This is a genomic window from Phreatobacter sp. AB_2022a (assembly GCF_026847585.1).
Classification (GTDB): domain Bacteria; phylum Pseudomonadota; class Alphaproteobacteria; order Rhizobiales; family Phreatobacteraceae; genus Phreatobacter.
The window spans coordinates 1-83,568 of sequence record NZ_JAPSET010000031.1; the positions used below are offsets into that span (position 1 = coordinate 1).

At 67.0% G+C, this 83,568-nt stretch carries 86 protein-coding genes, 2 tRNA genes and 1 pseudogene; 17 read left to right on the plus strand and 72 right to left on the minus strand.

The features are described 5' to 3' along the window. On the plus strand, positions 1-261 hold a 261-nt coding region (locus OZ671_RS20765), incomplete at its 5' end, for a hypothetical protein (RefSeq protein ID WP_268862524.1). A 55-nt stretch (positions 262-316) separates the two neighbouring features. Here the strand turns inward: OZ671_RS20765 and OZ671_RS20770 are convergent. Beyond that, positions 317-1,627 (minus strand): replication-associated recombination protein A, encoded by a 1,311-nt coding sequence (locus tag OZ671_RS20770; protein ID WP_268862525.1) that lies wholly within the window; start codon positions 1,625-1,627, stop codon positions 317-319. A gap of 1 nt (position 1,628) precedes the next feature. Then, positions 1,629-3,056 (minus strand): DegQ family serine endoprotease, encoded by a 1,428-nt coding sequence (locus OZ671_RS20775; protein ID WP_268862526.1) that lies wholly within the window; start codon positions 3,054-3,056, stop codon positions 1,629-1,631. Between the two features lie 163 nt (positions 3,057-3,219). Between OZ671_RS20775 and cnbZ the strand changes: the two genes are divergently transcribed. Together cnbZ and OZ671_RS20785 are read left to right on the plus strand one after the other, a co-directional pair. Further along, a complete protein-coding gene (gene cnbZ / locus OZ671_RS20780) occupies positions 3,220-3,966 on the plus strand; it encodes a 2-amino-5-chloromuconate deaminase CnbZ (RefSeq protein ID WP_268862527.1) in 747 nt (248 codons plus the stop codon). Beyond that, entirely contained in the window at positions 3,963-5,183 is a 1,221-nt protein-coding gene (locus OZ671_RS20785; protein WP_268862528.1) for a YbfB/YjiJ family MFS transporter, read from the plus strand. The genes cnbZ and OZ671_RS20785 overlap by 4 nt, the downstream gene beginning before the upstream one ends. Before the next feature lie 103 nt (positions 5,184-5,286). Here the strand turns inward: OZ671_RS20785 and rplQ are convergent, their stop codons facing one another. The 31 genes and pseudogenes from rplQ to rpsL all read right to left on the minus strand — a co-directional run bounded on the left by rplQ (position 5,287) and on the right by rpsL (position 24,137). Then, on the minus strand, positions 5,287-5,715 hold the full coding sequence (rplQ, locus tag OZ671_RS20790; protein WP_038312268.1) for a 50S ribosomal protein L17: 429 nt from the start codon (positions 5,713-5,715) through the stop codon (positions 5,287-5,289). Between the two features lie 48 nt (positions 5,716-5,763). Then, the gene (locus OZ671_RS20795; protein ID WP_268862563.1) at positions 5,764-6,798 is read right to left on the minus strand and encodes a DNA-directed RNA polymerase subunit alpha; all 1,035 of its coding nucleotides are present in this window, start codon (positions 6,796-6,798) and stop codon (positions 5,764-5,766) included. A 114-nt stretch (positions 6,799-6,912) separates the two neighbouring features. Beyond that, complete coding sequence (gene rpsK / locus OZ671_RS20800) at positions 6,913-7,302, minus strand: 30S ribosomal protein S11 (RefSeq protein ID WP_038312265.1); 390 nt, start codon at positions 7,300-7,302, stop codon at positions 6,913-6,915. Between the two features lie 91 nt (positions 7,303-7,393). After that, the gene (gene rpsM / locus OZ671_RS20805) at positions 7,394-7,762 is read right to left on the minus strand and encodes a 30S ribosomal protein S13 (protein WP_268862529.1); all 369 of its coding nucleotides are present in this window, start codon (positions 7,760-7,762) and stop codon (positions 7,394-7,396) included. Positions 7,763-7,968: 206 nt separating this feature from the next. Next, positions 7,969-8,547, minus strand: a pseudogene (locus OZ671_RS20810) (adenylate kinase); the annotation flags it as partial. Further along, positions 8,544-9,875, minus strand: coding sequence for a preprotein translocase subunit SecY (secY, locus tag OZ671_RS20815; RefSeq protein WP_038312257.1), 1,332 nt, complete (start codon positions 9,873-9,875; stop codon positions 8,544-8,546). The gene secY and the pseudogene OZ671_RS20810, both read right to left, overlap by 4 nt. 363 nt (positions 9,876-10,238) lie before the next feature. Beyond that, on the minus strand, positions 10,239-10,715 hold the full coding sequence (gene rplO / locus OZ671_RS20820) for a 50S ribosomal protein L15 (RefSeq protein WP_038312254.1): 477 nt from the start codon (positions 10,713-10,715) through the stop codon (positions 10,239-10,241). A 4-nt stretch (positions 10,716-10,719) separates the two neighbouring features. Next, positions 10,720-10,905: a 50S ribosomal protein L30 gene (gene rpmD / locus OZ671_RS20825; RefSeq protein WP_038312251.1), complete on the minus strand. Its 186-nt coding sequence runs from the start codon at positions 10,903-10,905 to the stop codon at positions 10,720-10,722. A gap of 10 nt (positions 10,906-10,915) precedes the next feature. Beyond that, the gene (gene rpsE / locus OZ671_RS20830; RefSeq protein WP_038312249.1) at positions 10,916-11,464 is read right to left on the minus strand and encodes a 30S ribosomal protein S5; all 549 of its coding nucleotides are present in this window, start codon (positions 11,462-11,464) and stop codon (positions 10,916-10,918) included. Positions 11,465-11,501: 37 nt separating this feature from the next. After that, positions 11,502-11,864, minus strand: a complete 363-nt coding sequence (gene rplR / locus OZ671_RS20835) for a 50S ribosomal protein L18 (RefSeq protein ID WP_038312246.1) — start codon at positions 11,862-11,864, stop codon at positions 11,502-11,504. 48 nt (positions 11,865-11,912) lie between these two features. Beyond that, a complete protein-coding gene (gene rplF, locus OZ671_RS20840; protein WP_038312243.1) occupies positions 11,913-12,446 on the minus strand; it encodes a 50S ribosomal protein L6 in 534 nt (177 codons plus the stop codon). Positions 12,447-12,481: 35 nt separating this feature from the next. Beyond that, entirely contained in the window at positions 12,482-12,880 is a 399-nt protein-coding gene (rpsH, locus tag OZ671_RS20845; RefSeq protein ID WP_038312240.1) for a 30S ribosomal protein S8, read from the minus strand. Between the two features lie 13 nt (positions 12,881-12,893). Next, positions 12,894-13,199: a 30S ribosomal protein S14 gene (gene rpsN, locus OZ671_RS20850; protein WP_038312238.1), complete on the minus strand. Its 306-nt coding sequence runs from the start codon at positions 13,197-13,199 to the stop codon at positions 12,894-12,896. 61 nt (positions 13,200-13,260) lie between these two features. Beyond that, positions 13,261-13,818, minus strand: a complete 558-nt coding sequence (gene rplE / locus OZ671_RS20855) for a 50S ribosomal protein L5 (protein ID WP_038312236.1) — start codon at positions 13,816-13,818, stop codon at positions 13,261-13,263. After that, positions 13,811-14,128, minus strand: coding sequence for a 50S ribosomal protein L24 (gene rplX, locus OZ671_RS20860; RefSeq protein WP_038312234.1), 318 nt, complete (start codon positions 14,126-14,128; stop codon positions 13,811-13,813). The genes rplE and rplX overlap by 8 nt, the downstream gene beginning before the upstream one ends. Further along, positions 14,128-14,496 (minus strand): 50S ribosomal protein L14, encoded by a 369-nt coding sequence (gene rplN, locus OZ671_RS20865; protein WP_038312231.1) that lies wholly within the window; start codon positions 14,494-14,496, stop codon positions 14,128-14,130. The genes rplX and rplN overlap by 1 nt, the downstream gene beginning before the upstream one ends. A 75-nt stretch (positions 14,497-14,571) precedes the next feature. Then, entirely contained in the window at positions 14,572-14,805 is a 234-nt protein-coding gene (gene rpsQ, locus OZ671_RS20870) for a 30S ribosomal protein S17 (RefSeq protein ID WP_038312229.1), read from the minus strand. A gap of 10 nt (positions 14,806-14,815) precedes the next feature. Beyond that, positions 14,816-15,013, minus strand: a complete 198-nt coding sequence (rpmC, locus tag OZ671_RS20875; protein WP_038312227.1) for a 50S ribosomal protein L29 — start codon at positions 15,011-15,013, stop codon at positions 14,816-14,818. A 13-nt stretch (positions 15,014-15,026) separates the two neighbouring features. Continuing rightward, entirely contained in the window at positions 15,027-15,440 is a 414-nt protein-coding gene (gene rplP, locus OZ671_RS20880) for a 50S ribosomal protein L16 (protein WP_038312226.1), read from the minus strand. Positions 15,441-15,456: 16 nt separating this feature from the next. Then, a complete protein-coding gene (rpsC, locus tag OZ671_RS20885) occupies positions 15,457-16,179 on the minus strand; it encodes a 30S ribosomal protein S3 (protein ID WP_038312224.1) in 723 nt (240 codons plus the stop codon). A gap of 10 nt (positions 16,180-16,189) precedes the next feature. Next, positions 16,190-16,573, minus strand: coding sequence for a 50S ribosomal protein L22 (gene rplV, locus OZ671_RS20890; RefSeq protein ID WP_038312222.1), 384 nt, complete (start codon positions 16,571-16,573; stop codon positions 16,190-16,192). An 8-nt stretch (positions 16,574-16,581) separates the two neighbouring features. Beyond that, positions 16,582-16,860, minus strand: a complete 279-nt coding sequence (gene rpsS, locus OZ671_RS20895; protein WP_038312220.1) for a 30S ribosomal protein S19 — start codon at positions 16,858-16,860, stop codon at positions 16,582-16,584. A gap of 12 nt (positions 16,861-16,872) precedes the next feature. Further along, positions 16,873-17,706, minus strand: coding sequence for a 50S ribosomal protein L2 (rplB, locus tag OZ671_RS20900; RefSeq protein WP_038312218.1), 834 nt, complete (start codon positions 17,704-17,706; stop codon positions 16,873-16,875). 18 nt (positions 17,707-17,724) lie between these two features. Next, on the minus strand, positions 17,725-18,024 hold the full coding sequence (locus OZ671_RS20905) for a 50S ribosomal protein L23 (protein ID WP_038312216.1): 300 nt from the start codon (positions 18,022-18,024) through the stop codon (positions 17,725-17,727). Continuing rightward, the gene (rplD, locus tag OZ671_RS20910; protein WP_038312213.1) at positions 18,021-18,641 is read right to left on the minus strand and encodes a 50S ribosomal protein L4; all 621 of its coding nucleotides are present in this window, start codon (positions 18,639-18,641) and stop codon (positions 18,021-18,023) included. The genes OZ671_RS20905 and rplD overlap by 4 nt, the downstream gene beginning before the upstream one ends. 1 nt (position 18,642) lies before the next feature. Then, entirely contained in the window at positions 18,643-19,356 is a 714-nt protein-coding gene (gene rplC / locus OZ671_RS20915) for a 50S ribosomal protein L3 (protein WP_038312294.1), read from the minus strand. Positions 19,357-19,462: 106 nt separating this feature from the next. Further along, positions 19,463-19,771, minus strand: a complete 309-nt coding sequence (gene rpsJ / locus OZ671_RS20920) for a 30S ribosomal protein S10 (protein WP_035038345.1) — start codon at positions 19,769-19,771, stop codon at positions 19,463-19,465. A gap of 66 nt (positions 19,772-19,837) precedes the next feature. Then, complete coding sequence (gene tuf / locus OZ671_RS20925; protein ID WP_038312176.1) at positions 19,838-21,028, minus strand: elongation factor Tu; 1,191 nt, start codon at positions 21,026-21,028, stop codon at positions 19,838-19,840. A 68-nt stretch (positions 21,029-21,096) separates the two neighbouring features. Then, a complete protein-coding gene (gene fusA, locus OZ671_RS20930) occupies positions 21,097-23,172 on the minus strand; it encodes an elongation factor G (protein WP_038312209.1) in 2,076 nt (691 codons plus the stop codon). 39 nt (positions 23,173-23,211) lie between these two features. Beyond that, positions 23,212-23,682, minus strand: a complete 471-nt coding sequence (rpsG, locus tag OZ671_RS20935) for a 30S ribosomal protein S7 (protein WP_038312206.1) — start codon at positions 23,680-23,682, stop codon at positions 23,212-23,214. Positions 23,683-23,765: 83 nt separating this feature from the next. Beyond that, a complete protein-coding gene (rpsL, locus tag OZ671_RS20940; RefSeq protein ID WP_038312203.1) occupies positions 23,766-24,137 on the minus strand; it encodes a 30S ribosomal protein S12 in 372 nt (123 codons plus the stop codon). 717 nt (positions 24,138-24,854) lie between these two features. Here rpsL and OZ671_RS20945 point away from each other — a divergent pair. Both OZ671_RS20945 and OZ671_RS20950 read left to right on the plus strand, forming a co-directional pair. Next, entirely contained in the window at positions 24,855-25,202 is a 348-nt protein-coding gene (locus tag OZ671_RS20945) for a hypothetical protein (RefSeq protein ID WP_146053059.1), read from the plus strand. Between the two features lie 131 nt (positions 25,203-25,333). Further along, on the plus strand, positions 25,334-25,726 hold the full coding sequence (locus OZ671_RS20950; RefSeq protein ID WP_268862530.1) for a hypothetical protein: 393 nt from the start codon (positions 25,334-25,336) through the stop codon (positions 25,724-25,726). Between the two features lie 96 nt (positions 25,727-25,822). Here the strand turns inward: OZ671_RS20950 and rpoC are convergent, their stop codons facing one another. The 12 genes from rpoC to OZ671_RS21010 all read right to left on the minus strand — a co-directional run bounded on the left by rpoC (position 25,823) and on the right by OZ671_RS21010 (position 43,206). After that, complete coding sequence (gene rpoC / locus OZ671_RS20955; RefSeq protein WP_268862531.1) at positions 25,823-30,028, minus strand: DNA-directed RNA polymerase subunit beta'; 4,206 nt, start codon at positions 30,026-30,028, stop codon at positions 25,823-25,825. A 121-nt stretch (positions 30,029-30,149) separates the two neighbouring features. After that, positions 30,150-34,286, minus strand: coding sequence for a DNA-directed RNA polymerase subunit beta (gene rpoB / locus OZ671_RS20960; RefSeq protein ID WP_038312196.1), 4,137 nt, complete (start codon positions 34,284-34,286; stop codon positions 30,150-30,152). A gap of 284 nt (positions 34,287-34,570) precedes the next feature. Continuing rightward, a complete protein-coding gene (gene rplL / locus OZ671_RS20965; protein WP_038312193.1) occupies positions 34,571-34,951 on the minus strand; it encodes a 50S ribosomal protein L7/L12 in 381 nt (126 codons plus the stop codon). A 51-nt stretch (positions 34,952-35,002) separates the two neighbouring features. Next, positions 35,003-35,521, minus strand: coding sequence for a 50S ribosomal protein L10 (gene rplJ, locus OZ671_RS20970; protein WP_038312290.1), 519 nt, complete (start codon positions 35,519-35,521; stop codon positions 35,003-35,005). A 628-nt stretch (positions 35,522-36,149) separates the two neighbouring features. After that, entirely contained in the window at positions 36,150-36,842 is a 693-nt protein-coding gene (gene rplA / locus OZ671_RS20975; RefSeq protein WP_038312190.1) for a 50S ribosomal protein L1, read from the minus strand. Positions 36,843-36,846: 4 nt separating this feature from the next. Next, entirely contained in the window at positions 36,847-37,275 is a 429-nt protein-coding gene (gene rplK / locus OZ671_RS20980; protein ID WP_038312187.1) for a 50S ribosomal protein L11, read from the minus strand. A 164-nt stretch (positions 37,276-37,439) separates the two neighbouring features. Continuing rightward, entirely contained in the window at positions 37,440-37,970 is a 531-nt protein-coding gene (gene nusG / locus OZ671_RS20985) for a transcription termination/antitermination protein NusG (RefSeq protein ID WP_038312185.1), read from the minus strand. Between the two features lie 12 nt (positions 37,971-37,982). Beyond that, positions 37,983-38,180 carry a preprotein translocase subunit SecE gene (secE, locus tag OZ671_RS20990; RefSeq protein ID WP_268862532.1) on the minus strand — a complete coding sequence of 66 codons (198 nt, stop codon included), beginning with the start codon at positions 38,178-38,180 and terminating at the stop codon, positions 37,983-37,985. A gap of 357 nt (positions 38,181-38,537) precedes the next feature. Then, a tRNA-Trp gene (locus tag OZ671_RS20995) sits at positions 38,538-38,613 on the minus strand. A 72-nt stretch (positions 38,614-38,685) separates the two neighbouring features. Further along, positions 38,686-39,876, minus strand: a complete 1,191-nt coding sequence (gene tuf / locus OZ671_RS21000; RefSeq protein ID WP_038312176.1) for an elongation factor Tu — start codon at positions 39,874-39,876, stop codon at positions 38,686-38,688. Between the two features lie 787 nt (positions 39,877-40,663). Further along, positions 40,664-41,833: a 4-hydroxybenzoate 3-monooxygenase gene (pobA, locus tag OZ671_RS21005; RefSeq protein ID WP_268862533.1), complete on the minus strand. Its 1,170-nt coding sequence runs from the start codon at positions 41,831-41,833 to the stop codon at positions 40,664-40,666. A gap of 95 nt (positions 41,834-41,928) precedes the next feature. Further along, a complete protein-coding gene (locus tag OZ671_RS21010; protein WP_268862534.1) occupies positions 41,929-43,206 on the minus strand; it encodes an MFS transporter in 1,278 nt (425 codons plus the stop codon). A gap of 180 nt (positions 43,207-43,386) precedes the next feature. Here OZ671_RS21010 and OZ671_RS21015 point away from each other — a divergent pair, with 180 nt between their 5' ends. Next, positions 43,387-44,373, plus strand: a complete 987-nt coding sequence (locus OZ671_RS21015) for a LysR family transcriptional regulator (RefSeq protein WP_268862535.1) — start codon at positions 43,387-43,389, stop codon at positions 44,371-44,373. A gap of 167 nt (positions 44,374-44,540) precedes the next feature. On the opposite strand, the gene OZ671_RS21020 is transcribed toward OZ671_RS21015, so the two are convergent. The 5 genes from OZ671_RS21020 to OZ671_RS21040 form a co-directional block, all read right to left on the minus strand. Then, positions 44,541-44,614: transfer RNA gene (locus OZ671_RS21020), tRNA-Gly, on the minus strand. Positions 44,615-44,650: 36 nt separating this feature from the next. Then, positions 44,651-46,282 (minus strand): ABC transporter ATP-binding protein, encoded by a 1,632-nt coding sequence (locus tag OZ671_RS21025; protein ID WP_268862536.1) that lies wholly within the window; start codon positions 46,280-46,282, stop codon positions 44,651-44,653. Then, a complete protein-coding gene (locus OZ671_RS21030; RefSeq protein WP_268862537.1) occupies positions 46,279-47,118 on the minus strand; it encodes an ABC transporter permease in 840 nt (279 codons plus the stop codon). Before OZ671_RS21030 ends, OZ671_RS21025 begins: the two co-directional genes overlap by 4 nt. Next, positions 47,115-48,101 carry an ABC transporter permease gene (locus tag OZ671_RS21035; protein ID WP_268862538.1) on the minus strand — a complete coding sequence of 329 codons (987 nt, stop codon included), beginning with the start codon at positions 48,099-48,101 and terminating at the stop codon, positions 47,115-47,117. Before OZ671_RS21035 ends, OZ671_RS21030 begins: the two co-directional genes overlap by 4 nt. A 36-nt stretch (positions 48,102-48,137) precedes the next feature. Next, positions 48,138-49,748: an ABC transporter substrate-binding protein gene (locus tag OZ671_RS21040; RefSeq protein WP_268862539.1), complete on the minus strand. Its 1,611-nt coding sequence runs from the start codon at positions 49,746-49,748 to the stop codon at positions 48,138-48,140. A 335-nt stretch (positions 49,749-50,083) separates the two neighbouring features. Between OZ671_RS21040 and OZ671_RS21045 the strand changes: the two genes are divergently transcribed. Then, entirely contained in the window at positions 50,084-51,316 is a 1,233-nt protein-coding gene (locus tag OZ671_RS21045; RefSeq protein WP_268862540.1) for an MFS transporter, read from the plus strand. Positions 51,317-51,326: 10 nt separating this feature from the next. Here OZ671_RS21045 and OZ671_RS21050 read toward each other — a convergent pair whose 3' ends face one another. Next, positions 51,327-52,007, minus strand: a complete 681-nt coding sequence (locus tag OZ671_RS21050; RefSeq protein WP_038312156.1) for a DUF2848 domain-containing protein — start codon at positions 52,005-52,007, stop codon at positions 51,327-51,329. 168 nt (positions 52,008-52,175) lie between these two features. On the opposite strand from OZ671_RS21050, the gene OZ671_RS21055 reads away from it, so the two are divergent. After that, positions 52,176-52,628, plus strand: a complete 453-nt coding sequence (locus OZ671_RS21055) for a cupin domain-containing protein (protein WP_038312152.1) — start codon at positions 52,176-52,178, stop codon at positions 52,626-52,628. A gap of 78 nt (positions 52,629-52,706) precedes the next feature. Here OZ671_RS21055 and OZ671_RS21060 read toward each other — a convergent pair whose 3' ends face one another. Further along, on the minus strand, positions 52,707-52,988 hold the full coding sequence (locus OZ671_RS21060; protein ID WP_103168548.1) for a DUF2798 domain-containing protein: 282 nt from the start codon (positions 52,986-52,988) through the stop codon (positions 52,707-52,709). A 232-nt stretch (positions 52,989-53,220) separates the two neighbouring features. Further along, positions 53,221-54,471 (minus strand): flavin-dependent oxidoreductase, encoded by a 1,251-nt coding sequence (locus OZ671_RS21065; protein WP_268862541.1) that lies wholly within the window; start codon positions 54,469-54,471, stop codon positions 53,221-53,223. 242 nt (positions 54,472-54,713) lie between these two features. On the opposite strand from OZ671_RS21065, the gene OZ671_RS21070 reads away from it, so the two are divergent. Next, positions 54,714-55,070, plus strand: coding sequence for a hypothetical protein (locus OZ671_RS21070; RefSeq protein ID WP_268862542.1), 357 nt, complete (start codon positions 54,714-54,716; stop codon positions 55,068-55,070). A 165-nt stretch (positions 55,071-55,235) separates the two neighbouring features. Continuing rightward, positions 55,236-56,060 (plus strand): polyphosphate kinase 2 family protein, encoded by an 825-nt coding sequence (locus tag OZ671_RS21075; protein ID WP_268862543.1) that lies wholly within the window; start codon positions 55,236-55,238, stop codon positions 56,058-56,060. Positions 56,061-56,075: 15 nt separating this feature from the next. Here OZ671_RS21075 and tgt read toward each other — a convergent pair whose 3' ends face one another. From tgt to coaD, 5 genes are all read right to left on the minus strand, one after another. After that, positions 56,076-57,236, minus strand: coding sequence for a tRNA guanosine(34) transglycosylase Tgt (gene tgt / locus OZ671_RS21080; RefSeq protein WP_268862564.1), 1,161 nt, complete (start codon positions 57,234-57,236; stop codon positions 56,076-56,078). A 7-nt stretch (positions 57,237-57,243) separates the two neighbouring features. Next, complete coding sequence (gene queA / locus OZ671_RS21085) at positions 57,244-58,359, minus strand: tRNA preQ1(34) S-adenosylmethionine ribosyltransferase-isomerase QueA (protein WP_268862544.1); 1,116 nt, start codon at positions 58,357-58,359, stop codon at positions 57,244-57,246. Between the two features lie 158 nt (positions 58,360-58,517). After that, a complete protein-coding gene (locus OZ671_RS21090) occupies positions 58,518-59,018 on the minus strand; it encodes a peptidylprolyl isomerase (RefSeq protein ID WP_268862545.1) in 501 nt (166 codons plus the stop codon). Between the two features lie 32 nt (positions 59,019-59,050). Further along, positions 59,051-59,620 carry a peptidylprolyl isomerase gene (locus OZ671_RS21095; RefSeq protein ID WP_442957111.1) on the minus strand — a complete coding sequence of 190 codons (570 nt, stop codon included), beginning with the start codon at positions 59,618-59,620 and terminating at the stop codon, positions 59,051-59,053. 22 nt (positions 59,621-59,642) lie between these two features. Beyond that, positions 59,643-60,161: a pantetheine-phosphate adenylyltransferase gene (gene coaD, locus OZ671_RS21100; protein WP_038312134.1), complete on the minus strand. Its 519-nt coding sequence runs from the start codon at positions 60,159-60,161 to the stop codon at positions 59,643-59,645. A 111-nt stretch (positions 60,162-60,272) separates the two neighbouring features. Between coaD and OZ671_RS21105 the strand changes: the two genes are divergently transcribed. Further along, positions 60,273-61,436 carry a M20 family metallopeptidase gene (locus OZ671_RS21105; RefSeq protein ID WP_268862546.1) on the plus strand — a complete coding sequence of 388 codons (1,164 nt, stop codon included), beginning with the start codon at positions 60,273-60,275 and terminating at the stop codon, positions 61,434-61,436. A gap of 6 nt (positions 61,437-61,442) precedes the next feature. Here the strand turns inward: OZ671_RS21105 and OZ671_RS21110 are convergent, their stop codons facing one another. Next, positions 61,443-62,819 (minus strand): MFS transporter, encoded by a 1,377-nt coding sequence (locus tag OZ671_RS21110; protein WP_268862547.1) that lies wholly within the window; start codon positions 62,817-62,819, stop codon positions 61,443-61,445. 101 nt (positions 62,820-62,920) lie between these two features. Here OZ671_RS21110 and OZ671_RS21115 point away from each other — a divergent pair, with 101 nt between their 5' ends. Beyond that, entirely contained in the window at positions 62,921-63,853 is a 933-nt protein-coding gene (locus OZ671_RS21115) for a LysR substrate-binding domain-containing protein (RefSeq protein ID WP_268862548.1), read from the plus strand. Positions 63,854-63,924: 71 nt separating this feature from the next. Here OZ671_RS21115 and gyrA read toward each other — a convergent pair whose 3' ends face one another. Further along, on the minus strand, positions 63,925-66,675 hold the full coding sequence (gene gyrA / locus OZ671_RS21120; RefSeq protein ID WP_268862549.1) for a DNA gyrase subunit A: 2,751 nt from the start codon (positions 66,673-66,675) through the stop codon (positions 63,925-63,927). 215 nt (positions 66,676-66,890) lie between these two features. Here gyrA and OZ671_RS21125 point away from each other — a divergent pair, with 215 nt between their 5' ends. Next, complete coding sequence (locus OZ671_RS21125; RefSeq protein WP_038312124.1) at positions 66,891-67,514, plus strand: MarC family protein; 624 nt, start codon at positions 66,891-66,893, stop codon at positions 67,512-67,514. Positions 67,515-67,523: 9 nt separating this feature from the next. On the opposite strand, the gene OZ671_RS21130 is transcribed toward OZ671_RS21125, so the two are convergent. The 6 genes from OZ671_RS21130 to ssb all read right to left on the minus strand — a co-directional run bounded on the left by OZ671_RS21130 (position 67,524) and on the right by ssb (position 72,053). Beyond that, positions 67,524-68,009 (minus strand): GNAT family N-acetyltransferase, encoded by a 486-nt coding sequence (locus tag OZ671_RS21130; protein ID WP_268862550.1) that lies wholly within the window; start codon positions 68,007-68,009, stop codon positions 67,524-67,526. 101 nt (positions 68,010-68,110) lie between these two features. Further along, a complete protein-coding gene (locus OZ671_RS21135) occupies positions 68,111-68,959 on the minus strand; it encodes a transporter substrate-binding domain-containing protein (protein WP_268862551.1) in 849 nt (282 codons plus the stop codon). 131 nt (positions 68,960-69,090) lie between these two features. Continuing rightward, a complete protein-coding gene (locus tag OZ671_RS21140) occupies positions 69,091-70,290 on the minus strand; it encodes a multidrug effflux MFS transporter (protein WP_268862552.1) in 1,200 nt (399 codons plus the stop codon). A gap of 133 nt (positions 70,291-70,423) precedes the next feature. Next, complete coding sequence (locus OZ671_RS21145; protein WP_268862553.1) at positions 70,424-70,819, minus strand: DUF2306 domain-containing protein; 396 nt, start codon at positions 70,817-70,819, stop codon at positions 70,424-70,426. 179 nt (positions 70,820-70,998) lie between these two features. Beyond that, the gene (locus tag OZ671_RS21150; RefSeq protein ID WP_268862554.1) at positions 70,999-71,496 is read right to left on the minus strand and encodes a GNAT family N-acetyltransferase; all 498 of its coding nucleotides are present in this window, start codon (positions 71,494-71,496) and stop codon (positions 70,999-71,001) included. A gap of 41 nt (positions 71,497-71,537) precedes the next feature. Next, a complete protein-coding gene (ssb, locus tag OZ671_RS21155; RefSeq protein ID WP_268862555.1) occupies positions 71,538-72,053 on the minus strand; it encodes a single-stranded DNA-binding protein in 516 nt (171 codons plus the stop codon). Between the two features lie 511 nt (positions 72,054-72,564). Here ssb and uvrA point away from each other — a divergent pair. The 3 genes from uvrA to OZ671_RS21170 all read left to right on the plus strand — a co-directional run bounded on the left by uvrA (position 72,565) and on the right by OZ671_RS21170 (position 77,200). After that, on the plus strand, positions 72,565-75,486 hold the full coding sequence (gene uvrA / locus OZ671_RS21160) for an excinuclease ABC subunit UvrA (protein ID WP_268862556.1): 2,922 nt from the start codon (positions 72,565-72,567) through the stop codon (positions 75,484-75,486). Between the two features lie 143 nt (positions 75,487-75,629). Continuing rightward, a complete protein-coding gene (locus OZ671_RS21165; RefSeq protein ID WP_268862557.1) occupies positions 75,630-76,907 on the plus strand; it encodes an MgtC/SapB family protein in 1,278 nt (425 codons plus the stop codon). A gap of 128 nt (positions 76,908-77,035) precedes the next feature. Then, positions 77,036-77,200 (plus strand): DUF1127 domain-containing protein, encoded by a 165-nt coding sequence (locus OZ671_RS21170; protein WP_103168553.1) that lies wholly within the window; start codon positions 77,036-77,038, stop codon positions 77,198-77,200. A gap of 61 nt (positions 77,201-77,261) precedes the next feature. Here OZ671_RS21170 and OZ671_RS21175 read toward each other — a convergent pair whose 3' ends face one another. From OZ671_RS21175 to yajC, 5 genes are all read right to left on the minus strand, one after another. After that, positions 77,262-78,122, minus strand: coding sequence for a phytoene/squalene synthase family protein (locus OZ671_RS21175; protein ID WP_268862558.1), 861 nt, complete (start codon positions 78,120-78,122; stop codon positions 77,262-77,264). A 276-nt stretch (positions 78,123-78,398) separates the two neighbouring features. Then, positions 78,399-78,797 (minus strand): Mth938-like domain-containing protein, encoded by a 399-nt coding sequence (locus OZ671_RS21180; RefSeq protein ID WP_268862559.1) that lies wholly within the window; start codon positions 78,795-78,797, stop codon positions 78,399-78,401. Between the two features lies 1 nt (position 78,798). Continuing rightward, positions 78,799-79,749, minus strand: a complete 951-nt coding sequence (gene secF / locus OZ671_RS21185; RefSeq protein ID WP_268862560.1) for a protein translocase subunit SecF — start codon at positions 79,747-79,749, stop codon at positions 78,799-78,801. A 25-nt stretch (positions 79,750-79,774) separates the two neighbouring features. Beyond that, a complete protein-coding gene (gene secD / locus OZ671_RS21190; RefSeq protein ID WP_038312100.1) occupies positions 79,775-81,391 on the minus strand; it encodes a protein translocase subunit SecD in 1,617 nt (538 codons plus the stop codon). Between the two features lie 61 nt (positions 81,392-81,452). After that, positions 81,453-81,782 carry a preprotein translocase subunit YajC gene (gene yajC, locus OZ671_RS21195; protein ID WP_038312098.1) on the minus strand — a complete coding sequence of 110 codons (330 nt, stop codon included), beginning with the start codon at positions 81,780-81,782 and terminating at the stop codon, positions 81,453-81,455. 207 nt (positions 81,783-81,989) lie between these two features. Between yajC and OZ671_RS21200 the strand changes: the two genes are divergently transcribed. After that, entirely contained in the window at positions 81,990-82,883 is an 894-nt protein-coding gene (locus OZ671_RS21200) for an ATP-binding protein (RefSeq protein ID WP_268862561.1), read from the plus strand. A 286-nt stretch (positions 82,884-83,169) separates the two neighbouring features. Here the strand turns inward: OZ671_RS21200 and OZ671_RS21205 are convergent. Continuing rightward, on the minus strand, positions 83,170-83,568 hold a 399-nt coding region (locus OZ671_RS21205), incomplete at its 5' end, for a murein hydrolase activator EnvC family protein (protein WP_268862562.1).

Below are 83,568 nucleotides of genomic sequence, written 5' to 3' on the forward strand. Positions count from 1 at the left end.
GCGCGCGGCATCCTCGCGTTCGAAATCCCGCCGCTCGACATCCCGGCGCGGTGCGCCGGAACGCTGCGAGCGCGGGCGCGACGCACCCGGACGCTGCAGACCCTGCCGGTGCGGTCCCTTGTGCGAGGCGCCGCCACGCGACGACCCGTCCCTGGGCGGCCTGCCGCCGGGACCGGAGGAGCGCCCTCCTCTGCCCTTCATACCGAACTCCTCACCGCGATGGTCGTGAACGCGCCAGCCGCGAACGACGCGATCGCCTGATGCAATCCCATAGAGCCGCAAGGCGCGATAGTCACGCGCCGCGGCCCGCGCGCCGTCAGCCGGGCTCGCCGCGCTCGCGCCTGAGCTTGTCCCACCAGTCCATGCGCTTGCGGATCTCGCGCTCGAAACCACGCTCCACCGGCTGGTACAGGGACTGGCGGCCGATCGCCTCCGGCCAATAGTTCTGGCCCGAGAAGGCGTCGGGCTCGTCATGGTCGTAGCGATAGCCCTCGCCATAGCCCTCGGCCTTCATCAGCTTGGTCGGGGCGTTGAGGATGGTTTTCGGCGGCATCACGCTGCCGCGCTCCTTGGCCAGAGCCGAAGCGGCCTTCCAGGCAGTATAGGCGGCGTTCGATTTCGGCGCCGTGGCGACGTAGAGCACGGCATTCGCCAGCGCCAACTCGCCCTCGGGGCTGCCAAGGAAGTCATAGGCATCCTTGGCAGCATTGGCCACGACCAGGGCCTGCGGGTCGGCGAGGCCGATATCCTCCACCGCCATGCGCACCACGCGGCGGGCTATGAACAGCGGGTTCTCGCCGGCATCCAGCATGCGGGCGAGGTAGTAGAGCGCCGCGTCCGGGTCGGAGCCGCGCACGGTCTTGTGCAGCGCGGAAATGAGGTTGTAGTGGCCCTCCTGCGCCTTGTCGTAGATCGGCGCCCGCCGCTGCACGATCTCGACGAGCCCGGCCGTATCGAACACCTCGCCCGGCCCCGCCGCGCGCCAGACCTCCTCGGCAAGCGTCAGCACGGCGCGGCCGTCGCCGTCGGCCATGCGCACCAGCGCCTCGCGGGCATCGGAGTCGAGCGGCAGCGGCCGGCCCTCCTCCGCCTCGGCCCGGTCGAGCAGCTTGCCGAGGGCCGGCTCGTCCAGCGCCTTGAAGGTCAGGACCCGCGCCCGTGAGAGAAGCGCGGCATTCAGCTCGAAGGACGGGTTCTCCGTGGTCGCACCGACCAGCGTCACCGTGCCGTCCTCGACCACCGGCAGGAAGGCATCCTGCTGCGAGCGGTTGAAGCGGTGGATCTCGTCGACGAACAGCAGCGTGCCGCGCCCCTGGATGCGCCGCGACCTCGCCTGCTCGAACACTTTCTTGAGGTCCGCGACGCCGGTGAAGATCGCCGAGATCTGCTCGAAGGCCAGATCCGTCTCGCCGGCGAGCAGCCGCGCGACCGTCGTCTTGCCGGTGCCGGGCGGGCCCCAGAAGATCAGCGAGCCGAGCGAGCGCGTGCGCAGCAGCCGGGTCAGCGCGCCATCGGGCCCGGTCAGATGGTCCTGACCGGCCACTTCGGCGAGCGTGCGGGGCCGCAGGCGGTCGGCGAGCGGGCGCGGCGTCTTGGGATCCGGGCCGGCCGCCTCGAAAAGATCCACTTCAGCCGCCCGTCATCGAATTGATCACCTGGCCCTGCCGGTCGATCTGGAAGCGCCAGAGCCGCGAACGCTGGGCGGTCGCCCGCTGCAGCTCGCCGGGCGACTTGATCTCGGCGCCGTTCACGCCCAGCACGAGGTCGCCGGGCTGCAGGCCGATCTGCTGGGCCGGCGAGCCCGGTTCGACCTTGGTCACCACCACGCCTTCGTTGCGATGCGAGACGCGTACCTCTTCGGCAATGGCCGGCGACAGTGTCGTCACGGTCGCGCCCTGGAACGGCGACGGACCGGTCATCACCTCGGCGTCGCGCGGGCCTTCCGGAGCCCGCTCGAGCGCCACCGTGACGGTCATCGGCCGCCGCTCGCGCGTGACCTGCAGGGTGGTCGAGCCGCCGACCGGGCGGATGCCGAAGCGGTAGCCGAAACCGTCGGGATCGTTGACCGGGTGGCCATCGACGCCGGTGATCAGGTCGCCCGGCTTCAGCCCGGCCCGGGCCGCCGGGGAATTGGCCACCGTATTGACCACCAGCGCACCGGCCGGCCGCGTCAGGCCGAGGCTTTCCATGAGCTCGGCGGTGACCGGCTGCAAGGTCGCGCCGAACCAGGGCCGCCGCACCACCTGGCTGCCGCTGCGCGCCGATTCCAGCACCAGCCGAACCATGGCGGTGGGAATGGCGAAGCCGATGCCGTGGCTGCCGCCCGAGCGCGAGAAGATCGCCGTGTTGATACCGACGAGACGGCCATTCATGTCGACCAGCGCGCCGCCGGAATTGCCTGGATTGATGGCCGCATCGGTCTGCACGAAGGACTGATAGTCCGACACGCCGACCTGCGAGCGCGCCAGCGCCGAGACGATGCCCTGGGTGACCGTCTGGCCGACGCCGAAGGGATTGCCGATGGCGAGAACGAGGTCGCCGACCTCCAGCGCTTCCGAATCGCCGATATCGAGCACGGCAAGATCCGGCGGCGCCCCCTTGATCTTCAGCACGGCAAGATCGGTGCGCGGATCGCGCAGGATGATGTCGACCTCGAATTCACGCCGGTCGGCAAGCGCGATCTTCACCTCGGTCATGCCGTCGACGACATGGTTGTTGGTGATGACGAGCCCCGACCGGTCGGCAACCACGCCGGAACCAAGCGAACGGGCCACCTCCTCGCGCCGCGGCCCGGATCCGCCGCCGCGGTCGCCGAAGAAGCGGCGGAAGATCGGGTCCTCGAAGAACGGGTTGCGCACCTGTTCGACGCGCGCGCCATAGACGTTGACGACCGCCGGGGCCGCCTTGCGGACCACCGGACTGAACGAGAGCTGGATTTCGGCGCGGTTGGCCGGCGCCTGGCGGGGGGGGGCCTGGCCAAAGGCGGGCGCCGCCAGTCCGAGCGCGGAAACGAGGAGGGAAACGGCAGTGATGGGGGCAAATCGTGTCATGGTCATATCATAGCCTCCGCGCCGGCCGCCCGGAAGAGAAACGCTACGTCAGAGCGCTGCATAGCCGCGCCCGGAGCAGTGGTCGAATGCGCAGCCGTGAGTTGACCGGCCCCGGCCGAGCCGCGAGGCTCGCTGTTCAGGGGAACGCGTGGAAACAAGGGGCAGCCCCATGACGACGAGCGCATTCGCAGCCGGCAATTACCGTTTCATTCCAAGCGTCTTCCAATATTCGTCCGGCATTGCGGCGGATCCTGGTCATCACGTCGAGCGCATCACCTTCCGCAAGCCGCTGCCACTCAGGGAAGGCTTCGAAGCCATCGCCGCCCTGATCCGGGCAAGCGGCCGGCCGCTGACCGCCTTTTGCGCCTGCGAGCTGCGCTCGCCCGCGCCGTTTTCCGACAGCGGCTTCCGTTCCTTCAACGAGGCCTATGTCGAGACGCTGCGCGCCTGGGGCCTGTTCGACGGCACCACCAATCCAGTTGCCCGTTCCAATGTCTGTCCGGAAATCGCGCCGCCGGCTGAACCGTCCTTCCACGCCTTTTCCTTCGTCGCGACCGGGGATGCCGGCGCGCCGTCCTTCGTCATATCGGGGGGCGCCGAGGCGCGCGGCGGCAACGCCCCCTATGCCGAACGAATCGTGCGCTACCGGGACAGTTCCGCCGAAGCCCTGCGTGACAAGGCGGTGTTCGTGCTCGACGCCATGGAACAGCGGATGGCGGCCTTCGGCCATGGCTGGGCCGACACGACGGCGACGCAGCTCTACTGCGTGCACGACATCCACCCCTTCCTCGCCGACGAGATCGTCCGGCGCGGCGCCGCGCGGGCCGGGCTGACCTGGCACTACAACCGCCCGCCGGTGATCGGTCTCGACTATGAGATGGACTGCCGCAGCGTCACCGTCGAGCGGACCGCGTGACCACGGCCGAACCGTCCGGCATCGCCGCGCCGACGGCCCCCGCTGCCCCGGCACGCTTCCTCGGCCCCGCCCTCGCCGGCTTCTGCGGCATGCTGATCGGCATCGGTCTCGGCCGCTTCGGCTATCCGCCGCTGATCCCGATCATGGTCGAGGCCGGCTGGACCAGCCCGACCATCCTGCACCTTGCCGGGGCCTTCAACCTCGCCGGCTACATCCTGGGCGCGGTCACCGCCATCGGCGTCGCGGCCTGGCTCGGCCTCAGGCGCGCGGCCTTCGCCGCCGCGCTGCTCGCCGTGCTCGCGTTCGGGCTCTCGGCCATGCCCCTGCCGGACTGGGCCTTCATCACGCTGAGGGCAGTGTCCGGCCTCACCGGCGGCATCTTCATGATCGTCGTGCCGCCGGTCATTGCCGGCGTGGTGGCGCCGAGCCATCGCGGCCGGGCCGGCGGCATCACCTTTGCCGGGGTCGGCATCGGTTTTGCCCTGTCCGGCGTCGCCGTGCCGCTGCTCGCCGGCGCCGGACCGGCTGGCGCCTGGCTGGGACTGACCGCCGTCCTGATCGTCGCCAGCCTCATCATGATGGCGCTGCTGCCTGCCGCACCGGCCCCGGAACCAGCGCCCGGCTCCGCCCCGGAGGCGGCCGCGCCCTCATGGCGGCGTTCGGCGCCGTTCCTCGGGCTCGCCGCCGCCTATGCCGGCGCCTCGATCGGCTATGTGCCGCATACGCTGTTCTTCGTCGATCACGTCGCCCGCGACCTCGGCCACGGCCTTGCCGCCGGCGGCTGGATCTGGACCGCTTCCGGCGCCACGGCCGTTGCCGCGCCCCTGATCGCCGGCATGGCGGCCGACCGTTTCGGCTATGCGGCGGCGCTGCGCATCGTCGTCGCGCTGATGGCGCTCGGCGCGCTCCTGCCCGCCCTGACCGCGAGCCTGCCGTTGCTGGTTCTCTCGGGCATGCTGTGCGGTGGCCTGATGATCGGTCTCGGTTCGCTCGCCTCGGGCCGGACCCGCGAAATCGTCGGACCGCTCGCGCACACCAAGGCCTGGGCGCTGCAGACCATCCTGTTCGCCGTCTTCCAGGCGGCCGGCGCCTATGGCTTCACGGCGCTGCTGGCGGCGACCGGCAGCCACCAGTTCGTCTTCGTCAGCGCTGCCGCGATCCTCGCGGCCGGCCTCGCCGTCGAGCTTGCCGCCAGCCGCGGGCGCCGACCGGCATAAGAAAAAGGGCGACCCGAAGGCCGCCCTGCACCAGCCCGCTCACGCCTCCCTTATTCAGGGAACCGGCGCGGACCTCACTTTTCCGCAAGCGTCGATCAGCCGATCAGGCGGCGACCTGCTCGCCCTCGTCCGCCTTCGCCTGCACCGGGCCCGAATCCTGGCCCTTGGCATTGACGTCGCGGTCGACGAACTCGATCACGGCCACCGGCGCATTGTCGCCGTGACGGAAGCCCGCCTTCAGGACGCGGGTATAGCCACCCTGGCGCGCCTGATAACGGGGGCCGAGCACGTCGAACAGCTTCTTGACCATGGTCTCGTCGCGCAGCTGCGAGATCGCCTGGCGGCGGGCATGCAGGTCGCCCCGCTTGCCGAGGGTCACCAGCTTCTCGACGATCGGACGCAGGTCCTTCGCCTTCGGCAGGGTGGTGACGATCTGCTCGTGCTTGATCAGCGCGGCGCACATATTGGCGAACATCGCCTTGCGATGCTCCGCCGTGCGGTTGAATTTGCGGTGGGCCTTGCCGTGGCGCATCCCATGTCCTCCGATGACCCGCGGACCTCACGGTCGGCGGGAGTGTGATCAGTAGTGGTCCTCGAAGCGCTTGGCCAGCTCTTCGATATTTTCCGGCGGCCAGCCCGAAACCTCCATCCCGAGGTGGAGGCCCATCTGGGCAAGCACTTCCTTGATTTCGTTCAGCGACTTGCGGCCGAAATTCGGAGTGCGGAGCATTTCCGCCTCCGTCTTCTGGATCAGGTCGCCGATATAGACGATGTTGTCGTTCTTCAGGCAGTTCGCCGAGCGGACCGACAGTTCGAGCTCGTCGACCTTCTTCAGGAGTGCCGGGTTGAAGGCGAGATCCGGGATCTGCTCCTGGACCACTTCCTTGCGCGGCTCCTCGAAGTTCACGAAGATTTCGAGCTGGTCCTGCAGGATGCGCGCCGCATAGGCGATGGCATCGTCCGGGCTCACCGAGCCATTGGTTTCCACCGACAGGGTGAGCTTGTCGTAGTCGAGCACCTGGCCTTCGCGGGTCGGCGAGACCTGGTACGAGACCTTCTTGACCGGCGAGTAGAGGCTGTCGACCGGGATGAGCCCGATCGGCGCGTCCTCGGCCCGGTTCTTCTCCGCCGGCACATAGCCCTTGCCGGTGTTGACGGTGAACTCCATGCGGATCGCGGCGCCCTCGTCGAGGGTGCAGATCACGAGGTCGGGGTTCAGCACCACGACGTCGCCAACCGTCTGGATGTCGCCGGCGGTGACGACGCCCGGGCCGTCCTTGCGCAGGACCATGCGCTTCGGTCCATCGCCCTGCATCTTGATGGCGATGTCCTTGATGTTGAGGATGATGTCGGTGACATCCTCACGCACGCCGGCAATCGACGAGAACTCGTGCAGCACGCCGTCGATCTGGACGGCCGAAACGGCCGCGCCCTGGAGCGATGACATCAGGATGCGCCGCAGCGCGTTGCCGAGCGTCACGCCGAAACCGCGCTCGAGCGGCTCGGCGGTCGCGGTCGCAAAACGCTTCGGGTCGTCGCCGGCGACGATGTTGAGCTTCTCCGGCTTGATCAGTTCCTGCCAGTTCTTCTGGATCACGGTATCACCTTCGCTGATAGCGGGCCGCTGTCTCGTCCCCTGCAGGACCTTGACGCCCGTTTCCCCGATCATGGGGACATGGAACCGCCGGCCGCTGCAGGGCGGGCCGGCGATTGCGAAACGACAGACGAATCAGACGCGCCGACGCTTGCGCGGGCGGCAGCCGTTGTGCGGGATCGGCGTCACGTCACGGATCGAGGTGACGGTGAAGCCGGCGGCCTGCAGCGCACGCAGCGCCGATTCACGGCCCGAGCCCGGACCGGAGACCTCGACCTCGACGGTCCGCATGCCGTGCTCGGTGGCCTTGCGGGCGGCGTCCTCGGCGGCGACCTGGGCGGCATACGGGGTCGACTTGCGCGAGCCCTTGAAGCCCATCGTGCCGGCCGACGACCAGGCAATGGTATTGCCCTGGGCATCGGTGATCGTGATCATCGTGTTGTTGAACGACGCATTCACGTGGCAGACGCCCGATGCGATGTTCTTGCGCTCGCGGCGGCGAACGCGTGTGGCTTCCTTGGCCATGACTTCTGTCCTTGTCCTTCAGACGCGCCCGTGATGCCAGGCGCTCGGGAAAACATGCGCCGGAGCGGCAGGACCGCTCCGGCCGGAATGCTTACTTCTTCTTGCCGGCGATCGCCTTGGCGGGCCCCTTGCGGGTGCGGGCATTGGTATGGGTGCGCTGGCCGCGGACCGGCAGGCCCTTGCGGTGGCGCAGGCCGCGATAGCAGCCGAGGTCCATCAGACGCTTGATGTTCATCGACACTTCACGACGCAGGTCACCCTCGACCATGTAGTCGCGGTCGATGACTTCGCGGATCTGCAGCACTTCCTGGTCGGTCAGCTGGTTGACCCGACGCTCGGCCGGGATCTTGACCTTTTCGCAGATCTCGGCGGCGAACTTCGCGCCGATGCCGTGAATGTACTGCAGCGCAATGACGGTGCGCTTGTTGGTCGGGATATTGACACCCGCGATACGAGCCATTTCTCGTCTCCATGTCGGCCACGCGGCGACGCGCGGCGGTGAAAAGAACCATGCGCCGGTGGAGGCCGGCCCCTGCATGGGTGTTCGCCAAACGAAAAAGGCGCCGTCTGCTCACGCAAACGGAGCCCGTTTCCGTCATTTGAACGAGGCGTGCCACATAACCGTTGCAGGCCCGTTCGTCAAGGCGCAATCGCGCCCCCGTCTCACGCCTCGAGGATCGCCGCGATCGCCTGCGTCACCTCGTCGATCGGCGCCATGCCGTCGACCGTGTGCAGCGTGCCCTTGGTCGCATAGTAGTGCGACACCGGCGCCGTCTGAGCCCGATAGGCCTCGAGGCGCTTGTGCAGCGCGGCGGCATTGTCGTCCGGCCGCACCGGCTCACCGCGCGCCGTCATCTCGGCGACGCGGGTCTCGATGCGCTGCAACAGGATCGCCTCGTCGACGACGAGCTCGATCACCGCATCCAGCTTCAGCCCATGACGGCCGAGCATGGCATCGAGCGCCTCGGCCTGACCGACCGTGCGTGGAAAGCCATCCAGGATGAAGCCCTTCGCGCAGTCCGGCTCGGCGATCCGGTCCTCGATGATCCCGACCACGATCTCGTCGGAGACAAGCTCGCCGCGCGCCATCACGTCCTTGGCCTTCAGCCCGACGGGCGTGCCGGCCTTCACCGCCGCCCGCAGCATGTCGCCCGTCGACAGCTGCACGATGCCGTGCCGATCGACCAGGCGCTGTGCTTGGGTCCCCTTCCCCGCTCCGGGAGGCCCGAGCAGAATCAGTTTCATCGACGCTTCCCCCGCAGTTGGGATTTCTTGACCAGTCCTTCGTACTGGTGAGCCAGAAGGTACCCCTGGACCTGAGCGACCGTATCCATCGTCACGGTCACGACGATCAGGAGCGACGTGCCGCCGAGCAGATAGAAGCTCTGGCCGAGTTGGGCGATCATCAGCTCCGGGATGAGGCAGACCAGCGCGATATACGCGGCGCCGATCACCGTGATGCGGGTCAGCACATAGTCGATATAGGCCGCCGTCTTCTCGCCGGGCCGGATGCCCGGGATGAAGCCGCCATATTTGCGCAGATTGTCGGCCGTCTCCTGCGGATTGAACACGATCGCGGTGTAGAAGAAGCAGAAGAACACGATCAGCAGGAGATAGAGCGCCAGGAACAGCGGCTGGCCATGGCCGAGCAGCTGCGACATCAGCCGCAGCCATTCCGGCGGATTGGCCTGGAACGACAGCGCGGTGGTGGGCAGCAGCAGCAGCGAGGAGGCGAAGATCGGCGGGATGACGCCGGCCGTGTTGAGCTTCAGCGGCAGGTGCGAGGAATTGCCCTCGAACACCTTGTTGCCGACCTGGCGCTTCGGATACTGGATCAGCAGCCGGCGCTGGGCGCGCTCGCAGAAAACGATCACCGCGACGGTGACGACGATCAGGATCAGCAGGCCGAGCAGCAGCGGCGTCGACAGGACACCCTGGCGGCCGAGCTCGAAGGCCTGGGCCAGCACGCTCGGCAGTTCCGCCACGATGCCGGCGAAGATGATCAGCGAGATGCCGTTGCCGATGCCGCGCTGGGTGATCTGCTCGCCGAGCCACATCATGAACATGGTGCCGCCGGTCAGCGTGATGACCGTGGTGATCATGAAGAACAGGCCGGGATTGGCGACGATCTGCCCGGAGGACTGCAGGCCCGCCGAAATGCCCCAGGACTGGAACACCGCCAGCACCACCGTCAGATAGCGGGTGTACTGGTTGAGCTGCTTGCGGCCCATCTCGCCTTCCTTCTTGAGCTTTTCGAGCTCGGGAACGACGGCGGTCAGAAGCTGGATGATGATGGAGGCCGAGATATACGGCATGATGTTCAGCGCGAAGATCGCCATGCGCCCGACGGCGCCGCCGGCGAACACGTTGAACATCGCGAGCACCCCGCCCTGCGACGAGGTGAAGATCTGGCGGAGCGCTTCCGGGTCGATTCCCGGCAGCGGGATATAGGTGCCGATCCGGTAGACGAGCAGCGCGCCGAGGGTGAACCAGATGCGCTTCTTCAGGTCCTCGGCCTTGGCCAGGGCGCCGAAATTCAGGTTGGCGGCCAATTGTTCCGCTGCCGATGCCATGGTGGCTCCGATGCAAGTGGTCGCGGACGCGGCGAAGCTTGTCCGTCGAAAGGTTGCATTCACTTAGCGGCCCGAAGCCCGAAGCGCCAGTCCCCGAAAGGACGGTTGCGCAAGCTTTCCCGCCGGGGGCGGACCGCGTCAGACGAAAGGGGCCGCCTGTTGCGTGAAAGCCCGGAACACCGGTTCCCGAAAGCGCGGTTGCGCAAGCTTTCCCGCCGGGGGCGGACCGCATCAGACGAAAGGGGCCGGTCCTTGCGAACCGACCCCTGACGCAATCGTTCAGGCTTCCTGTATCCTGGTGCCGAAGCTCCCGCGCCTTCGCGGCGCGGCCTGCTTGCCGGCTCCGGGATCGCCGGCTGCCGCTCAGGCAGCCGCTTCGGCCTTCGGCTTCAGCACGGTGATCGATCCGCCGGCCTTCTCGACCGCCGCGACCGCGCCCGAGGAGGCGCCGTGGACGGTGAGCTGCACGGCAGCCTTGATCTCGCCGGTCGCGACCACCCGGATGCCGTCGCGCGAGCGGCGCACGACGCCGGCGGCCACCAGGCCCGCCTCATCGATGGCGCCCGGCTTCAGCTTGCCGGCGTCGAGCGCGCGCTGGATCCGGCCCAGCGTCACCTCGACATAGTCGGGGCGGAAGATGTTGTTGAAACCGCGCTTCGGCAGGCGCCGATGGAGCGGCATCTGGCCACCCTCGAAGCCCTTGATCGCAACGCCCGAGCGGGACTTCTGGCCCTTGACGCCACGGCCAGCGGTCTTGCCCTTGCCCGAGCCGATGCCGCGGCCGACGCGGATCCGGCGCTTTACGGCGCCTTCATTGTCCTTCAAGTCGACGAGTTTCATGATCTCAGCCCTCGACCACTTTCACGAGGTGAGCCACCTTCGCGATCATGCCGCGGACGGCCGGAGTATCCTCCAGCGTGGCACGGCGGTGCAGTTTGTTCAGCTTGAGGCCGATCAGCGTCGCCTGCTGCGAACCTTCGCGGCGAATGGGCGATGCGATCTGCTCCAGCGTGACGGTCTTCTTGGTCATCGTCTGATCCTCACGCGTCGCCTTCGCCCTCCTCGCGGCGACGGCCCTGGAGGGCAGACACCTTGAGGCCGCGGCGCGCCGCGACGGAGCGCGGGCTGTCCTGGTTCTTCAGCGCGTCGAAAGTCGCCCGCACCATGTTGTACGGGTTCGACGAGCCCATCGACTTGGCGACGACATCGGCCATGCCGAGCGTCTCGAAGACGGCGCGCATCGGGCCGCCCGCGATGATGCCGGTACCGGCGGGAGCGGCGCGCAGGATCACCTTGCCGGCGCCGTGGCGGCCGGCGACGTCATGATGCAGCGTCCGGCCCTCGCGCAGCGCGACGCGGATGAAGCCGCGCTTGGCAGCTTCGGTCGCCTTGCGGATGGCTTCCGGCACTTCGCGCGCCTTGCCGTGGCCATAGCCGACCCGGCCCTTCTGGTCGCCGACGACGACGAGCGCAGCGAAACCGAAGCGCTTGCCGCCCTTCACCGTCTTCGAAACGCGGTTGATGTGCACCAGCTTGTCGGTGAATTCCGAGTCCCGCTCCTCGCGGTCCCGCTCACGTTCACGAGCCATGAATTAAGTCCTTTCGGCGGAAACCGCCCGTGTTCGCTTAGAAGCTCAGGCCGCCCTCGCGGGCGCCTTCGGCGAGAGACTTGACCCGCCCGTGGTAGAGATAGGCGCCGCGGTCGAACACGACCTCGGTGACGCCCGCCTTCACCGCGCGCTCGGCGACGAGCTTGCCGACGGCATTGGCCGCGGCGACGTCCGCACCGGTCTTCAGCGAAGACTTCATCTCTTTCTCGAGCGAGGAGGCACTCGCGACGGTCACGCCCTTCTGGTCGTCGATGATCTGTGCATAGATATGCTTCGACGACCGGAACACGCTAAGCCGCGGACGCCCATTCGCCGCCGTGCGCAGAGCACGACGAACACGCGCCTTGCGACGCTCCGTTGCATCCTTTGAATTGGCCATGATCGGCTCCTCTTCGATGGATCGGCCCCGCCAGCGGGGCCGCCACCATCACTTCTTCTTGCCTTCCTTGCGGAAGATGAATTCGCCTTCGTACTTGACGCCCTTGCCCTTGTAGGGCTCCGGACCGCGGAACTCGCGGATCTCGGCGGCGACCTGTCCGACCTGCTGCTTGTCCGTTCCGGACACCACGATTTCGGTCGGCTTGGGCGTCGCGATCGTGATGCCGGCCGGCACCGGATAGTTGATGTCGTGGCTGTAGCCAAGAGCCAGGTTCAGCACCTTGCCCTGGGCGGCAGCGCGATAGCCGACGCCGGTGATCTCGAGCTTCTTCTCGAAGCCCTTGGTCACGCCGACGACCAGGTTGGACACGCGGGTGCGCGCCATGCCCCACATGGAGCGGGCACGCTTGCTCTGGTCGCGCGGGTCGATCTTGAGGGCATTGCCCTCGAGGCCGACGACGATGTCGTCAGGGCAGGTGAAGGCGAGTTCGCCCTTCGGGCCCTTGACCTTGACGGTCTGGCCGCTGACCTGGGCGGTGACGCCCGCGGGCACGGCGACCGGTTTCTTGCCGATACGAGACATGGGAAGAATTCCTCGTCCTGAAGCTGCTCCGCCGGTCAGAAGACCGTGCAGAGCACCTCCCCGCCCACGTTCTGGTCGCGAGCCTCATGGTCGGCCATCACGCCCTTCGGGGTCGAAATGATGGTGATGCCGAGGCCGTTCGACACGCGCGGCGTGTTGCCGACGCCGGCATAGACGCGCCGGCCGGGCTTCGACACGCGGGCGATCCGGCGGATCACCGGCTCGCCGTCGAAATATTTGAGTTCGATTTCGAACTCGGAACGGCCGTTCGGATGGGTCACCGTCATATAGTCACGGATATAGCCTTCCGACTTCAGCACTTCGAGCACGCGGGCGCGCAGCTTGGAGCCCGGCGTCGTCACGCGGTTCTTGCGGCGCATCTGCGCATTGCGGATGCGGGTCAGCATATCGCCGAGCGGATCGTTGAGAGCCATGGGTCCCCTCCTCTCACCAGCTCGACTTCACGAGGCCCGGAATGAGCCCCTTGTTGCCGAGTTCACGCAGAGCCACGCGGCTCATGCCGAGCTTGCGATAGAAGGCGCGGGAGCGGCCGGTCACTTCGCAGCGGTTCTTGATGCGGACCTTCGCGCCATTGCGCGGCAGGCTCGCGAGCTTCACGGTGGCCGCGAAACGCTCCTCGATCGGGAGCGACTGGTTCATCACGATGTCCTTGAGCGCGGCGCGCTTCTTGGCATCGCGCTGAACCAGAGCGCGGCGGCGGTTGTTCTTCTCGATGGAGCTGGTCTTCGCCATCTGAAGGTTTCTCCTGGTTTCCGCGTCTGAGACGGGCTTCTTTAACGACTAGAAACCCGGCTCACTGCCGGAACGGGAAGTTGAAGGCCTGGAGGAGAGCACGAGCCTCCTCGTCGGTCTTCGCGGTGGTGCAGACGATGATGTCCATGCCCCACATCTGATCGACCTTGTCGTAGGCGATCTCGGGGAACACGACATGCTCCTTCAGGCCCATGGCGAAGTTGCCGTGGCCATCGAAGCTCTTCGGGTTCAGGCCGCGGAAGTCACGAACGCGCGGCAGCGCGATGGTGACCAGGCGGTCCAGGAACTCGTACATGCGCTGCTTGCGCAGGGTGACCTTGCACCCGAGCGGCATGTTCTCGCGAACCTTGAAGTTCGAGATCGCCTTGCGGGCACGGGTGATGACCGGCTTCTGGCCGGTGATCAGCGCGAGATCCGCGGCGGCGACCGTCGCCTTCTTGGAATCGGCGGTCGACTCGCCGACGCCCATGTTCACGACGATCTTCTCGATCGCCGGGATTTCGAGGGCGTTCTTGTAGCCGAACTGCTCGACGAGCTTCTGCCGCACGACGGCGTCGTAATGCGCCTTCAGGCGCGGGGTTTCAGCGGCCTCAGCCATTGATGGTCTCCCCGGATTTCTTGGCGACACGCACCTTCTTGCCGTCGGAGAGGACCTTGAAGCCGACGCGGGTCGGCTTGTTGTCCTTGGGGTCGGCGATCGCCAGATTCGACAGGTGGATCGGGGCCTCCTTGGAGATGATCCCGCCTTCCTGGTTCTGGGTCTGGCGCTGGTGGCGCTTGACGATGTTGACGCCGCGCACGAGAGCCCGGCTCTCGGTCGGCATGACCTGGATCACCTCGCCGGTGCGACCCTTGTCGCGCCCGGTGATGACCACGACCTTGTCACCCTTGCGGATCTTGGCGGCCATCACAGCACCTCCGGGGCAAGCGAAATGATCTTCATGTGGTTCTTGGCGCGCAGCTCGCGCGGAACCGGTCCGAAGATACGGGTGCCGATCGGCTCTTTCTGGTTGTTGATCAGCACGGCCGCGTTGCGGTCGAAGCGGATCACCGAGCCATCCAGGCGGCGGATATCCTTGGCGGTGCGAACGACGACGGCCTTCATGACGTCGCCCTTCTTCACGCGGCCGCGCGGAATAGCCTCCTTCACCGACACCACGATGATGTCGCCGACATGGGCGTACCGGCGCTTCGCGCCCCCAAGCACTTTGATGCACATGACGCGGCGCGCGCCTGAATTATCCGCCACATCAAGATTGGTTTGCATCTGGATCATGACGCAACCTCTTCCTTTCGCGCCCGTCTCGGATCAACCCGACGGCGGCGCGCTGTTCTCAACGAAACCGACGGCTCACGCCTTCGGCAGCACGACCCAACGCTTGAGCTTCGAGATGGGCTTAGTCTCCTCGATGCTCACCACATCGCCCGTCTTGAAGGTCCCAGCCTCGTCATGGGCATGGTAGTTCTTCGTCCGGCGGACGGTCTTCTTCAGCAGCGGGTGGGTGAAGCGACGCTCCACCTTCACCACCACGGTCTTTTCCTGCTTGTCGCTGACGACAACGCCCTGGAGCACACGCTTCGGCATGCCGCTCTCCTTACTTCTTGGCGTCGCGCTTTTGCGCGGCGATGGTCTTGACGCGGGCGATGTCGCGGCGGACCTGACGGACGCGCGCGACGTTTTCCAACTGGCCGGTGGCCTTCTGGAAGCGCAGGTTGAACTGCTCCTTCTTCAGGTCACCCAGCGTGCCCTCGAGCTCGTCGAGGGTCTTGGTCCGGATTTCTTCGGCCTTCATGATCCTCGTGTCCTCACTCGGCGATGCGCTGGACGAAGCGCGTCTTGATCGGCAGCTTGGCCGCGGCGAGTTCGAGCGCCTTCTTGGCGACATCGACCGGCACGCCGTCGATCTCGAACATGATGCGCCCCGGGGCAACCTTGGCGGCCCAGAATTCCGGAGCGCCCTTACCCTTACCCATGCGGACTTCGGCGGGCTTCTTGGAGACCGGCACATCCGGGAAGATGCGGATCCAGACGCGGCCGGCGCGCTTCATCTCGCGGGTCATCGCGCGGCGGGCCGCCTCGATCTGACGCGCGGTGATGCGCTCGGGTGCCATCGCCTTGAGGCCGAACTGGCCGAAGTTGAGATCCGTGCCGCCCTTCGCGGTGCCGGAGATCCGACCCTTGAACTGCTTACGGAACTTGGTTTTCTTGGGCTGAAGCATGGCTTAAGACCTCTCCTCAAGCCGCGTCGCGATCGCGGTCACCACCGCGCGGGCCACGACGGGTCGAGCCCTCGCCCTCGGCCAGGCGCTTGTCCTGGGCCATGGGGTCATGCTCCATGATCTCGCCCTTGAAGATCCACACCTTCACGCCGCAGGTTCCGTAGGTCGTGAACGCGGTCGCAACGCCGTAGTCGACGTCGGCGCGCAGGGTGTGCAGCGGCACGCGGCCTTCGCGATACCACTCGAGGCGAGCGATTTCGGCGCCGCCGAGACGGCCCGAGCAGTTGATGCGGATGCCCTCGGCGCCGAGACGCATGGCCGACTGAACGGCCCGCTTCATGGCGCGGCGGAACGCCACGCGGCGCTCCAGCTGCTGGGCGATCGACTCGGCGACCAGCGTCGCGTCGGTTTCCGGCTTGCGGATCTCGACGATGTTGATGACGACCTCGGCCGAAGTCAGCTTCGACACCGCCTTCTTCAGCTTCTCGATGTCGGCGCCCTTCTTGCCGATGACGATGCCCGGACGCGCCGAGTGGACCGTCACGCGGCACTTGCGGTGCGGACGCTCGATGACGATCTTCGACACCGCCGCCTGCTTCAGCAGCTTCATCAGCTCACGGCGGATCTTCAGATCCTCGTGCAGAAGCTTGCCGTATTCGCCCTTGTTGGCGAACCAGCGCGAGTCCCAGGTGCGGTTGATGCCGAGGCGGAAGCCGATCGGATTGATCTTCTGTCCCATGGTCTTCTCCTCAGGCCGCAGCTTCTTCGACCTGACGAACGACGATCGTCAGGTGCGAGAACGGCTTTTCGATCCGCGCGCCGCGGCCACGGGCGCGGGCATGGAAGCGCTTCAGCACCATGGCCTTGCCGACATGGGCTTCGGCCACGATGAGATCGTCGACGTCGAGATCATGGTTGTTCTCGGCGTTGGCGATCGCGCTCTCCAGGCACTTCCGGACGGCGCCGGCAATGCGCTTGCGCGAAAATTCGAGATCGGCGAGCGCGGTGTCGACCGGCTTGCCGCGGATGAGCGCCGCAACGAGGTTCAGCTTGCGCGGGCTGACGCGCAGCATGCGCGCGATCGCCTTCGCCTCGTTGTCCTTCAGCGCGCGCGGGGTGGCGGACTTACCCATGGCTCACCTCACTTCCGCTTGGCTTTTTTGTCGGCCGCATGGCCGTAGAAGGTGCGGGTCGGCGAGAACTCGCCGAACTTGTGGCCGACCATTTCCTCGGTGACCTGCACCGGGACGTGCTTCTGACCGTTGTAGACGCCAAAGGTCAGCCCGACGAAATGGGGCAGGATCGTGGAGCGGCGGCTCCAGATCTTGATGACCTCATGCCGACCCGACGTACGGGAGGTATCGGCCTTCTTCAGGAGGTATCCGTCGATGAACGGACCTTTCCAGACGGAACGTGCCATAACGGGCCTCGATTACTTCTTCTTCGAATGACGGCTCGACACGATGAACTTGTCGGTCCGCTTGTTCGAACGAGTCTTCTTGCCCTTGGTCGGGAAGCCCCAGGGCGTGACGGGATGGCGGCCACCGGACGTGCGGCCTTCGCCGCCGCCGTGCGGGTGGTCAACCGGGTTCATGGCAACGCCGCGATTGTGCGGACGCAGGCCCTTCCAACGGTTGCGGCCGGCCTTGCCGATCGCGACGTTCATGTGGTCCGGGTTCGACACCGCGCCGATCGAGGCGAGGCAGCGGCCGTGGACCAGGCGCTGTTCGCCCGAATTCAGGCGAAGGATCACGTAGCCCTCGTCGCGACCGACGATCTGGGCATAGGTGCCGGCGGAACGCGCCACCGCGCCGCCCTTGCCGATCTTCATCTCGACGTTGTGGACGATCGTGCCGACCGGAATATTGGCAACCGGCATGCAGTTGCCCGGCTTCACGTCGACGCTTTCGCCGGAGATGACGGTGTCGCCAACGCCCAGGCGCTGCGGCGCCAGGATGTAGGACAGCTCGCCGTCGGCATATTTGATCAGCGCGATGAAGGCCGAGCGGTTCGGATCGTATTCGATCCGCTCGACGACCGCCGCGACGTCAGCCTTGCGCCGCTTGAAGTCGACCAGGCGGTACGACTTCTTGTGGCCGCCGCCGCGGAAGCGCGAGGTGACGCGACCGAGATTGTTGCGGCCGCCGGTCGACGACTTGCCTTCGGTCAGGGTCTTGACCGGCTTGCCCTTGTAGAGCGCGGACCGATCGACGAGGACCAGCTGGCGCAGGCCCGGCGTGATCGGTTTGAAGGTCTTGAGTGCCATGGTTTAAGTCCCCTCGCCTCACAGACCGGTCGTGATGTCGATCGAGTGGCCCTCGGCGAGGGTGACGACCGCTTTCTTCACGTCCGAGCGCTGGCCGAGAATGCCCTTGAAGCGCTTGGTCTTGCCCTTTTGGACGAGCGTGTTCACGCTCTTGACCTTCACGTCGAACAGCTTCTCCACGGCCGCCTTGATCTGCGGCTTGGTGGCGGTGCTGGCAACCTTGAAGATCACCTGGTTCTGTTCCGCGACCAACGAGCCCTTCTCGGTGATCAGCGGCGACTTGATGACGTCGTAGTGACGCGGATCGACCGTGCTCATTTGAAGCGCGCCTCCAGCGCATCCACCGCCGCCTTCGTCAGCACGAGCGTGTTGCGACGCATGATGTCGTAAACGTTGATGCCCTGGATCGGCAGGACGTCGACGAGCGGGATGTTGCGGGCGGCCAGGGCGAAGTTGCGATCCACCTCGGCACCGTCAACGATCAGCGCGCTCGCCAGGCCCAGCTTTTCGAACTGGGCCTTCAGCGCCTTGGTCTTCAGCTGGCTCGCCGCGGCATTGTCGATGACGACGATCGAGCCGGCCTTGACCTTGGCCGAGAGCGCATGACGCAGGCCGAGCGCGCGCACCTTCTTGGGCAGCGCATGCTCGTGCGAGCGCGGCGTCGGGCCGAAGGAGCGGCCGCCGCCACGGAACAGGTTGGCCCTGGCCGAGGCGTGACGGGCCGAACCGGTGCCCTTCTGCTTGTACATCTTCTTGCCCGTGCGGTGGATTTCCGCCCGGTTCTTGACGTCGTGCGTGCCGGCGCGGCGCTTGGCGAGCTGCCAGCGCACGACGCGGTGCAGGATATCGGCGCGCGGCTCGAGACCGAAGATCTCGTCCGACAGATCGACCGACCCGGCTTCAGCGCCTTCGAGGGTCTTGACCACGAATTTCATCTCAACCCTCCGTCGACTCGGCGGCGGGAGCGTCGGCACCCGGCAGCTTGAAGCTGCCCGGAACCGGCACGTCCTTCGGCAGCGGCTTCTTGACGGCATCGCGAACGAGGATCCAGCCGCCTTTGGAGCCGGGAACCGCGCCCTCCACCAGAATGAGGCCGCGCTCCACGTCGGTGCGGACAACCTTCAGGTTCTGCGTCGTCACGCGCACGTCGCCCATATGGCCGGCCATGCGCTTGTTCTTGAACACGCGGCCCGGATCCTGGCGCATGCCGGTCGAACCATGCGAGCGGTGCGAGATCGAGACGCCGTGGGTGGCGCGCAGACCGCCGAAATTGTGGCGCTTCATGGCGCCGGCGAACCCCTTGCCGACCGTGGTGCCCGTCACGTCGACGAACTGCCCGGGCAGGAAGTGGTCAGCCGAAAAGCGCGCGCCGACCGGCACGACCTCGGCCGTTCCGACGCGGAACTCGACGAGCTCATGCTTCGGCTCGACCTTCGCCACGGCGAAATGGCCGCGCTGGGCCTTGGTCGTGTTCTTCACCTTGGCGAGGCCGGCACCGAGCTGCAGCGCGGTATAGCCGTCCTTGTCAGCCGTACGGTGGGCGACGACCTGGCAGTCGTCGAGCAACAGCACCGTCACGGGGACGTGCTCACCGCCTTCGGTGAAGATGCGGGTCATCCCCATCTTCTTTGCAATCACACCGGAACGCATCGCGCGCATTCCTTTTTCTTTGGGTCATCCTGTCGCCCTTGGTTTGGCAAGGACCGGAGAGGACCCGGGTTCAACGAGACGCACCGTCATCGGTGCGTCATGCGACTCAGAGCTTGATCTCGACGTCGACGCCGGCAGCGAGATCGAGCTTCATCAGGGCGTCGACCGTCTGCGGGGTCGGGTCCACGATGTCGAGCAGCCGCTTGTGGGTGCGGATCTCGAACTGCTCGCGCGACTTCTTGTCGATGTGCGGCGAGCGGTTGACCGTGAACTTCTCGATCCGCGTCGGCAGCGGGATCGGGCCACGCACCTGGGCGCCGGTGCGCTTGGCGGTGTTGACGATCTCACGCGTCGACGTGTCCAGGACCCGGTGGTCGAACGCCTTGAGGCGGATCCGGATGTTCTGACCGTTCATAGGTTCAGCCCCTTCAGGCAAAGCGACCAGGGTGCGCGGCTTGCGCCGCGCAACCCCGAGAATGGATTACTCGATGATGGAAGCGACGACGCCGGCACCGACGGTGCGGCCGCCTTCACGGATGGCGAAGCGCAGCTTCTCTTCCATGGCGATCGGCACGATCAGGTTGACCGTCATGGCGATGTTGTCGCCCGGCATGACCATTTCGGTGCCCTCGGGCAGGTGCACGATGCCGGTCACGTCGGTGGTGCGGAAGTAGAACTGCGGACGATAGTTGGTGAAGAACGGCGTGTGACGGCCACCCTCCTCCTTCGTCAGGATGTAGGCCTCGGCCTTGAACTTGGTGTGCGGCTTCACCGAGCCCGGCTTGCACAGGATCTGCCCGCGCTCCACGTCCTCGCGCTTCGTGCCGCGCAGCAGCGCGCCGATATTGTCGCCCGCCTGGCCCTGGTCGAGCAGCTTGCGGAACATTTCGACGCCCGTCACCGTCGTCTTGGCGGTGTCCTTGATGCCGACGATCTCGACTTCCTCGCCCACCTTCACGATGCCGCGCTCGACGCGGCCGGTCACCACCGTGCCGCGGCCCGAGATCGAGAACACGTCTTCGATCGGCATCAGGAACGGCTGGTCCACCGGACGCTCCGGCTGCGGGATGTACTCGTCAACCGTCTGCATCAGCTTGAGCACCGCGTCGCGGCCGATCGCCGGCTCGCGGTCCTCCAGCGCGCACAGCGCCGAGCCCTTCGTGATCGGAATGTCGTCGCCCGGGAAGTCGTACTTCGACAAGAGCTCGCGCACCTCGAGCTCGACCAGTTCGAGCAGCTCGGCGTCGTCCACCATGTCGACCTTGTTCAGGAACACCACCAGCGCGGGAACGCCGACCTGGCGCGCCAGCAGGATGTGCTCGCGCGTCTGCGGCATCGGGCCGTCGGCCGCCGACACGACCAGGATCGCCCCGTCCATCTGCGCCGCGCCCGTGATCATGTTCTTCACGTAGTCCGCGTGACCGGGGCAGTCGACATGCGCGTAGTGACGGTTCGTCGTCTCGTATTCGACATGCGCCGTCGAGATCGTGATGCCGCGCGCCTTCTCTTCCGGCGCCTTGTCGATCTGGTCATAGGCCGTGAACGTCGCGCCACCGCTCTCCGCCAGGACCTTCGTGATCGCCGCCGTCAGCGACGTCTTGCCGTGGTCGACGTGACCGATCGTGCCGATGTTGCAGTGCGGCTTGTTGCGTGCGAACTTTTCCTTGGCCATGACGGCCTCCTTCAATCTTCGTCCGACGTCAGGCCCGGCAGGCCCCCGTCGAGAGGTATGACCAACGCTTAGGCGTATTTGGCCTGGACATCGGCGGCGACGTTGGACGGCGCCTGCTCATAGTGGCTGAACTGCATCGTGTAGCTGGCGCGACCCTGGCTGAACGAACGCAGCTGGTTGACGTAACCGAACATGTTCATCAGCGGCACCATGGCATGGACGACATTGGCGTTGCCGCGCATGTCCTGGCCCTGGATCTGGCCGCGCCGGGAGTTCAGATCGCCGATGACCGAACCGGTATATTCCTCCGGCGTCACGACCTCGACGTTCATGATCGGCTCGAGCAGAACCGAGCCGCACTTCTGCAGCGCTTCGCGCATGGCGGCGCGCGAGGCGATTTCGAAGGCGAGCGCCGACGAGTCGACCTCGTGGTAGGCGCCGTCAACCAGCGCCACCTTGATGTCGACCACCGGGAAGCCGGCGATGATGCCGGCGCCCATCACCGAGGCGAGGCCCTTCTCGACGCCCGGCAGATATTCCTTCGGAACCGCGCCGCCGATGATCCGCGACTCGAACTCGAACCCCTTGCCCGGCTCGTTCGGCTCGACCACGAACTTCACCCGCGCGAACTGGCCGGTACCACCGGTCTGCTTCTTGTGGGTGTAGTCGATCTCGCCCTTCTTGGTGATCTTCTCGCGGAAGGCCACCTGCGGGGCGCCGACCGTCACGTCGACCTTGTGGGTGCGGCGCAGGATGTCGACCTTGATGTCGAGATGCAGTTCGCCCATGCCCTTGATACGGGTCTGGCCGGACTCGGCATCGGTCGACACGCGGAACGACGGATCCTCGCTGGCCAGCTTGATCAGCGCCAGAGCCATCTTTTCCTGGTCGGCCTTGGTCTTCGGCTCGATCGCCATCTCGATGACCGGCTCGGGGAACTCCATGCGCTCCAGGATGACCGGCTTCTGCGGATCGCAGAGCGTGTCACCGGTGCGGGTGTCCTTCAGGCCGACCAGGGCGACGATGTCGCCGGCATAGGCTTCCGAGATTTCCTCGCGGTTGTTGGCGTGCATGAGCACCATGCGGCCGACGCGCTCGGTCTTCTCGCGGCTCGAATTCATGAGCGAGACGCCCTTTTCGAGCTTGCCCGAATAGATCCGGCAGAAGGTCAGGACGCCGTACTGGTCGTCCATGATCTTGAAAGCGAGGATCGACAGCGGCTCGGCGTCCGACGACTTGCGCTCGGTCTCGGCCTCGGTCTTCGGGTCGATGCCCTTGATCGCCGGGCGGTCGACCGGCGACGGCAGGTAGTCGACGACGGCGTCGAGCAGCGTCTGGACGCCCTTGTTCTTGAAGGCCGAGCCGCACAGCACCGGGAAGAAGGCCGAGGTCAGCACGGCCTTGCGGATCAGGCGCTTCAGGGTCGCCTCGTCGGGCTCGTTGCCCTCGAGATAGGCGGTCATGGCATCGTCGTCGAGTTCGACGGCGGCCTCGACCAGCTCGTTGCGATACTGGGCGGCCTTGTCCTTGAGGTCGTCCGGGATGTCCAGGTTCGGGTTGAACTCGGCGCCGAGCGCCTCGCCCGACCAGACGACGGCCTTCATGCGGACGAGGTCGATGACGCCCTTGAAGTTCGATTCCGAGCCGATCGGCAGCTGGATCGCGACCGGCTTGGCGCCGAGACGCTTCTTGATGTCATCCAGGCACATGTAGAAGTCTGCGCCCGTCTTATCCATCTTGTTGCAGAAGACGATGCGCGGCACGCGGTACTTGTCGCCCTGGCGCCAGACGGTCTCGGTCTGCGGCTCGACGCCCTGGTTGGAATCGAGAACGCAGACGGCGCCGTCGAGCACGCGCAGCGAACGCTCGACCTCGATGGTGAAGTCGACGTGGCCGGGGGTGTCGATGATGTTCAGGCGCTTGCCGGCCCACTGGGCGGTGGTGGCCGCCGACGTGATCGTGATGCCGCGCTCCTGCTCCTGCTCCATGAAGTCCATGGTCGCGGCGCCGTCGTGGACTTCGCCGATCTTATGGGACTTGCCGGTGTAGAAGAGGATCCGCTCGCTCGTCGTCGTCTTGCCCGCATCGATGTGGGCCATGATGCCGAAATTGCGGTAGTCTTCGATCGCGTGAGTGCGCGCCATGATCGTGATCCTTCAGGTCCTGCCGGGGCCTGGGTTTCGTTACCAGCGGTAGTGCGAGAACGCGCGGTTGGCTTCCGCCATCTTGTGCGTGTCTTCGCGCTTCTTCACCGCATTGCCGCGATTGTTGGAGGCGTCGAGCAGCTCCGCCGAGAGCTTGTCGACCATGGTCTTGTCGTTGCGGGCGCGCGCGGCCTGGATCAGCCAGCGGATGGCCAGGGCCTGGCGGCGGTCCGGACGAACCTCGACCGGCACCTGGTAGGTGGCGCCGCCGACGCGCCGCGACCGAACCTCGATCGCCGGCATGACGTTCTCGAGCGCGGCCTGGAACACGGTCAGCGGTTCCTGCTTCGACTTGGCCTCGATCACATCGAACGCCCCGTAGACGATCTGCTCGGCAACCGACTTCTTGCCTTCGTACATGACCGAGTTCATGAACTTGGTCAGCACGACGTTGCCGTATTTGGCGTCCGGGATGATCTCCCGCTTCTCTGCCCGGTGACGACGCGACATCGTTCTCTCCGTAAACCTCTAGAGCCACCAGCCGCCCCGACCCGGCGCAACACGCGCCTCGGCCAGGGCGGCCGGCGGAAACCTCACTTCGGACGCTTGGCGCCGTACTTCGACCGGCGCTGCTTGCGGTTCTTCACGCCCTGCGTATCGAGCACGCCGCGCAGGATGTGGTAGCGCACGCCCGGAAGGTCCTTGACGCGACCGCCGCGGATCATGACCACCGAGTGCTCCTGCAGGTTGTGACCCTCACCCGGAATGTAACCGATGACCTCGAAGCCATTGGTAAGACGAACCTTTGCCACCTTGCGGAGCGCCGAGTTCGGCTTCTTCGGGGTCGTCGTATAGACGCGCGTGCAAACACCACGCTTCTGCGGGCAGCCCTCCATGTGGCGGGACTTTTCGCGATAGGTGCGCGGCTGACGCGGCTTGCGGATCAGCTGGTTGACGGTCGGCATCGGCGGCCTTGTCCTTAAACCTAACGAGGTCCGGCAAGCCGGCCCCCACCAAAGCGTGCGAATGCTCGTCTCATTTGCGAAACGAACAACCGGGCGCTCGGCCTGCCTGTGAAGGCAAACGGCGCCCGGCGAAAACAGAGGATCACCGCGCGATGAAGCGAGGCGATCATGCAATCGAATCTGACTGACGTCAGGCGGCGCTGTCTCGGTTTGCTTCGGTCAGGACTGCGGTGAACCGCAACGGGACCGGGTGTGCAACCGACATACGCCGGAAGAGTGAGGGGGCATTACACGGTGACTCGCGATCCGTCAAGCACAAGGCCGCGCAAACCCGCTCAAAGACGCGATCTTTCGTTTCACTTCGCAGCTGCGAAAGGAATGGTTACCGCGCCGCGCCGCCCTGCATTTCATGTGCGGATCGTAACAGAGCGCCGCGCGCCGCGACACGTGCCGGATACCGCCGCATAGGTAAGTTCACGCAATCCGCGCTTGGCACCGGTAGCTTTATCACCTATCGGAAAGGTTCCGGCGGGGCGTTTTTCGCCTCCAGTCGGGGCGCCGAAGAGGGAATCGGCCGGCATAGCGGCCGAAACGGCGACGATGTTATCGATTCTCGGCTACCGGTGCCGGCGAGGCGGCGGGGCCACATTTGGAGAGGACAAACCGATTATGGCGTTCAAGAACGCAATCTTTGCCGCCTGCGCTGCGATGGCAGTGATGGCGGGCTCCATTGGGCTCTCGGCTCCGGCGGCCGCGCAGACCGATCGCGACGGCCAGCAGCGCTGGATCAACATCGTCAACCGTTCGAACGTGCAGATCTACCGGTTCTACATGACCGACGTCGACACGCGCGGCTGGGGCGACGACCGCCTGGGCGACGATGTCATCGAGCCGGGCGATTCCATGCGCGTCGTGCCGACCCGCCGCCAGCGCGACCGTGGCTACTGCCAGTTCGACATGCTGGTGGTGTTCGAGAACAATGCCCGCGTCGAGCGTCGCGGCGTCAATCTCTGCTCCACCACCAACCTGGTCTGCACCTCCACCCGCAGCTGCCGCACCCAGTAACCGCCGCTGCCATGCCATGAAGACGAGGGGCCGCTGCGGCGGCCCTTTGTTTTCCATGATCCCGCGGCGACCTGCGATGCCCGCTCCTCCGGCGGGTTCCGGCGGCGGCCGCATGATGGATGAGGATATCGATGACTTCGAAGGCAAGACTGGGCGCGTTCATCGCCCCCCTCGCCCTGCTGGCGACGATGACGACCGCTCATGCCCAGGGCACGCCCGCCGATGCCGATGGCCAGCAGCGCTGGCTGACGATCGTCAACCGTTCGAACGTGCCGATCTACCGGGTCCACATGACCGATGTCGACACCCGCACCTGGGGGCCCGACGTGCTTGGCCGCCGCATCGTCGATCCGGGCGAAGCCACCCGCGTCTATCCGCAGCGCGTGCAGAGCGACCGCGGCTACTGCCGCTTCGACGTGCTCGTCGTGTTCGAGAACAACGCCCGCTACGAGCAGCGCCAGGTCAATATCTGCCGCGCCACCACGGTGGTCTGCTCGTCCACCCGGTCCTGCCGCATCCAGTGATACTGTCGGCACTGCATGGAATGACAAAGGGCCGCCGCGAGGGACGGCCCTTTTTCATGTTCCGGGAAACGAGGGGGACTGGCCCCCTCGCCCGCTTCAGGACTGAGGCGCTTCGATCGCGGTGAGCTCGGCCGGCGCGGCGCCGGCCTGGACGCCAGCAGTCTTCTGCTTCTCGTCCAGGATGAGATCGTCGCGCTTGGTGGCGATCTCGCGGATCCGGTTCATCGTGGCGCCCGTCCCCGCCGGGATCAGGCGGCCGACGATGACGTTCTCCTTCAGGCCTTCCAGCGTATCCGACTTGCCGTTGACGGCGGCTTCGGTCAGCACGCGGGTGGTCTCCTGGAACGAGGCCGCCGAGATGAACGAGCGGGTCTGCAGCGAGGCCTTGGTGATGCCGAGCAGCACCGGAACGCCGCTCGCCGGACGCTTGTTCTTGTCGTCGCGGATCGCCTCGTTCGCCTCTTCGAGCTCGGTCTGGTCGACCTGGTCGCCCTGGATGAGATCGGTGTCGCCGGGATCGGTGACCTCGACCTTCTGCAGCATCTGCCGGACGATGACCTCGATGTGCTTGTCGTTGATGACGACGCCCTGGAGCCGGTAGACCTCCTGGATCTCGTTGACGAGGTAGGCCGCAAGCTCCTCCACGCCCTTGATCGCCAGGATGTCGTGCGGCGCCGGATTGCCGTCGACGATGAAGTCACCCTTCTGCACCTCGTCGCCATCCTGCAGGTGGATGTGCTTGCCCTTCGGGATGAGGTACTCGGCCGCGTCCTGATCGGCCTCGAAGGGCTCGATGGTCAGGCGACGCTTCTGCTTGTAGTCCTTGCCGAAGCGCACGACGCCGGAGACTTCCGCGATGATCGCGGCATCCTTCGGCCGGCGCGCCTCGAACAGCTCGGCAACACGCGGCAGACCGCCGGTGATGTCGCGCGTCTTGGCGCTTTCGAGCGGGATACGGGCAATGACGTCGCCGGCATAGACCTGCGAGCCGGCATCACCCGAAATGACCGCCTCCACCGCGAGGGAGTAGCGGGCATCCGTGCCGCGCGGCAGCTTCTGGATCTTGCCGTTCGAGTCGCGGATCACCAGCGCCGGCTTCAGGTCGGCCGAACGCGTCGAAGTCCGCCAGTCGATGACGATGCGTTTGGTGAAGCCCGTCGACTCGTCGGTCGTCTCGGTGATCGACTGGCCGTCGACCAGATCCTCGAAGCCGAGCGTGCCGTCGACCTCGGAGATGATCGGACGGGTGTAGGGATCCCATTCGGCGATGCGCTGGCCGCGCTTCACCTTGGCTCCGTCGTCGACCCTGAGCTTGGCGCCGTACTGGATACGGTGCGTCGCCCGCTCCGTGCCATCGGCGTCGACGATGATCACGGCCATGTTGCGGCCCATGACGATCAGTTCGCCGTCCGAGTTCTTGACCACGCTGCGGTTGCGGATGCGGATCGTGCCCTCGAAGGTCGCCTCGATGAACGACTGGTCGACCACCTGCGCCGCGCCACCGATGTGGAACGTGCGCATGGTGAGCTGGGTGCCCGGCTCGCCGATCGACTGGGCGGCGATGACGCCGACCGCCTCACCGATATTGACCGGCGTGCCGCGGGCCAGGTCGCGCCCGTAGCACTGGGCGCAGACGCCGACCTTGGTCTCGCAGGTCAGCACCGAGCGGATCTTGACCTCCTGGATGCCGGCGGCGGTGATCGCCTCGACGTCCTTCTCGAGGATCATCCGGCCGGCCTCGACCAGCACCGCACCCGAGGACGGATCGGTAATGGTGACCGCGGCCGAGCGGCCGAGGATGCGGTGGCCGAGGGTGGCGACCACCTGGCCGGCATCGACGATCGCCCGCATGCCGATGCCCTTTTCGGTGTGGCAGTCGACCTCGGTGATGATGCAGTCCTGGGCGACGTCGACCAGACGACGGGTCAGGTAACCCGAGTTCGCCGTCTTCAGGGCGGTGTCGGCCAGGCCCTTGCGGGCGCCGTGGGTGGAGTTGAAGTACTCCATCACCGACAGGCCTTCCTTGAAGTTCGAGATGATCGGGGTCTCGATGATCTCGCCCGAGGGCTTGGCCATGAGACCGCGCATCGCGGCGAGCTGGCGCATCTGGGTGGGCGAACCGCGCGCACCCGAATGGCTCATCATGTAGATCGAGTTGATCGGCTTGTCCTGGCCGTTCGCATCCTTCTGGACCGCGGAGATGCGGCCCATCATTTCCTGCGCCAGACGGTCCGAGCACTTGGCCCAGGCGTCGACCACCTTGTTGTACTTCTCACCGAAGGTGATCAGGCCGTCCAGGTACTGCTGCTCGTAGTCCTTGGTGAGCGAGCGGGTCTCCTCGACGATCGGCCACTTGTTGTCGGGCACGACCATGTCGTCCTTGCCGAACGAAATGCCCGCCTTGTAGGCGTGGTAGAAGCCGAGGGCCATGATCCGGTCGCAGAAGATGACCGATTCCTTCTGGCCGCAATGGCGGTAGACGGTGTCGATCATCGCCGAGATCTCCTTCTTCGTCATCAGCTTGTTGGCTGCGTCGAAGGGGACCTTGGGCGAGCGCGGCAGGAGCTGGCCGAGCAGAACGCGGCCGGGCGTCGTGTCATAGATGCGCCGGACCTCGTTGCCGTCGGCATCGAGGCCTTCCCAGCGATATTTGATCTTGGAGTGCAGCGTGACGACCTTCTGCGCCAGCGCGTGCTCGAGCTCGCCGATATTGGCGAAGGCCTTGCCCTGGCCGGGCATGCCGTCCGACATCAGCGAGACGTAGTAGAGGCCGAGCACGATGTCCTGCGAGGGCACGATGATCGGCGCGCCGTTCGCCGGATGCAGGATGTTGTTGGTCGACATCATCAGGACGCGCGCCTCGAGCTGCGCTTCCAGCGACAGCGGGACGTGCACGGCCATCTGGTCGCCGTCGAAGTCGGCGTTGAACGCCGAGCAGACGAGCGGATGCAGCTGGATCGCCTTGCCTTCGATCAGCACCGGCTCGAAGGCCTGGATGCCGAGACGGTGCAGGGTCGGAGCGCGGTTGAGCAGGACCGGATGCTCGCGGATGACCTCGTCCAGGATGTCCCAGACCTCGGGACGCTCCTTCTCGACCAGCTTCTTGGCCTGCTTGACGGTCGCCGACAGGCCCTTGGCGTCGAGCCGCGCATAGATGAACGGCTTGAACAGCTCGAGCGCCATCTTCTTCGGCAGGCCGCACTGGTGCAGCTTCATTTCCGGGCCGACGACGATGACCGAGCGGCCGGAATAGTCGACGCGCTTGCCGAGCAGGTTCTGGCGGAACCGCCCCTGCTTGCCCTTCAGCATGTCGGCGAGCGACTTCAGCGGCCGCTTGTTGGCGCCGGTGATGACACGGCCGCGCCGGCCGTTGTCGAACAGCGCATCGACCGCCTCCTGAAGCATGCGCTTCTCGTTGCGGATGATGATGTCGGGCGCGCGCAGCTCGATCAGCCGCTTCAGGCGGTTGTTGCGGTTGATGACGCGGCGGTAGAGATCGTTGAGATCCGAGGTCGCGAACCGGCCGCCGTCCAGCGGCACCAGCGGACGCAGGTCCGGCGGGATGACCGGCACGACAGTCAGGATCATCCATTCCGGCTTGTTGCCGGACTGGATGAAGGCCTCGATGATCTTCAGCCGCTTGGCGAGCTTCTTCGGCTTCAGCTCGGTGGTCGCCTCGGCGATCTCCTTGCGGGTATCGGCGGCGAGCTTTTCCAGGTCCAGGCCGCGCAGCAGCTCGCGGATGGCCTCGGCGCCGATCATGGCGGTGAAGCTGTCGTCGCCGTACTCGTCCTGGGCGCGGATATACTCCTCCTCGGACAGGAGCTGGCGCTCCTTCAGAGCGGTCAGGCCCGGCTCGAGGACGACGTAATATTCAAAATAGAGGATCCGCTCGAGATCCTTCAGCGGCATGTCGAGCAGCAGGCCGATGCGGCTCGGCAGCGACTTCAGGAACCAGATATGGGCAACCGGAGCGGCGAGCTCGATATGGCCCATGCGCTCGCGGCGGACGCGCGACAGCGTGACCTCGACGCCGCACTTCTCGCAGATGATGCCCTTGTACTTCATCCGCTTGTACTTGCCGCACAGGCACTCGTAGTCCTTGATCGGCCCGAAAATGCGCGCGCAGAACAGGCCGTCACGCTCCGGCTTGAACGTGCGGTAGTTGATCGTCTCCGGCTTCTTGATCTCGCCGAACGACCACGACAGGATCTTTTCCGGGCTCGCGATCGAGATCTTGATCTGATCGAACGTCGCCGGCTGCGTCGTCGGATTGAAGAGATTCGCGACCTCTTGGTTCATCGCCGTCTCCAATGTCCCGGTCTACCGGGAGAAAATCCGGGCCGGGGACGACCCCGGCCGATGTGAACAGGCCTCTCGGGACCGGGCGGACCCCGGTCCCGCGGCACGCGGGCTTTCACGCCTATTCGGCAGCCTCGCGGCGCGGCGGCTCGTCGGTGCCGGCGCCGCGCGTCGGCTTGCTGGAGGTGAGCTCGACATTGAGGCCGAGCGACCGCATTTCCTTCACCAGCACGTTGAAGCTTTCCGGGATGCCGGCCTCGAATGTGTCGTCGCCACGGACGATCGCCTCGTAGACCTTGGTGCGGCCGGCGACGTCGTCCGACTTCACCGTCAGCATCTCCTGCAGCGTATAGGCCGCGCCATAGGCCTCCAGCGCCCAGACCTCCATTTCGCCGAAGCGCTGGCCGCCGAACTGCGCCTTGCCGCCCAGCGGCTGCTGCGTGACGAGCGAGTAAGGACCGATGGAACGGGCGTGGATCTTGTCGTCCACCAGATGGTGCAGCTTCAGCATGTAGATGTAGCCGACCGTCACCTGCCGGTCGAAAGCCTCGCCGGTCTTGCCGTCGAACAGCTTGACCTGGCCGGAATGGTTCAGCCCGGCCGTGTCCAGCATGCTTTCGATGTCGGTCTCCTTGGCGCCGTCGAAGACCGGCGTGGCGAAGTGGACGCCGCGGCGCGTGTTGCGCGCGAGCTCCACGAGATTCGCCTCGTCGAGCGCCGAGACCTGCGGGTCGTCCCCGTAGATCTTGCCGAAGGTCTCCTTCAGCGGCTTGACGTCCTTGCTCTTCATATAGGCGTCGTAGGCCTGACCGACCATCTTGCCGAGGCCTGCGGCGGCCCAGCCGAGATGGGTCTCGAGGATCTGGCCGACATTCATGCGGCTCGGCACGCCGAGCGGGTTGAGCACGATGTCGACCGCCGTGCCGTCCTCGAGGAACGGCATGTCCTCGAGCGGCACGATCCGCGACACGACACCCTTGTTGCCGTGCCGGCCGGCCATCTTGTCGCCCGGCTGGATCTTGCGCTTCACGGCGACGAAGACCTTGACCATCTTCATCACGCCGGGCGGCAGCTCGTCGCCGCGCTGCAGCTTCTCGACCTTGTCGAGGAAGCGCTGCTCGAGGCGGCGCTTGGACTCGTCGTACTGCTTGCGCATGGCCTCGATCTCGGCCATCAGCGCGTCGTCGGCGACGCCGAACGCCCACCACTGGCCGCGCGGATACTCGGTGATCACCTCGCGGGTCAGCACCGTATCCTTCTTGAAGCCCTTCGGACCGGCAATCGCGGTCTTGTTCTCCAGGAGCTCGGTCAGGCGGCCATAGACGTTGCGGTCGAGGATCGCCTGCTCGTCGTCGCGGTCCTTGGCGAGCCGCTCGATCTCCTCGCGCTCGATCGCCTGGGCACGCTCGTCCTTGTCGACGCCATGCCGGTTGAACACGCGGACCTCGACGACCGTGCCGGTGACGCCCGGGGGCACACGCAGCGAGGTGTCGCGCACGTCCGAGGCCTTCTCGCCGAAGATGGCGCGCAGGAGCTTCTCCTCCGGCGTCATCGGGCTCTCGCCCTTCGGCGTGATCTTGCCGACCAGGATGTCGCCCGGCTGCATTTCCGCGCCGATATAGACGATGCCGGCTTCGTCGAGGTTCTTCAGCGCCTCTTCCGACACGTTCGGAATGTCGCGCGTGATTTCCTCAGGCCCCAGCTTGGTGTCGCGGGCCATCACCTCGAATTCCTCGATGTGGATCGAGGTGAAGACGTCTTCCTTGACGATCCGCTCGGACAGGAGGATCGAGTCCTCGAAGTTGTAGCCGTTCCACGGCATGAACGCGACGAGCACGTTGCGGCCGAGCGCCAGATCGCCGAGATCGGTCGACGGGCCGTCGGCCAGGATCTCGCCCTTCTTGACGATGTCGCCCACCCGCACCAGCGGACGCTGGTTGATGCAGGTGTTCTGGTTGGAACGCTGGAACTTCATCAGGCGATAGATGTCGACACCCGACTTGGTCGGATCGAGATCCTCGGTCGCGCGGATGACGATACGGGTGGCGTCCACCTGGTCGACCACGCCGGTCCGGCGGGCCGCGATGGCGGCGCCCGAGTCACGGGCCACCACCGACTCCATGCCGGTGCCGACGAAGGGCGCATCGGCCTTCACCAGCGGCACGGCCTGCCGCTGCATGTTGGAGCCCATCAGCGCGCGGTTGGCGTCGTCGTTCTCGAGGAACGGGATCAGCGCCGCGGCGACCGAGACGAGCTGCTTCGGCGACACGTCCATGAAGTCGACGCGGTCGACCGGCAGCAGCAGCACTTCGCCGGCCTGGCGGGAGATGACGAGGTCCTCGACGAACTTGCCGGTCTTGTCGATCGGCGCGTTCGCCTGGGCGACGGCGTATTTGCCCTCCTCCATGGCGGAGAGATAGACCACCTCGTCGGTGACCCGGCCGTCGCGCACCTTGCGGTACGGCGTCTCGATGAAGCCGTACTTGTTGACCCGGGCGAAGGTCGCGAGCGAGTTGATCAGGCCGATATTCGGGCCTTCCGGCGTCTCGATCGGGCAGATGCGGCCGTAATGGGTCGGGTGCACGTCGCGCACCTCGAAGCCGGCACGCTCGCGCGACAGACCGCCCGGGCCGAGCGCCGACAGGCGGCGCTTGTGGGTGATCTCCGACAGCGGATTGGTCTGGTCCATGAACTGCGAGAGCTGCGAGGAGCCGAAGAACTCGCGGACCGCGGCCGCCGCCGGCTTGGCGTTGATCAGGTCCTGCGGCATGACCGTGTCGATCTCGACCGAGGACATGCGCTCCTTGATCGCGCGCTCCATGCGCAGCAGGCCGACGCGGTACTGGTTCTCCATGAGCTCGCCGACCGAGCGCACGCGGCGGTTGCCGAGGTGGTCGATGTCGTCGATCTCGCCCTTGCCGTCGCGCAGCTCGACCAGGGTCTTGACCACGGCCAGGATGTCGTCCTTGCGCAGGATGCGCACGGTGTCCTCGGCGGTCAGGTCGAGACGCATGTTCATCTTCACGCGGCCGACCGCGGAGAGGTCGTAGCGCTCGGAATCGAAGAACAGCGAATGGAACATGGCTTCCGCCGTGTCCACGGTCGGCGGCTCGCCCGGGCGCATCACGCGGTAGATGTCGAACAGCGCGTCCTCGCGCGTCATGTTCTTGTCGCCGACCAGCGTGTTGCGGATATAGGCGCCGATGGTGACGTGATCGATGTCGAGCGTCGCGATGTCGTGGTAGCCCTCGGCCACCAGCATCTTCAGCATCTTCTCGGTGATCTCCTCGCCGGCCTCGGCGTAGATCTCACCGGTCTTCATGTTGACCATGTCCTCGGCGAGATAGCGGCCGGCCAGCTCTTCCGCGGTCATGCGGAGCGCCTTCAGGCCCTTCTCGGCGAGCTTCTTGGCCTCGCGCACCGCCAGCTTCTTGCCGGCCTCCAGCACGACCTCGCCGGAATCGGCGTCGATCAGGTCGGCGGTCGCCTTGAACCCGCGCATGCGCGTCGGGTCGTAGGGCATGCGCCAGCCGTCCTTCTTGTCCTTGGAGACGACGATGCGGTTGTAGAAGGTGGAGAGGATGTCCTCGCTGTCCATGCCGAGGGCATAGAGCAGCGACGTCACCGGGATCTTCCGGCGCCGGTCGATACGGGCGTAGACGATGTCCTTGGCGTCGAACTCGATGTCGAGCCAGGAACCGCGATAGGGGATGATGCGGGCGGCGAACAGGAGCTTGCCCGAGGAGTGGGTCTTGCCCTTGTCGTGATCGAAGAACACGCCCGGCGAGCGGTGCATCTGCGAGACGATGACGCGCTCGGTGCCGTTGACGATGAAGGTGCCGTTCGACGTCATGAGCGGGATGTCGCCCATGTAGACGTCCTGCTCCTTGATGTCCTTGACCGACTTGGCGCCGGTATCGGCATCGACATCGAACACGATCAGGCGCAGCGTCACCTTCAGCGGCGCGGCAAAGGTCATGCCCCGCTGGCGGCACTCGTCGACGTCGTATTTCGGCGGTTCGAACTCATATTTCACGAACTCCAGCATGGCGCTGCCGGAGAAATCGGTGATCGGAAACACCGATTTGAAGACCGCCTGCAAGCCTTCGTCGAGGCGGCCGCCCTGCGGCTCCTCCACCATCAGGAACTGGTCGTATGACGACTTCTGAACCTCGATGAGGTTCGGCATCGTCGCGACTTCCCTGATCTTACCGAAGAACTTGCGGAACCGCTTGCGGCCGGTGAAGGTCTGAGCCATGTCGCTCCCTCGCTTGGGCCGCTCGGCGTCGGCGGCGGCCCTGGTCCCAGCGGAGGCGGCGGTCGTCAGCGAACCGCCTCTCCGCAGACGCCTGACCGGACGGTCCACGACGGGTCGGATGACACGACCCTGGACCGTCCGGTCAAGCGTTCGACACTTGTTGCACCACGCGGACGGAACGCCCGCTCATCGAATGCGTGCCGCGGCGCGGCACATCCCCGCCGCAGTCGCCCGCGACGGAGAGGATCCGCGGGCGGCCGCAAGCGGCCGCCCGCAGGCGTCAATCACTTCAGCTCGACCTTGGCGCCGGCGGCCTCGAGCTGCTTCTTCAGCTTCTCGGCCTCGTCCTTGGCAACGCCTTCCTTGACCGGCTTCGGAGCGCCCTCGACCAGGTCCTTGGCTTCCTTCAGGCCAAGGCCGGTGATGGCGCGGACTTCCTTGATCACCTCGATCTTCTTGTCGCCGGCGGCGGCGAGCACGACGGTGAACTCGGTCTGCTCCTCGGCAGCGGCGGCAGCGCCACCGCCGGCGCCCGGAGCCGCGGCGACGGCAACGGCAGCGGCGGCCGAGACGCCCCACTTCTCTTCGAGCAGCTTGGCGAGCTCAGCGGCCTCGAGGACGGTGAGCGAGGAGAGTTCTTCGACGATTTTGGCGAGATCGGCCATTTCAAATCTTCCTTATAGATCGGTTCGAACGTTTCGAGTGTGAGAGGAGCCTCACGCAGCTTTGTCTCGGTCGGCATAGGCACCGAACACGCGCGCGAGCTTGGCAGCAGGCGCGGTCGAGAGCTGAGCGATCTTGGTAGCCGGAGCCTGGATGAGGCCCACGAGCTTGGCGCGCAGTTCGTCGAGCGACGGGAGCGTGGCGAGAGCCTTCACTCCGTCGGGGTTCAGTGCGGTCTTGCCCATCGCACCGCCGAGGACCACGAACTTGTCGTTGGCCTTGGCGAATTCGACGGCGACCTTCGGCGCCGCGACCGGGTCCTGGCTGACGGCCAGGATCGTGGGTCCCGTCAGAAGACCCCCGATGGACGCGACGTCCGTGCCTTCGAGAGCGATCTTCGCGAGGCGGTTTTTGGTGACCTTCACCGACGCGCCCTGGGCCTTCATCTTGCGACGGAGGTCCTGCATCTGCGCGACGGTCAGGCCGGAATAGTGAGCGACGACGACGACGCTCGAGGTCTGGAAGACCTCCTTGAGCGAGCCGACGAGCTCTTTCTTTTCCGCGCGATCCACTTTGTGCTCTCTCTGGATCGGGATGACCTCATCGGCCATCCCGGGTTGCACCTGCCGAGGGCGGCTTTCCGGGGATGCCGGATCACAGCCATCGACGTTCGGCCCTGTCCCCTCAGGACACCGCCGGATGTTTCCACCCGCCGGCCGAGGTGCAATGAGTTCGAACCGATCCTGCGGCATTCGCCGCTGAAACGGTCTTCACCCGTCTGTGCAGGCTTGGCGATTAAGAGGGCGAACCCCCGCCTGCAGTCTCGGACAGGACATTCCGGCCGTCTCCTCCCCGGCCCGAGGGCGCGGAGACAAATTCGGTCGGCCTTGCCGCCCGGGTTGTCCCGAACGGAAGCTGGTTAAATTCGTATCGGACTCTGATCGAGGTCCCGGAACACTCCGCCGTCAGATCCTCGCTGATGGCCACCGCGACGACAGCGCAGCGGCCCATGGCCCAAACGGAATCGGGGCGCGGTCTCCCACACCCCAGGTCGGCTCATCTAGCAAAGGCTGTTCCACTTGCCAAGTGGCGAGTACAATTTTTTCATTGACAATCGCGCGACTGCTCCTGGAGCGGCCGGATGACGCACCCCGTGAGATAGGGAGCGCGTCATCCTTTTTCAACAGCCTTCGGGCCCGATCACCCGTTCAGGACGCTGCCGGCATCGACCTTCACGCCCGGCCCCATGGTCGAGGAGATGGCGATGCGCTGGACATAGGTGCCCTTCGCGCCGGTCGGCTTGGCCTTCACGACGGCATCGGCGAAAGCCTTGATGTTCTCCACGAGCTTCGCCTGGTCGAACGAGACCTTGCCGACGGCCGAGTGGATGATGCCGGCCTTCTCGACGCGGAACTCGACGGCGCCGCCCTTGGAAGCCTTCACCGCACCGGTGACGTCCATGGTGACGGTGCCGACCTTCGGGTTCGGCATCATGCCGCGCGGGCCGAGCACCTTACCAAGACGGCCGACGAGGCCCATCATGTCCGGGGTCGCGATGCAGCGGTCGAAGTCGATCTTGCCCGACTGCACGGTCTCCACGAGATCCTCGGCGCCGACCACGTCGGCCCCCGCCTTCAGCGCCTCTTCGGCCTTGGGGCCGCGGGCGAAGACGGCAACCCGCAGCGTCCGGCCGGAGCCGTTCGGCAGGTTGCAGACGCCACGGACCATCTGGTCGGCGTGGCGCGGATCGACGCCGAGATTCATGGCGATCTCGACCGTCTCGTCGAACTTGGCCGTGGCGCGCTCCTTGATGAGCTTCACGGCGTCGTCGATGGCGTAGGTCTTGTTGGTGTCGATGCCCTCGAGGGCCTTCCGGTAACGCTTGCCGCTCATGATCTCACCCCACGACCTCGAGGCCCATCGAACGGGCCGAGCCTTCGATCATCGACGAGGCCGATTCGACCGTGTCGCAGTTCATGTCGACCATCTTCGCCTTGGCGATCTCGGCGATCTGGGCGCGGGTGATCTTGCCGGCGAAGCCGCGGCCGGTGGTCGCGTGGCCCTTGTCGATCTTGGCCGCCTTCTTGATGAAGTAGGTGACCGGGGGCTGCTTCATCTCGAAGGTGAAGGAGCGATCCTGATAGGCGGTGATGATCACCGGGATCGGCATGCCCTTTTCCATCTGCTGGGTCTTCGCGTTGAAGGCCTTGCAGAATTCCATGATGTTCAGGCCGCGCTGACCGAGCGCGGGGCCGATCGGCGGGGACGGATTGGCAGCGCCCGCCGGCACTTGCAGCTTAATGAAGCCGACGATTTTCTTCGCCATGATGACCTCCTGACGGACCCTCTAGGGGTCGTCGGTTGGGTTTCGTGGTCGGGTCCAGGGCGCTGGCGAACCGCCGCCCCTCGCCTCCCACGGGTGAACGGAGCGGCGAGCCGCCCCGGTTCCGGCCATCGGGGCGATCGCGCCCCGCCGGCCGGCTCTTGCGGTCAGAGCTTGTCGACCTGACCGAATTCGAGCTCGACCGGCGTCGGCCGGCCGAAAATGGACACCGCGACCTTGAGCCGCGCGCGGGCGTCGTCGACTTCCTCGACGAAGCCTTCGAACGAGGCGAACGGGCCGTCATTGACCTTGACCTTCTCGCCGACCTCGAAGGAGACGGTCGCCTTCGGACGGTCGACGCCCTCCTGGACCTGCTGGGCGATGCGCATCGCCTCGGCTTCCGGGATCGGCATGGGCTTCTTGTCGGCGCCGAGGAAGCCGGTGACCTTCGGCGTGTTCTTGATCAGGTGATAGGCCTGATCGGTCATGTCCATCTTGACCAGGACATAGCCGGGGAAAAACTTGCGCTCGGTGTCGACCTTGCGGCCGCGGCGCACCTCGACCACCCGTTCCTTGGGCACGAGGATGTCTTCGAACAGGTCGGACAGGCCGCGCTGCGCCGCGCCCTCGCGGATCGCCTCGGCCACCTTGTTCTCGAAGTTGGAATAGGCGTGAACGACGTACCACTGCTTCGCCATGGGGTCCCCCGGTCAGCTTCCGAGTGAAAGGAGCGTCTGGACGCCCCAGCGAATGATGGAATCAGCGGCAAAGAAGAAGACTGCCGACACGACCATGAAGATGAAGACCATCAGCGTGGTGATTCCGACTTCCTTGCGGGTCGGCCAGGTGACCTTGTTGGCCTCCTGGCGAACCTGCTGCATGAACTCGAAAGGGTTGGTCTTGGCCATGAACTGAATCCGAACAAGGCCGATCGCCGCCCCGTTCCGTTTCGGACCAGGACCGGCGCATCGGCCTCTCAAGAAGGAAGCGCGTCCCGCCGGATGTCCGTCACCGGGCCGGCAGGGAGTGCGCTCTGCTAGCGGAAACCGCCGAAGCCGTCAAGGAAAAGGGCCTTGCGGCCCGGTCCCGAGAGCGCGGTCCCGCAATGAGGCGTCGCCGGCGCGCCACTGACGGACGGCGCGATAAAGTCCGGTCCGTGGCCTGCCGTCCCGGCCCTGGGCGATTCGGCGGCTGGCCGCCCTCCCCCGGGCGGCACGGGGTCCAAGAAAAAGCCCCGGCGAACGGATCGCCAGGGCTTTCGAATTTGGCAGGGGCAGCAGGGTTCGAACCCGCGACCTGCGGTTTTGGAGACCGCCGCTCTACCAGCTGAGCTATACCCCTTCAGGGCGGCTTGGCCGCTTCGCCGCAGGGTATAGTCCCCCGCGGCGGCGCGATCAATGACCGACTTGTGGATTACTCGATGATGGAAGCGACGACGCCGGCACCGACGGTGCGGCCGCCTTCACGGATGGCGAAGCGCAGCTTCTCTTCCATGGCGATCGGCACGATCAGGTTGACCGTCATGGCGATGTTGTCGCCCGGCATGACCATTTCGGTGCCCTCGGGCAGGTGCACGATGCCGGTCACGTCGGTGGTGCGGAAGTAGAACTGCGGACGATAGTTGGTGAAGAACGGCGTGTGACGGCCACCCTCCTCCTTCGTCAGGATGTAGGCCTCGGCCTTGAACTTGGTGTGCGGCTTCACCGAGCCCGGCTTGCACAGGATCTGCCCGCGCTCCACGTCCTCGCGCTTCGTGCCGCGCAGCAGCGCGCCGATATTGTCGCCCGCCTGGCCCTGGTCGAGCAGCTTGCGGAACATTTCGACGCCCGTCACCGTCGTCTTGGCGGTGTCCTTGATGCCGACGATCTCGACTTCCTCGCCCACCTTCACGATGCCGCGCTCGACGCGGCCGGTCACCACCGTGCCGCGGCCCGAGATCGAGAACACGTCTTCGATCGGCATCAGGAACGGCTGGTCCACCGGACGCTCCGGCTGCGGGATGTACTCGTCAACCGTCTGCATCAGCTTGAGCACCGCGTCGCGGCCGATCGCCGGCTCGCGGTCCTCCAGCGCGCACAGCGCCGAGCCCTTCGTGATCGGAATGTCGTCGCCCGGGAAGTCGTACTTCGACAAGAGCTCGCGCACCTCGAGCTCGACCAGTTCGAGCAGCTCGGCGTCGTCCACCATGTCGACCTTGTTCAGGAACACCACCAGCGCGGGAACGCCGACCTGGCGCGCCAGCAGGATGTGCTCGCGCGTCTGCGGCATCGGGCCGTCGGCCGCCGACACGACCAGGATCGCCCCGTCCATCTGCGCCGCGCCCGTGATCATGTTCTTCACGTAGTCCGCGTGACCGGGGCAGTCGACATGCGCGTAGTGACGGTTCGTCGTCTCGTATTCGACATGCGCCGTCGAGATCGTGATGCCGCGCGCCTTCTCTTCCGGCGCCTTGTCGATCTGGTCATAGGCCGTGAACGTCGCGCCACCGCTCTCCGCCAGGACCTTCGTGATCGCCGCCGTCAGCGACGTCTTGCCGTGGTCGACGTGACCGATCGTGCCGATGTTGCAGTGCGGCTTGTTGCGTGCGAACTTTTCCTTGGCCATGGGACGCCTCTCGACGGATCGAATTGGAACCTGCGGCCGGAACGACCACATCTCGGGGCGTGGGGATAGTGGGATTTCAGGCGTTCCGCAAGAGCCTCAGCCGGCAACGGGCCACCTTCCCTGCGAAAAACCGGCGATTGGGCGCGAGGCCGTGCCGCTCGGCGGCCTCGCACGATCGGCCCTGATCGAATTAGCCCTGCATTTCCAAGGCCTGTAAGAGCTGCCGCGACAGCCCTCGATCAGGGCTCCGCCCTGTTCCAGACGGCCCGCCTGGGCCGGAGCCGGCCACAGCGCGACGCCGATGCCGACGACGCTGACCGCGAAGAGCGTGCGCCGTCACGCGGGGCTCTCGGCCGCGCGCATGGACCACGAGACGGACTGCCCCCCGCGATCCAGACGATCGCGCCGACGGCCGTCCAGCCGCCGTTGGGGCTGGCTGCCTCGACAACCAGAATCGTGGTGGCGGCAATGAGGAATGTCGCCAGAACGTTGGCCCCGGCCCGCCTCATCCGGCTGACAAATGGCGCCGGCAGCGGCCCGGCGCCTCACGCGACAACAATCCCCAAGCGGTGCCATATTGGCGCGCTGCCCGTTGCCCCGCGACAAAAGTCCGGCAGCCACGGAAGACAGCGCCGGGCCAGCACGGCAAAGCGCGATCGTCTTGGATCGCCTCCGAAGGACGGCCGCTCTTCGGTCGCCGTTCGCCGGAATGCCCCTCGAACAGATCGCCGGCGGCCGCCACAGGCCCCCCACATTCTCTGCGGCCGCAGCGACGCGCCACAGCGGGTCAATAGGGCAAGCCGACATAGTTCTCGGCGAGCGCGGTCGATGCGGCGCGCGAATGCACGACGTAATCGAGTTCGGCCTCCTGGATACGCTGGCCGAAGGCGCCCGTATCGGGGAAGCGATGCAGCATCGTGGTCATCCACCAGGAAAAGCGCACCGCCTTCCAGACCCGAGCCAGGGCTCTTGAAGAATAGGCCTGAAGGGCTGCCGGTGATCGGTCGCGATAATGCTCCCGCAAGCCTTCGAAGAGATAGCGCACGTCGCTGGCGGCGAGGTTGAGGCCCTTGGCGCCGGTGGGCGGCACGATGTGGGCCGCGTCGCCGACCAGCGAGAGGCGCCCGAACTGCATCGGCTCGGCGACGAAGGAGCGCAGCGGGGCGATCGTCTTTTCGAAGGACGGCCCGGCGATGACGCGATCGGCCGCCTCCGCGGGCAACCGTCGACGCAGTTCGTCCCAGAAGCGCTCGTCGCTCCAGGCCTCGACCTTGTCGTCGAGCGGGCACTGGACATAGTACCGGCTGCGACACTCCGATCGCATGGAGCAGAGCGCGAAGCCGCGCGGATGGTTGGCGTAGATCAGTTCGTGATCGGCCGGCGGCACCTCGGCGAGAATGCCCAGCCAACCGAACGGATAGGCTCGCTCGTAGGTGCGCAGCGCGTCCGGCGGCACCGATTTCCGGCTGATGCCGTGGAAGCCGTCGCAGCCGGCGATGAAATCGCAATCGATACGGTGCGTGGTCCCGTCCTTCTCATAGGTGACGTAGGGCGATGCCCCGTCGAAACCGTGTGGCTGGACCTGGCCAGCCGAATAGATGGTCGTCGCCCCGCTCGCCTCGCGCTCGCTCATCAGGTCGTGCGTCACCTCGGTCTGGCCGTAGATCATGACACGCCTGCCGGTCAGATCGTGCAGACCGATGCGGTGCAGCTCATGGCCGTAAGCCAGCGAAATGCCGTCGTGCGGCAGGCCCTCGGCGTGCATTCGCGCGCCGACGCCGGCCTCGTCGAGCAGATCGACCGTCCCCTGCTCCAGCACGCCGGCGCGCACGCGACCGAGCACATAGTCGCGCTCCGCCCGTTCCAGAATGACGGCGTCGATGCCGCTATTGGCGAGCAACTGACCGAGCAGCAGCCCCGACGGGCCCGCACCGATGATGACGACCTGGGTTCGCATGGTTGACCTTCCTGCAGCGTGGGGCCGGCGGGGATGGCCCCGCCGGCCACTGTCTCCGGACATCACGTCGGAGCCTCTCCCCCCGAGGCAGCGGTTCAGCCCAGGCGATCCGCCGCCTCCGGCGGGCGCAGCTTGAACAGGGCCCAGATCGTGACGAGGTTGGTCGCCACCAGATACCAGGCGAGCGCCATCGGATTGCCGGTCGCGTCGAGCAGCCAGGTGACGAAGAGCTGAGCGGTGCCGCCGAAAATGGTGACGCCCAGCGCATAGGTGATCGACAGGCCGGACGTGCGGACCGCGCGCGGGAAGCATTCCGGCAGAGCGATGATGCCGACCGCCCCGCTCATGGCCTGGAACAGCGCCAGGAGCGCGATCATCGCGAGCAGAGTGCCGGTGCTCTGCGCGGTCGTGATCAGCAGGAAGGCCGGGTAGACGGCCAGCACGAACAGCACGCGCGGCAGGATCATCAGCGCCCGACGGCCGTAACGGTCGGACAGCCAGCCCCCCAGCAGCGAGCCGAAAACGATGACGAGACCGCTGACGACGCTGGCGAGCATGGCGACGCTGGCCGGCATGCGCAGCGTGTGCAGTGCATAGGTCGTCATGTATTTGCCGATGATGTAGCTGCTGATCGTGCCGCCCATGATGGTGAGAATGCCGATCAGGATGAGGCCCAAATGCCTGGTGAAGAGCGTCTGCAGCACGGCGCCGGAGCTTTCGTGACGCTCGGTCGCAGCGGCGGTCTCGTGCATGTGCCGGCGGATGTAGAAGCCGACCGGGCCGATCAGCAGGCCGAAGATGAACGGGATGCGCCACCCCCAGCTGTTCATGTCGTCGGGCGTCAGCGACTGAGTCAGCGCAAAGCCCATGAGGCTGGCGGCCAGGGTCGCGAGCCCCTGGCTGGCATATTGCCAGCTGCCGAACAGGCCGCGCCGGCCTTGCGGGGCAATTTCGACGAGATAGGTCGTTGCCGCGCCGAGTTCTCCGCCGGCGGAAAAGCCCTGGAGCAGACGGGCGAAGACGACCAGCAACGGCGCGGCGAGCCCGATCTGTTCGTATGACGGCGTGAAGCCGATGATCCCGGTGCCGATGGCCATCAGCATCATGGTCAGCGTCAGCGCGGCCTTGCGGCCGACCCGGTCGGCATAGGAACCTATAACTATTCCGCCAAGCGGTCGCATCAGGAAGCCAACGCCGAACGTCGCCAGGGAGAGCAGCAGCTGACCCGAGGCGCTCTCGACCGGGAAGAATTGCTTGCCGATCATCACCGCGAACAGGGCATAGACGGTAAAGTCGAAAAATTCGAGCCAATTGCCCAGAACAGCCGCGAAAACGGCCCGGCGCGGCACCTGGGCGTCGGCTTTGCCCGGCATGGCCAGACCAGCCTCAAACGGTCGAGTGGCAGATTGCTGCATGCGTAGCCTCCCTGTTCTTGGCTTTGATTCATTATCTTTGCGTTCCCCTAGAGCCGGTTGCAGGCAAGCGGAAATGAATTTATGGCTTTGTTGCATAACCTCTAGGTTAAGAGACTAAGGGCAGAGGGGCGGGTCGCGATGGGATCGACGACGGACCGCATCAAGCTGCGGCACCTGCGGACGGTGCTGACGGTGGCCGGTTGCGGCAGCGTGACGGTCGCGGCGCAGCGCCTGTTCGTGTCTCAGGCCGCGGTATCCAAGACCATTGCCGAAGCGGAGGCCGCGCTCGGCACGCAGCTGTTCGAGCGCAGCGGCCGGGCGATCGTGCCGACGGAAGCGGGCCTGCGTTTCGTTCGCGCCGGCCGGCGCATCGCCGCCGAAATGGACATGCTGAGCGAAGATATCGGCTTGTTGGCCAGTGGCGGCCAGGGTCTTCTGCGAATCGGATTGCAGGCGATCTCCGCGCAGGACCTGCTGGTCAAGGCGATTGCCCAGTTGAAGGAGCGATATCCCGAAACCGTCATTCAGCTCCGCGACGGGCTGCTGCCGGGACTGTTGCTGGATCTGCGCGCCGGCAGCCTCGATCTGGTGATGGGGCGGATGGTGCCCGCGCTCCTGGCGCCCGACCTCGTCGGGGGCCCTGTCGCGCTATCCGAACACTATCGGGTCGTCGCCTCCCCCGGTCACCCCATCCTGTCGCAGCCGGATCTGCAATGGGCAGACCTGCTCGCCTATTCCTGGTGCCTGCCCCTGAAGGAAACGCCGATCCGTCGACATTTCGACGCGTTCATGACCCAGCAATCGCTGTCACAACCGGTCAGGTCGATCGAGACCAATTCGATCCAGACGCAACTGAGGCTGATGGAAGCGATGCCTCTCGTGGCGCTCGCCGCACGCGACATGGCGCGCCAGTGGGCGGCGCGTGGATGGGTCGGCCTCACCCCCCTGATCATGCTGCCTCAGCCTGACCCGATCGGTATCATCTGGCCCGCCAAGGTGGCGCCGGCTCCGCTGGCGCGCTTTTTCCGCGATAGGCTGCTGGCCCTCGCCAAAGGCGAAAGCGCGGTGCCCGACGCCTGGCCACCTGCGCTCACCGATCCGGCCGATGAAACGGCGGGAGACTAGGGCGTTTCCGGCCCGCCGGAACGGCGGCTTCCGCGGCAAGGCGCCTCGGAGCACGCGACCTGCTCCACAGCTTGGCGCACCGGCCCCCGGAGACATGGCTAAGGCCTGAAGCGCACGACGAACCGCGCCTGCAATGCCACGATGCTGGAGGTGCGCCGGACAGAAAATGGAGCGGGTAGCGGGAATCGAACCCGCATATTCAGCTTGGAAGGCTGCTGCTCTACCATTGAGCTATACCCGCGCCGGCTCCGGGAGTGACCACATTCCGCGCGCCGGATCAAGAGGCAGGCTTCACGCCGGCCTGGCGCGTCGCCTCCCAGGCCTGGCCGGGGATCGCCGCCAGCAGCTCGCGCGTATAGGCGTGGCGGGGATTTGCGAAGACCTCCGCGGTCGGGCCGAGCTCGACGATCTCGCCGCGCTTCATCACCGCGATCCTGTCGCAGATCTGCGCGGCGACACGCAGGTCGTGGGTGATGAACAGCATGGTGAGGCCGAGCCGCGCCTTCAGGTCGGAGATCAGATCGAGCACCTGGGCCTGCACGGATACGTCGAGCGCCGAGACCGGTTCGTCCGCCACGAGCAGGTCCGGCTCCAGCGCCAGCGCCCGGGCAAGGCCGATGCGCTGGCGCTGACCGCCGGAAAATTCGTGGGGAAAACGGTCGATGGCGCCGGCGTCAAGCCCGACGAGGCCAAGCAGCTCGCGCGCGCGGCCGAGCGCGGTCGCCCGCGCCACGCCGTGGGTGATCGGCCCCTCGGCAATGATGTCGCCGACCCTCCGGCGCGGGTTGAGCGACGCGAAGGGGTCCTGGAACACCATCTGGATCTTCTTGCGCAGCGGCTTGATCGCCGCCTTGCCGAGCTGGGCGATGTCGGTGCCGTCGAACAGGATGGAGCCGGCCGAGGGGTCGTAGAGGCGCACGACGCAGCGCGCGAGCGTCGACTTGCCCGAGCCCGATTCGCCGACGAGGCCGACCGTCTCGCCCCGCGCGACGACGAGCGAAGCATCGTTCACCGCCTTCACCTCGCTGCGCCGGACGAGGAAGCCGCCGCGGTGGAACACCTTGGAGACGTCCTTGATGTCGAGCAGCGGCGGCGCCGCCACGGCCTGGCGCGCATGGGCCGAGAAATGTGGGACGGCGGCGATGAGGCGCTGCGTATAGGGATGGCGCGGCTGGTTCAGCACCTCGTCGCGGCTGCCGATCTCGACGATCCGGCCCTTGCTCATGACCGCGACGCGGTCGGCAATATCGGCCACCACGCCGAAATCGTGGGTGATGAACAGGACGCCGGTGCCCTTGGTCGCCTGCAGGTCGCGGATCAGCCGGAGGATCTGCGCCTGGGTCGTGACGTCGAGCGCGGTGGTCGGTTCGTCGGCGATCAGCACGGCCGGCTCGAGCGCCAGGGCCATGGCGATCATCACGCGCTGGCGCTGGCCGCCGGACAGGCGGAACGGATAGGTGTCGATGGTCCGGGCGGGGTCCGGAATGCCGACATTGGCCAGCAGCTCCAGCGCCCGCGCTCGCCGCGTGGCGGGATTGCCGACGTCATGGGCTTCCATCACCTCGGCGATCTGGCGTCCGATCGGCATGATCGGGTTGAGCGCGGTCATCGGCTCCTGGAAGATCATGGCGACGCGCCGGCCTCGCAGCGAGCGCTTGGCCTCCGCGCTGAGGCCGAGAATGTCCTGGCCCTCGAAGGTGACCGAGCCGGAGGTCACCGGCAGGCGTTTCGGCAGGAGCCCCATGATCGTCGAGGCGGCGATCGACTTGCCCGAGCCGGATTCGCCGACGATGCACAGGACCTCGCCGGCGGCGAGATCGAAGGAGACCGCACTGATCGCCTCCGGGCGGTCGCCGCCCGGCGGCAGAGCCACCGTCAGGTCGCGGACCGAGATGATCGGCTGGGTCATTCGCCACCCCGGTCATGCAGGCGCGGGTTGAGCGCGTCCGAAAGGCCCTCCCCGATCAGGTTGAGGGCGAGCACCGTGAGAAACAGCGCAATGCCCGGGAAGACGCTGGTCCACCAGGCGAGCTGGATGGTCGAGCGCCCGGCGCCGATCATGAAGCCCCAGCTCATGACATTGGGATCGCCGAGCCCGAGAAACGACAGCGCCGCCTCGAGCAGAATCGCGGTCGCCACCATGAAGGAGGCGAGCACGACGATGGGCGACAGCGCGTTCGGCAGGATCTGCCGGAACACGATGGTGCCGGTGCCCTGCCCCAGCACCACCGCGGCCTGGACGAATTCGCGCGAGCGCAGCGACAGGAACTCGCCGCGCACGACGCGTGCCACCGGCGGCCAGGACACGATCGCCACCGCCAGCACGATGGACGCGACCGAGGGCTGGAAGATCGCGACGATCAGCAGTGCCAGGACGAAGCTCGGGATCGCCTGGAAGAATTCGGTGAAGCGCATGATGAGATCGTCGACGAAGCCGCCGGCATAGCCGGCGATCGCGCCGAGCGTGACCCCGATGAGCAGCGCCGCCGCGGTCGACACCGCGCCGATGATCAGCGATACCCGCGCGCCGTGGACGATGGTCGCCCAGACGTCGCGGCCGAGCATGTCGGTGCCGAGGACATGACCCTCCTCCAGCGGCGGCGTGACCGGCGCGCCGGCCATGTCCCAGGGATTGCCGGGCGCGATCCAGGGCCCGAACACGGCGAGCGCCAGCACCACGGCCATGATCGCCACCCCGACCACGGCGCCGATATTGCGCGAGAAGCGTTTCCAGAAGGCACTCATGCGCCCACCTCGATGCGGGGGTCGACCAGCGCATAGACGATGTCGGTGATCAGGTTGATCACCACCGCCATGGCCGAGGTCACGATGAAGACGCCGAGCAGGAGATTGTAGTCGCGCGCCAGCAGCGCCTCGAAGGCGAGCCGGCCGACGCCGGGCCAGGCGAACACCGTTTCGACCAGCACCGAGCCGCCGACGATGGTGCCGGCCTGCACGCCGGCGAAGCCGATCACCGGCAAGAGCGCGTTCCTCAGGATGTGCCGGCGCACGATCGGGCCTTCCTTCAGGCCCTTGGCCCGCGCGGTGCGGACGAAATCCTGGGTCGCCACCTCCAGCATCGAGGCGCGCGTCAGACGGGCATAGAGCGCCATGAAGAACAGGCCGAGCGTCAGCGCGGGCAGGATCAGGTAGCGCGCGACGTCGAGCGCGAAGGCAAGGCCCGTCAGGTCCTCGCCGATCGAATACATGCCGATCGCCGGCAGCCAGTTCAGCCAGATCGAGAAGACCAGGATGAACAGCAGGCCGACCCAGAACAGCGGCGTCGCATAGCAGGTCAGCGCGATGACCGTGATCAGGCTGTCGGCCCAGGTGCCGACCCGCCGCGCCGCGAGCACGCCGAGCGTCACGCCGACCGTGACCGCGAAGGCGAAGGCGGTGCCGGTCAGCAGGATGGTCGCCGGCAGGCGCTCGGCGATCAGGCTGCCGACGGTGCGCTGGACCCGGTGTGAATAGCCGAAATCGAGCGATGCTATGCCCTTGAGATAGATGAAGAGCTGCTCGCCGAGCGAGCGGTCGAGGCCGAACTGCTGGCGCAGCTGCGCCAGGAACTGCGCGTCCGCCGCGCCCGACTGGCCGGCGATGACGAGGGCCGGATCGCCGGGGGCGAGCCGCACCAGGAAGAAGGCGAGGATGACCACGCCGACCACCACGCCCAGCGCCTTGATCAGGCGCTGGGCGAGGAACATGAGGAAATGGGAGGCGTCCATGTCAGGCGCCCGCGATGCCCGCTGCCGCCACGCCGGTCACCCGAGCGTCACATCGGCGAAGCCGGCATGGATGCCGGTCGCCGTGGTGATGACGTTCTTCAGCCGCTTGTCGGTGATGGTCGGGAAGGCGAGCTCGAGCAGCCAGATCACCGGCATGTCCTCGATCAGCAGCTTCTGCACCTCGGCAAACGCCGCCTGGCGCTCCTCGGCCTTGGCCGCACGACGCGCCTTCAGGAAGGCTTCGTCCACCTTGGGGTTGGAATAGCCTTCGGTGTTGGTGAAGGCGATCTTCTGGATGTTCGAGGAAATGTAGGTGCGCTCGACGCCGATCGTCGGATCGCCCCACTGGTAGACGAAATTGACGGTGATGTCGTAGTCCCAGTCGCCAAGCCGGCGCGCCCAGGTGGCGGCATCGACCGCTTCGGCGGTGAGTTTCACGCCGACCTGGCTGAAGGCCTGGCGGATATATTCGCCGAGCCGGTTCCAGATCTCGCCATAAGGCAGCGACATGAAGCGCATTTCGAAGCGCGTGCCGTCGGCCTTGCGCGGCAGGCCGGCCTCGTCGAGCAGCTTGTTGGCCTCGGCGATGTTGAAGGCCGGCAGCCGCGACGACCGGTCGTAATATTTCGTTGTCGATGAGATCGGGCTCGTCGCCACCTTGCCGACGCCGAACCACAGCCGGTTCAGGATGAAGTTGCGGTCGATGGCCATGGACAGCGCGCGCCGGACCTTCGGGTTGTCGAGCGGCTTGACCCGGTTGTTCAGCTCGATCCAGGACAGCGGCCCGAACAGCTCCCAGCCTGCCGTCGCCACTTCCAGATTGGGCAGGCCCCGGAACCGCGGCACGTCGAAGGCCTCGATGTCGTTGAAGGCGGCCATCTGCACCTGGCCGGACTGCAGCGCGACACCGCGCAGGTTGGCGTCGGGAATGATCCGGTAGACGATCTCGTCGAGCTGCGGCTTGCCCTGCTGCCAATACTTGTCGAACTTGACGAAACGGATGAAATTGCCGCGCTGCCACTCGCCGAACCGGAACGGCCCGGTACCGACCGGATTCTGGTTCGCCGGATTGTTGCGATAGTCCGTGCCGTCATAGAGATGCTTCGGCAGCATCGGCAGGGTCATGGCGTCGAAATTGATGAGGAAGGGCTCGAACGGCGTCTTCAGCTTGATGACGACGGTCGACGCATCCTTGGCGGTGACGCTCTCGATATTGGCCAGCGTCGAGCGCAGACGCGGATTGATCTCCGGGTGCAGCTTGGTGATGTTGAAGATGACGTCGTCGGTGGTGAACGGCTTGCCGTCGTGCCAGGTGACGCCGGCCTGCAGGGTGAACGTATAGGTCAGACTGTCGCTGCCGACCTCCCATGACTTGGCGAGGCCCGGTCGTGGTTCGAGCTGCGGCGTGTAGGACAGCAGCCCTTCGAACAGCTTGCCTCCGACGATCAGCGTCGGTCCCTGATTGTTGATGCCCGGCACGACGATCGGCGGCTCGGGCGTGATCATCGTGTTCAGCACCTTGCGCCCCTGCGCGAGCGCCTCGGGGCAGAGGAAGGCCGGCGGCATCGCCGTCGCCAGTCCGCCCGCGACGGCGAGCTTCATCAGTGCACGACGGCTCGGCCGCCCGGCGGATCGATCCAATGCCATGAAAATTCCCTTCTGCTTCCCGATCTGACGCGCAGCACTTCGCGGCCGCTTTGGACCGAGTATGGGCGGGCGGCGGCAAGGCTGCCAAGCCACAAAAGCGCGCAGTCTGCCGAAGCGCCGGGCAGCCGCGCCTTTTTGATGGGTTGTGGCCCTTTGCCGGCTCAAGCGATGCTGGCGATCCGATTCAGGCATTCGTCGACGCTTCGGGAGGCTCCCGGGCGGATGCCGGGATCGGACGGTCCCGGGCGGTGCTGTCGAGGCGGGCTCGCAGGCGACTTCCGATCCGGAGCCCCCAACGCGTGAATCGAATGTCTGATCGGCCTCATTAGCGCGACATGCCCGACCTGCCCCCGCCGACTCATCCCGCCACCGTCCGGGTCGCCGCGCTTCTCGCCGTCACGCAGGTGATCGGCTGGGGCACGACCTATCACCTGCCGTCCACCCTGGCCGGCCCGCTCACAGCCGAGCTCGGCCTTGGCCGAGAAAGCGTCTTTGCCGGTGTTTCGGTCATGCTGGTCGTCGCCGCGGCGGTCGGCCCGCGTCTCGGCCGGATGATCGACCGCCATGGCGCGCATTGGCCGATGGTCGCCGGTTCCGCCCTCATGGGCCTCGCGCTCATCGTGCTGTCCAGGGCGAACGGGCTGGCGAGCTACCTCGCCGGCTGGGTCTTCATCGGCCTCGGCACGCCGCTCGCCCTCACCCAGGCCGCCACCGCCGCCCTCGCCCAGATCGACCGGCAGCGCGCCCGCCAGTCGATCGGCCTGCTCATGCTCATGGGCGGCCTCTCCTCCACCCTGTTCTGGCCGCTCACGGCCTGGCTCAATACCGCCATCGGCTGGCGCGAGACCTGCCTCGTCTTCGCCGCCGCACAGCTCTTCGTCTGCCTGCCGCTCCATGCCTTCGGGCTCGGCATGCCGAACGGGCATGGCCGTGATATGGCCGCCGGCGCCGATGCCGGCCAGCCGGTCCAGCCGCTCAACCCGGCCGACCGGCGCAAGGCGTTCATCCTGATGGCCGTCGGCTTTTCGCTGACCGGCTTCGTCTCATGGGGCTTGCCGCTGCATGTCATCGGCATCCTCGAGGGCTATGGCCATTCCGCCGCCTTCGCTGTCGCCGCCGGCGCCCTGATGGGCCCCGCGCAGATCTCGGCGCGGTTTGCCGAGATGACCCTCGGCAAGCGCTACGGCATTCTCACCATCGGCGTCATCTCGGCCGCGATCATGCCGGTCGCCGTGGCGCTGCCCGTCATCGGCAGCGCCACGCCCGCGGTCGCCATCGGCTTCGTCGTCGGCTATGGCCTTGCCGCCGGAGCCATGTCGATCGTGCGCAACGTCGCCCCGCTCGGCATTTTCGGCTGGCAGATCTATGCGACCATGACCGGCTGGCTGGCGCTGCCGCAGAACATCGTCTTCGCGATCTCGCCCGTCATCTTCGCGGCGATGATCCGCCAGGCGGGACCTTCGACCGCGCTTCTCATCGCCTTCGGCGCAGCCCTTGGCGCGCTCCTCGTGATGATCCTGCTCGAGCGCCATGTCCGGCGGGCCGTGCTGGCCGCCGGACCGCCCTGAAGGAAACGCGTCAGCTCACGACCGGCAGGTCGACGATGTCATAGGCATGGTCGATCGCCCGGTTGAGCACGGGGTCGACCAGCTCCATTTCGAAGCGTGCGGCCGGCCGGATGCCGCCGATGGCGCCGAGCGTGCCGCCGAACATGACGGTCGCCGGCGGCAGCGCCGGCTGGCCCGCCCATTTGGCGATCAGGTCCTGCGGCGGGCGCAGCGCCGAGAGCTTGCCCTCCTGGTAGAGCATGCGGTTGCCGTCGATCACGACATGCGACCTCAGGATCAATTCGTCCCAGTGCGGCGCCACCTCGTCGAGCTTCCACAGCACGGTCGCGACCGGCTTGGCACAGAGCTGCTTCGACAGCGCGATGCCGACCGTCTCGGCCTTGCGGTCGGTATGGTCGGAACCGACGGTCACCCACAGGCCGTCGGCGAGGGAGACGATCACCGGCTCGATCTCGCCCGAGGAATCCGGGCCCAGCACCTCGACGCGCGTCGATTGCGTCACCAGCGCGTTGGCGCCGCGATAGAACACCGGCACCGACGAGGGCCGCGGCACGCCGATCGCCGCCAGTTCCTCGATATGGTGGTTGATCGCCTCTTCGTCGCGGCCGGCCCAGCCGGCGACGACCAGCGTTTCCGGCGTGAAGGAGATGCGGTCGAAGCGATCGGCCTGGAGACGGGTAAAGGTGAGCATGGAGAAGGGTCCTGCTTGCTGAAACCTGCAGCGATACACGCGCGCGGGCGGGATCGCCAGCCTGCAGCCGGACGGCCGGGCCGCGCTAATCATACGACAAGGCGCCGGTTGCCGCAGGCGCGGGCTTCGGCTTTGATCCGGCCCGACCTATTGCGAGGGAGACAAGCCATGCAGCCGATGAGCGCCGGCATCACCAAGGCCGGGACCGGCATAGACGGCATCGTCTGGAACATCATGGGCCAGACCTATGTGCCGAAACAGCTGAGCGAGAGCTCCATGTCCTGGCACGCGACCTTCCCGCCCGGCACCTTCGTGCCGCCGCACATCCATCCGACCCAGGACGAGTTCATCTACATGCTCGAAGGCCGGCTGGACCTGGTTCTGGAGGGCCGCGAATTCGCCGCGACGTCGGGCGATCTCATCCGCCTGCCGATGGGCCAGGCGCACGGCATCTTCAACAAGTCCGACCAGGTCGTGAAGTGCTTCTTCTGGGTCGCCCCGACCCGCAAGCTCTACGACCTGTTCTGGGGCATCCACTCCCTGCCGGAGCAGACGCCCGAGGCGGTGGTCGCGATCTCCGCCAAGCATGAAGTGGTGTTCCTGCCGCCGCCGGCGGCCTGACCTTTCGGCAGAGCGAGGGCCTGATCGACACGGCGCCCCCCTTTGTTCGGGAGGCGCCGTTTCGTTGTCTGTCCGGGCTCAGGGCTTCGGCGGCTCGACGAGCGCGCCGACGATGCGGCGCACCAGCGGCAGGACGACAAGCAGGGTCGGAAAGGCGACGAGCCAGGACAGCCCCCAGGCTCCGGCCCAATGCCGCGCGAAGCCCGCGGAAAAACCGAGATTGAGCGCCGTCGAAACGGCCGAGACCACGGCGGTCATCAGGATCGACAGGACGAAGGGCATGACGATGCCGGCATAGCGCGCCGGCAGCTTGCGCAATCCGCGGCGCGGGGCGGCCTGGCTGAATTCAGAAGTCAACATGGATAGGTTCCGTTCACGGCCCCGCCCCTTGCGGCTCGGCCCGGCGAGCCGGACGCGCCGCCTTGGGGCCTGAGGGCCCTCGCAAGGTTCTGGCGCGTTGATTTTCGTGAACGCTTACGATCCCGCCCCGTATGGACGGAATGACGGCTGATTACCTGCTGCACTGCAACATGGCAAGGGCGAGCAGCGCGTGCCGGCCGCAACGCAGGCTTGCGCGCGATGCGGGTGGCGGTCAGGCTGCCCTGGCCTGGTTGACCTTGTCCTGGGTGAAGCCGGCGGTCGAGGCATAACCGCGGACGATCGCCTTGCGCTCGTCGAAGGTCAGCACCTTGTCGATATCGGTGAAGCCATCGGGGGCGCGCGCCTCGACGGCATCGATCACCCCTTCCGGCCCGCCGCTGCGGTTCAGCCGCACGATCTCCGCCGTCGCCGGCAGGCGCGTCTGCTCATAGGCCCAGAGCGCCTGCACCGGATGCTCGGCCGAGACCAAGAGGTCGGCGAGGCAGCGGGCGTCGAGAATGGCCTGCGAGGCGCCGTTCGAGCCGACCGGATACATGGGGTGGGCGGCATCGCCGAGCAGCGTGACGCGGCCATGGCTCCAGCGCGGCAGCGGATTGCGGTCGCACATCGGATATTCCCAGAATTCGGGCGTCGCCTCGACCATCCGCTGCGCGTCGAGATAGGGAATGGAGAAGCGCCGGAGATAGGGCATCAGGTCTTCGAACCGCCCGGGCCGCGACCAGTCCTCGCGCCGCGGCGGTGGCGTCGAGCCGTCGCCAAGCTTGGCCGCGATCGCCCAGTTCGTCAGCTTGCGTCCGGGCGCCAGCCCTTCCGCGATCGGATAGATCACCAGCTTGGCGCTCATCCCGCCGGCAATCACCATCGACCGGCCGGTGAGGAATTCCGGCCAGTCGATCGCGCCGCGCCACAGCATGATGCCGTTCCACGCCGGCGGCCCCTCCTTCGGAAAGAGCCTGGCGCGAACGGCCGAATGGATGCCGTCGGCGCCGATCAGGATGTCGCCGCGCGCCGTATGCCGGTGCCGGCCCTCCCGATCGAAGAAATAGGCGGTCACCCCTGCATCGTCCTGGCTCCAGGAGCCGAGCCGATGGCCGGTGAAGATGCGGCTCTCGCCGAGGCGGCCGCGCACTGCCTGGTAGATGACCTGCTGCAGGCGGCCGCGGTGGATCGAGAATTGCGGCACGTCGAAGCCGGCTTCCAGCCCGCGCGGCTCGCGCCAGATCTCCTGGCCGAAGCGGTTGGTGTAGATGAGCTCGTGGGTGCGCACCGCCACGTCGTCGAGGCGCGGCAGAAGGCCGAGCCCCGCCAGTTCCTTGATCGCATGGGGCAGCGTGTTGATGCCGACCCCGAGCTCGCGCACCTCCGAGGCCTGTTCGTAGACCTCGCAGTCGATGCCGCGCTCGGCCAGCATCAGGGCGGTCGTCAGTCCGCCGACGCCGCCGCCGACAATGATGGCCTTCATGAAACCCGCGCCTCCCCGACGCGACGGCAAGAATTGCCTTCACTATTGCGATGCGTCCGGCGCGGCGCAAGGCGGCGGCGCCGAGACACGTCGTTGCAGCCCGCAATATGACGCAAAAATTCACGTCAGGTTCAGCGAAGCGGCAGGAAGGTTAAGCCCGTGGGATCGCCCCCGGGATCCCTCGCATCAGCATGGGCGGCCAGCCACCCCCGGGTACCCCGCCGCCCCGCAGGAGGACTTTCATGCGAACGTTCACTTCCCGCCTCGGCGCCTTTTTCGGCTCGCTCGCGCTGGCGATCGCGGCTGCGACCGCCCTGGCCCCGGCATCGGCCGCCGAACGGCGCGCCGAGCCGTTGACGCAGGCTCCGGCGCCGCAGGGACAGCCGATCGAGATGCAATATGGCCAGCGCGGCCATGGCTGGGGCCACCGCCATCACCATCATCACCGGCATTGGCATGGCCACCGGCGCCACTGGCACCACCATCACTACCGGCCGCGTTGGCACCATCACCATCACGGCCACCACCATTGGCGTCGGCACTGGCATCACCACCACCACGGCCACCATCGTCACTGGCATCACCGCCACGGCTGGTAAGCGCCTTTCCCCCAAACGCCCGCCGGTCTCAGGCCCGGCGGGCGTTTTCACGCGCGGCAGGGGCATTCGAGCGGCCCGTTCCGCGCCTGCCGCACGGCCCTTGCCTGATGCGCGGTCCCGGCGAAACAATGGACGGGACAGACTCGCAGCAACAGGACCGGCCCCATGACGCATTCCTGCCCGAAGCACTTCAAGCACCTCGTCGTCGAGCCCGGCACCAAATTCAAGCTCGGCGACATCGAGCCGCGCGAGGTGTCCTTCCTCGGCGACGAGGACAAGGCAAGGGCCCGGCTCGCCGAAGACATTGTCGAAATCGACAAGCTGCAGGATCGTCTCTATGCGGAGGGCAAGCGGGCTCTGCTCGTCATTCTCCAGGGCACGGATACATCGGGCAAGGACGGCACCATCCGGGGCGTGTTCAACACCACCGGTCCCCTCGGCGTCTCCGTGACGGCCTTCAAGAAGCCGAGCGAGGAGGAACTTGCCCACGACTATCTCTGGCGCGTGCATCTTGCCGCCCCGCGGCGCGGCACGATCGGCATCTTCAACCGCTCGCACTACGAGGACGTGCTGGTCGCCCGGGTGCGCAAGCTCGCGCCAAAAGACGTCATCGAGGAGCGCTACGAGCAGATCAACGCCTTCGAGAAGCTGCTCGTCGACAACGGCACGGTGATCCTGAAATTCATGCTGCACATCTCCCGCAAGGAGCAGGGCGAGCGCCTGCAGGAGCGTCTCGACAATCCCGACAAGCATTGGAAGTTCAATGCCGGGGACCTCGAGGACCGGGCCCTGTGGGACGACTTCCAGGACGCCTATCAGACCGCCCTGCGGCGCTGTTCGACCGCTGTCGCGCCCTGGCACGTCGTGCCGGCCGACCGCAAATGGGCGCGCAACTGCATCATCGCCGCCATCGTGCGTGACACGCTGGAGACGATGGATCCGGCCTATCCGAAAATGCCGTGGAAGCCGTCGGACTTCAAAGTCGACTGAGGAGGCGGCGCGGCGTCAGCCGGCATGGGGCGCGATGTCGCCGCGCTTCCAGCCCTCGCGCACCTCGGCCGCGTAGTCGGCGAAGCGGCCGGCCGCGATCGCCGCCCGGGCCCCGGCCATCAGGTCCTGGTAGTAGGCCAGGTTGATCCAGGTCACCAGCATGGCGCCGAGCATCTCCTCGGTCCGTACGAGGTGGTGCAGATAGGCCCTGGAATAGTCCCGCGCCGCCGGGCAGGACGAGGTCTCGTCCACCGGCCGCGGGTCGTCGGCATGGCGGGCATTGCGGAAATTCAGCTTGCCGAAACGGGTGAAGGCCTGGCCGTGCCGGCCGTTGCGGGTCGGCATGACGCAGTCGAACATGTCGATGCCGCGCGCGACCGACGCGAGGAGGTCGTCGGGCGTGCCGACCCCCATCAGATAGTGCGGCTTGCCGTCCGGCAGGTGCGGCATGACCTCCTCGATCATGGCCAGCATCACCGCCTGCGGTTCGCCGACCGCCAGGCCACCGATCGAATAGCCGGGAAAATCCATGCCGGCGAGGGCCCTGGCGCTCTCCACCCTGAGATCCGGCTGGTCGCCGCCCTGGACGATGCCGAACAGCGCCCTGCCCGCCGGCTGGCTTTCGAAGGCGCGCTTCGAGCGTTCCGCCCAGCGGATCGACAGGCGCATGGCGCGGTCGATGGCGGCGCGCTCGTTCGGCAGGGAGACGCATTCGTCGAGCTGCATCTGGATGTCGGAGCCGAGCAGCCCCTGGATCTCCACCGAGCGCTCGGGCGTCAGGTCGAAACGGCTGCCGTCGATATGGCTCGCAAAGGTGACACCGCGCTCGTCGAGCTTGCGCAGCTTCGACAGCGACATGACCTGGAAGCCGCCGGAATCGGTCAGGATCGGCCCAGTCCAGCCGCCGAAGCGATGCAGGCCGCCGAGCGTCGCGATCCGCTCGGCGCCGGGCCGCAGCATGAGGTGATAGGTATTGCCGAGGATCACGTCGGCGCCGAGCGCGCGGACCTGGTCCATGTACATGCCCTTGACCGTCCCCTGGGTGCCGACCGGCATGAAGGCCGGCGTGCGGATCGTCCCGCGCGGCGTGGTGATCAGCCCGGTGCGCGCGGCGCCGTCGCGCCCATCGATCCGGAACGCGAAAGCGGGCTTTCCGCCTGACGCGGCATCCGGCATGGCGAGATCAGGACGATGCGACATCGGATGGCGGCCCTTCGGCAAGACTGGCGGATTGGCGGAACAGGAGGCTGCCGTCGCCATAGGAATAGAAGCGATAGCCGGATGCGATCGCACGGGCATAGGCCGCCTGCATCCGTTCGAGGCCGGCAAAGGCGGAGACCAGCATGAACAAGGTCGAGCGCGGCAGGTGGAAATTGGTCATCAGCGCATCGACCGCGCGGAAGCGATAGCCCGGCGTGATGAAAATGGAAGTCTCGGCGGCGAAGGGACCGATCGTGCCGTCCTCGGCGGCCGCGCTCTCGATCAGCCGCAGCGAGGTGGTGCCGACCGCGACGATGCGGCCGCCGCGCGCGCGCGTCGCGTTGAGCGTCTCGGCGACCGCCGCGCTCACCTCGCCATATTCGGGATGCATGCGGTGGCCGCCCGTATCCTCGGTCTTGACCGGCAGGAAGGTGCCGGCGCCGACATGCAGGGTCACGAAATGAAGCTCGATGCCCCGCGCCTCGAGCCGTGCCATCAGGTCGGGGGTGAAATGAAGGCCGGCGGTGGGCGCGGCAACCGAGCCCTCGTCGCGGGCATAGACGGTCTGATAGTCGCTTCGGTCGGCACGATCCTCGGGCCGTTTCGAGGCGATGTAGGGCGGCAGCGGAATATGGCCGATGCGGTCGATCGCCTCGTCGAGCACGACGCCGTAGAGATCGAAGGCGAAAACCACGCCGTCGTCGTCCTTCGACACCACGGTCGCATCGAGGGCGCCGAGCAGGCAGGCCTCGGCAGTCTCGCCGAAGGCGACCCGGTCGCCCGGCTGCAGTTTCTTGGCACCGCGCACGAAGGCGAGCCAGCGATCCGGCGCGAGCCGGCGATGCAACGTCGCGGAGACGGCGGCGGTCGCCTCGCCGCGCCGGCGCAGTCCCTCGAGCTGGGCCGGAATGACTTTGGTGTCGTTGAACACCAGCGCATCGCCCGGCTGCAGCAGGTCGGGCAGGTCGCGCACCAGGCGGTCTTCGCAGGGCGCATCGCCTGATGGCACCACCATCAGGCGCGCGCTGTCGCGCGGGCTCGCGGGGCGCAGCGCAATCCGCTCCGGCGGCAGCTCGAAATCGAAAAGGTCGACGCGCATGGCGATCTTGGCGATGGCGGGCCGGCAAAGACCCTTGGAAAACGAACGGCGCCCGGGAACCTGCCCGGGCGCCGCGTGACCTATCACAAACTCTCGGAGCTTGGCGACCGCCCCCGGCGGTCAGAGCTTCGCGATGCCGCTTCGCCGGTCAAAAACCGTCAAAGCTTGGCAATGACGTCGCCGTAGGTCGCCATGTCGTCGGCGGCCATGCGGGCCACGACGATCTTGTCGGGATCGCGCACCGGCTCGCCGCGCTTGATCGTGTCGACATTCTCCATGCCGTCCACGACCTTGCCCCAGACGGTATACTGGCGGTCGAGGAAGCGGGCATCGTCGAAGACGATGAAGAACTGCGAATTGGCCGAATTCGGGTTCTGCGCCCGGGCCATCGAGACGATGCCGCGAATGTGCGGCTCGGCGTTGAACTCCGCCTTCAGGTCGGGATAGCGCGAGCCGCCGGTGCCGGTGCCGTGCGGACAGCCGGTCTGGGCCATGAACCCGTCGATCACGCGGTGGAACACGATGCCGTCGTAGAAGCCTTCCTTGACCAGCCGCTTGATGTGGTCGACGTGGCCAGGGGCGAGATCCGGCCGCATGGCGATGATCACCCGGCCCTTCGTCGTCTCGAGGATCATTGTGTTTTCGGGATCGAGCGCCATGGGCGGCCTCCTTGTGTTGTCTGCTTATCGGGTCAGCGGATGTCGGCGGCGACGCGGACGCGGATCATCCGGTCGGGATCGTTGCGCACCTGGCCGTTGTTGCGCGGATCGCCGCGCTTGATCTTGTCGACGGCATCCATGCCCTGCACCACCTGGCCGAACACCGTGTACTGGTTGTTCAGCGAAGGATATTCGTTGAACATGATGAAGAACTGCGAATTGGCCGAATTCGGGTCCTGGGCGCGGGCCATGCCGAGCACGCCGCGCACGAACGGCTCGCGCGAGAATTCGGCATTGACGTTCGGCAACTGCGAACGGCCGGTGCCGGTGCCGGTCGGGTCCCCGGTCTGGGCCATGAAGCCGTCGATCACGCGGTGGAAGACGATGCCGTTGTAGAAGCCCTGGCGGGCGAGCGTCTTGATCCGCTCGACATGGCGCGGCGCAAGGTCCGGCCGCAGCTTGACGATGACGGGGCCGTCCTTGAGCTCGATCACCAGGGTGTTTTCCGGATCGAGGCCGGCCGGCAGGCGGATCGCCTGGGCGGCAGCCGGCAGGACCGCGCCGAAGGCCAGCGCGTTGGCGAGGAAAAGACGACGTTTCACGTATTCGATCTCCGCGTGAGGATCAGGAGCGCTGCGGCGCCTTGGCGGCAACCTTGCCGGCCAGGGCGGTCGCGACCGCCGGCGGCACGAACTGGCCGACATCGCCACCCATCAGCGCGATCTGGCGCACCAGCGTGGCGGTGACATGGCGAACGCTGGGCGAGGCCGGCAGAAAAATGGTCTGAACGTCCGGCGCCATGCCCGAATTCATGCCCGCCATCTGCATCTCGTAGTCGAGATCGGTGCCGTCCCTGAGGCCGCGGATGAACAGGCTGGCACCGGCGCGCTGGGCGGCCCAGACCGCGAGATCGTCGAAGGTGATGACCTTCAGCACGCAGTTCTCGGCGGCTGCGACCGGCGCGCAGACCGTCTGCAGCATCGCCATGCGCTCGTCGGCGCTGAACAGCGGCGCCTTGCCGGGATGCACGCCGATGCCGATCACCAGTTCATCGGCCAGCCGGCAGGCATGCCTGATGACGTCGAGGTGGCCATTGGTCACGGGGTCGAACGAGCCCGTATAGAGCGCGACGCGTCTTGTCATGCATGTTCGCTTAAACAAGCAGGCCGCCACACGCAAGGGAACCATGCCGGTCACGCGTTGCGCGGAGCCGCCGGCATTGCGAAGAATGCGGCCCCGAAGGAGACGCTCACAATGTCGCAGGCAGACGAAACCCGCATCACCCAATGGCTGAGCGACCAGCGCCAGGCCATGCTCGACCTACTGCGCGACGTGGTCGACATCGATTCCGGCTCCTACGACAAGGCCGGCGTCGACGCCGTCGGCGCGCGCTTCGAGCAGTTCCTGGCAAGCCAGGGCATCGAGACCTGGCGCGAAGCGCACGGCGTTTTCGGCGATGCCATCCACGCCAAGGTGGGCGAGCCGGGCACGAATGAAAAGCCGATCCTCTTGATGGGGCACCGCGACACCGTCTTCCCCAAGGGCGAGGCCGGCCGCCGGCCCTTCACGATCGACGGCAGCCGGGCTTACGGCCCCGGCGTCTGCGACATGAAGGCCGGCATCGTGATGAACCTGTTCGTCGCCGCCGCCTTCAAGAAGTTCGGCGGCGCGCCCTGCCCGATCAAGGTGCTGATCACCTCGGACGAAGAGATCGCCTCTCCGTCCTCCCGGCCGGTGATCGAACGCGAGGGCCGCGCCGCCCGCGCGGTCTACAATTCCGAGCCCGGCCGGCCCAGCGGCAATGTCATTGCCGGGCGCAAGGGCGGCGTCTTCATGCGTTTCGAGGTGTTCGGCAAGGCGGCCCATTCCGGCGGCAATTTCACCAGCGGTATCAGCGCGATCGGCGAACTCGCCCACAAGGTCGTGGCGATCCACGCGCTGACCGACCTCGACAAGGGCATCACGCTCAATGTCGGCCTCGTCTCCGGCGGCCAGTCAGTCAATACCACCGCTCCCCACGCCGAAGGCCAGATCGACCTGCGCTATGTCGATCCCGCCGACCGGAAGCGGACGCTCGAGGCGATCGAGAAGATCATGGCGAACCCGACCGTGCCGGGCACGACGGCCAAGCTCGAGATCAAGGGCGAGTTCCTGCCGGTCGTGCAGACCGAAGCGGCGAAGGCCATCTTCACGGCCTATCAGGCCGCCGCGAAGGATTCCGGCCTGACGGTCGACGGCGAGTTTTCCGGCGGCTGCGCCGATTCCGGCTTTACCGCTTCGGTCGGCACGCCGACGCTCTGCGGCGTCGGACCGGTCGGCGGTCTTGCCCATACGGTTGAAGAATACATGGACATCGACACCATGGTGCCGCGCGCCCAGGCGCTGGCGCTGTCGATCCTGCGGACACAGGTCGACTGACCCGCCTCACCGCCCTTGCGACGCCGGCAGCAGGACGAAGGCTGCGCCGGCGCCGATCGCGGCCATGACCGCCGCCACGACGAAGAGCCACACGAACCCTGCCGCCAGCATCGCACCAAGCGCGGCGATGCCGAGCGCGAAGCCCGCCTGGCGCAGCACCACTGTGACTGCCGCGGCCATGCCGGTTTCGCCAGCCGGTGCAAGCGCCACCACGGCGCCTGACAATTGCGGATGGACGAGCGCCGCGCCGAGACCGCCTGCCGCCATGCCGGCGAGCGCAAGGCCATCGAGACCAAGGCCGGCGGCGAGCGCCAGCGCGGCATTGCCCGCTGCCATCAGAACGAGCCCTGCGCCGAACAGGCCTTTCCAGCCGAAGCGTCCCGCAAGACGCGCACCGAGCGGCGGCAAGACCAGCATGGGCAGCGTCGCCGCCAGCAGCGCCAAGCCGCTTCCGCTTGTGGACATGCCAAAGGTGCGCTCCAGAAACAGCGGCAGATAGACCAGCACGGCCCAATAGCTGACCGAAACCGCAGCGAGCAGGACCGCGACGCCGGCCATGGACCGCTGCCCGAACAGCCTGATGTCCAGGATCGGGCGCGACCGGCGCGCCTGGCGCGACACGAAACCCCTGGCAAGGCCGAAGCTCGCCGCAAGCGCCAGCGCCGGCCAGAGCAGGCCACCGGACGTTGCGGCCGCCCCCGCCTGCAGCAGCGCCACGATGGCAAGGCCGAGGGCGCCCGTTATCAGCACGATGCCCGTCACGTCGGACGGTGCCGGATCGGCCGCGCGGCTCTCGGCCACCAGGCGCGGCAGGACCCAGGCAAGGGCGAGGCACAGCGGCACGTTGACGAGGAAGATCCAGCGCCAACCAAAACCCATCGCCACCAGCCCGCCGAGCGTCGGCCCGACCGCCATGGCGATGCCGGAGACGACGCCCATGGCGCCGAAGGCCCGCGCCCGCTCGGCCGGCTCGCGATAGGCATCGGCGATGAGCGCGATGGCGCCGGTCACCACGAAGGCGGCGGCCGCCCCCTGCAGCGCGCGGGCGGCCCAGATCATCGGCCCGTTCCAGGCAAGCCCGCAGAACAGCGACGCCAGGGCGAAGACGAGGTTGCCGGCGATCAGGACGCGCCGTCGGCCGTGGCGGTCGGCAGCCGCGCCGGCAGCCAGGAGCAGCCCGGTAAAGGCAAGGCTGTAGGCATCCATCACCCAGGCGAAGCCGGCAAGACCGAAGCCGAGATCCCGGCCGACGGCCGGCATGGCCACCACCACCGCGGTGACGTCGAGCTGGGTCAGGAAAGCGCCCATGGCAAGCGCAAGGGCCGGCGCGAGCGCGTGAACGCGCGCTCCGGCGGCCGCCGGAGCGGCACGGAATTCGGACATGGGAAGGGCCTGTCGGTTGCCGGCCCAATCTCGCAGATCGTCCCGGCCACGCACCAACGCCAAGGGTTCACATCGACATGAATTTATTTCATGATGACAGAATGCGCGCCCTGCCCCCGTTCGATGCCCTGGTTGCCTTCGACACCGCCCTGCGCCTGCGCAGCATGACGCTGGCGGCGGCCGAGCTCGGCCTGACGCAGAGCGCGGTCAGCCACCGGCTGCGACGGCTCGAAGGCTTCATCGGCACGCCGCTGCTGCTGCGCTCCGGCAGCGGACTGGCGCCGACGCCCTCGGGCGCGGCCCTGGCCGCCGGCCTGGCGGACCTGCTCGACGGGCTCGCGGATCTGCGCGCGCGCTGCCGGGCCGCGGCTTCGTCATCGGCCCTGCAGGTCGGCGTCGGAGCGGCGCTGGCCGATCACTGGCTGGTCCGGCGACTGCCGGCCTTCGCCGCCGCCCATCCGGACATGGCGGTCGCGCTCACCGTGATGACCAGCGAGGCCGAGGCACGCGCGGCAAGCTGCGACGTTCAGGTCGCGTGGCAGCCCGTCGCGACGGCCCGCTCCACCTCGACCCAGCGGCTGCTGTTTCAGGAGCAGGTCTTTCCGGTCTGCCATCCGCGCCTGCTGCCGGGCGGCCGGATGCTGGAGGTTCCGGCTGCGCTCGCCCGCCTGCCGCTGCTGCACAAGGGCGAACCCGGCCGCAATGCCGGAACGGAATGGTCCTGGGCGACCTGGTTCGAGCGGCTCGGCCTCGATGGCAAGCCCACGGTGAGCCTGCGTTTCGGCACGATCGGCACGGCGATCGCCGCGGCGCTCGAGGGCGCCGGCGTCGTGCTCGCGCGTTCGCTGCTGGTCCACGACGCGCTCGCCGACGGCCGCCTCGCGCGGGTCCTGCCCGCGCACTGGGACATGGCGTCCAGCAAGGCTCATCTGGTGCGCTGGCCAGCGGCCCTCGGCAGCGATCCGCGGGTGCGGCGGTTCACGGCCTGGCTGGTCGCCGAGGCCGATCGGACCATGGCGTCCGCCCCGACCTGAGCGCTCCCGCCGGTCCAAAAACGATGGCCGGGCACAGGCCCGGCCATCGGTCAGTGTCGGACGTGAAACGATCAGGCGTCCGGGGCGGCCTCGCCGGCACCCTCGCCGCCTTCGGCTTCGGTCTCGTCGCCCTCCTCGCCTTCATCGGTGATGCGCTCGACCGAGACGACCTTCTCGGTCTCGTGCGTATCGAACACGATGACGCCCTGGGTCGAGCGGCCGGCCACGCGAATGCCGTCCACCGGGCAGCGGATCAGCTGGCCACCGTCGGTGACCAGCATGATCTGGTCGCGGTCCTCCACGGGGAAGGAGGCGACGAGGCGGCCGTTGCGCTCGTTGACCACCATGGCGACGATGCCTTTGCCGCCGCGGCCGGTGATCCGGTACTCGAAGGTGGAGGTGCGCTTGCCATAGCCGTTCTCGGACAGGGTGAGCACCACCTGCTCGGCCGCCGACATCTCGGCATAGCGTTCCGACGACAATTCGCCGGTGCCGGCCATTTCCTCGTCGTCCCCGCCCTCCTCGCCGGTCACTGCCCGGCGCATCTTCAAATAGGCCGAGCGCTCTTCCGACGTCGCCTCGAAATGGCGCAGGATCGCCATCGAGATGACGCGGGCGTCCTCGGCGAGCGTGATGCCGCGCACGCCCATGGAATCGCGGCCCTTGAACACGCGCACCTCGTCGACGGCGAAGCGGATGCACTGGCCGGTATCGGTGGTCAGCAGCACGTCGTCGGCTTCCGAGCAGACCGCGACATTGACGATCGCCTCGCCCTCGTCGAGCTTCATGGCGATCTTGCCGTTCCGGTTCACCTGCACGAAGTCCGACAGCTTGTTGCGCCGGACCGTGCCACGCGTGGTCGCGAACATCGCATCCAGGGTCGCCCAGGTGGTCTCGTCCTCGGGCAGCGGCAGGATGGTGGTGATCCGCTCCTCCGGCTCGAGCGGCAGGATGTTGACGAGGGCCTTGCCGCGTCCCTGCGGCGGCGCCAGCGGCAGACGCCAGACCTTCAGCTTGTAGACCTGGCCGCGCGAGGAGAACAGGAGCAGCGGCGTGTGGGTATTCGCCACGAACAGCCGGGTGACGAAATCCTCGTCCTTGGTCTGCATGCCCGAGCGGCCCTTGCCGCCGCGGCGCTGAGCCCGGTAGGTCGAGAGCGGCACGCGCTTGACGTAGCCGGTATGCGAGACGGTGACGACCATGTCCTCGCGCTGGATCAGGTCCTCGTCATCGAGGTCGCCGCCATGTTCGAGGATCTCGGTCTTGCGCGGTGTCGCGAACTCCGCCTTCACCGCCGACAGCTCGTCCTTGATGATGGTCTGGATGCGCAGGCGCGAGCCGAGAATGTCGAGATAGTCGACGATCTCCTCGGCGAGCTTCTTCAGCTCGTCGCCGATCTCGTCGCGGCCAAGGGCGGTCAGGCGCTGCAAGCGCAGGTCGAGGATGGCGCGGGCCTGGGTCTCCGACAGCTTGTAGGTGCCGTCCTCGCCGATCGGGTAGCGCGGGTCGTCGACGAGGCGAATGAGCGGCGCGATGTCGACCGCGTTCCACTGCGGCGCCATCAGGCGCTCGCGGGCGGTGGCCGGATCGGGCGCGGTGCGGATGATCCGGATCACCTCGTCGATATTGGCCACGGCGATGGCCAGGCCGCACAGGACGTGGGCGCGCTCGCGCGCCTTGCCGAGCAGGAACTTGGTGCGCCGGCTGACCACGTCCTCGCGGAAGGCGATGAAGGCGGTCAGCAGGTCCTTGAGGTTCATCACCTCCGGCCGGCCGCCGTTCAGGGCCACCATGTTGCAGCCGAAGCTGGTCTGCAGCGCGGTGAAGCGGAACAGCTGGTTCAGCACGACGTCGGCCACCGCATCGCGCTTCAGCTCGATGACGATGCGCATGCCCTCGCGGTCGCTCTCGTCGCGGAACTCGGCGATGCCCTCGATCCGCTTCTCGCGCACCAGCTCGGCAATGCGCTCGAGCATCTGCGCCTTGTTCACCTGATACGGGATCTCGGTGACGATGATCGCCTCGCGCTCCTTGCGCACGGTCTCGATCGACGTGCGCGCGCGCATGATGATCGAGCCGTGGCCGGTCTCGTAGGCCGAGCGGATGCCGGAGCGGCCGAGGATCAGGCCGGCAGTCGGGAAATCGGGGCCTGGAATGATCTCGAGCAGTTCGTCGACCGAGATCTCCGGCTTGTCGATGGTGGCGAGGCAGGCATCGACCACCTCGCCCAGATTGTGCGGCGGAATGTTGGTCGCCATGCCGACCGCAATGCCGCCGCCGCCATTGACCAGCAGGTTCGGGAAGCGCGCCGGCAGCACCGTCGGCTCGCGCTCGGAATTGTCGTAGTTGTCCTGGAAGTCGACGGTCGCCTTGTCGAGGTCCGACACCAGCTGGTCGGAGATCTTCTGCAGCCGGACCTCGGTATACCGCATGGCCGCCGGCATATCGCCGTCGACCGAGCCGAAATTGCCCTGGCCTTCGACCAGCATGACGCGCATGGAGAAATCCTGCGCCATGCGCACCAGCGCGAAATAGACCGACTGGTCGCCGTGCGGATGGTATTTACCGATGACGTCGCCGACCACGCGCGCCGACTTGCGATAGGGCTTGTTCCACTCGTAGCCGTTCTCGTGCATCGAATAGAGGATGCGCCGGTGCACCGGCTTCAGGCCGTCGCGGGCATCGGGAAGCGCGCGGCTGACGATCACGCTCATGGCGTAATCGAGATAGCTGCGGCGCATCTCGTCGGTGATCGAGATCAGGCGAATTTCGGTCGGGTCCGAGGGCGTATTGCCCGCGGGCGTATCGTTGTCGTCAGCCAAAGGGTTCTTCCGATGGGGCGGGATCGATGGCCCGCTGGTACTCGTGTTTCTAGCCGATTCCTTGACGTGAAACCAACCCAATCGACTCTTCCGCCGTCGCCGATTTCGCTTTCTTTTCAAATATTTATGGAGAGCACTTCGCAGCCTGTGGACGAAGCTGCCACGAAATGGGCACAAAGGAGCCGGCGCGGTGGCCTTCAAGGGGGGCGAAAGCCATGGAATTCCTGACCAATGCGCTGGTGACGCTGCTCGTCATCGTCGAGCCGCTGGCGCTCGTGCCGATCTTCCTGGCGACGACCCAGGGCTTCTCCGCCGACCAGCGCCGGCAGGTCGCCTGGCGCGCCAGCGTCATCGCCTTCGTCCTGCTGTCGCTCTGTGCTTTCTTCGGCGAATGGCTGCTGACCCGGCTGGGCATTTCGCTGCCGGCCTTCCGCATTGCCGGCGGACTGCTTCTGTTCTCGATCAGTTTCGAGATGATTTTCGGCCTGCGCGCCGGCCGCAAGAGCGCGGTCGAGCGCGAGGAGATCGACAAGGACCACATCATCCGGGTGGCGGCCTTTCCCATGGCAATACCGCTGCTGGCCGGCCCCGGCGCCATCGCGGCCACCCTGCTGCTTGCCGGCCAGACCGGCGGCAGCCCGAGCCTGATGGCCGGCCTGATCGCCGTGCTCGCCGTCGTCATCGTCCTGTCCTGGCTGTGCCTGCGCATTGCCGAAAGGGTCAACCGCCTGCTCGGCACGCTCGGCAATGTCGTGGTCTCGCGCCTGCTCGGCATCATCCTGGCGGCCCTGGCCGTGCAGTTCATCATTGACGGCATACGCGCCGCGATCCGCGCCTGACGCGGCCGGTCATCCGCCGCCGACCGGCCGGCGCAGCACGAGGCTGGCCGTGACGAAGCCGACGGCGGCAAAAAAGGCCCTCGCCTCGGCGTTGGCGGCCCAGGTGCCGAGATCGATCCCGCCGAGGCCGCGGTCGCGCGCCACCTGCTCGGCATAGCCGATCAGCGCCCGTCCGACGCCCCGCCGCCTGAGGCCCGGCGCGACGCCGAGCTGCTGCACCACGAGATACGATCTTTCGCGCAGGAATGCCGTCTCAAGCTGCACGGCGACATCGAGCCAGACATAGCCGGCGGCGACCGCATCGATCCAGGCGATCGCCATCAGACTGCCGGGCTCGCCGAGCTGCGCGCGAAAGAAGGCCCTGATCTCCTCGGGATCCGGCTCCGCCTTGAAATCCTCCGGGCAGAGCGCAGCGTGCAGGCTCTGGGCGGGCTGGTTCAGCGCGACCAGGAGCGCGAGATCGCCGAGGTCTGCCGCCCTCACCTCGATCGGCATGCGGATCGCCTCCGGCCCGGCCGTGGCATGAACGGCGGGCAGGAGCGGATCTTAGCGCGACGAGGCGGCGGCGGCGACCGGGCCTTTGCCGGCTTCGGGATCTAGGGCCGGGCCGAGATCGCCACGGCACCGGTCCGGGCATTGTCGACCCGGACGGTCCGGTCGAGGAAGCCGTCGGCGCGGATCCGCGCCAGGAAGGCATTGAGTACGGCGACAGCGGCCGGACGGCCCTGACGCACGGCGAGGGCCTGTGGCGTGCTGGCAATGTCGCCTTCGAGCCGCCGTGCCCCCTCCATCGCCTCGATGAGGCTGAGGAGCCGTGCATTGGCAGCGGCAAAGCCGTCGACGGCACCGATTTCCAGCATCGCCTGCGCGCCGGCGATGCCGCTGCCCTCGATCGGCACCACCACCACGCTGGGATAGTCGCGTGCGAGGGTGACGCCGACCGTGTCGCCCGCGCTGACGCCGATCCGCACCGGCCGCTGCGCCAGGTCCGCGATCCGCCGCAAGGGCGAGGCCGCACGGACGGCGATCCCTTGCGGGTTGAGCAGATAGACGTCGGAAAAGTCGACCTCGCGCCGGCGTACGGGATTGTCGGCGAGCAGCGCCATGTCGATGCGGCCCTCGCCAAGCGCCGCGACGACCGCTTCGCTGCCGCGCAGGCCGATCATGTCGAGCCGGACGCCGAGTTCACGGGCAAGTTCCCCGGCGAGCGCCGGACCGATGCCGGTCAGCGCGCCGGAGCGCGGATCGCGAACCGCGTGGATCGGATTGCCGTCGATATAGCCGACCCGCAGGACGCCGGTCGGCGCCAGCACGGCACCGGCCTCGCCGGCACCGGCGCCGCGCGGCATGAGCGCAACGAGCGCCAGCATCAGGGCGAACAGCCAGGACTGCGGCCGGCGCGCGCCGACAGGGACCACGTCCCGGCTGGATCCGTGCTCGGCCATGGCGGCCTCCCGGCGGGATGCGGCGCGAAGCGCGTCGCTGTTCGCCTTCTCCGGCAGGCCTAGCGAATGGAGCGCCGCCGCGCAATTCAAGCCTGTTCAACAGCTCTCACGCGGCCGCGACCGCGGCGCGCTCAACCGGCGTCGGCAACCGCGCGCTCGCCGACGACCAGGGTGATCCAGGCGAGTCCGAGGGCCGCGACACCCGCGAGCGCGATGATCGCGACCATGGGCAGGGCCGTTCCGTCGAACAGCAGGCTCGCCACCACGATCATCACCACGCCGGTCGCCATCTGCAGCGTGCCGCCGAGCGCCGAGGCCATGCCGGCGATCGGTCCGTGCCGCTCGAGCGAGAGCACCATGCTCATGGGAATGACCAGGCCCTGGAAGGCGAAGGTCAGGAACAGCATGATCACCAGCCCGGCAAGGCTCTCCTGGCCGCTGACCAGCAGCGCGAGATGGAGGAGCGCCATGACGCTCGAGCCGAGGCTCGCGCCGACGATGACCCGCCCCATGCCGAACCGCTCGCCGAGCATGGCGCTGAATTGCGAGGCGCCGATAAAACCGATGGCATTGACGGCGAAGGCGATGCTGTAGAGCGTCGGCGTCAGGCCGTAGCGATCGATGTAGAGGAACGAGGAATTGGCGAGGAAGGCGAAGAAGCTCGCCATGCCGAACGCGCCGATGAAGGTGACGCCCATGAAATGCCGGTCGCGCAGCAACAGCCCGTAGCTCGACAGCACGGTCTGCAGGTCGCTGCGGATGCGCTCGGCCGGCGGACGCGTTTCGGGCAGCGCCAGGGCCGTCAGTGCAAGGCTGAGGACGGCCGCGACCGTCAGGACGGCAAAGATGGCGCGCCAGTCGAACAGCGCGATGAGGCCGCTGCCGGCGAGCGGTGCCAAGATCGGCGAGACGCTGATCACCAGCATGACGAGGGTCATCAGCCGCGTCGCCTCCACCCCGGTATGCAGGTCGCGGATGATGGCACGCGGCACGACCATGACCGAGGCGGCGCCGACGCCCTGGACGAACCGGAGCGCGATGAGCCATTCGATCGAACGCGTCAGGCCGCAGCCGATCCCGGCCAGCGTGAACAGGGCGAGGCCGAAATAGAGCGGCGGCTTGCGCCCGACCATGTCGGAGACCGGGCCGTAGAAGATCTGGGTGAGGCCGAAGCCGGCCATGAAGGTCATCAGCGTCATCTGCGCGCCGGCCGTGCCGGCACCGAGATCGGCGGCGAGGGCCGGCAACGCCGGCAGATACATGTCGATGGCGAAGGGGCCGACCGCAGCCAGCAAGCCCAGAATGAACGCGTTACGGGCAAAGCTGTGCATGCACTGCATCCTCGAAGTATGGTCTGAAAGCGGCAGGCGGCTTCGCACATGTCGGGTGCGGCGCGCAAGGCGCAAGGGCTGCCGGTCCCGTATCAACCCGGATGCCGCGACGGTGCGATGACGCAATGGCGTGTCAGCCGGCCCAGGTCATGGCGGCCATCAGGCGCCCGGGCAGGAAGGTGAAGAGACCCGCGACCGCCCAGCCCGCCGTGACCATCATCATGATCCGGCGGTGGCGGACGATCTCGCCGCGACGCCGCGCGGCCACGGCGCCGACGAGGCCGGCGAGGGTGATCACCGAGAGGATGTGGATCGGGCTGAACGGGCCGACGAGCCGGATCTGGTGAATGCCGAAGGAGGACAGCGCCACCACCGCCATCAGGACCACCCAGGTCCAGCCGACCGCGCGGTGGAACAGTCCGCGCTTCACCCGCAGGAACTGGACGAGGGTGAGCGGGATCAGGGCAAGTGCCGCCGTGGCATGGAGCTGGATCATCAGGGGAGCGGCAAGGAAGGGAGCGAGGGTCACGGCGGCACCTGTGGTGCGAGGGGGAATGTGAAGTAAATAAACTTTACATTCCGAATTGTCAATCGCCCCTGCCCGCTCCGCGGCGCAGCCCGCCTCCGGCCGAGTGCGCAGGCCACCGCGGCCGCACCGGACTGCCGGGCGGCTTGCGGCGCGCATGGCATGACTGATCATGGCGGACGCTAGCCGCGCCGGGCTGCCGCCCATTCCGGCCGCAGGAGCGACATCAGCACCTGGTCGACGCGGCTGCCATCGGCCCGCTTCACCGCCTCGCGCAGCAGCCCCTCCTCGGCGAAGCCGAGCGAACGATAGACATGGCGCGCCCTGGCATTGTCGGTGCAGACCTCGAGCAGGAAGCGGTGGCAGGCGGTTTCGGTGAACACCCAGTCGACGACGGCCGTCAGGAACGGCCGGCCAAAGCCCTGGCCGGCCGCAGCGGCGACGATGCGCTGCAGGCCGATATTGTCGGAACGGTTGTTGAGATCGCGCAGGATGGCAAAACCGCCCGGCGGGCCGCCATCGGCGGAGCCGACCAGATAGGCGAAATCCGCCGAGGCCATCGCGGCCTCATGCCGTTCGGCCGGCCATTGGCCGACCATGCCGGCGAAAGCCGGCTGGCGCTCGCTCGCCATGATGAAGGCGAGATCGGCTGGGGTGGCCCGACGGAGGGAAACCTGCATGGCCGGGCCCCCTCCCCGAAGCCGGGATCAGCGTCCGCCGCTCAGAACGGGATCTCGTCGTCGTCCATGCGGCCACCGCCGCCGGCCGGCGCCGCCGGCCGCCGCGGGGCTTCCGCCCGGCCCATGCCGGACCGGTTGTCGAGCGCGCCGGACGAGCCGAAGCTGTCGTCGCCATAGTCGCTGCCGCCGCCACCGCCGCCACCGCCGCGGCCATCGAGCAGCACCATCTCGCCCCGGAAGCGCTGCAGCACCACCTCGGTCGTATATTTCTCGACGCCCGACTGGTCCTGCCATTTGCGCGTCTGCAGCTGGCCCTCGACATAGACCTTGGAGCCCTTGCGCAGGTATTGCTCGGCGACCTTCACCAGGTTCTCGTTATAGATCACCACGGCGTGCCATTCGGTGCGCTCGCGCCGCTCGCCCGAGCCCTTGTCGCGCCAGCTCTCGGTGGTCGCCAGGCGCAGGCTGCAGACCTGCTCGCCGTTGTTCATCCGCCGGACTTCCGGATCCTTGCCCAGATTGCCGACCAGGATGACCTTGTTGACGCTGCCTGCCATCTCGCTCTCCCTCTCCCCGCAGCCTCTGCCCGGGGCGCTTTCAGCCTGAACCTGCCGGAGCCATCCCATGTTCGGCCGGCGCCGTCACGGCACGGCCGCCGGATTGGCCGATCTATCCCCAGTTTCCCGCCCTGGCGCCGCAGGAGGCCGGAATTGGCCGCCTCGCGACCGCCCCTGCCGCGCCACGGCCGCGGAGCCGACCGGCCCGGCCGGTTGTCTGCACCGGCGCGGCGGAGACCATGCCACGGCCTCGTGTTCATTATTTGTTCTTGTGCGACTTGGCAAGCCCCGCTAAGGTCCAGCCGCTCTCCCGCCCCGAATCGTCGGACGCAACCTGTGCACATCAGCCATCACCTGTGCCGGCGCCTCTGGCGGCGGGCGTTCACGGTTTCTACCTTGGGGCTTTGGTTTTCCGCCTTGATCTCCACCGGGGCGCTCGCGCGCGAACGCGCCGGCATGTGCCTCTCCCGGGATGAGACCACGTCGTGATCGCGTTCAACGGACCCGTTCTATGACCGACCTTTTCGACAAGTTCCGCGACGACGTCCGGCGCCCCGACCAGCGGGTGATTTCCGTGCGCGGCGCGCGCGAGCACAATCTGAAGGGCGTCGACCTGACCATCCCGCGCGACGCCCTGGTGGTGTTCACGGGCCTGTCCGGCTCGGGCAAGTCCTCGCTGGCCTTCGACACGATCTATGCCGAAGGCCAGCGCCGCTATGTCGAAAGCCTGTCGGCCTATGCCCGCCAGTTCCTGGAAATGATGCAGAAGCCGGACGTCGACCAGATCGACGGCCTGTCGCCGGCCATTTCCATCGAGCAGAAGACGACGTCGAAGAACCCGCGTTCGACGGTCGGCACGGTCACCGAGATCTACGACTATATGCGCCTTCTGTGGGCGCGCGTCGGCGTGCCCTATTCGCCTGCCACCGGCCTGCCGATCGAAAGCCAGACGGTGAGCCAGATGGTCGACAAGACCCTGGCCCTGCCCGAGGGTTCGCGCCTCTACCTGCTGGCGCCGGCTGTCCGCGGCCGCAAGGGCGAGTACCGCAAGGAACTCGCCGAATACCAGAAGAAGGGCTTCCAGCGCGTCAAGGTCGACGGCACCTTCTACGAGATCCCCGACGTGCCGGCCCTCGACAAGAAGCTGAAGCACGACATCGACGTGGTGGTCGACCGCATCGTAGTCAGGCCGGACATGGCGACGCGCCTCGCCGACAGCTTCGAAATGGCGCTGAAGCTCGCCGACGGCATCGCCATCATCGAATTTGCCGAGGGCAAGGACGCCAAGGGGGAGCCGCTGCGGGTGATCTTTTCCGAGAAGTTCGCCTGCCCGGTCTCCGGCTTCACCATCCCGGAGATCGAGCCGCGGCTGTTCTCGTTCAACAATCCCTTCGGCGCCTGCCCGGCCTGCGACGGCCTCGGCGTCGAGCAGACGATCGATGCCGACCTCGTCATTCCCGACAAGGACCAGACCTTGCGCAAGGGCGCCATCGCGCCCTGGGCGAAGTCGAGCTCGCCCTTCTACACCCAGACGCTCGACGCCCTCGCCAAGCATTACGGCTTCTCGCTGACCGCGCCCTGGCGCTCGCTGCCGGAAAAGGCCCGCGACGCGATCCTGTTCGGCACCGGCGAGGAGACCGTCACCTTCCGCTACGACGACGGCCTGCGCTCCTACGAGACCACCAAGACCTTCGAGGGCGTCGTCCGCAATCTCGAGCGCCGGCTGAAGGAGACCGAAAGCGAATGGGCGCGGGAGGAGATCTCCCGCTACGTCTCGGCCGTGCCTTGCAAGACCTGCGCCGGCTTCCGGCTGAAGCCCGAGGCGCTCGCGGTGAAGATCGCCGCGGCGCATATCGGCGAGATCTCGCAGCTCTCGGTGCGCGCCGCCAACGAATGGTTCTCGGCCCTGCCGCCGAAGCTCACCGCCCAGCAGAACGAGATCGCGGTGCGCATCCTCAAGGAGATCCGCGACCGCCTGCGCTTCCTGGTCGATGTCGGCCTCGAATATCTCACCCTCGGGCGCAATTCCGGCACGCTGTCGGGCGGCGAAAGCCAGCGCATCCGGCTCGCCTCGCAGATCGGCTCGGGGCTGACCGGCGTGCTCTACGTGCTCGACGAACCGTCGATCGGCCTGCACCAGCGCGACAATGAACGTCTGCTCGGCACGCTGAAGCGGCTGCGCGACCTCGGCAATACGGTCATCGTGGTCGAGCACGACGAGGACGCCATCCTGCAGGCCGACCATGTCGTCGATGTCGGCCCCGGCGCGGGCATCCATGGCGGCCGGATCGTCGCCCAGGGCACGCCCGAGGAGGTGATGCGCGACCCGAAGTCGCTCACCGGCAAATATCTCACCGGCGAGCTGTTCGTGCCGACGCCGAAGCGACGCAAGCCGCAGAAGGGCCGGACGCTCAGAATAGTCAACGCCCACGGCAACAACCTGAAGAACGTCACGGTCGAGATCCCGCTCGGCACCTTCACCTGCATCACCGGCGTCTCCGGCGGCGGCAAGTCGACGCTGCTCATCGATACGCTCTACAAGGCGGTGGCACGCAAGCTGAACGGGGCGAGCGAAGCCCCTGCCCCGCACGACCGGATCGAGGGCGTCGAGCATCTCGACAAGGTCATCGACATCGACCAGTCGCCGATCGGCCGCACGCCGCGCTCCAATCCGGCCACCTATACCGGCGCCTTCACGCCGATCCGGGAATGGTTCGCCGGCCTGCCCGAGGCCAAGGCGCGCGGCTACGAGCCGGGGCGCTTCTCGTTCAACGTCAAGGGCGGACGCTGCGAGGCCTGCCAGGGCGACGGCGTCATCAAGATCGAGATGCACTTCCTGCCCGACGTCTACGTCACCTGCGACGTCTGCAAGGGCAAGCGCTACAACCGCGAAACGCTTGAAGTGGTGTTCAAGGGCAAGTCGATCGCCGACGTGCTCGACATGACCGTCGACGAGGGCGTCGAGTTCTTCAAGGCGGTGCCGCGGGTGCGCGACATCCTGAAGACGCTCTCGGAGGTCGGCCTCGGCTATATCCATGTCGGCCAACAGGCGACGACCCTCTCCGGCGGCGAGGCGCAGCGGGTCAAGCTGTCCAAGGAACTGTCGCGCAAGGCCACGGGCCGGACGCTCTATATCCTCGACGAGCCGACCACCGGCCTGCATTTCCACGATGTCGCGAAACTCCTGGAAGTGCTGCACGAACTGGTCGCCCAGGGCAATTCGGTTGTCGTCATCGAGCACAATCTGGAGGTCATCAAGACCGCCGACTGGGTGATCGACATGGGACCGGAGGGTGGCGACGGCGGTGGCGAGGTCGTGGCGGTCGGCCCACCCGAGACCGTGGCGCGCGAGCCGCGCAGCCATACCGGCCGCTTCCTCACCGAGGTGCTGGCGCGCCGGCCGATGAAGGCCAAGATCGAGGCGGCGGAATAAGCGGGTAGCGAATGGCGAGTAGCGAGTAGGAATTGCACCGCTGGCCGGCGGAGGCCGGGCCGCCCTTGTCTGGAGTTCGCAGAGCTTCATACTCGCCCCTCGCCCCTCGCCCCTCGCCCCTCGCCACTCGCCACTAACCCGTCATGACCGACCTCGAACTGTTCCATCGCTTCGGCGTAGCCATCGCCATCGGCGCGCTGGTGGGCGTGGAACGCCACTGGCGGGAGCGCGACGAGCCGGAAGGCCAGCGCACCGCCGGCCTCAGGACCTTTTCGCTCATCGGCATGCTCGGCGGCGGCGCCGGCCTCCTGGAACAGGCCCTGAAGGCGACGGGCGGCGTGCCCGGCCTGGTCCTGATTGGGCTGTTTCTCGGCTTTGCCGCGACCTTCACCCGCTTCAAGCTGCGCGAAGCCGCTGCCGAGAAGGATTTCAGCGCGACCACGGCGGTCGCCGCCATGCTGACCTATGTCCTCGGCGCCGTCGCCGTGCTCGGCGACATGCGCATCGCCGCGGCCGGCGGCGTGGTGCTGGCGGGCGTGCTGGCGAGCCGCGAGGCGCTGCACGGCTTCATGCGTACGCTGACCTGGCCCGAGCTGCGCTCGGCCATCATGCTCCTCGCCATGACCCTGGTCGTGCTGCCGCTGGTGCCGACCGACCCGGTCGGTCCGTTCGGCGGCCTCTCGCCCGCCCGCATCTGGACGCTCGCCATCCTGCTCGCCTCGATCTCGTTCGCCGGCTATGTCGCGGTGAAGCTGGTCGGCGGCCGCTACGGCGAGCTGCTGGCGGGCGCGGCCGGCGGTCTGCTGTCGTCCACCGCCCTCACCCTGACCAATGCCCGCCGGTCGATGGTCGAGCCGGCTCCCGGCCTGCTCGCGGCGGGTGCGCTCGCCGCAGGCGCCATCTCCTATATCCGCACCGGCCTGCTGGTCATGGCGCTCGCGCCAGGCCTTACCAGCCTGCTCGTGCCGGCGCTAACGGCTGGCGCGCTCGTCATGCTGGCAGCGGCGGGCGCTCTGGCCCGAAATGGCGGCGACGGCGCCGAGGCCGCCAAGAGCGCGCGCAATCCGTTCGAACTCTGGTCGGTCCTGCAAATGGCACTGCTCCTGGCAGTGATCGGGTTCCTGGCGCGCGCCGCGACCGCCTGGTTCGGCAATGCCGGCATCATCGTCGTCTCGGTTCTGGCGGGCCTCGCCGATGTCGATGCCGCAACGCTGACGGTCGCCGGCATGATCGGCAGCGGCCTCGCGGTCGAGACCGCAAGCCTTGCCATCCTGGCTGCGGTCGCCTCCAACACGCTCGCCAAGGTCGGCTACGGCCTGATGCTCGGCAGCCACGCTTTCGCCTGGCGTTTCGCCGCAAGCTCGCTGGCTGCCATGGCGGCGGGTCTCGGCGGCCTTGCGGCGGGCAGCCTCGCCTCCTGAGGCGGGCACTGCATTGGCGCATAGCTGCAGTGCAGCATTTTCTCTTCGCAACTGCGAAAACGCAACTATCTCAGGCGCAGCGAACGTCACGGGAGGGACGCTCGAGCGATCCGCCTGGAGATACCGACATGCTGTACCTGTTCAACGCCCTCGTTACCCGCTTCAAAGCCTGGATGACCTATCAGCGCACCAAGGCCGAGCTGACCCAGCTCGACGACCGCTCGCTGGCCGATATGGGTTTCCAGCGCGGTGAGATCGAGTTCCTCGCCCGCAAGGCGTCGCGCTCGGCCTGAGCATTGCGGGCCGGCCGCGCCGGCCCCTTCCCTTTCGATCCGGCCGGAACGCGGGCTCGCCTCAGGCGAGCCGCGGCGCCGGCCGTGCCCGCCGCGCCGCCCGCCAGAGCAGCCACTGGCGTCGCCATTGCGGCAGTTCCACGCTGTTCTGGAACGGCGCGCGGATGAAACCTGCCATCCGGTCGAGATAGGCCGGACAGAGCTTCGCCGCGAGGAAAGCCGGCGCGACCTCCGCCGAAACGCCGGGTTCCAGCGCCTCCGCCGCCTTGACGTGGCGGCGCGCCAGCGACCGCAGTTCCTCGAGGGCCCGGCCAATACCCTCGGTCATCCGTCCCGCCAGAATGTCCGCACGTGCGGCCCCGGTCCGCTCCATGATGTCGGCCGGCAGGAAGATCTGGCCGCGCGAGGCTTGCAGCGGAAAGGCCCTGATGAGGCCGGTCAGCGCATAGGCGACGCCGGCATGGCCCGCCATGTCCGCCGTGCCGGGATCCCGGCCGTCGGCCAGGACCAGCGCCGCGAGCTGCATCAACGCCGACGAGGTCTCACCGCAATAGCCTTCGAGATCACCGGTCGTCGGCATCGGATCGTCATAGAGATCGAAGACCCGGGCATCGATCAGATCGATGAACGGCTTCACCGGCAGGCGCCGCCGGCGGATCACGTCCGTCAGCGCCGCCGCGACGGAATGGCCGGAGACGTCGCCCCGCGCCTCGTCGTTGATCACATCCCGCCACCATTGCAGGCGCACTTCGCCTGGCAGGGGCGCGGAAACGCGCTCGCGCACCGCCGCGACTTCGACGTTGAACGCATAGAGCGCCATCAGGTCGGCTCGGAACGGCGCGGGAGCGAACAGGCCCGCCAGCCAGCGATCCTTGTCCGCCGTCCGCACCAGGTCCTCGCAGGCCCGGAACGCGTCGGTCATCTCATGCGTCATGCCGGCTGTCGCCCGTCTGTCTGCCTGGTCGATTCGTCCGCTTTCGATATCAGCAACCGCCGCTGTTTCGAAGCTGGAACGCGATTGAGAACCGGCATGTTGCGCGTGGCTCCCGAATTGGCGCCGCCTGCCGGCAACGGCGCGTTCCCGCAGCATGGCGCAAATCCGTGCCGAAGCCTCGGACCGGCCGCCGCGCGCCGCGCGAAATCCCCGACATTCCAGGCGGATGGCGCATTGTTCCGAATCGGATTGACAGCCGCACCGTCAATCGACGGCAAGGAGCGCTGCCGCGACGCGGCGGCCTTCCGCCACCATCACATTGTAGGTGCGCGCGGCCGCCCCGGTCGTCATCACGTCGACGCCGATCCCGGCATCGCGCAGAACCCAGCGGGCCGCATCGGCCATCGGCACCGGCAGTTCCCCGGCACCGACCAGCAGCACGTCGATGGCGTCACGCTCGGCGATCACCTTGGCGAAGGCCTCGGGCGTAAGATCGGCCGGCGTCCGGGCCTCCCAGGCATGGATGCCCGAGGGCAGTGCCAGGATGGAGCCCTGGTGGCTCATCTCGGCGAAGCGGAAGCCGCCCCGCCCGTAGGCGTCGACGGCGAAGCGGCCCGGGACGAACCCGTCATGCAGCCGCCGCACCGGCTCGCCGCGCGCCACGTCAGGCCTTGACCTTGTCAGCGGCCGGCGCGGGCGCGGCGCTCGACTGGGCGAAACCGCCGGTCCTGAGACCGAAATAGACCAGGATCGGCGCCGCGATCAGCAGCGACGAATAGGTCGCGATGATCACGCCCACCAGCATCGACGAGGTAAAGCCACGGATCACCTCGCCGCCGAAGAAGAACAGGCCGAGCAGCGCCAGGAAGGTGGTCATATGGGTGATCGTCGTGCGCGCCAGCGTCGAATTGATCGCCTCGTCGAGCAGTTCGTCGATCGGCATCTTCTTGTGCTTGCGCAGCAGCTCGCGGATGCGGTCGTAGATGACGACGGTATTGTTGAGCGAATAGCCGACGATGGTGAGCAGCGAGGCGATCGAGGTGATGTCGAAATCCGCGCGCGTCAGCACGTAGAAGAACACCACCACGGTAATGTCGTGCAGGGTCGCCACCATGGCGCCGAGCGCGAACTGCCACTCGAAGCGGAACCAGAGGTAGATCAGCACGACCAGGATCGCGAGGATCAGGCCGACCACCGACATCTGCACGAGTTCCGCCGAGACCGTCGGGCCGACGACCTCGGTTCGCCGCTCCTCGTAGTCGGACTCCACCGCCTGGCGGACGCGGCGGAGCGCCGCCTGCTGGCCTTCGTCGCCGCCCGGCTGTTCGCCATAGCGCACCAGCACCAGCGCCGGCCCGCCGAATTCCTGAAGCTGCACTTCGCCGATATTGAGCGCGCTCAGACGCGTGCGCAGGTCGACCATGTTGGCCGTGCCGCTCTTGGCCTGCAGTTCGACCAGGGTGCCGCCCTTGAAATCGATGCCGACATGCAGGCCGAACATCAGGAAGCCGGCGATCGTCGCCAGCGTGATCAGCATCGACAGGGCGAATGCGATCGGCCGCAATCGCATGAAACCGAATTTGGTGTCGTCCGGGACGAGTCGCAAAAGGCGCACGGTCAAGATCTCCCTTTCGCGCGGGTCACATCGGGATGCGCACGGGCTTGAACCAGCGCAGCCAGAGGACGACGAGGAACCGCGTGAAGGTGATGGCGGTGAACATGGTGGTGATGATGCCGAGACCGAGCGTCAGGGCGAAGCCCTTCACCGGTCCGGTGCCGAGATAGAACAGGATCACCGCGGTCAGGAACTGGGTGATGTTGGCGTCCATGATGGTGCCGATGGCCTTGGTGAAGCCGGTGTCAATGGCGGCCATGACCGAACGGCCGTGCCGCGCCTCCTCCCGGATGCGCTCGAAGATCAGCACGTTGCTGTCGACCGCCATGCCCACGGTGAGCACGACGCCGGCAATGCCCGGCAAGGTCAGCGTCGCTCCGACCAGGCTGAGCAGCCCGAACATCATGGTGACGTTGACCACCACGGCAATGTTGGCGAACAGGCCGAACAGGCCGTAGGTCATGAACATGAAGATCACGACGAAGATCGAGCCGATGATGGCGGCCCGTGTGCCCGCGGTCACCGAATCCGCGCCGAGCGAGGCGCCGACGGTCCGCTCCTCGACCACGGTGAGCGGCGCCGGCAGCGCGCCGGCGCGCAGGAGCAACGCCAGGTTGGCAGCGCTGTCGGCCGTGAACCGGCCGGAAATCTGGCCGGAACCGCCAAGGATCGGCTCGCGGATGACCGGTGCGGAGATCACCTTGTTGTCGAGAACGATGGCGAAGGGTCGGTTGACGTTCTCCTGCGTCACCTGCGCGAACTTGCGGCCGCCGCTGGAATTGAAGCGGAAATTGACCACCCACTCGGCCTGCTGGGCGTTGAAGGCCGCCTGGGCGTCGACGAGATCCTCGCCCGTCACGATGACCCGGCGCTGGATCAGGTAGGGCACCTGCTGGACGACCCGGCCGTTGTCCTTGACCTCCTCGTAGAGCACGATCGAGTCAGCCGGCGCCCGGCCGGCCAGGGCCTGCTCGACCGGCATGGACTGGTCGACGAGGCGGAATTCGAGCTTGGCGGTGGTGCCGATGATGTTCTTGAGGCGCTGCGGGTCCTTTTCGCCCGGCACCTGGACCAGAATGCGGTCCGCGCCCTGGCGCTGGATCACTGGTTCGGTGGTGCCGAGTTGGTCGACGCGCCGGCGAATGATCTCGATCGACTGGCTGACCGCCCGGGTCAGGCGGTCCCTGAGGCCGGCCTCGGTGGCATTGACGGTGAACACGTCGCCCTGGCGGCTGACCTCGAAATCATATTGTCCCGAGGTCGAGAACACGCCGCCGAGCGGCTGCGGGATCTTGCGCAGCTCGGTATTGGCAAGCTCTGCGTTCTGGCCCTCGCGCAGGCGGACCACCACGCCATTGCCCTGGAACGTCGCGCTCTGCACCTGGACGCGGGCGTCGCGCAGCACGCGGCGCACATCCTCGCGCAGCGCCTCCAGGCGCTCGCGGCGCACGGCATCGGCATCCACCTGCAGAATCAGGTGAACGCCGCCCTGCAGGTCGAGGCCGAGCGTCATATGCGTGCGCAGCGCCTTCGGCAGTTGGTCGACCCAGGACTGCGGCATGATATTGGGCGCCGCGAGAAGCATGGTGACGAAGGCCGTCACCAGGATGAGGGTCGCTTTCCAGCGCACGATGTTGAGCATCGACTGTCGTTCCTAGGCCGCGTGCGGCGCGCAGCTCACGCGGGCGCGCGCCGATGCATTGTTATTTCTCTTCCGCCGGCTCGCCCTTCGAGCGGACCTCCGCGACGAATTGCCTCGCCGCCCGGATCCGCACGTTGTCGGCGATCTCGATCTCCAGCGTCGAGTCGTCGATCACCTTGGTGATCCGCCCGATGACGCCGCCGGACAGGGTCACCTGGTCGCCGCGCCGGAGGTTCTTCAGCATTTCCTGCTGCGCCTTCACCCTCTTCTGCTGCGGCCGAAGGATCAGGAAATACATGATCACGAAGATCAGCACAAAGGGGAGCAGCGTCTGCAGAAGATCGCCGGTTGAACCCGATCCGGTCTGCGCGAAGGCCGGGGTGATGAACATGGACTGTCCTTTTGATGGGAATCCTGCCGCATCAGCGCGGCAGGTCTGGAAATTCGCGCGGACTATAGCCGCCAAACCGTCGATTGCAACGGCGCTCGCGGCCTGAACGAGCCATGTGGGTTGCGCGCGGCGCTCTTTCCAGTCCGGTAATTGATCGAACCGCCCGGCTGGTGCAATGGACACGGGACTTTGACTGGAGTTCGACCCGTGTCCGACGATCTCGTCCGCGCTCTTCTGCCCGCCACCGAGGCCCTCTCGCGCATCGCCGCGGCGCTCGAGCGGCTCGCCCCGCCGAGCCTGACCGCCCCGGATTTCGCGGCGGCCGACGCCTTCGTCTGGAATCCGGCCGGGCTCCGGCTCGAACCGGTCCAGCGGGTCAACCGCGTGGACATGGTGCTGCTGCAGGGCATCGACCGCTCGCGCGACACGCTGATCGAGAATACCAGCCGCTTCGCCGAGGGCCTGCCGGCCAACAATGCCCTGCTCTGGGGCGCCCGCGGCATGGGCAAGTCCTCGCTGGTCAAGGCCGCCCATGCCAGCGTCAATGCCGGGCTGGTCGCCCGCGGCGGCGAGGCGATCGTCAAGCTCGTCGAGATCCACCGCGAGGATATCGAGACCCTGCCGGCCTTGATGGCCCTGGTGCGCAACTCGACCTACCGGTTCATCGTCTTCTGCGACGACCTGTCCTTCGACAACAACGACACCTCGTACAAGTCGCTGAAGGCGGTGCTGGAAGGCGGCATCGAGGGCCGGCCGGACAATGTGATCTTCTACGCCACGTCCAACCGCCGCCACCTCCTGCCGCGCGACATGATGGAGAACGAGCGCTCGACCTCGATCAATCCGGGCGAGGCAGTCGAGGAAAAAGTGTCGCTGTCCGACCGGTTCGGCCTGTGGCTCGGCTTCCACAAGTGCAGCCAGGACGAATATCTCGCCATGGTCTTCGCCTATGTCGCCCATTTCGGCCTGAACCAGGATGCCGAGATCACCCGCGCCGAGGCGCTGGAATGGTCGACCACCCGCGGCTCGCGCTCCGGCCGCGTCGCCTGGCAGTACATCCAGGATCTCGCCGGCCGCCTGAAGGTGCGGATCGACGGGTAGGGGCGAATAGCGAGTGGCGAGTGGGGATGCGGCCCGCTCGCCGCCGCCCTGCTCGCTACGCGCCATTCGCCATCTGCCAAAATGAAATGGGGCGGCACTGCCGTGCCGCCCCGAAAACGACCAGCCCCTTTGGAGGTCGCATGGAGAAGGGCTGATCGACTACTCGTCCCGGCGGCCAGGCCGCCGAATGTTCGATTGAGCTCCGAGGCCTCGTGTCCGCAGCCGATTTCGGCGCCACGACGGGAAGACCGGACACTCCCTATTCACTGCTCGCCACCCGCCCCTCTCAGTTCGACCCGAGATAGGTCATCGGATCGACCGGCGTGGCGCCGCGGCGGATCTCGAAATGCAGCTGCGGCGAATTGACGTTGCCGGTCTGGCCCGCCGAGGCGATCGTCTGGCCGCGCCGCACCTGTTCACCGCGCCTCACCCGGATATCCGAATTGTGGGCGTAGGCGGTGACGAAGCCGTTGGAATGGCGGACCAGGACGAGATTGCCGTAGCCACGCAACTCGCTGCCGGCATAGGCGACCACGCCGTCCTCGGCCGCCTTGATCGGCGTGCCCTCCGGCACCGACAGGCGGATGCCGTCGCTCGTGCCGGGACGGAAATTGGCAATCACCCGTCCGCGCACCGGCCAGCGGAACTGCGGATCGGCCGAAGCCGTCGATGCCGGAGCGGCGGC

Bases quoted from the DNA above. Each gene is read 5' to 3' on its own strand.
- OZ671_RS20775 (WP_268862526.1), bottom strand. From the start codon at position 3,056: ATGACCATGACACGATTTGCCCCCATCACTGCCGTTTCCCTCCTCGTT.
- cnbZ (WP_268862527.1), top strand. From the start codon at position 3,220: ATGACGACGAGCGCATTCGCAGCCGGCAATTACCGTTTCATTCCAAGC.
- rplQ (WP_038312268.1), bottom strand. From the start codon at position 5,715: ATGCGCCACGGCAAGGCCCACCGCAAATTCAACCGCACGGCGGAGCAT.
- rpsK (WP_038312265.1), bottom strand. From the start codon at position 7,302: ATGGCCAAGGAAGCCACACGCGTTCGCCGCCGCGAGCGCAAGAACATC.
- rpsM (WP_268862529.1), bottom strand. From the start codon at position 7,762: ATGGCTCGTATCGCGGGTGTCAATATCCCGACCAACAAGCGCACCGTC.
- secY (WP_038312257.1), bottom strand. From the start codon at position 9,875: ATGGCATCGGCAGCGGAACAATTGGCCGCCAACCTGAATTTCGGCGCC.
- rplO (WP_038312254.1), bottom strand. From the start codon at position 10,715: ATGAAACTCGTCGACTTGAAGGACAATGAAGGCGCCGTAAAGCGCCGG.
- rpmD (WP_038312251.1), bottom strand. From the start codon at position 10,905: ATGACCAAGAAGACCGTCACGCTGGAGCAGATCGCATCGCCCATTCGC.
- rpsE (WP_038312249.1), bottom strand. From the start codon at position 11,464: ATGGCTCGTGAACGTGAGCGGGACCGCGAGGAGCGGGACTCGGAATTC.
- rplR (WP_038312246.1), bottom strand. From the start codon at position 11,864: ATGGCCAATTCAAAGGATGCAACGGAGCGTCGCAAGGCGCGTGTTCGT.
- rplF (WP_038312243.1), bottom strand. From the start codon at position 12,446: ATGTCTCGTATCGGCAAGAAACCGGTCGCCGTGCCCGCGGGCGTCACC.
- rpsH (WP_038312240.1), bottom strand. From the start codon at position 12,880: ATGGCTCTCAACGATCCGCTCGGCGATATGCTGACCCGCATCCGCAAT.
- rpsN (WP_038312238.1), bottom strand. From the start codon at position 13,199: ATGGCGAAGACCAGCTCCATCGAGAAGAACAACCGCCGCCGCGCTCTG.
- rplE (WP_038312236.1), bottom strand. From the start codon at position 13,818: ATGGCTGAGGCCGCTGAAACCCCGCGCCTGAAGGCGCATTACGACGCC.
- rplX (WP_038312234.1), bottom strand. From the start codon at position 14,128: ATGGCCGCCAAGATCCGCAAGGGTGACAAGGTCGTGGTCATCACCGGG.
- rplN (WP_038312231.1), bottom strand. From the start codon at position 14,496: ATGATCCAGATGCAAACCAATCTTGATGTGGCGGATAATTCAGGCGCG.
- rpsQ (WP_038312229.1), bottom strand. From the start codon at position 14,805: ATGCCGAAGCGTGTGCTCCAGGGCGTTGTCGTCAGCGACAAGCAGGAA.
- rpmC (WP_038312227.1), bottom strand. From the start codon at position 15,013: ATGAAGGCCGAAGAAATCCGGACCAAGACCCTCGACGAGCTCGAGGGC.
- rplP (WP_038312226.1), bottom strand. From the start codon at position 15,440: ATGCTTCAGCCCAAGAAAACCAAGTTCCGTAAGCAGTTCAAGGGTCGG.
- rpsC (WP_038312224.1), bottom strand. From the start codon at position 16,179: ATGGGACAGAAGATCAATCCGATCGGCTTCCGCCTCGGCATCAACCGC.
- rplV (WP_038312222.1), bottom strand. From the start codon at position 16,573: ATGGGTAAGTCCGCCACCCCGCGCGCGCTGAAGGACAACGAGGCGAAG.
- rpsS (WP_038312220.1), bottom strand. From the start codon at position 16,860: ATGGCACGTTCCGTCTGGAAAGGTCCGTTCATCGACGGATACCTCCTG.
- rplB (WP_038312218.1), bottom strand. From the start codon at position 17,706: ATGGCACTCAAGACCTTCAAACCGATCACGCCGGGCCTGCGCCAGCTG.
- OZ671_RS20905 (WP_038312216.1), bottom strand. From the start codon at position 18,024: ATGAGCACGGTCGATCCGCGTCACTACGACGTCATCAAGTCGCCGCTG.
- rplD (WP_038312213.1), bottom strand. From the start codon at position 18,641: ATGAAATTCGTGGTCAAGACCCTCGAAGGCGCTGAAGCCGGGTCGGTC.
- rplC (WP_038312294.1), bottom strand. From the start codon at position 19,356: ATGCGTTCCGGTGTGATTGCAAAGAAGATGGGGATGACCCGCATCTTC.
- rpsJ (WP_035038345.1), bottom strand. From the start codon at position 19,771: ATGAACGGTCAGAACATCCGGATCCGCCTCAAGGCGTTCGACCACCGG.
- tuf (WP_038312176.1), bottom strand. From the start codon at position 21,028: ATGGCCAAGGAAAAGTTCGCACGCAACAAGCCGCACTGCAACATCGGC.
- fusA (WP_038312209.1), bottom strand. From the start codon at position 23,172: ATGGCGCGCACTCACGCGATCGAAGACTACCGCAATTTCGGCATCATG.
- rpsG (WP_038312206.1), bottom strand. From the start codon at position 23,682: ATGTCGCGTCGTCACCGGGCAGAGAAGCGGGAGATCATCCCGGACGCC.
- rpsL (WP_038312203.1), bottom strand. From the start codon at position 24,137: ATGCCGACCGTCAACCAGCTGATCCGCAAGCCGCGTCAGCCGCGCACC.
- OZ671_RS20945 (WP_146053059.1), top strand. From the start codon at position 24,855: ATGGCGGGCTCCATTGGGCTCTCGGCTCCGGCGGCCGCGCAGACCGAT.
- OZ671_RS20950 (WP_268862530.1), top strand. From the start codon at position 25,334: ATGACTTCGAAGGCAAGACTGGGCGCGTTCATCGCCCCCCTCGCCCTG.
- rpoC (WP_268862531.1), bottom strand. From the start codon at position 30,028: ATGAACCAAGAGGTCGCGAATCTCTTCAATCCGACGACGCAGCCGGCG.
- rpoB (WP_038312196.1), bottom strand. From the start codon at position 34,286: ATGGCTCAGACCTTCACCGGCCGCAAGCGGTTCCGCAAGTTCTTCGGT.
- rplL (WP_038312193.1), bottom strand. From the start codon at position 34,951: ATGGCCGATCTCGCCAAAATCGTCGAAGAACTCTCCTCGCTCACCGTC.
- rplA (WP_038312190.1), bottom strand. From the start codon at position 36,842: ATGAGCGGCAAGCGTTACCGGAAGGCCCTCGAGGGCATCGACACCAAC.
- rplK (WP_038312187.1), bottom strand. From the start codon at position 37,275: ATGGCGAAGAAAATCGTCGGCTTCATTAAGCTGCAAGTGCCGGCGGGC.
- nusG (WP_038312185.1), bottom strand. From the start codon at position 37,970: ATGGCGAAGCAGTGGTACGTCGTTCACGCCTATTCCAACTTCGAGAAC.
- secE (WP_268862532.1), bottom strand. From the start codon at position 38,180: ATGGCCAAGACCAACCCTTTCGAGTTCATGCAGCAGGTTCGCCAGGAG.
- tuf (WP_038312176.1), bottom strand. From the start codon at position 39,876: ATGGCCAAGGAAAAGTTCGCACGCAACAAGCCGCACTGCAACATCGGC.
- pobA (WP_268862533.1), bottom strand. From the start codon at position 41,833: ATGCGAACCCAGGTCGTCATCATCGGTGCGGGCCCGTCGGGGCTGCTG.
- OZ671_RS21010 (WP_268862534.1), bottom strand. From the start codon at position 43,206: ATGCCGGGCAAAGCCGACGCCCAGGTGCCGCGCCGGGCCGTTTTCGCG.
- OZ671_RS21015 (WP_268862535.1), top strand. From the start codon at position 43,387: ATGGGATCGACGACGGACCGCATCAAGCTGCGGCACCTGCGGACGGTG.
- OZ671_RS21025 (WP_268862536.1), bottom strand. From the start codon at position 46,282: ATGACCCAGCCGATCATCTCGGTCCGCGACCTGACGGTGGCTCTGCCG.
- OZ671_RS21030 (WP_268862537.1), bottom strand. From the start codon at position 47,118: ATGAGTGCCTTCTGGAAACGCTTCTCGCGCAATATCGGCGCCGTGGTC.
- OZ671_RS21035 (WP_268862538.1), bottom strand. From the start codon at position 48,101: ATGGACGCCTCCCATTTCCTCATGTTCCTCGCCCAGCGCCTGATCAAG.
- OZ671_RS21040 (WP_268862539.1), bottom strand. From the start codon at position 49,748: ATGGCATTGGATCGATCCGCCGGGCGGCCGAGCCGTCGTGCACTGATG.
- OZ671_RS21045 (WP_268862540.1), top strand. From the start codon at position 50,084: ATGCCCGACCTGCCCCCGCCGACTCATCCCGCCACCGTCCGGGTCGCC.
- OZ671_RS21050 (WP_038312156.1), bottom strand. From the start codon at position 52,007: ATGCTCACCTTTACCCGTCTCCAGGCCGATCGCTTCGACCGCATCTCC.
- OZ671_RS21055 (WP_038312152.1), top strand. From the start codon at position 52,176: ATGCAGCCGATGAGCGCCGGCATCACCAAGGCCGGGACCGGCATAGAC.
- OZ671_RS21060 (WP_103168548.1), bottom strand. From the start codon at position 52,988: ATGTTGACTTCTGAATTCAGCCAGGCCGCCCCGCGCCGCGGATTGCGC.
- OZ671_RS21065 (WP_268862541.1), bottom strand. From the start codon at position 54,471: ATGAAGGCCATCATTGTCGGCGGCGGCGTCGGCGGACTGACGACCGCC.
- OZ671_RS21070 (WP_268862542.1), top strand. From the start codon at position 54,714: ATGCGAACGTTCACTTCCCGCCTCGGCGCCTTTTTCGGCTCGCTCGCG.
- OZ671_RS21075 (WP_268862543.1), top strand. From the start codon at position 55,236: ATGACGCATTCCTGCCCGAAGCACTTCAAGCACCTCGTCGTCGAGCCC.
- tgt (WP_268862564.1), bottom strand. From the start codon at position 57,236: ATGCCGGATGCCGCGTCAGGCGGAAAGCCCGCTTTCGCGTTCCGGATC.
- queA (WP_268862544.1), bottom strand. From the start codon at position 58,359: ATGCGCGTCGACCTTTTCGATTTCGAGCTGCCGCCGGAGCGGATTGCG.
- OZ671_RS21090 (WP_268862545.1), bottom strand. From the start codon at position 59,018: ATGGCGCTCGATCCCGAAAACACAATGATCCTCGAGACGACGAAGGGC.
- coaD (WP_038312134.1), bottom strand. From the start codon at position 60,161: ATGACAAGACGCGTCGCGCTCTATACGGGCTCGTTCGACCCCGTGACC.
- OZ671_RS21105 (WP_268862546.1), top strand. From the start codon at position 60,273: ATGTCGCAGGCAGACGAAACCCGCATCACCCAATGGCTGAGCGACCAG.
- OZ671_RS21110 (WP_268862547.1), bottom strand. From the start codon at position 62,819: ATGTCCGAATTCCGTGCCGCTCCGGCGGCCGCCGGAGCGCGCGTTCAC.
- OZ671_RS21115 (WP_268862548.1), top strand. From the start codon at position 62,921: ATGCGCGCCCTGCCCCCGTTCGATGCCCTGGTTGCCTTCGACACCGCC.
- OZ671_RS21125 (WP_038312124.1), top strand. From the start codon at position 66,891: ATGGAATTCCTGACCAATGCGCTGGTGACGCTGCTCGTCATCGTCGAG.
- OZ671_RS21130 (WP_268862550.1), bottom strand. From the start codon at position 68,009: ATGCCGATCGAGGTGAGGGCGGCAGACCTCGGCGATCTCGCGCTCCTG.
- OZ671_RS21135 (WP_268862551.1), bottom strand. From the start codon at position 68,959: ATGGCCGAGCACGGATCCAGCCGGGACGTGGTCCCTGTCGGCGCGCGC.
- OZ671_RS21140 (WP_268862552.1), bottom strand. From the start codon at position 70,290: ATGCACAGCTTTGCCCGTAACGCGTTCATTCTGGGCTTGCTGGCTGCG.
- OZ671_RS21150 (WP_268862554.1), bottom strand. From the start codon at position 71,496: ATGCAGGTTTCCCTCCGTCGGGCCACCCCAGCCGATCTCGCCTTCATC.
- ssb (WP_268862555.1), bottom strand. From the start codon at position 72,053: ATGGCAGGCAGCGTCAACAAGGTCATCCTGGTCGGCAATCTGGGCAAG.
- uvrA (WP_268862556.1), top strand. From the start codon at position 72,565: ATGACCGACCTTTTCGACAAGTTCCGCGACGACGTCCGGCGCCCCGAC.
- OZ671_RS21165 (WP_268862557.1), top strand. From the start codon at position 75,630: ATGACCGACCTCGAACTGTTCCATCGCTTCGGCGTAGCCATCGCCATC.
- OZ671_RS21170 (WP_103168553.1), top strand. From the start codon at position 77,036: ATGCTGTACCTGTTCAACGCCCTCGTTACCCGCTTCAAAGCCTGGATG.
- OZ671_RS21175 (WP_268862558.1), bottom strand. From the start codon at position 78,122: ATGACCGACGCGTTCCGGGCCTGCGAGGACCTGGTGCGGACGGCGGAC.
- secD (WP_038312100.1), bottom strand. From the start codon at position 81,391: ATGCTCAACATCGTGCGCTGGAAAGCGACCCTCATCCTGGTGACGGCC.
- yajC (WP_038312098.1), bottom strand. From the start codon at position 81,782: ATGTTCATCACCCCGGCCTTCGCGCAGACCGGATCGGGTTCAACCGGC.